A 115,343-nucleotide genomic window follows, 5' to 3' on the forward strand; every position below is an offset into this window, starting at 1 on the left:
TGAGGTTTTTTTGTTCATCGCTTAAGCTATTCTGAACACACCTGCACAGCAGGTGGTTTTCATAAATGACAATAAAATTGAAGGGGGCACAAACCCTCTTCAATCTGTATACATCACTATAGAAGTCACCTAAAAATGCGTGCCAATTTTATTCCGCACGCATTTTATAATTATTATTCTTCTACTTCTCTTATGCTTAATCCAATTTTCTTGGACTCACCATTCACATCTATTATTTTAGCTTTTACTTCTTCACCAATAGTTAAAACCTCTGATGGTTTTGCAATTCTCTTGTGGCTTATTTCAGAAATATGAACAAGTCCATCAACACCAGGCTCCAACTCAACAAAAGCACCAAAGTTAGCGAATCTTACAACCTTTCCAAGAACAACTGATCCTGCTGGGTACTTTTCTTCTATATTGTTCCATGGATCTTCTACTAGCTTTTTCATACTAAGTGATAATTTTTTATTTTCCTTATCAATACTTAATATATAAACTTTAATCTTATCTCCTATCTTTAAGGCATCTGCTGGTTTATTAACTCTACCCCAAGATATTTCAGAAACATGAAGTAATCCATCTACACCTTCAATGTCGACAAAAGCACCAAAATCAGTTAATCTTTTTACTTCTCCTTCTACTGTCTGTCCTTGCTCCAATTTACTCCATATAGCCTCTTCTTTTACTTCTTTTTCTTTCTTTAATATTTCTCTTCTTGAACCTACAATTTTGCTTTGTCTCTTCTTTGTTGAATATTCTATTATTTCAACCTCAAAATCTTTTCCAATATACTGATCAAGATTTTCTACATGAAATAGCTCTATATGAGACGCAGGTATAAAAACTCTTATTCCTTTATAAAGAGCAATTATTCCACCATTAACTGCCTCTTTAACCTTTACATTTAATTTAGTTTTGCTCTCAAAAGCATCCTTTATTTCTTTATATCCTTCTTCTCTTTGAATTTCTTTTACTGATAGAACTACGTAATTATCATCATCTTTCAATTTGATTACTTTTGCAGAAATACTGTCACCAACTTTATATATATCTTTTAAGCTTTGATTTGAGCTTTCTGTTTCATTCTTTGGTATAATTCCATCTCTTTTATATCCTATATTTAAAAATAATTCCTTTTCAGAGACCTGAATTATTTCTCCACTTACATGGGCACCAACATAAATTTCACTTTCATTTTCAGCTATAAATTTCATAGCATCAGCCATTTCATTGCTTGCTTCAGTAACTATATTATTTTCACTCATTTTATTAATTGCCTCCTCGATAATCCAATCAGGTGTTGAAGCTCCAGCTGTTACACCTATTTTTAAATAGTTTTTGTTTTTTATTATTTCATCAGGTATTTCACCTGAATTCTCTACATGAATTGTAGCATTACAATTGCTTTTGCATATTTCATAAAGTTTCCTTGTATTTGAGCTTTGTTTTCCACCAATAACAACCATACAATCTACTTCTTTAGAAAGTTCGTATGCAGCTTTTTGATTTTCAGAAGTAGCACTGCATATTGTATTAAACACTGCTATTTCTTTCGACATTTTAACAACCTTTGAAACTACCTGTTGTAAATTTGAAAGTTTTTCTGTAGTTTGAGAAACAATACATACTTTAGATTTTAAACTTTTAATATTATCTCCATCTTTAGATACCTGAGCCCTATTGTCACACCACCCATTAATTCCTATAACTTCAGGATGCTTTTCATCACCTACAATTACTATATCATAGTTAAGTTCATTGTATTTCTTTACTTTTTCATGGATATTTGAAACAAAAGGACATGTAGCATCTACTACTGTAATTCCTTTTGAATTTAATAATTCAAGTGTATCTTTTGGCACACCATGTGATCTTATAATTATAACATCATCTTGACTTAGAGAATCTAAATCCTTTACTTCAACAGGATATATACCTTTATTTTTAAGATAATTAACTGCATCATTGTTATGAATTAAGGAACCAAGCGTATATATTTTTCTATTATATTTTTTCCTTGCTTCCAGAGCAGTTTCAACAGCTCTTTTTACTCCAAAACAAAAACCAGATTTTTCTGCAAATATTATTTCTCTCATATTTATAGTACCACCTTCTTTGCGGTAAAACCAAATTGCTATACTACATTCTATCTGTAATATATTTAGAAATATAATTAACTACATCTTCAATACTCATAAAAGAAGAATCAATTTCTACAGCATCTTCTGCTTTTTTTAGCGGACTTATTTCTCTATTAGAATCAATATAATCCCGCTTTTTTATATCACTTAATATATCGTCATAATTAACTTTTACATCTTTTTGAATAAGCTCATCATATCGCCTTTTGGCCCGTTCTTCTGGAGATGCCGTTAAATAAAACTTAAACTTAGCATCCTTTAGGACTACAGTTCCTATATCCCTGCCATCCATTATAACATTATATTTTTCTGAAAGAGCTCTTTGTATACTGACTAGTTTTTCCCTTACTTCCAAAATAGCAGCATAATTTGAAACATTTTTACTAATATCAGGCATAACTATTCTATCACTTATATCTTTAGAATTAACTATGATTCTATCATGTTCAAAATGCATTGAAATAGAATCAATTAACTTACACAAGCCGTCTTTATCAGTATATTTTATATTATTATTTAGTGCCATTAAAGTTACTGCTCTATACATGTATCCTGTATTTATGTACATAAGATTAAATTTTTTACCCACAAGCTTTGCTATTGTGCTTTTTCCTGCACCGGCAGGACCATCTATTGCTATACTTAAATTCAAATCGTATTCCGCCTTTCAAAAGAAATACTACTACAATAATGTATTCTATATAAATAAAAAAAACCCTTTAAAATTTCTACAAAATATAATTTTTTTCTTACAAATTGTAATATATCATACCTAATATGAAAACATTAAGTTCTAAATTCAACACAATTTTTAATCAGATACATTAGCTCCAGCCAAATATCCTGTTGAAAGTGCTATTTGCAAATTAAAACCTCCAGTATATGCATCAACATCTATAATCTCTCCACAGAAATATAAATTATTAATTAATTTAGATTTCATTGTTGAAGGATCAATTTCTTTTACGTTAATTCCACCTGCAGTAATTATAGCTTCAGCAATAGGTCTTAAACCTTTTATAGTAAATTCTAAATTTTGAAGTAAGTGAACTAAATGTTTTCTTTCTTCTTTAGTTATTGTATTTACTTTTTTATCTGGATCTATTTTTGATAACAAAATAACTACTGGTATTAACTTATGTGGCAGCAGATCATTAAGTGCATTTTTTAAATCCTTATTTGTATATTTTATAAAATCGCTTTGAATTCTTTTATCAAGTTCATTTTCATTTAAAGCTGGTTTCAAGTTTATTATTCCCTTAAGACTGCTGTTAAAATTCACAACCCTACTTCCACTAAGTACAATAGGACCTGTTATTCCATAATGAGTAAAAAGCATTTCTCCAAAATTTTGATATAATATTTTTTTGTCTTTTTTTATTGTAAACTCAACATTTTTTAGTGAAAGTCCCTGCAGCTCAGGTACCCAGCTTTCAGATACCTCTATAGGCACAAGAGAAGGAACAGTTTTAACTATGCTGTGACCGAGTTTTTTAGCAAAATTAAGTCCATCACCTGTAGATCCTGTTTGCGGATAAGACATGCCACCTGTAGATATAATAAAATAATCACCTTCTATAATCTCATTTTCCTCAGTAACAACACTTTGTATATTTTTTTCACTGCATTTTATATCTTTAACCCTAGTATTTAATATAACCTTAATTTTCTTTTCCTTAATTTTTTCCTGAAATACGTGTATTATATCAGAAGATTTATCTGAAACAGGAAAAACTCTATCTCCTCTTTCTTTCTTTAATTTTACGCCCGCAGCTTCAAAAAAGTTCATTGTATCTACATTAGTAAAAGAATATAAAGCACTATATAAAAAATTAGGATTTCCTGGAATGTTATCAAAGAACTCGCTTATATCCTTGTAATTTGTTATATTACATCTTCCCTTACCTGTAATATACAGTTTTTTACCCAATTTTTCATTTCTCTCTATTAATATTACTTTATTTTTATCAGCAGCCGTAATTGCAGCCATCATTCCAGCTGGGCCACCGCCTATAACAATTACTGTATTCATTAATCCACCTTCTTTAAAATCCTTAAAAATAAAAATGAAGAGTGTATATACTCCTCTTCATTTTACCTGCATTTATAATAAAATACTATTACTTATCTTCCATATTTTTATAGGAGTATACCCTATATTCTTCCCAAATATTTTCAAGATCACTAAAAGTTTTAGAAATTTTATGTTTTTCTTTTAAACCAACGGCTACGATGAGTGCATTAATAACGCTTAAAGGTGCAACTAAAGAATCAACAAAGGATGCCATATTACTTTGAGCTATAAGAGTATAATCTGCCTCTGTAGCAAGGGGTGAAAGTAAACTATCTGTTATAGCTACAACTTTTGTAGATCTAGACTTTGCAAAACTCAAAGCCTCTATTGTTCTTGCTGCATATCTTGGAAAGCCTATTCCTATTAACAAATCATCAGAAGATATATTTATAATTTGCTCAAATATATCACTTATGCCGTAATTTATTACATGTACGTTGTCCAAAATAAGATTTAAATAAAACCCAAGAAATTCAGAAAGTGCTGTAGAACTTCTAAGTCCAATTATGTATATGCGCTTTGCAGCAAATATTGAGTTTATAACCTCATTAAATGTATTTTGATTTATTTTTTCAAGAGTAACTCTAATGTTCTCCATATCTGCTTTTAATACACCTTTAAGTGAATCTTCTTCAGATATAAAAGCATTAGAAAGTTCTATTCTTTGAACAGTTGTAAGCTTATTTTTTATAAGCTCCTGAAGTGCCTTTTGAAGCTTTGGATAGCCACTAAATCCAAGTTCATTTGCAAATCTAACTACAGTAGACTCACTAACACCTACACTTATACCAAGTTTTGATGCTGTCATAAATGCAGCTTTATCATAATGCTTTAATATATACTCAGCTATTAGTTTTTGACCTTTACTTAACCTTGGAAATTTAATCTGAATAGTTCTCATAAGATCATGTTTTTCGTTTTCCATATGTATCAAACCCCTTCTAAGATGCAAAGTGAAATAAATAATTTTATTTAGTCTCAAAATGAATTATTTATTTCATTTTAACATTAAATGAAAACTTATTCAATATTCTATTCATTTTATTCAATATTTTAATTCTAAATATTGATCAAGTAATTTATTTCCTCCTTGCTTAAATACCTCCATTCACCCTCTTCAAGATCTCCAATAGTTATATTTCCAATGGAAACTCTTTTAAGTTCAATGACGTGATGATGTATTGCCCTGCACATTCTTCTAACTTGTCTTTTTTTTCCTTCATGTATTATTATTTTTAAAATTGAATTTTTACCTTCAACTTTTATTATTGAAGCCTCTGATGGTGAAGTTACATAACCTCCTATATCCACTCCTTTTTTTAGGGCTAATATTTCATTTTCATTAGGAACTCCTTCTACAAGTGCTATATATGTTTTATTTATATTTTGTTTTGGATGCATTATTTTATTAAATACTTCACCATCATTTGTTATTATTAGGAGTCCTGAGGTTTCATAATCCAATCTTCCCACAGGAAATAGCCTTTCTTTAAAATCGCTAAAAATATCAATTACAGTTTTTCTTCCTCTGTTGTCACTTGCTGCTGTAATGCATCCTTTAGGTTTATTTAAAGCTATGTAGATTTTTCTTTCTTCAAGCTTTATTGGGTTACCATCTAAAAGAACGCTGTCGGTATTACAATTAACTTTAAACCCAAGTTCAGTTATAGTAACTCCATTTACACTTACTCTGCCTTCTTCAATTAATTTCTCGCACTTTCTTCTCGAAGCGACACCACAGCTGGCCATGTATTTTTGTAATCTTTCTTCCATTATATATCACCTTATAACCATTTCTTTTTTTTAAAATATACAAGCATTCCACCTGCAATAAGAATCATAACACCCCACAATATTTGATATGCATAGTGTATCTTAAGTTCAGGCATATTGTCAAAATTCATTCCATAAACTCCAACTAAAAATGAAAGTGGTATAAATATTGTTGAAAATATTGTTAAAAACTTCATAACCTCGTTCATTTTATTACTTACACTTGATAAATATGTATCCAGCATTCCTTCAATTATATCTCTAAACAGTTCTATAGAATCTATAACCTGTATAGTATGATCATAGACATCCTTAAAATACACGCTGGTCTCTCCACTAATAAATTTAGATTCTCCTCTTTGAAGTACATTTATAACTTCTCTAAATGGCCACACTGACTTTCGTATAAAAATCATTTCTCTCTTCATATTATATATTTCCGTAAACACTTCATTAGTTGGATTTTTTAAAAGCTTTTCTTCAAAGTTTTCTATTCTATCTTCAAACTCCTCAAGTGCAACAAAATAATTATCAACTATAGAATCAATAATTGCATAAGCCAAATAATCTGTATTAGCACTTCTTATCCTATTACCTGGAGTTCTTATTCTATTTCTTAAATTATCAAAAACATCGCCTTTTAATTCCTGTTCTTGAAAAGTAATCACCATATTTTTCATGCAAATTAAACTTACTTGTTCAACTACAGGTATATTTTTCGAATAATATATCATTTTTAAAACAACATAAATATATTCATCAAACTCCTCAATTTTAGGCCTTTGATTAGTATTTAAAATATCTTCCATTATTAAAGGATGTATTCCAAATTCTCTACCAAACTTTTCATATAAACTCATATCCTCTAGCCCATCTATATTTATCCATGTTATAGAATCAGAATTCTTATATGCAAAACATTCCTCAATATTTTTTAAATTCTTTTCTTCAAATTTATCGCCCTTATAATCCATAATGCTTATTTTAGAGCTCTTGCCTGTTTTCTTTCCAACATGAACAAGACTTCCTGGTTTTAAGCCTCTTTTTTTCGAGATTCCTTTCATATATCTTGCCAAATAAATCACCACCACTGAACATTTTTGTTGATAAATTATATATATATATTTAGAATAATATTATACTATATTATTCTAGTATTATCCAAAAACTATATGAAGGAGATGGTAATTAGTGAAAAAATCAAATGTTACATTAGGTATTATTCTCATTTTTATTGGAATAGTATCAATATTACACAAATTAAATTATTGGGGCTTATTTCATTTTAAAATAACCTTTGGTCTTATTTTGTTATTTATAGGACTTATTTTTGAACTTAGATATTTTACAGGTCGTTCAGATGCTGGCAATTTAGTTCCGGGGGGGATATGCATTACGCTTGGAATATTTTACATAATTAAACCTTACTTTAATTTTTATTTTTCATGGCAAATATTTGCCCTTGCTGTGGCCGTTGGATTATATGAGCTTTATTATTTTGGAAATAAAGATAATGGAACGCTAATTGCAGCAAGCGGCCTCACTATAATTTCTATAGGTTCAATAGTGCTTAATACATTCAATACAGTAATACCTGCATGGCTAAATTCTGGATTGATATTATCTATAATCCTCGTTTTAGCAGGTACGTATATAATATATAAAAGCTTTAAATAAGAAAATTACCATTAAATTTTTGTATATACATAGCTTTTAGCTTTGATAATTTTACCATATAAAGAAGAGAGGTTTTTTTATGTCAAACGAAAAATTAGTTTATGATGGTTGGTTAAAAGTTTACAATAAAGACGTCAATGGCAAAACTTATGATATACTTAGCAATTATGACGCTGTTGCTGCCTTTGTAACAGATGAATTTGGAGATATTTTAATGGTAAAACAATTTAGACCTGCTGTTATGAAAAACACCTTAGAAATACCTGCTGGCTGCCTTGATATAGAAGGCGAAGCTCCTGAGGATTGTTTAATAAGAGAACTTAAGGAAGAAACAAATTTAATTGTAAATAAGGATGCTTTAAGCAAAATCATATCCTATACTCCTATGCTTGGCTTTAGCAAAAGTATTTTACATCTATACCATGTTAATATAAAAAAATCAGATTTAAAAAGCAACAAAATTAATGATGAAGATGTAAAAGAGGTTTTGTGGATAGATAACGACACCTTTAAGAAATACGTAAAAGACGGAAAAATCTTTGATGGAAAAACAATAATAAGCTATCTTTATGTTATGAATAAAAAAATATTCGATTAGGAGGATCTTTAATGCTTAATTTTAATACTTCAAATACTAATTGGCTGTGTAAACCACAAAAATATGATATTTCACAAGATAAAATTATTATTGAAACAGAGCCTAATACAGACTTATGGCAAAAAACATATTATAATTTTAAGCATGATAATGCACCGGCTTTGCTTTTAACTACAGATGAAAAATATTTTTCTTTTATTGTAAAAACGTCTTTCCCTAGTAAAAAACAATTTGATCAATGTGGTGTAATTATTTATCAAGATAGTTATAACTGGTTTAAGGCATCTATAGAGTATGAAAATGAAACATATCAAAGATTAGGTAGTGTAGTAACTAATAATGGATTTTCGGATTGGGCAACTACAGATATTGATGCTAAATTTAAAACAATGTATTATAGGCTTAGCCGCCGTGAAAGTGATTTTTGTATTGAAAATTCGTATGATGGCACTACTTTTAAACAAATGCGTATTTTTCACTTATTTGAAGGTGGAAATGAAATTAACTTTGGAATATATGCCTGCAGTCCATCAGATTCTTCCTTTAAGGCAACTTTTTCAGATATAAAAATAACAGAATGCCAATGGAAGCAGCACGAATAATTAAATGTTAAAGTTTAAGATTTCCTTTTAATGTTACTTATAACAAATCCACTTTTAGGCAGTGTCGGTATCCTTGATAATTTATAGCTTAAATCCTGCTTTGGCATATCAAACTCAAGTTTATTAACAAGGAAATCTAAACTTACTTTCATAATTTCTATAGTAATACCTTCACCTGGGCATCTATGTCCTTCTGAAGGGGTGCCACCACCTTGAGGTATGAAGCTAAACAATTCATCCTTTTTATCTTTAAAGCGTTCTGGTTCAAATTCAGTTGGGTTATCCCATATTTTAGAATGATGATTCATACCATAAACGTCAAGAAGCACAAGCTTTCCTTTTTTAAATTTCAAACCTTCCCAAATAAAATCCTTTCGCACCCTTGCACCCAAAAAAGGGGTAAACGGGTAGTAACGTCTAACTTCCTGAATAAATGCCCTTATATAATTATTATCACCAGTTATTAATTTTTTTTTACATTCCGGATGTTCATGTAATGCTAAAGCTGCAAAAGTAATATAGGTTGAAATAGCAACAATGGGTCTTAGCACATTAATAAGTTCTATTGAGGCCATGTCAGCGCACATTAAATCACCGTTGATTTCTCTATAAAATGCTATTTCATAAAGCACTGAATCCTCCTTAACAGTAAATTTTCCACTTCTTACATCCTCTATAATACCTTTTGCCCATTTTTCAGTTCTAATCCTTGCTTTTCTTCCTTTCAAATACCTGGGACCAATTCCTCCAAAACCATCAATCATTGCACTAAAATTATCTGCTAAACTTTTTACTTTAGATTCTGGCAGTGGAACCCCTGTCCAGCGACATGCTGTTTTACATAAAATATTTTTCATTTCATCAAAAAGCACTATTTTTTTAATGTTTTCCCATTCATAGGCAGAGGTTTGTAAAGCTTCAAACATAAGTCCAGCAAGTTTTTTTTGGCACTCTTCAGTCATCAAGGACATAAAGAAAAGCTTTCTATGAGTATGGGCCTTTCCATCCATTGTTTGAATTGCATTCATTCCAAAAAGAGTTTTTTGTATCCGCTTTGGGGCTGCACCCTTTCGTTGAAATCGCCCTTCATCATAAAAAATTTTTGCGGCTTCCTCACCAGTTATACAGATTACTTTTTCTCCAAGCAGATGAGTTTCAAACATATTACATCCATAGCCATCCATTCTATTTTTAATAAATGTATATCCTTCATGTAATAAATTAAAAGTATTATCTAGACCTTTATCCTGTACAACTTGTTTGTCTATTTGCATAGATTTATATTCTCCCTTCAAAACCTATAAAAAACTCCAATATTGAATTTCACTACGAAAAACAAAAAAATATTTTTCGTAGTGAAAATTATTCTTTAAATCAAACCTCTATATTTTATTTTTAAGAAAATCATCTTTTTCATAGGTCGTATTTCTTTTTTCCACTTCCTCTTCAGCTACTTCTTCAAAGGCAACTTCTGCTTTAACATATCTTGGTTCTGAATCTTTATCTTTAGCCTTTTGTCTGTTATTCATATAATCACTTCCAGTCTTAATATTTATGTGTACATAGTTTGTGATGATACATCTAAGTCGTTAAGTTTAGGAACTGTTTTTTCATCTCTTTTATCTTTTGTTTTAGCTCTTTCTTGTTCCTCAGCTTTTTCTTTATCAATTATAGTAACCTTGTCTTTACTTTCCATATAATCTCCCCTTTCTTATTTTATTATTCCTTTTTTATATATAAATATTTACTCAAAATAAATTTAGAAAGATATAAAATGTAACTAAATAAAAAAGCCATAAAATATTCTTATGACTTTTTTGTTTTAATTTTTTAACAAATAAATTATGAACTTAGTCTTTTCTTCATCGTCTAAAGCTTTAATTAAATTTATGCCCTCAGCTTCATCAATTTTATACCTACTTACAATATCACTATAACTAAAAGCAGTATTTTCTTTTTTTAATATGCCATCCTGCATAACCTCAATATTTTCTTTACAATTTGGTGCAACTTTAAGTATTTCTTCTTTAACATTTTCATTTAATACTTTAAGCTTATTTGATGAGAGCCAGTTTGCCACAACTTTATCTGAAGTAAGCTTTACTTTTTCCTTACACTTTTCATCTACAAGTTCATTAAAAAAGTCACCGGTATGGCTATCTACCTTTACAAAGATAACCTCAATTCCTTTTTTCATAAGCTCATTCATTTTATTATAATAATTTATTGATGATTCTTCTCTACGTTCCCAGAACCCCGTAGCATGATGACTAATGCCCTCATAATCGTGAAAAATCACTACTTTTTTTTCTCCACTTTCTAAAGCATATTTTACAGCTTTTACCGCAGCCTCCAGCTCACCTGCAATTTGTCTTATATTTTTTTTACTTTTATCCTTTGAGGCAGCACTTTCAATATACTCAACTATGTTATTTCTAACTGCAACCAGTCCATAAGCATATTTTTCAGTTTCAACGTTGTAACTGCCATCTACATAAATATGTAAACAGTCTCTAGGATAATTTTCTTCAGACTTTTTTAACATTTTGCTGCCTTCATTTAAATAAGCCTCAGCACTATCCATACTCTCAAAGCTCTTATATTGTGCGCCTTTTACTCCCTTTACATATTTTAAGCATTCGCCCCAATTGTTAACAATCTTGTTTTCTATCTTAATATTATTTTCAAAATCAAAGCCTTCTTTTATTGCATAAACTTTTTTACCCATATAATCTTCTCCTTACACCTATTTTCTAGCCCATGCAGCAATAGCCTTAATATCCTCAGGGGTAGTTCTGCAGCAGCCTCCAATTAATCTTGCACCAGCTTTATACCATGCTTTTGAACTAAGTCCATAAGCTTCACTTGAAGAATAACCATGCCAGCATTTTGTCTCAACTTCATATTCCTCTCCTGAATTTGGATAAACAACAATAGGTTTTTTAGAACTATTTTTAATATCAGTTATTAATGCCTCTATATACCTAGGAGCTGTACAGTTTATTCCAATTGCCGCTACCTTTGATGCATTATCTAACTCTTTTCCGCATTTTGAAATTAAAGTGCCATCACTTATTTCATGTTCATTTTTACAACTGAAACTTATCCAAGCATATACCCCTTCAAATTCATTTAAGAGCTTTACAATTGCCTTAGCTTCAGTGAGACATGGTATCGTTTCACAAGCAAGAATATCTGCGCCAGCTTCTATTAAAGCCTTCATCCTTGGTCTGTGAAAATCCATCAATTCTCTTTCAGTAAGTTTATAATTCCCCTTATATTCTGAACCATCTGCAAGGTAAGCTCCATAAGGACCTATAGAGCCTGCAACTAAAGGTTTAGGTCTATTACTTCTGTTTGAAGGGTTACTCCAAAATTTATCTCTTGACTCCTTTGCAATTTCAACGGATCTCTTAATAAGCATTATGGCTGTAGTTTCACTGTATCCTTTTTTTAAAAAGCCGTCAATGGTTGCTTGATAACTTGAAGTGATTGCAATATCTGCACCTGCTTTAAAATAATCATAATGAACTTTCTCTATTATATCTGGATTCTCTGCAAGTATTTTGGCTGACCAAAGAGAATCATTTATGTTACAACCTCTATTTTCAAGTTCTGTAGCAAGTGCACCATCTAAAATAGCAACGTTAAATTCTTTTAATATATTTTCTATTATATTCACTTCTGCCTCCTTAAAACTGTAAATATTACTTAGCCCACTCGTTACTCATCCAATCTCCCCTATTAAACAACACATCTCTATAAATTTCAAACTTTTCTTCAACGTGATTTTTTAATTTTTTAACCAAGCCTATTTTTCTTATTAGAGATAAATCACCTTTTTGTCCAGTTAATACCCATAAAATCTTTTTGGTTTGAGGTTTTACCGTAAGTTCCTTTTCTCCCATACCATCAGTAAAATATATTAAAAAGTGATCTTTCATTTTGTTTTTATTCATATATTCAAATACAGGTGAGAAGCTTGTTCCGCCTTTAGTTTCTACTCTCTTTCTTAAATCTCTTTTGCTCTTTAATTTATACACTCTTCTTATTCTATTATCACATTCTATTACAGTAATCTCATAGTTATGTTTTGATAATATACTCAAAATTTCTAGCAGTGCACTGTCAAATTCACCATCGCTCATGCTGCCACTTATATCTATAGCAATAACTATTTGAATAATGTGATTTGAAAGCTGTCCTCTTAAATCATATCTTTCCGGCTGCCTTCTATTTCTTCTAGTTATAGTTTTTTTGTATCCGTGAGGTAGTGTGCCAGCTATTTTTTTTAAATAATCTTGCCAGGATATTTCTGCCTTTCTATTTAAATTTTTTATATATTCTTCTACCTTTCTTGGAAGTTTTCCTTTTGCAGAATTTCTAACAAGCTTTTCAGTTAAAGAATCTATTTGCTCATAGTCAAATTTACTTATAGATTCCTTCCATAAATCATGTGAATAAACAACATCAAATTCATTAAAGTTTCCTTTTGAATTTTTACCATTAACCTTCTTACCTTTGGAATTTATTCTTTTATTAATGCTTTTTTGAAGCTTATCAGCATAGTATTCCGGCAGTTTATCATACTCCAAATCAACATTATAAGAAAGCTTCACATTTTCTATGGTTTTGGACCATGCTGGAAGATTATTTACATACTGGTTTATTGAAATATCAAAAGCCGTATTGATGGCGGTATCACTGTACTTTCTTGATAAAATCTTATACTGCTTAATATGATTGTACATTATATGATATATTTCATGTTTAATCAGAGCCTGCATTTCTAAAGCAGAGCATTTTAAAAAAATATAGGGATTGAAGTATATTACGAAATTAGAAAGCTGTGCTGCACTTTCACAAGCTGACGCTATATCTAATCTTATTTCTCTTTTTAACTGTATTAGAAAAAGTCCAAAAAAGTTGTCGTCTCCATTCATCATATCAAAATTTAATTTCTCAATTAATTTAAAAAATCTACTTTTAAAACTTTTATTTTCTAAAAGTCCTTCTTTAAGCTGCATACTTTCATAAAGCAAATCTTTTATTTCACCTTCAATGTTATTATTCAAAACAATCAATCCTCTATTCTTCTATATCATTATACATAGAAAAAAACGCTTCAATAAAGATATCGTTATTTAAAAAATCTTCATATAACTCTTTAGTAAAATCACTTTTTATTCCCTGCATTATCCCCATTTTTAAATCATCAGGATAATAACTTAGAAATTCAGAAAACAAATTTACTTCCATTTTTCTATTTTTAATATTAGTTAAATAAAAAAGAGTTTTTCTTGCAGTTAAATATAATCTTGAATGGCTTTCAGCTTTAATTCTATTTTTCAATTTTTCTGATATGTGGTCATTTTCAAATATCTCCTCTGGCGTTATAATTGGCTCTTTATTTTCCTCAATATAATTTAAAAAATCTTGGGCAATTGCAGCTCCTACATTTCCCTTAACCACATTATATAAAATACCTAACGGTAGAGTATTCTCTTGTTTAATATATTCTTTATATATATTTGAAACTCTTACCCAACTTCTAGGAGTCGGTTTTATTGACTCTTTCGAATTTGGAGCATGCAAATATTCAGGAAAGCTTGCTATAAAATTAACCACATCATCATGTATCCTAGGATGTCCTTTTTCTGATTTTATACCCCAATTTAACCATTCATTTACGTCTGACTCCATGTAAATCCATACGAACCTATCCTCCTGAGCAGGATCCATGTCTATAACTTGATATTCACTATCCTCAAATTCATCATACTTATTTGATGGATTCATAGCTGCAACAACTACAACATTATCATGAAGTTTATATCCATTAATTTCTCTATTGAGTATTACATTCATAATTTCTTGCTGTACACTATGTTCACATCTATTTATTTCATCGATAAACAGCAATATTTTTGCATGTGGATTTTTTTCTAAAATTTCATCTATATAAGCGAATTTAAAATATGCTGCATAAATTGTTCTACTTTTTTCAATCATTTTTCCATTAATATTAACGTGATATTTTTCCACGGAAGGCAGTCCACCAATTTCTCCTTCCTTAAGAAGATTTCCATCTATACTCACATAATAATAATTATAAGTATCTGCAAATTGTTTTATTAGTGCAGTTTTTCCTATACCACTTTCACCTACAATTAAAGGTACTGAACCTGATTTAATTACTAGTTCTATGCTTTGTAATGCTTCTGTAAATTTCATTTTTTTTCTCCTTACACAGATAATTTAAAGTCGACAAAATACATTTTTGCCTTTTTGCTTCCAAATTTATATACAAGTTTTGTTTTATTTATATTTAAAGATTTAAGTTTTAAAAAATCAAAAATATACTGTTTGTCTATATTAGCATCAGAAACTTTTTCCTTTAAAGCTTCTTTTATAATATCAGTATCTTCTAAATTTAAATATTTTATTGAATTTACATTTTCCTTTATAAAAAGTCGTTTTTTCTCCTCTGTAATATTACTTATATACATTATAGCCTCTGCACTTTGCTTTACTGCAGCTATCTCCATATCAATAGTTGTATTATCTATATAATTTATTGCCTTCCAATTTATTTTTATTGCTTTTATTTTCACACTTTCAAAAGGATTTTTTATATATTGTATAGAATCCCAATTGGTTTCTACTGCCAAAAGCTGAAGCTCTTCACTTGGATTTTTAATAAACTGAATTGCCCATCCCTTTGCTTTTAAAGCCGCCTTTAAAATATTATTTGAAGGTTCCTTTATAAGCTTTAATGTATTCCAGGCATTTTCAACACAATAAATACACATATCCTCATCTGGATTTTCTATTTTTTCTATAAACCATGGATCCTTTTTTATATCATTCCATAATTCCTCATTAGATTTACTCTCTCTCATACGACTACTCCTTTTTTAATTAAACTTTATTTTTTATTCCCACATATCCTTCATTAAATGGCTAATCTCATTTTTTCTTTTCCTAGTACCATCCTTATCTATAAAAATTCTTCCATCCTCTAAGATTAGAATATCTTTTTCTTTAGCACCTTTGGGAATCAAGCTTCTTTTTAAATTGATCATAGTTCTATCTTCTTTTTCACAAACAGCATAATTTTCTTCAAATCTATCTATAAGCACTTTCAATAATCTTATCTCCTTCCACTTCTATAATCTCCAGGGTTACAATTAAAAATTATATTTTTACCATCACTTGTGCAAATTATAGTACCATTTTCGTCAGTTCTATATAATGGTATATTTCTACTTTTTAGCTTATTTACAGTTTGCTTATGCGGATGTCCATAATCGTTTCCTTTTCCGCAGCTTACAACTGCATATTTAGGATTTACCTTATCAAGAAATTCGTTTGTTGTAGAGGTTCGACTTCCATGATGTCCAAGTTTTAGCACATCAGTACTTAAATCATACCCATTAGATATCATAGCTCTTTCATTTTGAGCTTGTGCATCGCCAGTAAAGAGAAACTTTGTATTTCCATAAGTTAATTTAAGTATTATTGAATACGTATTTAAATCTTTCTTTTCACTGTCAATCGGACCATAAAACACACAGCTTGCATCTCCAAGCTTAAAATTTTCCATGAGCTGTGGTTCATTAGCTTTTAAATTTTTATTTTTCATTGCCATAAGAACATCCTTAAAGGTCCTTGTAGAGGTACCTACTTTTGGCATATAAAGCTTACCTATATCAAAATTCTTGATTACTGCATCAGCTCCTCCTATATGATCTTCATGAGGATGAGTTAAAATAAGATAATCAATTTTCTTTATGTTTTGTTTTTTGAGGTAAGAAATTAACTTTTCTGTTGAATCATTAGTTCCTGTATCTATAAGCATATTACTGTAGTTTTTTTGAACAAGTATACTATCTCCCTGCCCCACATCTATGTAATGAATTTTTAATTTTGCATTGTATTCATTTGATGCACTTTGAAACTTTTCACTGGAAGTTTTAACATTCATATTACAAGCGGTTAATATAAACACTAAAGCTAAAAAACTTGCAAATATCTTAAAAGTTCTCTTCAAAATTATCAGCCTTTCATATATAAATAATTTTATTTTTAATTATTGACATTAATTAAAGTTAGAATACACTTTGTCTTTCCTAGTTTATTTTTAATTTTAACAAATCACAAATTTATTTTCAATTTAAATTGCAGCATAAGTTTTCAACTTTTAGTAACAATTATTATTTATATTAATAATCTAATATTAGAGCTTTTAAATAGAGTACTGGAGGTTTTTACATGAACTATGAATTTATAGACTGCATTGATAGTGGAAGTGAATACTGTCCATGTCATTTAGCAGAAACTGGTGACTGCATACTTTGCTCACAACTTAAAGGCAAAGATTCTTGTGACTGCACAAACTGGAAAGGCGTTTGCATATACCAAGAATATATTTGGAACGGCAATAAAGCTAAAAATCAACGAAAAGCATACAGCTGTACTATTACAGATAAAGAAAATGTAGATGATAAATTACTTATATTAACAATACTTGCAAAACATAAACTAGTAGAAGATTTATCTTCCCCAGGTAGCTATGTTTTCTTAAGAAATCCATCAAAAAACTTTTATTATGATGCTCCTATATCTGTAATGGAAGCAAATACAAAAGAAAATTTTATTAAGCTAGCAATAGAAATAAAGGGAATAAAAACTAAAACTCTAAACGAACTTAATAAAAATGACAACATTTTAGTTAGAGGTCCTTATTGGAATGGAGTACTAGGAATTAAAAATATTAATACACTAAAAGAAAATTGTGCATTAATCATAGCAAGAGGTATAGGTGAAGCTCCTATGATTCCTGTTATGAAAAAGCTATACTCAAATGGCAATAAAATACTTGTGCTAATTGATAGTGCCAATATAAATGATAATTTTGCAAAAGAATATCTGGAAAAATACAATGCTGAAATTTTTTATTGCAATATGCTTAGCAAAGGAGAGCTCACCTATGAATTTTATACGCTTCTATCGGAATGTATAAAAAATAAAAATGTTAATCTTATTCATATTTCAGGTGCAGATATACTAATAAACAGAATTTTAAATAAAATTGATGATAATATAGTAGTTTCTTGCTGTAATAACGCTAAAATGTGCTGCAGTGAAGGAATATGTGGAACCTGCAGTGTACGCTATAGTGGACATAAACTAAAAAAGCTTTGCAAGGTTCAGATAGATCCTAGATATTTATTCAAGGATAGAAGATACGTTTAATATTTTAATATAAATTGCTAAGGTATGATTCCTTAGCAATTTATTATTATTTACCATTTAGTGTTGTAAGTGGAATTGTATAGGAGTAAAATATTTAAGTAGCTAATTTATTAATTTTTATTCAGATATCTCTATTACAAAGAGGTGCTATATATGAATATATGTATATTTTTGCTTAAAATGCTAAAAAAGAACTCAAAAAAGAATATGCTATATCTAATATCAATAATGGTTCCCGTAGTAATTATATTTAATCTTATGAATATAATTACTAATAGCAAATTTTTTGCTGAGGATGCATCAGAAGAAATAATGTTTTTATTAACACTTCTCGTTTGTGTATTTACTTTTTACTCTAACTCATACTTTGTTATGGGAAAATCAAAAGAAATGGCTGTTATAGAACTGAGTGGTATATGGCCAAGCAAATTAGCAAGAATGCTGCTTTTCGAAAACATTATCATTGAGATAATAAGCTGTTTTATTGGAATATTAATAGGCATAGCTGTAATGCCATTTTTTCTTTTAATTATGTACAACATAGCGGGAAAAAGTGGTAGCCTGTGGATGATATCACCTTCTGCAATATGGGGAACTATAGCAATTTTAGCTTTACAAATTGGATATGTTACTTTAGGAGATTATGGATATGCATCAAGTAGAGAAATAATTGATTTGATGAATGTTAGTAAAAAAGTTCGTATTAAGGATAACGATATTTCTATATCAATTTCTCAAATCCTTACCACTCTAAATTTAAATAAAAAACATCGTGTACATAAATCAAAAGTATATAATTTAAAAATAGATAACTACTTAATCATTTATTTATTTCCAATAGTATTTGTACTTTTATCTCCAGAGCACATACCTGTTTTTGTAGCTGCAATACTTAGCATGATGTGTACTATATATAGTATACCAGGCATTTTAAAACATTCTATTCCAGAAAAAATACTAGAGCTTAAGAACGAAAAATATTTAGATGACAAAATAAAGCTGATATCATTAAGTAACTTATATACATCTCTAAAGCAATTAAAATTTTTAATTATAACTTTAGTTATTGCTATAGAAATGCTTTTATATTTTATATCAATCTCTAATTCTCCTAGATTAAAAGCAGTATGTATAATTTCATATGTTACAATAATATTATTGGTTGCAGGAAGCATTTTATACAAAATTATTATTGAGACTGATAATAAAAAACGTACTTTTATGCAGTTGTCTTTAATTGGATACACTACAGATCAAATAAAAAAAATAATAAAAGAAGAATTTAAATTGTATTATTCTATAATTATATCCTTACCATTATTTCATATACTGATATTTTTCACTTTATTTAAAAAAAGCGGAATATTACCTATAAAATTATTATTATTAATGCTATTTATATTTTTATTAGTATTTTTTATTGTAGGTATCGTTTCCTTCAACACATATAAAAAGCTTGCTTTAAAGAAGGTTATAAACAAATTTTTATAGTAACCAAGTATTAAAACAGATAAGTATTTTATAAGGATATACTTATCTGTTTTTCAATTTTAATCGATTTTCTCTACTATTAAGGAAGTTCCCTGTCCTCCGCCTATACATAAAGTGGCAAGCCCTTTTTGAGCATTCCTACTTTTCATTGCATATAAAAGTGTAACTAGTATTCTTGCTCCTGAGGCACCAATTGGATGACCTAAGGCAGTTGTTCCTCCATTTACATTAACCTTGTTCATGTCAAATTTTAAATCCATTGCAACAGCCATACATTGTGCCACAAAAGCTTCATTTGCCTCTATAAGGTCTAAATCATCTACAGTTAAATTTGCCTTTTCTAGAGCAGCCTTAGTTGAATAAAATGGAGCATAGCCCATTATAGCAGGATCTAAACCAACAGATGCATAAGATACTATTTTAGCTAGTGGTTTAACTCCTAACTCTTTTGCCTTATCAGCGCTCATAACTACTAATGCAGCAGCACCATCATTTAAGCCTGAAGCATTACCTGCAGTAACAGTTCCCGCTTTTTTAAAGGCTGGCTTTAATTTTGTAAGATTTTCAAGTGTAGTTCCAAATCTAGGCTGTTCATCTGTATCAACTACGATTTCTCCTTTTTTAGTTTTTACGGTAACAGGAACTATTTCTTCTTTAAATAATCCAGCTTTTATAGATTTTTCTGCCTTTGCTTGAGATTCTAACGCAAACTTATCTTGTTCTTCTCTTGATATTTTCCACTGTTCAGCAATATTTTCAGCAGTTATTCCCATGTGGTAATCATTAAAAGCATCCCATAATCCATCTTTAACCATTTCATCTACTAACTTTACATCACCCATTTTGTTTCCCCATCTTGCGGTTTCTGCCAGGTATGGAGCTCTACTCATATTTTCCATTCCTCCAGCAACAACCACATCAACATCGCCTGCTTTAATCATTTGAGCTGCCAAGCTTACCGCTCTTAGCCCAGAGCCACAAACCTTATTAATTGTAAAAGCAGGAACATGTATAGGAAGGTCTGCCTTTACAGCCGCCTGCCTAGCAGTATTTTGACCTAATCCTGCTTGAAGAACATTTCCCAAAACAACCTCATTTACATCTGATGGTTTTATTCCTGCTCTATTTACTGCCTCTTTAATTACTATTGAACCAAGTTCAACTGCCGTTATATCTTTAAATGCTTTTCCAAATGAACCTATAGGTGTTCTTGCTGCACTTGCTATGACTACTTCTCTCATATTCTTCCTCCTTAATGTTAATTAACTTTATCAAATTTTAGTTTTTTCGTATTACTGTAATTTATACGCTGCAAAAATTTTATTTTGATAAAAAATAAAGCGTCCACAATATAATTATCAATTCCAATAAATAATTAATTCTTCTTATGCTATTTAAAGCAATAAAAATTGGAACAAAAAAGTTCATTAAAAATATGATGATAATAAGTGACATTTTGTATAATCTCAAATTAATTTTCAATATAATCTAGTATCTATATAACCAATTAATATTTATGGGGGTAATTTTTTTATGAAGGTAATTATTATTGGAGCCGGATGGGCAGGTGCTGCTGCTGCAATTACAGCTAAAAAGGCTGGTGCTGATGTAACAATATACGAAAAAACAGATATGATTTTAGGACTAGGCAATGTTGGTGGAATCATGAGAAACAATGGACGTTTTACTGCAGCTGAGGAGCTTATAGCTCTTGGAAGTGGTGATTTAATAAACATAACAGATGCTGATTCAAGGCACAAGAATATAGACTTTCCTGGGCACAAGCATGCTTGGCTTTATGATGTAAACAAGATTGAAGCTGATGTAAGAGACTATCTTATCAATATGGGAATAAAAATAAATTTAATTAAGAGAGTTGTAGATATCAAAAAAAATAATAAAACCATAGAAGGAATTTTTTTGTCAGATGGTACTTATGTTAAAGGAGATGTTTTTGTTGAAACCACTGGATCTACTGGGCCAATGGGTAACTGTTTAAGATACGGTAATGGCTGCTCTATGTGCATTTTAAGATGTCCAGCCTTTGGACCACGCATAAGCTTGAGTCAAAGAGCTGGAATTGATGACATTAAAGGTGAAAGAGAGGATGGTTCCTTTGGTGCTTTTAGTGGCTCCTGCAAATTAGCAAAAGAAAGCTTGTCTCCAGACATTGTAAAGGAATTAGATGATAAAGGTGTAGTTGTTTTAAAAATTCCACCTGAAGATATTAATCTTGACAAGTTAAAAATTAAAGTGTGCCAGCAATATGCTCTTAAAGAATTTGCAGAAAATGTAATACTTCTAGATACTGGTAATGCAAAGCTTATGACTAGCTTTTATCCGCTTGAAAAACTGAGAAAAATACCTGGATTAGAAAGAGTTAAATATGTAGATCCTTATGCAGGCGGAAAAGGAAATTCTATAAGATATTTATCAGTTTCACCTAGAACTGACGATATGAGAGTTAAAGGACTAGATAATTTATTTTGCGGTGGAGAAAAAAGTGGACTTTTCGTAGGTCATACAGAAGCTATTTGCACTGGAAGTCTTGCTGGATGTAATGCTGTCAGATATGCGTTAAATATGCCTCTATTGATTCTTCCAAAGCAAACTACAATTGGAGACATTATTTCTTATGCAAATTATAAACTTCTAACAGAAGATGGAATAAAAACAAGATATACTTTTGCAGGTGCAGATTACTTTAAGCGAATGCAGGAGACTGGTTTATATACTACGGATATTGATAAAATAAAGAATAGAATAGAAAACTTAGGTTTAACAGGAATATTTGATAAAAAGCTAATTTAAATATAAGAGCAAATTTAAAATTGATGTACAGTAAAATTATCTTTAGTGTACATCAATTTTTAATTTCAAAGATATATACGCCCAACATATTAAATTATAATGCCAAGATTAAATTAGTATGACTCAAGCATTATTTTAACAGCATGCTGTTTTACTTGGCCTTCACAATTTTTGAAGGCCAAACGAACAAAATTATATGCACCATTGTTCCATACATGTGAATCATGAACACCGCTTTTTATAAGTACTTCATAATAATTCTCCAAATTGATACCTACAGCTTCTTTAAGTCCATCGATTGCTTTTGCATAACCCATTTCACCTGCTACTGTGTCTGAATCTCCACAAGTGAGATAAAGCAAATTAATTCTGTAGCCGCGTGATGCTAAACTATTACCAAGTATTTTACCATCACTAGATGTAGGGGCATTTGAAAAAGCACCAAAATAGGCAAACAAATCTTCCATACCTGATGCTTTTACAGTAACATTAAGACCGTTTTTAAAGTCATCCTTTGCTCCAGTGTGCTCTACAGAATCACATATGTAACCACCAATACCTAAATTTAAAACTTGCATTCCTCCCATTGACAAACCTGCAAGAGCTCTGTGCATTCTGCTATATGCAATTTCTTCAGATGAAGTGCCCTTTATGTTAGCATATGTGTTGTACTGTGCTTCAATAAATGGAATTAAATCATATCGTAATTCATAATCAAAATAATAGAAGCCAAGAAGATTAGTTCCTACTGCATTAAATGAAGTATCATCCCAATCATGTGCGCTTCTGCCTTCAGGAAATATTACAATTAATGGATCTATATCACCATTTGCAATAAGGTTGTCAATTATATTACATATAACAAATCTATCATCAATCTTACCATAACCATATAACCATTCATAACGATTTCCACATACTCCATGTAGTAAATACATTACATTATATTTGGTATTCTTATCATCTTTATTGTAGCCTGCTGGCAAATATACATTACATATTTTTGTTATAGCATCTCCTTCTGCAGTTTCTCTTCCAAGCTCTCCAGCACTGATATTATGGTTTGTCACAAACTGCCTAGAAGCATTAATATAGTTTCGTACATTATACGAAACCTCAATTAAAGTTCCCTGAAGTTCATTCTTAACTGCCCTTTTATATTGCTCAGGCACAGCTGTTATATCAATATTTTTCATAATTAATTCATCATCCCCTATATTAAGAGTTTAGTTATATCCAAATTTAAGAATAGTAAGTTACTTCGCACTTAATAGATTTTGTATTCTCCTGCAAGCATCAATAGACAGAAAAAGTGCAAGCAATTATCGTAATATCTACGCATTCCTTTTCTTAAAGGAAGTTCAAAGAAATCTTTAACCCATTGAAGCCTATATTTACCTTTTGCAGCTAACGAACCAGCCGCAGTAGTTGCTATAATTGCATTAGGATGCATTGCAGGCTCATCAAATGGTTCTCCCTTGATAGAGTAAGCTTTATATTCTCCTAATGTAGTATTTTCACTAAAAAAGCTTTGAAGCTTATCAACTATGTCTCCTAGTGCTTCAGCCTTATTAAACCACGCTGCATCCAATCCTATATTCATAGCTACACGATATGCATCTGAGTAAAATTCATAATCGTGAAATAGCCTTCTAGGAGTACCATCAAATTCAGCATATTCTGGTGCCATTCCTGTATTTTTATCACAGCAAATATGCAGATAATTACGACTTGCCTCAGCAGCCTCTTGCCAAAACGCTCTATCTTTTTCATCTGACATAAGTGCAAAAAGTTCATAAAAATGAGGAAGGTGATAGGAAGGGTCGGAAAATGATGTTTCGGGTACAAATTTAATGTAGTGATTAGAACTATCCCACATAGGCTGTCCATCTTTAACAATTTCAGCTTGATGAACACAATGATGCAGTATATCCCTTGCTTGAGCATCATAATTAAATGGAACTTCTCTATCTCCCCATCTTTTGCTTGCAAAAAACAGAGCCATAGCAAAATATTCTTCACCATCTGGCGCTGGGCCCTCAGCATTCTTAGTTCCATCAGTACCTACTGACCATGCAAAATACCCCTGATACTTACCTTTACTTTGATACATATAAGTTTTAGCAAATAACCATAACTTATCAAAAATATCCTTTCGGTTCATCTGCACCGCCATCATCATTCCATAACTCATTCCTTCAGTACGAGCATCATTATTTCCCGTATCAACCATGCATGCCATGTCCTCGCCCACTTCAAGATATATCTTCTCTTCAGGATCAAAAAACATTTGATTAAAAGCATCCTTAATTTTTTTATCTACCTCACATTGTGGAATACCAATTTCCGCAAATAAATTTTTATATTTTCCTGTATAAAACGCACCTTTTTTCATATTTGCCTTCTTTCTACAATATACCTAAATTGTTTGCTGTTTACTATATATTCCTATATTATAATTAAAACATTTTTTATATATAATTTCATCATAATATGAAACATTATTCTTCATTTTTGAGGAGCCTCTTTTACCAAAAGTCAGATTTTCTAGTATTTTCAGTTTTAGATTTTGAATCTGCTTTTTCTTGAACTACTTTTTCAATTTTCTTATTTCCTTTAGTTTTTTCAACTTGGTAAGTTTCAGTCCATGCAGGTCTATAATCACTTACCTTAATAGGTTTAATTTCCTTTGCAAGTCTATGTTTTGTATAGTCCATCTTATCTAAAAGAATAGGTTTTTGACCTCTTAATATTAATATTTCATTCTTGTTTGGCAATCTCAAGATTTCATCAGGATTCATGAGGCTTCTCTTTGATGTTCTACTGGTTACTTTACCCATATCCATAATTCCTTCAAAGCCAGCTGATTTACTTAAACTTATGTCCCTTACTGTAGCTGTCCCAAGAAGCTTTGAAACAAATTCAGCTGTAGTTATATCTGTAGCACCAAGAAATAATCTGCTGTCACAATTACCTATAATTTCAGACCATGCATCATTGGGATACCTATTTTTAAGTTGTGCTATGTTTTGAAATATTACAGAGCTGCATATCCCTCTTGATCTCATAGTGGATATTTTTTTTGTGAAATCAGGTATCGCACCTATATTAGGAAATTCATCCAAGATAAAATATACATCCTTTTGCCCTTCTCTTGGATTATAATCGGCATATTTAGTAAGCTTTATAAAAAGAAATGAAAAAAATAGCCCTGCTATAAAATCAAAGGTTGATTCCATATCTGAAGTTATACAAAAATAAGCGCATTTTTCCTTCTTTGGCAGGACTAAATCTATATCACTAGCAGCTGTGAGATCCTGCACAAGACTATTTTGAAACACCTGAAGTTTTGAACCAAGACCTATAACCACACCAGTCTTTACATTTTCACTGGCTTGTGAGTATATATTATATGGCATTTTAGCAGAATGTGATGGCGGAAGTGTTCTAAATACCGCATCTATTGTTGAAGCATCGTTTATTGCAAGCATCGAATAAACTGCAGATAAGTTTCTTTCTTTCTCTGGATTTTCCTTAACCACATATAAAACAAGGGCTTTAAGCAAATTCATCTCAGTTTTGTCCCAGAACTCGTCTACTTTAGCACTAGAAATCTTAGTATTGGCCATTACAGTTTCAGCAAAACTTTGTGCCGATATATCATCAGTTATTTCATTTAGTGGATTCCACCTGTCTGAATTTATCATGTTAACTAAATTTAGAGCTTTAACTGTGTAACCTCTATCCCTTAAAAATTGTGACATCGATTCAAAAATTTCTGCTTTAGGATCTGTTAAAATCATTGACTGCCCTAAATCACTTATTTGCATTATATTAGGCCTTACAAAGCTTCTACTTTTCATGCTGCCACTGGAGCCAAATACTGCTATATTTTTATTAAAGAATGTGTCCGGTGGCAGTGTAACCATTTTACTTTTAATTCCATCTTCAATACTACCAAAAACTAACCCTTTCTCAGTTCCAACCCCTATAACTTTTTTTACTTCATTTACATCCATCCAGTTAGCAGTTCCCTGGGTTCCATCCTCTTTAAGATAATTTATGCCTACTTGTCCATCAGTAATATCCATGTTTTTCATTATAGCAAATAATATTAATAAAATAACTGTAAATATTATAAAAGCAACAATAAAGCCTTTACGTATGCTTGAATCATCTTTAATTAAATTAAAACTTTGTAGTGGATGCTCGTATATCTCGCCTATTTTATTCATATCGATATCATCAAACCTATTTATTCCTGCCAATTCATGCTTCATGTAAACAAGTGGTGTTAAGGCATATATAGAAATTAATATATATACTAATATTGCTAAACCAAACAGTAAACGATTTGTTTTTTCTCTATCATTCATATTGTTTAACAGCCCCCTCCTTAATAAAATTCTCTCTTCTTTGAATTTTTAGTTCTTTAAGTGCAAAACTTGCTTTTGAAAAACACTCTCTAAACTTAAGCCTTTGAGACACAGCCAAGAAGTAATCTTTATATTCTTTAATCACAATGAAGTTATCCTTAACCTCTCCCCTATCCTTAACAACTATATCTCCAATGTGAGGCATCCTTGTAATTATGCCGTTATCTTTAAATTTGAACCCCACTTTAATCATCTCCATTTTCTAAAAAAATAACTGTACCATCATTTACAGTACAGTACTTCACTGGCTTACTTATTCTTACTTTTTCTAATTGTCCATAATCTTTAAGTATTACAATTACTCTTTCTGCTGCAGACCTATTTATAGCAACAGAACAAATAGTCTCTTCTCCCTCTTTTATTACCGCTATATCGAATACTTTATTATTTCTGAAAAACGCCATAATAAAAGGAAAATCCTCTATTACGCACCACGCAATAGAGCTTTCTTTATCTACAAAATTTAAATAAATATATAAATCTATAGCGCTAAGTACATTTTTATTTACCTCCCTAACGCCTCTGGTAACATATATATTATCATCAAGTATTCTTATTTTACTTTGTCTTACAAGGCTTTTAAGTTGCTTGTCTAAATCACTAAAATTGTTAATTTTTCTAATCTGCTCATATGTCATACAACCGAATTTATTTATGTTTTGAAGTATTTTTTGCTGCTTTAAATTTACATAATACAAAATTATCCCTTCTTTCTTTATGCTTTTACTCAAATTACTGCATATGATCCTTAACCTTTAGATCACCTCCATATAAAAAAGCCGCCTAATAAATTAGACGACTTTCTATAAATTTTAATAACGCACTTATTGGACTGGATGCAAAGGTAAATCAATTGTAGCATATTAACATCTTCAATCTATTTACATAAATTTTGAACCTTATTCAGTTCATTTGAATTTTCTTTGTAGACCTGAACAAGATTTTTATAATCTCCTTGAGATACTGTCATTTCAGCAGTTTCCTTACCAGTTAATTTTGAATTTATATAGTTAGCTTCATGAGTAAGTCCATCTATAAATACCTGGTATTCTTTTATAATATTGCTTCTATAATTGTTTACTTCTGTAGCACAGCTTACTTTCTGCAAATTTGATAGTTCATCAGAGCTTGATTTTTTATAATTATTTAAATCATCTAAGTAATCATTAATATCAATGCTTCTCTTGTTAAAAGAATCAGTTTTTTTACTCTTATCAGTTACCCTATTCATTAGTTTATTTTCGAATGGTTGAATTTTATTTAAACTATCTTTAATATATTGCCTATCTACAATATCAGGACTTGCAGTACTTACAATACTAAGGTTCTTCAAATTCTCTCTCTTGCCCCTTTGACTATGGAAATATGCTGTTATAGAAATAAGAACAAGCAAGAAACATATACACATAAAACCTATAATTATAGGTATTCTGTTTTTGAAATCTGGTATTTTAGGATTTGTTCCAGTGAAAAATTTATGCCTTTTATTACTTTCATCCTCTGTGCCTCCAATATCTATTTTCAAACCTCCTTCCTTTGATTCACTATCAACTTGATCATCAAACATACTTATTACCTCACTTTCAAACTTTTCTTTACATAAAAAAAGCAGCCACTTTCAATTAGTGACTACTCTTTAGAAAATATATTTCTTCATTACAATATATTTGCATTGCAAACTAAAAACACTTCAAAATTCATTTAGATAATGCGGTGTTTTAAATAATTGTTCAGTTTTTATAGCTGTTAAGAATATTACGAAGCTATATGCTTATTTAGTGTATCTATAAACTCCTGTTTTCTTTCAGGAGAAATTACTAAAAAGTTAGGATAAGAATTTTCATAATACTTGATTTCTATTCTATCCATAGATAAAGCAGGAGAAGATATTAAACTTTTACTGTCTTTAACTGAGACAATGTTCTTGTAGTTAATTTTAATATTTATCATTAGCCCACATCTTATATGTAAAAATGAATTTTCAAAAGTATAATAAGTAAAAAGATACATTGGTAATATACTCAATATTAGTAAAGTAATAAATAAAATTAACGCTATAAGACCTCGTTTATTTGTAATATATGAATATAATAGCCATAAAGTTAGGATTGTAAACAATACAACTACAAGGTGAAGCCACAAATCAATTTTAGATTTAAATTTCATTTTAATGCTCCTTCATAATAAAATACAATTATAGCTCAACTAATTGCAATTATGCCATTATTGCCCAATCGACTCCATAAAATTCAAAACTGACTTGCACCCATACATATAGCAAGCTCCATCTATTTTCTTTTCATTTTTATTTAAATTTGTACAGTCATTACAACAATATCCCATTTAATACACCATCCTTTATTTATTTTTATAATAAAAGGACACCCAATATGGATATTCTTCTATACTTTCATCAATACTTCCAACACTCATTAAAAGATTTTAACCATTTTTCATTTACTTAGCAAAAAAACTCTACTAAAAAACAAAGTTACTTGAACTATAAATATATTCATTCAAGTAACTTAACGCTGTTATTTAAATCTTAAAACAAAATCGGAGCATATTTGAAAAAGATCATATAAGGATAATCTATGTTACATAAATTCCCTACACTACTTACCTTAAACATTACGGCTGAAACTAAAATCACTCCGCACATTAACAATAACATTGTTAATTTATAATTTTTCTTTAACATATTTAACATAACATCAACTCCTACTTATTCAAACTTTATAGCAAAATCAGCAACCTGTTTTGCTATATCATCATTATTTTTAATATAAAAAGCTATTAATTTATACATAAGTAGATTATTAATCTTATTCTGTAACTTTGCATTTAAAAGCACCTTATCTTTAATATTATTTATTTTTTTAACATTATTCGAAATTGAGTATAATTCTATTAAATCATATAGTATACTATTTAACAAAACATAATTTTTTTGTTTTTCAGAAAAATCCACTGCCATTAAGTAATAATCTTCGGATAACTTTATTTTATTAATTCTTTCATAAATTTTACCTACTTCAAAATAAATATCAGCTACACATAAATCTTTATTACTTAAATTGGGTAATTCATTAATTACAAATTTAAAGTTTTCAAGAGCCTTATCTTTCATACCTGCATACCAATAACTATTAACAATATTTATTAAATTAATAAGATATTTATCTGTCTCTCTTTTATCAATTAATGTAAAAATTTTATTAAATATTTTAATAGCTTCATCATAACTCTTCATTTCATATAAACAATTTCCTTTAGTATTTAAAACCTTAATGTACGTTAAAATATCTGTTTTGCTAACTAAATTTTCTGCTACTTCAATATTTTTTAATGCCAATTTCAAATTATTAATATGCTTATAATTCAAAGCATTATTATACAAAAAAACAACTTCATCTTTTTGTGGCATATCATCAAAGTATTTTAAAGCAAATTCACAACATTCAATGCTTTTTTTATAATCACCAATACGTCCATACACTGTTGACAGCTTTCTTGAAAGTGAAAGTAACTTTCTATCTAAAAACATTCTACTAAGTAATGCTGAAGCTTTTTCATAATAAACAGCACTTTTATACATCTCATTATTATTGCAATAATAATCTCCTGCAATTTCATATATCTTTAATTTTTTATCTTTAATATCCCAATCAATTAAAAAACTTTCCGCTTCTTTGAGTGTTTTAATAAAACTATCACCCTTAGAAATGCTTAAAGTATTTAGCTCTTCTATATAATTATCAAGAGCTCTATTAGCCTGTACAATTTGATTTTCCATTAAATAATCAACAGTCTCATCAACTTCAAAGTACCTTTTTTTAGCCAATACAGATAAGTTTTTTATAATTATTTCGGCCGTCTTTTTAGTAATCGGTGCTTTATTATTTTCAATTTCACTTATTAAATTCCTTGTAATCTCTTCTCCCGCAATCTCTTCTTGCTTTACATGATATTTTTTTCTAATTTCTCTTAGCTTATCACCGTCCGATAATACTACGCATTTTTCCATTTGCAAAACTCCCTATTTACAAAATTTATTATTATATTGTAAATTATACCACATATATTTTTTTATGTAAATAAATCAAATTACAGTAACTAGCCCAAAAGCTCCAGCATATACTCAGCATAATAACCTTACAATAAATTATAAAATTTTTATTTAGATAGACAAAAGCAGCTGGAAAGGGGGACTATCCAACTGCTCTTATTTATATTAATCTATTGGGAGATTTCGTTCTCTATGCTTATATAATAACTTTTAATTGTGACAACTATATTACAATAGTTAGTACAATTTATTAATTTGATTTCAACTTAACTTTTAGAAATTGAAACTTAGTCTAATCAAAGAAACTATTAATAAAATAATCCATATTATTATATACTTGTTCTACCCCTTAATTTCATTTTCATCTACTATTAACTCATTTCTATGTTTATTACTTCTCCAAAGCATAATCATAAACATTCTTTTAACAAGATCTACAAAAAATGTACTAAGGATAGTTACTGCAAAGCATATCACCGCAGGTACAAGTACGCTAGCCGCAGCAAATACAGTAGTAATTATGGCTCCAACAATTGATACTACAACAGCGGCTTTTTTAGCTTTAGTTATTTTTTTCTTTAGCTTTTTAATTTTCTTATCCAAGTCTTTTATTTCCTCTTCCAAAATACCACCTCTTTATTTAAATGAATTCCATCTACAATATGGATTGAAGGAAAGCTTAAATAATTGCTTTACCTCGCTTTGAAATATTATTCCCCGAGTTCTTTTTTCAAAAATAATTGCATAACTTAACCCTTCATCCTTATAATCAACTATGTCGAATTTCTTATCTGCTATATCAAAAATATCACTACATATACGATTGCCATTGCTGTATATTATTTTATAGCTTGTACCTATTGTTGCCTTAAAATTTTCAATCACTCTAAATACAGGTACTTTGATAAATTTTATACTTACATAATTATTCTTCTTCCCACTGGCTCGTATATATCTTTTATACAATATTTGTTCTTCATTCGTAAATTCTAGTAACCTTTTTACTGGAATCACTTTTCACCATCTTCCTTTTTAATAGTATTGATTTTACAATAAACTAAAAAATTATCACAAACATTAAAGCGAATATAATATACGGACCAAAAGCCACTCTTAATCCTTTCTTATCCTTTTTTCTTATTAGAATGTATATTATCCCATAGCCTCCGCATAAAACTATTGATATAAACGCCGCTATAGATACTTTATATATTCCAACTAGAAGTCCACACACAATAAATATCTCAACATCACCCCATCCAATCACACTTAAAGCTGCAAGTATACCTGAAAATATTCCTGCTGATATTCCTCCAATTACATAGCTTTTTATACTTATTCCGTTCATGTAACCTATTATGATAAAAACTATGCTTAGAACTGCTGAAACACATGTAGTTGAAAAATACACGTCTTTTGTTTTATAATCTATTAATGCTACCACAAAAAGAATTGTACATCCTGAAGAATATCTAAAAAAACCAATGCTTAATTTGTACTTAAGATAGAGTATACAGTAAACAGTACCTATTAAGATTGATACAATCATATGTTTGTTGAGTACTCTTTTAACATATTTCAAGCAATTTTTTATATTACTTGTCATTGGAGCATTTTCTTCTTTAGGAATATTATAAGAAAACCACTCAACTATATTTCCTATGAGAAAACCTAATATAAAAATTAGAACTATAAGCAATTTTTCATCTCCTTTCTTTTCATTTTACTTTCTATATAAAAAAGCGAATAAACAGCCTCTTAAAGCCATATATCCGCTTTTAATTATTTATCTCTATCCTGTCCAGTTCCAATTATCTCTGTCTTTATTCCATCAAGCACATTACCTTTAACATCAAGATATAATGTTATTGACTTCTGTGCTCCATTTGCCTTTTCTGCTTGTACCGGTATCTCGTAGGGCGGCCTTATTCTATTTCCATTTCCATCAAGTGTTAGCGGCGTATTTATGGGTAGTATATAATTTATTTTTTCATTATGCGTGTACTCTTCCGTAATTGTTTTTACAATAGGCAAGGTAGTTCCTCTTGTATCCCTAGAAATTATGTCATTAGGCAAATATATTCTTAGATACTTTGCATATCCTATAGTATTTAAATCAAAGGTTACCTGCTGTCCCTGCTTTGCTGGGCTAGGATATAAAGTTCCAGTTAGTTTTAAACTTTCTACTGTTATTTGCTGGCTGTATGGATTACTCCAAAGCTCCGGCGGTATCTTAGGATTATCTTTAACTTTCAGCGTTAATGTATAGGTTCCATCTAAAGTGCTTAAATCTGGAAGCTTATTCTCGCTTTGCCCAACTACATTTCCGCTGCTATCTGTTATTGTCCAAATTCTATCGTCTATTGGATCACCATCAGGATCGGTCGAATCCTCTGTTATCTTTATTTTGTCAGGTTCCTTAGAAGTATTGTCAACCTCAAAGTGTGCTACAGGCTTATGGTTAATTGGAACAAGTTTGAGCTGCAGTGTATATGGATCAGATGTAAGTGGTACTCCTACTTTTGGTGTAGGTCCATCATCACATACTAGTGTAATTGTATATGTTCCAAGCGGCTTACCTATAAATACACTTGCTGTTGGCATTGTGGAACTATTATAAAGTACATTTCCGCTGCTGTCCTTTACTGTCCATGTTTCCCTTATAGAATCCCCATTTGGATCATAACTTTGGTCTGTAAACACAACATCTTTTCCTGTTGAAACATCATTTTTTAATTGGTCTACTGGCATTTCTGTTTCGTTTTCTGTGAATTGAGCTACAGGAGGAAGATTTTCATTTTTAGTAGTAACGTATTTTACCAAATCATCGCTCCACTGTCCTTCTAAATCCTGTACAGAAAGTTTAACTAAAAAATCCTTATTAGGGCTTTGCGGAGATGGCAATTTACCATCATGCCAAGTATCTGTTACTCCACTAGTAACTTCTTTCCACTGAAATTTTTTATTTACAATACCCTTGCGTGTTCCATCGGTAGTTTGATGGTCAATATCATAGGATTTATCTTCATCCTTTACAGTTACATCAAACTTTCCTGTTGAAGCATTAGCTACCGCATAAGCTGTGAATACTGGTGTTGGCTTTCTGTGAACATTTATAATTATTGAATTATCATCTGGCGACCATTTATTATAATTATTAAAATTTGAATCTCCAGAAGGATTACTGTCTGTAGCTGTTGGATTATCTTGAACCTTATAGCTTATTTTGTACTTTCCAGGTTTATCAAAGACAGTCACCTTGTTATGCACCCATTGGCCAGTTGCAAAATCCGCAGCTCCTAAATCATTATCTAAAGGTAAATCTCCTGACTCACTGCATTTAACAAAATCATCATCATAATTTAGATGTTTTGGATCTTGCTCGTATTTCCAAAGTTCATCATTCTTTTTGTCTCCTTCATTGTCTTTATAGGTTTCATTATAAGTAACTTCATCACCTACTAAGAAAATATTGCTATTGTCCTGTTCTTCATTAAGTATCTTTAATATATAATCTGTGACTGCATTAAGAGCTGTATCTATATTATTGTTATTAATATACGTTCCATGTCCATCATTTTGATCTATAAAGCTATTTACAGTAGACTCATCAGCTGTATTCATTACCCCTAAAAAATACTCTTTGTTACTAAGCATCGTTGAAAGAGTTGTAGGATAGTCCTTGCTACTTGAAACTATAGATTTTAAGGCATCTTCTGACAAATTAACTACAAATTTATGTGTATTATCCCGCCAAGTTGGCTCCTTTAGTGCCTCACTAAGAGATTTTGATGAACCTTTTGTTATAGTTATATTCTTAAAGCATGCATTAGGCATAGAATAAGTATATGGACCATATGAACCATTTATTAATGCATTGCTATCATTATCAGTCACATCAAATACATTATTACTATCATATTGTATAGTTATATGTCTACCTTTTGCATTTATTTTAACATGATGCGTTGCTAATGGATTATAGTCTATATGCTGAAATCCCAAACATTTAGAATAAGTTCCTTGTAAACCAACAACAGGGTTAGTAGTATTTGTCCATGCTACTAATATACCATTATCAGCATTATTAGGATTAGGCACATTATTTACTCTATATAGCATTGCTACACCTTGATAAGAGTATATTTCAAATGCATAGTAGGAATATACCCCATTTGTATTGGTCATTCTAAACGTAAATCCCATTGGATCTGGATGACACCTAATGTTAGGATACTCTAAAGTTCCAATATCAGTATTCCTTAACACTTCATTTTCGTCATAATCAATAGTAACATCTGTAGTTTTTTGGGCTTCTGATGAAGAATCCCAATATCCTGTCCATGATACATTCGCTGTTGAACCCATTGTATTATCATTTGAATTATAAGTCCAACTGCCTGAAGAATCAGGATAGTTCTGCCACTTATTAAATATATCTGAAGCATTTGAATTCGCTGTAGATATAGTACTCGTTGAAAAACTCTGTATATTTGTATCTACGCCAGAATTAACAAGTCTATTTTTAACATAAGCATTTACCTTATTATTAAAATCATCTGAATTAAAATTATTATCACTTCCTGTTGTAAAAACTATATCTGCTTTCTTTTTCTTAGATAGTCCAAAGCTTGCTGTTGGTGCTGTATTATCTACAGTAGTATCCTTACCACCATTATCCTTTGACGCATTTACATGCAAAGCAAATCCTGTTATTCCACCAGCGGCTATAAAAAGTGAAAGACATATAGCTAAAACTTTTTTGCTTAAAATTAATCTTTTCAATTTATTCACTCCCTATTTTCAATTTTTCCTTTCAAAAAATAGGAAAGGCAGCTTAATTTAAGCCGCCCTCTATAAATAATATTAATAAGTTGTTCCAACCTTGCAATCTTTAGACGTAACTAATGACTGTATTGTATCCTGTCCAAAGCTCTCTTGAACAACTTCTTCTATTCTGTAAGTTCCTACATGGGTTCCATTATTAAAGTTCTGTGGAGTAATTTGTATGTTTGTTAAATTACCGCTGTTTATCGAATCTAAAGCCTTTGAATCACCTGCTAAAGCTTTAACATCTGCATAACTTCCATATTTGCTCCATGAACCATTACTATATACATAAAATGTTTCATCATCAAAACTTCCATTATTATTACTATCAAAGCTGTAGAACCATACACGTTTTGTTATAGCATCATTATCAGTTGAATAAGATTTATCTTTAACATTGATAGTTGCTAAATTATGATTATTAGGATCTCTCAATACTATCTGAGGTGTATCAAAATCAGCTATAGGTAATTCATCTGGTGCTACAACTATAGTCTTTGTATCCACTGCTATATCTCCCTCTGTATTCGTAACCTCACACTGAACTTTATAAATACCTGGCTTAGTAAATAACACATTCATACTGCTTGTACCTATTGTGCTATCTAAACTTTCTACAATTCCACTGTCTGCTGTGTTAGTTACATTTATAGGATTGTTATTACTATCATAAAAACTCCACTGTGTCTTAGCTTCGTCTATAGGAAAACTTTTAGAACCACCGCTTGAAGTTTCTGATAATGCTACCTTTCTATTTTCCTTAAGCGTACCATTTTGACTTATTGAAACTGTTGGTTTAGGTGCTACTACTGTTGTAGACGCTGCTGCTGTTGCTGTACCTCCAAAACCATCATCTACGGTTACGGTAAAAGTCTTTTTCTTTCCAACATCTTCTTTATTCATAAATTGTACAGTACCACCATTGTCCTTTACAGTTCCAGTCATTCCGTCTGGTGTATTCCAGGTATACTTAAGAGTATCTCCATCTGGATCACTAGCAGCTGCATTGACATTTAAATCATCACCTAACACTATTGTTTCTGGTAAATTCAATGTTACTGTAGGTGGATTATTCTTTGGATTTATAGTTTTATTAACAACAGGGCTGCTTAAACCTTCTGTATCTGTTACATACAAAGTAACTGTTATTGGTTTATCTCCCATTTTAAGCGTTCCTTGTGTACCTGTTATTTTTTGTCCATCTGATGTTGTCCAATAATACGTTAAACTTTCCCCTTGCGGATCATAGCCGCTGCCGATCACCGTAAATTGACTTCCTTGGTGAGCTGTATCCGGTCCATATATATATGCTGTTGGTGGAGCACTGTTCTTTTTAAAATAAAAGTCTGCATATGCCAATCCTCCAGCTGTAACATTAACTGTTGTACTTGAATTAATACAAGTATATCCATCATAACTTTTATCATTAAAATAAGTGTGATAGCCTGCATCAACATTATACAGATATTCTCTATCGGCTGTTTGCTCTTCTGTATAATTAATAAAGTATCTCTTAATTACTGTTCCCGTTGTAATAACTGGTGGTGGTGTTGGATCTACATTACCTCCTCCAATTTTACAAGGTACCTTTAACTCTGCTACATTAGTCGTTGACCTACCATTATATCCAGCATACTGGCTGTCCACATTCCATAAAATATGATACCCATTCATAGGATCTGGAAACTTTGAAGTATCCAACTCATAATTATTTGGTGCTGATGTAGGCATAAACCATACAGCTACTGCCTTATCACCTAACATTTGTATCATATCATTTGTACTTACCTGGTCAGAAGTGTATCCTCTAGTTTCACTAGATATCACCGAATCATTATTATCTTCATCTACATAATGAATGTTAAGAGTATAATCTCCTCCTATTGGCGTCGGTGGTGGTAGAATTGCCTTGCACATTACATATATTTCTTCATTTTGAGTAAGTGGAGATAAATCTATAGAACCAGAAGAATATGAATAGTCTCTACCTGTAGGACTAATTCTATAGCTTCCTGTTAGCGTATATCCATTTGGTGCTGATGGTGAATACATTCCAGTACTGCTAGTTGGATCTGGCATAACCAAATCGCTTCCAGTTGGATTAGCTGTGTCTCTATAGTGTATTGTTAAGTTATAATTTTGTGGTGTTGGCTTTTTTCTAGTAACTGTAAATGTCTTTGTTTGTTCTTGACTTGTTGAACCCCAGTTGTCTATTACCTTATGGTGAACGGTGTAAGTTCCTTCTGGTACACTATCACTTATAGTTAAATCCATTTCACTACATGCTCCTTCTTTGCTTGGATTTTTTAAACCAGAAGCTGCATTAAACATATTGTTAACATTTTGACCGCTACTGTCTGTTACCGACCACCCTGCATGTGTGATAATAGCATTATTGTAAGTGTAACTCTGTGGTAGACTAGAACTATTGTTATGCTTAACGATATTTCCTGAAGTATCATAGTATGTTGACCAAAATTTTGTAGTACTATCACTATAAGTTGTATTGCTTTCACTTCCCTTTCCATCAATAACCTTTAAAGTATCTCCAGATTGTACACTAGCACTTGAAGCTCCACTATTAAAATAAAAATCTGCTGTTGGTGCAACTGCTACTGGATAGGCTGTAACGCCACTTATGTGATAGTCAGCTACATATTCAGAGCCTGCATTCAAGGTTGAATAATCAGGCATCTTATTATATGCTGTGGTACCGTTATTAGCTCCTTGATCAAAAGTATTAGTGTCTATTTTATATTCCACATTGCAAGTGTCGTTTAAAATTGTCACTGGCTGATAATAAATCAGTGGACCATAGTTATATTTGTTAGGCTTACTACTTATATTTTGAAATCGCCAATTATCATAATAATCATTACCTTCCACATTTGATGTATCTATCCAATAATGTGCATTATCCATATAGCTTTTAGCTGTCGGAGAACCATTGTATCTACTATATTGATAGTCTGTTCCATCTACAAAATTCTTTGGAAAAAGTTCTGTTTCATAAAAGCTCCAGCCTTTAGGAATATTTCTATCTGATGGCTGATATCCTGGAGTATCTTTGTAAACATCTGCAAGTATTGATTGCTCCTGATGTGAATTTGGCTTATCATAATTTGAATGATCTACAGTGTATGGTGTATTTGTCGCATTAGCAGCCATTGTTTTTATCGGCTTAAATGCTAAATTTGATGTAATAAAAGAGAGTGCCAATAAAAGTGACACTCTTTTTATAAACTTGCTTTTAATATTCAATTTTTATCCCTCCTATTAATATTTGAATAGGAATTGACCATCTTCAGCCCATATTGTAATATTACCTATTTGAACCTTCTGCATAACATCCTGAACACTGTTAGGAGAATGAGATTCCTTATACATATAATCATAAATTTCGCTAGCATAATCATAGCCGAATAAAGAAACCAATTCTTGATATAAATAAAGCCTTTGTATGCTTAAGTCAACACCATCATAATAAGGCACTATCATATATATTTGAGGATGAGCACTGCTACGTAATATATTTTTCATATCATCTTGATGACTACTAAAAAGATCTACAGTATCCAAAGATCTTGAAGATAATGAATAACTGGAATATACACGTGCTGTAATCATAGAGTCTGACATACTAGCGTTAGCATTATCACATACACCAAATGAAGCCTCATTAACTATATTAGCCCAATTTGACATATCAACCATCTTACCTGCATAACTAGAATCTTTAGCTGTTATTTTACTATACTGTTTTCTAAATTGCACAGCTAAATTATATTGATTTCTGGCTTGCAAATTAGCGTATTTATTCCAATCATTACTTACTTGATATGGAGTTCCAAATGTCTTATCATTATCAAATACTATAGTTCCGTTATTATCATGTGCTGGCCATAATGCTCTTTTAATATATCCAGTTGCAGAATCTACCGGATGAAATAAATCACTATCATATTGACTAGCAAATTTAAAGTAATCATCATCACATATACCACTTATAGTAGGATCTAACTTATAATCTCTTGTAGTAAAGCTGTAAGTCTTAGTTAATATGTCTTGTCCATCTGTACTCTTTACACCATTTAAACTAATTGTGTAAGCAGTATTACATTTAAAAGCATTTCTTGGCAATGTAATTGTCTTTGTATCATCACAAAATACATTATTAGGAGCTATATCAATTTCGCTTTTATTAGCAGTAACTTTGACATTTGCCTTATTTCCATCCTTATCTGTAACAGTTACATTGCTGAGTGTTGAGCTATCTATATTTTTGCTTAATTCTAAGTCAAAAACAGCATTAGGTTCAACATTACTTGAAACATTATCTGTAGATCCATTTGCATATACTTTGTTAATATCAAAGCCGCCCTGCTGTGCTTCATTTACTGTTGTAAACTGCATTGTAGCATTATCTGAGAGCTTATCTCCCTTATCATCTACTATATCATCTACAACTAAAGTATAGGTACTGTTAGGCTTGTATCCATCATCTGGACTTATTGTCATTTTAGTATGATCATCATTGAAGTCTATTCTAGTTGTTATTTTATTTCCGTTATTGTCCTTTATATAGACATTTTCAAAAGCTTCGTTAGTATTAACAGGCTTATTAAAAGTTACTGTCCACGCATGATTTAAAGCAACATTCTGCTTTGATGTAAAATTCTTTGCAAACGCCGGTGATGCAGAAGTAAATATTATTGATGCCATTGTAACAAGTGATACTAATTTTTTATTCATTTTATATCCCCTCTTTATTTTATATTTATTAGCAACTGTAGTTTTTTCCTTTTCATACTATATTTTACCTCCTTTCCAATACCTCCGCAAACAAAAATAAGTTTTTTGCAATAATTTTTAAAATTCTTTTTTACATAAAAAATGGATTATCTCAAAAATTAATTTCAAGATAATCCATTATATAAAAGAATCATTTTAAATTCGTTGATAAAACCAGTTCATAAATACAATAAATATAAAATACCAATATATTTGATTAATTACTAGTATTGCTTTCACTGTAAATAGGGCACTTAGCAATTTTAAATGCTCCTGCAGAAGACTCCTTAGAAGTTTTTACAAAAGAATCTTCATCTCCTGCAAACATTATTGCTGCTGCTAGCACGTTTTTATCATTAGGTTCCAAAAACTTTCCCTGTAAATCTACAGCTCCAAGAACCCTTACTCTTTTTCCAGTGAGTTCTGTAATTGGTACAGGTGCTCCCTGCGTTGCTACAGAAGTATGCGTAATATCAACTATATCGCCACGTCTTAAAGTTCCCGCAAAGGCATCATTATCGAGCTTTGTAAGAGGTATTGAAAATTCTCTTTCTCCTGGCTTTAAGAACATCTTTGAACTGTCGTTTTTATCAGCTATTGTGTTCTTATTTAGTGGTTCCTCCTTGTATATATTTTGAGTTGCATATTTACTTTTAATCCCATTTAAAGATGTAACCATATCATCTGTAATATTGTTTATCGCTTTATCTTCCAATATAAAATCACTGGCATTAAGAAATTCACCCTGATTTATATCCTTCGCTGCAACATAAATCTGCTTCTTAGGTGATGAATTTACTATTTTCTTTTCAGCTGCAATAAGCACTGCAAAAACAGCACATGAAAGAAGTGCTGTAGTTATTATTATTCTTTTCTTATTCAACTTAACCATCAATCCTTTCTTACTTTACTATATCCGTATCAACAGATACGCTGGTTTCTTTTTTCTGTCCAAATAAAATATCTGTATTAAACTTTATGGTTGCATGAACACTGGTATTTTTAACTATGCTATTATCAGAAGTTTTTACTATACCTAAACTCATATCTGCTGTGCTTTCAGTGAACATGTGATTATTAGAGCTGTATGTCCATATATCAACAATATTGCCTTTAACATTGTATATAGTGAATTCATCTACAGTAACTTGCCCATCAGCTACACTCCCACTAAGTCCATTTAAATTAGAGTCTAACTTCATATTGGTTTCCAGATGCCTTTTAAAGGTTTCAAAGGCATCATTAGGATCACTAATTTTTAAAATACCATCTTGTCCAAGAACATCTAAATCAATATTTTTATATACTGCTAAATTAGATAAAGTAACATCATCCTGAACATCTTGTACTCTATTAATTATTATTTTGTAGAAAACTGTAAACATAAGCACCAGTGATATAAGTATTAGCATAAAAATACTTAATCCAGCTATAGAAGCATCTCCTCTGCTCTTTTTTCTTAAAAGCTTTTTTAACATATTTCCACCTACCTTCTGCTAATAATTAGCTTTTTTACTGGTGGAACTTTTATTAATGGTAATAGTTTTATCTACATTTTGAAAGGACGGTATAAGACCATTATTTGTAGCTATACTTTTTACAGGATACTTATAACTTATGTGCAAATAAACATCTTCGCCATAATTAACTTCATTAAGAGTAGTACCTGAAATATCTATATTGTTTATGCCAATATTATTAAAATCTCCTATCATTGCCGCTTCGTTATCTGGTGTTAAATATCCATTCTGCTCCATCTTAAGCATATATTTTCTCGCAATTGCCTCTGCATCTGTGCTCTTTTTTATTGGCACAGCACTTGAAATAAACAACACAAATACAACACTCATGACTAAAATAGCCATAAGAGACATAGCAACAGTATCAACACTGCCAGCTTTCTTTTTAGTCATTTTATTTATTTTATTATTAATACTTGACCACAATCTATCACTTCCCTTAAACATCTCATGTAATGTAATTTGGATGAATAATCATTTAATTTGTAAATATATTTTTGGTTTCTGTAGTAAACCACGTTCCAACACTATTTAAAAATGTACTTATCATGGTTTTATATAAAGGATACGTTATTATTAAAAATACTGCTATGATTACAAGTACCTCAACTGTATTTACTTCTCCTTTCATTTTTCTCATTCTGTTCTTTAATCCTATAAGCTTTAATTGCGCTTTTACTGCTAATTTTCTCATTTCAAATCTCTCCTTCAAATTTTCATTTTTATTTTTTCTCTATATAAAAATAGCAGTAGAAGACATTTCTTCTTGCTGCTATTTTTTTTATTGCTTTTAATTTGTAAATATATTTTTGGTTTCTGTAGTAAACCAATTTGAAACACTATTTAAAAATGTACTTATCATGGTTTTATACAAAGGGTACGTTATTATTAAAAATACTGCTATGATTACAAGTACCTCAACTGTATTTACTTCCCCTTTCATTTTTTTTATTCTGCTTTTTAATTCCATGAGCTTTAACTGTTCTTTTACTGCTAATTTTTTCATTTAAATCTCTCCTTCAATTCTCATTTTTTATTTTTCCTTACATAAAAATAGCCGTAGAAAAAATCTACGACCATTTTTTATTTGAATATTCCATTTGTACTCTGCATTAAATTACTTGCTACAACAAAGAATACAACTGCAAGTATTCCTATAAACATAAGCATATCTATTAAAAGCATGTACATATCTATTTTTTCAGTCTGCCTTTCAACATAAAGTGCATTTACAGTTTTTAATGAGGAACTCTGATCATCTATTGTTTCCTCATATGCACCTGTGTCCACGCATTCTTTTATTGTTGCTACAAAAGTTTCAATTTCAGGCATATTATACTCGTTATTAAAATCCTCCAGTGCTCTTTCGATATTTTTTGAAAGATTTATCTTTGCTGCAAGCTTTATAAGACTTTTCTTAAGTCTCTTATTTTTGCATACCGTATATGCTTCTACAAGTGCATGACCTATATTTACTCCTGCCATAGTTTGAAGATTTATAAGGTCATATACATCAGCAAGATCTAGTCTTATTTTGTTTATATCATCTTTATTGTTAAAATAATTTACTATATCAACAATATAAAAACCAAGTATCGCAAATAATATTGAAGTAACTATGTTTGCAGAATAGCTTTTTCCTAAAAGATGTATTTGCATAGATGAAAAAAATAATCCTACAGCAATTAATGTTTTTAAAAACCAGTAACTCATTGCTGTTAAATGCAGTGGATTTCCACATTTCTCAAGCTTGTTTTCCGTATATTCCATTCTCAAATATTTAGGAAGTTTGAATTTTTGAAAAATGTTTTTATTTTCTTCTACATTCGATGTTTCACCATACTTTACTTCTCTATATTTTGAGTTAAAATGAAACTTTAAAAATTTTCTTAAATAAAAAGAAAGTACAATAATACATACAAGGAATATTAATTTTAATATAAGAATTAAACTCTTCATATTTACCTCCAATCCCTAATAGTTAAAGTCTTTAAGTGTAATGCATTTATATGCTGCAAATAATATTACTCCAGCAATATAAGCTATTATAGCTTGACCAATAACACTACCCATCATTTTTTCATAAAACCCTGGTGTTATTCCTGTAAGTCCATGAATAATAAGAAGAGAAATAAGTATTATAGCTATTATTCCTGCCTGTCCTGTTTGAACTTTTTTCTTTCTTCTTTCTTTTTCCTCATAGTATTTTCTAATTACAATTTTAGTTTTTGTTAAAAGCTTCGAGTAATCTGCATTGTTTATAGAACATATATAAAGATTTTTTAGTATGTTTTTAAGTCTTATATTTTCCACCTTGTTTATATAATTATCAAAAGCTATTTCCATTGGAATTCCTCTTTTGACCTCCATTACAAATTCCTTATTATGAGTTTTTAAGGGTTCCTTTAAACTTTTCGTGGCTTCTTCCATCATAAACAGTATGCTGTTTTTAATCTTCGCACTGCTCTTTAATGCATTTATAAACGACATTATACTATCATCTATCTTATCAAAATTTATCCTAGCCATTTCCCTAAGAACAGCATAAGAAAGAATAATTACTGCTAAAAAACCTAAAATTGAGAATACAATACTGTGAAAAATTAAATACACAATATATGCAGTAACCACAGCAAAAAAAAGTTCTATAAATATAAAAAGCTCCGAAGACATGAATCTAAAGTTCTTTCTAATATTTGAGTTATAAATAAGATTATCAATTTTAAATATAAACGATTTTCTACCCTTACCTTTTTTCTTATATATTTCTTCTGCTCTTTCAGAAAAAAGTCTTGCCTCATATCTTTTATTAACAAATTGTAAAAGTTCTTTTATCTTATTTCTATCCTTAAATAGCATTTCCAGTGATAAAAATACCATTATAACTATTTGTACAGCTAAAATTACATTTAAAATTATACTAAAAGCTGATACGTGCACTTTCACTCACCTTCTTTCAGAGAAGTTCTATACTCTGAATACTCAAACTTTTTGCTTACCTTACTACAGCTTTCTTTAAGTTTAATAAAATCGCCATTGTCGAATTTAAATACAGGGTTAAAAGTGAGTTCCTTTGTATATTCACTGAAACCTGACACCTCTGTTATTTCCATAACCTTAAAGTCCTTCATAAATACTATTACATCTATAGCAGAGAGCATTTTTAATAATGCTGCTCTTTCAAGATTAGTACCAGCTTCCTCCATATAGTCAACAAGTTTATCTGGTGCCTCTTTTGAGCTATTAGTATGAACAGATGCCCAGCCTATATGACCAGTACCAATTACTTTAAACAAATCCATTGCCTCTTTGCCTTTTATTTCACCTATTACTATCATATCTATATCTTCAGTCATAGCCTGTCTAGATAGTTTACTTAGCGAATACTCAACATCACTTTCTCCTACTTTTACCTTTACTTTCTGAAACATCATATTTGGATGCTCTGAATGAAGTTCTTCTATTTCCTGTATTACAAGTCCTGCTGTTGAAAAAGGCACTTTATCAAGCATTGCATTTATAAGTGTAGTTTTTCCACTGCCGCCTTTGCCACACATTAAAACATTTAATCCAGCTCCAGCTGCCTTATTCAAATAGTCATAAATATTTTTATCCATCATGTTGTATTTTCCCATGAGCACTTCAAGAGAAAGTTTTTCTTTAGGTATTTTTCTTATAACTATATATGGAGTGTCATTTGAATTTACAAAATCAGAACTTAAAGTTATTCTGAGATAAAACTTTTCCTGAGTTTTATCTGACAAAAGCTGAACTGCATTTCTTTTATCAAGAGTTCCTCCAAGCTTTATTACAAGATAATTAAAAAATATCTCATAAGATTCCTTTGAGTTAAACTTAATACTTGAAGGTACTCTTCTGCCTTTAACCTTTATTTGAACATTATCATAAGCTAAAACCTTAATATCCGAAATATCATCATCATCAATTAGATCTTGAAGGAGATAGTAGCCAAACAAATAGTCTATTACCTTCTTTATAAGAGTATTTCTATCTGGCACATCAAAGTTTATTCCTTTTCTATCAAGATAATTCAGCACTTCATCTTCAATTGCACTTTCCGGAAGCTCACCCTTTTCAACATCATTAATGAGATAGGATTTTTTCTCTGTAAATTCTTTTATAATATCATCTACCAGTGAAATAATTTCCTTATCATGAGTGCTAGTAACATTTCTATTTTTCTGAACTGTTTTGTAATTAAGTTCTTCAACTAAATTTACTCTATTCAAGTTCTTTACCTCCTTTCTCTAATTTCTTCTCCTTTTTATTTCCTATAAATACTTTGTCTAAAAATGAGGTCTTAGGAAGATAATCTAAGTTCTCTAGAATATTAGTGTATGGCGCCAGCTTTCTTTTCGTAATTTTACCTATGAATGGCTTTTGCTCATTTAGACTTACTTCTTTTGCCTCATCATATGGGATATGAGAAAGAATATCATAACCTTTAAATATTTCTTTTATAGTTTCTTCATCTAAGCTTTTATCTGTTATATTAGATAGTACAATTTTAAATTTATCCTGAGATATTTTTGACTTAAGGCTATTTATTACAAATAACAGATTCCTTATTTCAGTGTAATTAGCCTCCGTAACACAAATAACATCTGTTGCCTTAGTTATTGGAATAAAAGTACTTCCAAGGCTTATGTCAGGATTAGTATTTATCAATATTGTGTCATAAATAGCTGCCGCAGTATCTATTATCCTTTCAAAATACTCATTTGGCATTTTCTCAAAGAGTACTAAATCATATAAGCCTGTTGCAATATCTAAATTTTTATACTTAGGATGTTTTTTCACAAAGTTAGAAAAATTGCTGCTGTTTAAAATATTCCTTTCTACAGCATTGTACATAGCAACTAAGCTTGTATTATCACCAATATCATATTTACTTTCAATATCAATATTTTTATTTATTCCTAAGAAATGATCCATCACCGGGAACAAAGTATTAAAATCCAATATAAGTATCTTTTGTTCTATCTTTTGTGATAATAAAATTCCTATTTGAGTTATTAAGTCTGCTGTTAAAAGTGCATTATCTGTGGTATAAAAAGTAAATATCTTCTGTTTCAAAATCTTAGTCTTATATACAGTTTCTTTAACCACTACAGGCTTTTCGATAACCTTCTCAACCACTTTTTCTACTACTTTTTCATTATTCTTTTCAATTACCTTTGTTTCACCATTCTTATTTCCTCCAGCATTTATAATTTTAATCGGTGTTCCATCATCATTTTTTTCAAGCTCCATGTTGCTGTACTTTAAATAAATATCTGTAATGTCTGCAAATGAATTTGGATTTAAAACTAAGTTAGCAGCATCCTCTGGCTTTACAGGATCAAAAAGTATATCATTAATAGAGTAACCGAAACATTTTTTAATGCCCTTAACGTCATCTTCATTAGTAAGATATATAACCCTTGTATTCTTTGACTTTAAAAGAAAAAATAACTGGTTTATATCCATATCTCCAATAAGTCTCTCTGATACTATAGCTATATCAAATTCTTTTTTATCAAAGAACTCTCTGTAATTTACAATTTGGATTTCTATATCTTCTTTACCAGATAGTATTTCCTTAATTCTTTCATCAAGCTCTTTCATTCCAGTCGCTATTGCTAATATCATTAAATTTACCTCCCTTTTTAATTCTTCTTTACATAAAAAATGGATTATCTTAAAGACATCAAGTTTAAGATAATCCATTATATAAAATATAAAAGAGGAAACTAATTTAATAAAAAAACTTACCGACTAAAAAATTTACTTCTTTCCGGAAAATATAGTTTTTCTAAGGACAAAATTATTGTAGCATAGAATCAAGACAAAAAACCTACTCTCTTTTCTACCTTTTTACTGTAACGTTTTTTTCCTATCCACAACCTTTTCCACAGCTTATCCACAGATTTTATTAATTATGAAATTTTCATATTTAAAATAGCTCTTTCATCTGCAAAATTTATAGAAACATTAAAGCTTTGACTTGTAGCATTTTTAGTTTTGATTTGGAACTGAAAAGTTATATTGTTATCGTCAACTTTTTTTATATTGCTTAATATTCCTACTTCAACTTTATTATTTTTTAGAAATGATAATTTTGATACAAAATTTTTAAGATCATTTGAATTACCTATACCGTATAAATAACTAAATCTTGACTTATTATCTCCTTTTGAAAGATATGCATTTAACTTATCTGCATCGTTATTAAAAGAACTTGTCTCAGAGTAAACCTTACCCATGTCATTTGCAGCATCCTTGAGTCTATCTTCTATTCTTCCCATATCATCTATATCTACAAGCTTTTCTGAATATAAATCTCCTGCATTGTCTACATAAAATTCTCCATTTTGAGTTCTGCGCTCTGGAGTTGAATTTATGGAGTTTTTATCATAATTATTATTGCCTTTATATTCATCTGCAAATTCCTTGAGCTTTTTTTCTCTTTTTTCATCTCCAACTACTTTTATTTCAAGTGCTTTATTTGCATTATCTTGCTTTTCCTGTTTTGCTGTTTTTATAGCTTTTTTTACGTTTAGCTTATCTTTATTGCTATATGCAAGCTTTGAAAACATAAGTATTCCAGTGATTATAAAAATCAAAGTTACTGCACTTATTACAACTATAAATTTAATCTTATTATTTTTATTAAACATGCAACTAAACCTCCTATCTTCTAAGAACATAAACTTGTCTTGTTCCAATCTTTTTTATCATTTCTTCGGCATATGAACCATATCCCATAAATAAATCAATATGCTTTTCATGTGTATGAAAAGCTCCACCAGTATCTCTAGCTGTATATATACCATTCATATCAAAATCTTTTCCATCTGCTGTTTTCTGGTGTCGTATTTCTTCTGGAAACTTTATATAAATTTTGCTTTCAGTAGGTATTACACTAGGATCTGTTGCAATAATTCTTCCTGAAAAATCTCTATACCCATTAACATTGGTTCCATCAGATGTTATTCCTGAAAGGCCCTCCATCGCATCCTTATGTCCTCCGTAAACTGTCATTCTAAATTGTTCAAATTTCATATTAGGATTACTGAACACCCAAAATTTATTTGCTTCTTTAGCAATATCCTCCATGGGAAACTTATTTATTCCTGTAACTGGATTAGGATCATTTATAAGTACTTGTCCATCTGTATCAACTCCTGTAAGAACTATAAAATGCCCACCTCCTGTAAAATGTCCTGCGTGCATACTTGCTACAACCGGATATCCATTCTTCAGTTGTTCATACACATAATCTTTTTCACCAAGTGGATCTAACTCACCACTACTTTTTAATCCAAAACGTCCTGCCGATTCTTGATCAAATAATGCCCATGCACAAGGCTTTGTATCATATCCACTCTTCTGAGCATATTTAGCGGCTTCTCCAGGATCTAAAATTCCATCTCCATTTAAATCCCATGAACCTAAATTCCCATCTAAACCTGAAACCACCATGGCAAAGCTTGTAGGACCACAGCCACTTGTATAAATATTTTTATCACCAAAAGGTATGTTACACCATCTAGGATCTGTTTGCCTAAATAATGGTATCATGCCAGAAAATCCTCCATCATCTGCTCCCATTATGTCGTCGACAATATCATCATTCACATCTGAATTCATCCAATCCCCATCTTGATTAGAATTATCGTAATCACTACCTGTACCTTTTATAACATAGTGAACTCCCATATTAAGATCGTCATCTGTTTTTTCATTAGGGAACTCACTCTTTATTATGCCCTTAAGTCTTTCAAAATGCTTTTTACTTTCATTTATATCTTTCATAATTGGAGTATCAACTTTTGTCGTTACTGTTGTAGTTTCTGTAATACTCTTAGTTTGCTGCACCGATGTTGACTTAATAGTTTGAGTTTGCTGACTTGTGGTATTTGTTGCGTTGATAGATTGAGTATTTGCATGCATTGTTGCTGTTATTGCTTGTGATGTTGCCGAGCCTGATGCTGGTGGATTTGTAGGCGCTACTTGAACTTCATAGGTTCTTGTTGATGTTGTACTTGAAGTAGTAGAATCTGTTTTATAAGTTATATCAACTTTTCCCCTAATAGTATCCGCCATAGTTAAAAGCTTTATTTTCTTCTTAGAAATTGAAGTTGTTGTTGTATTTTTACCTTCACTATCCTTTACATTAGTAGTTATTGTAGTAACTATATAATCATCTTTGTAAGTAAAATCTGGTTTTAAAAGGTCTGCATATTTAGATATAATATTTTCTGATTTCTCGACTTCAGTTAAACTTTTATCCTCTATCATCTTATTAATATCTTTCCCTGTTTCAAGCTCTGCTAATGAAATAAACCCTTCAACATTTCCTTCAGTAAGAGAAACTCTTTTGGCCATTCCATAATAATCATCCATAGAACCATTAGCATTTTTAACTTTAGTCTTTAAATAATCTGCTATAACTTTATTATCATATTTATTCATAGTATCAGAAAATGTATGCTCACCTGTGAATCCAACCTTTGCCGCTCCAATGCAAAATACAATTATAAAAGATGCAAAGCATATTAAAAGTCCCCAGGGTATCATAAACTTTATGAATAGAGCCTTTAATGCTTTTTTTCCTTTCTTCTTTGCCAGCCCTCCTATAAAAGATTTAACCTTTGAATTTCTATTATCCTCACCACTTTCTTCATTGAACATTTATTATCACTCCCTTTCAAAAAAAGAAAAGCTCCAGAAGTTTTGTATTCTGGAGTTTAAGCTTATTTGAAAGTTAAATTGTAATTGTTTCTGCCTCTTACCATCTCATCTTTGAATAAATATTTTCTTTAATAATCACAATTAAATTCTTCATCATCCCAGTGATTGAATCCATCCATTGAAGTATAGGGATTAGTTTGAGCTATAATTTGTGTCTTATCTTCATCATTAAGCTTATTAAATGGATGCGCAGCTGCTAAATCCATGGCTGCACCATCATTATTTCCCTTTGCTATATCACCAGCAAACTTTTGTTTATTGGAACCTACTTCCCTTACTCTGTTTACAGCTCCATTGACACCTCCTGCAATTTTATTATTAGCCCAGTTAGCAGCTTTGTTATTTGAATTTGAAAGCACTTTAAAACCTTTAAAATTAGATTGAAGGTAATTTACTTTGCTGTCTCCAAACAATGTAGTAAGAGCCTCCTGCTTCGTCATTTTACCCCCACTAAGCTGCTGCATTTGGTCCGCTGTTTTATTTATGGCTCTTGCAACAGCTCTTCTCTTCTGGATGCCCGCTGCTATGTTTCCTGCACCTTGAACAAAACCCTTCATAGTAGGATCATTCATTGTTGCTGCCTGCATTGCTCCTGTAACTATTCCAGAAGCACTTCTTCTGCTTGATTTGGCCATTTCTCTATTTAAATTATCTGCAAGCATTGAATTGTATAGCGCCTGCTCATTGCTTTTTTTCTTAAAATCTGCTGGTTTCGTGGATTTATTGCTAGAAGATTTACTTAAACCACCTTGACTAGGATTTATTCCTTCTCTACTTGAACCAGGTTTTTCACCATTTGTTACATCTGTACTGTCACTGCTGTCTGCTGGAATTATTGGCGGCAGATCATCATTTGGATTTCCTGTAGCCTCATTTGAATTTCCGCCGCCCAAATCCGGTGATACTCGTCCAGTACCATCTGGATTCAAACCGCTGTTATTTACCCCTAATTGAGTTTTCTTTGCTTTCCTAGTTATTGGCATTGCGGCTGCTCCATTAGTGTTAGGTGATTTAACATCTGGTGTTGAACCTGAACCAGAATTTCCACCTCCACCACCTAATCCTGAAGAAGTATTAACAGTTCCTCCTTCAGCTGCTGATGTTCCATTAACAGGTGAACTACTATTTTGTGTTTTAACATCTGGCGTATCTTTACTTGAAGGCATATTTGCTGATATACCTCCATTTCCTTGTGTTTTATTCTTCTTACTATTGTTATTTCCTAAAGTTTCTCCAAGAACTTTACCGCCTACACTTGAACCTTTAAATTCTTTATTATTAGTGGACATTCCAAAGGCTGCTGCCATACCTGCAAAAGTAGAACCTACTGTACCAAATACACCACCAGCAAGACTTGCTTCATCAACTCCAGCGAGTCTTGTAAAAAAGCCTTGAAGTGAATTTCTAAGCATATCTGCAATTTTTATTACCGCTGACATCCATACAAGTACTAAAATCCACTTATTCCAATTTGCAGTACCTAAAACCACCAGCATTACAGTAAAAGTAAATGCATAGCAAAACTGCATTGCTGCATTAGTTATCATCTCACCAAACCATATGCTGGCTGCATGTACTCTTTTATTTATTCCCCAAAGAGCTATAGCTATTGGCGTAAATGCATACATAACTGCAAGTACAACTTTTCTTGATATAAAAACTAAATTTATTTTTACCATAAGCCATGCATATAAAAGGTGAATTATCGCAGTAGTTATAACTGAATCCGTTACCAAATTTTTAAATGTACTAACAGCAAATCCACTTCCAGCTTGTGTTCCTGAATTACTAGCCCCCCAAATTGCTTTAGTAGCTGTTCCCAGTGAATCAGTAAAGGAATTAAAAAATGTAAATAATCCCTGAACTAAAAATGGCGCTGTACCAAGGAGGAATGCACATATAAACCATCTCATTAACTCTTCTTTTAGATCTATTTTTTTTGATGTTGAATCAGAATACAGAACCATTTCTACACCTGTTTTTGCTATCATTATCAAAAGTAATGGTGCAACTATTGTACATATACTAATATAAAGGTAATTTAAATTATGCCATTCATCATCTTCAAATGGAGGCATTGATTTACCACTGCTACTTGTATTAAATATAAGTTTATCTAATGACTCAAATCCCATTGTACCATCTGTAATAAAATCAAATATCTTATTTGGAACTTCATCAATAACACCAGCCACTGCTCTAGTAACAAAGGTGCCATTATTATTGCTACTTCCATCTTTACTACTATCCCCATTACTATTTTGGTCAAATTTAACTGTAGGATTGTTATTTATAACTTCAATTCCTGTTTGATTGGCAATATTGGCAATAAATCCACTTAACATAAGACTCACACCTATAATAAAACCACCAGCTATTATCTTTCCCAGTGAATCCATAGCCTTTTCTCTAGCATCCTTTTTATGTGCTGAAAGCAGAATTTTTATTCCAGCCATTATTATTGCAAAAGCTATAATAACACCACCAAAAGCACTTATATAGTCATATATTATTTTAGTGGGACCATTATTGTTATCTGAGATAAACTTCGGTGCTGTAGAGCTTGCTGCCAATGCAAGTGTTGTAATATGCGACATAAAATCCATATTGTAACCTCCCTTACGAAGTTTTTACAAAGTCCCATTCAAAATCAAAGGGCTTTACATGCATTAAAACAAGCTCCTGCTCTGAAAGGAGTATAGCTTGTCCTGATATAAAGGTTGTCATAAGCTGCTCACACCTTGAAGATAAACCTAAAAATTCTGCAACCTTTTTAGCTACTGCACCATCCTGCTTTAAAAGTATTTTTGTACCACATAGATTTATTATGGCTTCTGTTTGCTTGCTCCCTATAAAGTCCTGCATAAACTGTGTTGCAAGGGTTAAAGCTATTTTAAGCTTCCTTCCAAGTCTTGCTATAAGCTCAAGAAAATGAAGAGACCTTTCAAACTTCGCAAATAAGTGCCCTTCATCAACTATAACTTCCTTTTCAATATCCTTATACTTGTAGTTAGAAAAATTTGTCCATATCCACGACAGACTGTTTATCATGGCATAAAATTTAGTAAATTCATCTGTTAAATGCTTATAGCTAATAGCAATTATTCTACTGCTTAAATTTATTGATGACTTACAATCAAACATAGCCATTGGACCATCACCGGTTATCATCTTCATAACCTCAATAAGTTCCTTTACACCTTCCGATTGGAGTTTTTCATTTTTAGATATAAGTGCATTTCTTAAATCACTTAGAGTGGGTAAATCTTTTTTTACTTTTCCTGTATAAAACTGTCCGTTCTTTTCATAACCCTTCTCTTCATACAAAGTATCCGGCTCTTCAGTTATCTTCAATTTATCATAAAGCTCTGCCGTACATTCATCTACTGCTGTAATTTCTTCGCCCTGAAGTGGCATACCATTTCTAAATTTTTCAGAAAATATTGATATCATCTCTATTATTTCCGAACGCTTTCCATATATGTCTATTTTTCTTTTGCCATTCTCATCTTCCTCAACTTCGAGTTCAAATGGATTTATTCCAGATTTAACTCCTGGTTTAAGCTGAATATATTGACCACCTAGGTGCTCTATCCATGCACGGTATTCTTCTTGTGGATCAAGGATAATTGTCCATCTTCCTGCTGCTGCACATCTTCCTGCTTTTAGCTTTAAAAATACTGATTTACCAGCACCAGTTGTTCCAGAAACAAATGTATGAGGATTAGTAAGTGTAGGTGCTCCTATAAATTCATCATAGACAATTGGAGATTTCGTAAACAAATTTTCACCATAGAATATCCCATCTTTATGACAGAGTTCTGTATTTCCAACAGGAATAAGACTTGCTATAGATCCCGTTATCATATTTCTAAAGCCACCAGTATATTTAACATCTAAATATGGCATACCCGTTAAAAATCCTTTAAGTTGATCACCTATAAGGCATTTTGCAACAAGAGATTTTCTTGCACAAATCGTATCAAACATTTCCGATCTATCATCAAGATCTGCTGGATTTTTACCCCATAACAAAACTATTGGCTGAGCATAAAACATTCTTTCAGTATTTGTTTGTATCTTTGCCCTCATATCGTCCAAATCTTCTGCCGCAAGCTTCATGCCATAGTCTATAGAATAACCATGTTTCAATTGAAGATTAATATTACTCATATATTGACTAAATTTTGATGTAAGCCTTTTTATAACGCTGGAATCTGGTATATTTTCAACATAGGTTGTAATATCTATATTGCCTATTTGAAAAAGTTCATTAAGATAACCTACAGTCATATTTCTTGGAAAACCAATAATTGCATATACTCTGCAGTACTTTTCTGGCCCCATATACATATAGTCTTTTCCTTCAATTATTCCATCTGGTGATATTAAATCTAGTATATTTAATGTTCCTCTAGTAAAGAAGTTATTTTCTTCAGTTAATTCGGCATCCTTCTGAACATTACCTTGAGAATTTATATTATCATTCTTTTTATTTTTAATTTCTTGTTTATTAGAATTACTTCTATTCTTCATCAATTTCAACAACCTGTCCTACCCCCTCACTGTACAAATCGAATACTCCATCTTTTTCAAGCTTTTCTATCTTAATATTCTTTCCTCTGTTAAATAAATCTGTAAAAATTTGAGCTGTACTTTCAGAATTTAAAAGATTCACCTTCATTCTAGCTCTTGAAAGTCCACCAGCTATGTTATCAACTCTTGATTGAAGCTCATTAAGTACTTTCTTTTCATCCCTACCCGGAAGATAGGCTCCTACTGTACAAAAACTCTTTCTTACAAAAACACCTTTTTCATCTTCCATTTTTCTGTATGCAGTATAAAGCTGAGAACAGTAATTTTTAAGATTATCAGAAATTAAAGTATCACTGCTGTTCATCGTTCCCTCAACTTGCTCTGCTGGTTCTTTTATTTCCATCTTTTTTAAAGTTGTATGAAACATAACTGGAAAATTAAGCGATAGAGCACACATAATAAGACAGTTTTCAAAGGTTGTTTGCTCTTCATCTGTTAAAAGTTCAAAATCCGGAGACGATATGCCAAGATTAACTCTAACTGCCCCATTTCTCATGTATATCTTATTGTTCTTTATTTCCCTTATATTCATAAGTTTTTTTAAAGCATTTCTATCAAGCCTCTGTTCATAATCACTTTTTTCATGCTGCTCTCCATTGATGCTTTTTTTAGCTTTAGGTTTCTTACTCTTTCTCGTGTAAATAACTACAAAAAGCATAAAAACACCCGCAAGTACCGGAAATATTATTCCTATAAAAACCACCTTCACACCTTCCTTCTATTTTTCATATTTAAATATCTTATTTCTATGCTTAAATTTAAGCATCTTAATTAAATAACCATCAAAATTATAGGTATCATCTACCTTAAAAAAGGCACATAATGCCGAAAACACCACTACGACAATTGATATAACAAGCCTTATAGTAAGTCCTATATAATTAAAGGATATACTTGATGAACCCATGGTATTTTTATGAATAGTCATGTAGCTTCTATCGCCTAAAAATACAAGTGCAACTATAGTCCCAGCGCAAATAATCCAGCCGAGCTGTCTTAAAGACATATATCCACCAATGATTTTATCTTCACCATTTATGTTAAAAGGCACTTGAAAATACCTCATAAAATTCATTCCTTTCTAAAAAAGAGCAGTTGCCTGCTCTTATGTTTACTTTGTGCCCCATCCCCAGAATAGACCAGCAAATACTGCAAAACCTCCAAGTAAAAGCGCTGCAATAATTACAGTTAACACTGAATCCATAGCTTCTGATCTTGCTTCCTGCTTTTTACTTGCCATAAGCATTTTAATACCTATAACAACTACTGCTATACCTACAAGTGCTCCACCAAAAGCTGTTGCCATGCCTTGATTAGCTGTAAATATTCTAGATGCAACAGTACTTGCATCTTGAGAAGTAATAGAAGTTGCTCCACCTGTTGCTGGTGAATCTGCTGCAAAAACTCTCATAGAGCTTGTCATTATAACTGCTCCTGCTGAAACTGCAATTGTACTTGCCTTTAACCACATTTTCTTGGCATTTCCATTAAACTTCTTAAATTTTTCTTTAATCATCTAAATCACCTTTCCTTCCTACTTAACCACATTTGTAAGGCTCTTTAAAAGTCCTATAAATACCGGCATAAAGTAATAAAATACTAATGCTAATGTTATGACTCCAAAGTCTGCCGCTGCCATTTTTTTTATGGTCTTGCTGTGTAGCAGTGCTCCACCTATAAGAAAAATAAATGCAGCTGCATATCCTAAAAGTGCTATTGGATATATAATTGGAGTTAAAAAATTATAAAGCATCATAACGACAGTAACTAATTTACTGCTTGCCACTTCTGGCGATACAGGTTGTACATTCACAAAATCACCTGCTTTCATATTTTCCAATTAATTCTTCACCTCTTTCCTTCATAAAAACATTAGTATCACCTCCTTCCTACAAAAAAATAGGAATAAAGAATTTTATTAATTCCTTATTCCTATTGAAGTTTTCATACTTTATTTTTTTCGTATGTCTTTGTCTTATATATTTTAAAAGAGTGAATTCCCATGCTTTGCGGTAAATCAAAGGGTCTAGCACCGCAGGATTTATCAAATTCAAGCTTTTGCTTTTTACTGTTAAATCTATAATGCTTTAAGTTAATTTCTACAATTCCAGCATCTGATATTTTACGTGTTCTAGACATTGATATTGCATTTTGAATCTGCAGCAGCTTTAAATTACTCATAATCATATCTTCTCTCAGTACATTTCTTTTTTCAGATTTGATTTTTTTTGAAAGTTCTCTATTTCTTTTTAAACTTTCTTTTTTCCTTTTATCTTTTTCAAATTTATATCTATTATCTTTTTTTATTACATAAGTAACAGCAGAATTGCTTAATGTAACTTCTTTAGCAATCTCGCAAACCTTTTTATGCTGCTCATAGTATAGTTTTATAATTTTTTCTGATTTCTTCAAAACCTCCAAGGATTTCTTTTCTCTTCTTTCAGCGGCTTCCTTCAAATATCTAGGATCACTTTTTATATATTTATATATATTTTGCTTTGAGCTTTTCATTAAGATAGCAATTTCTTGTATTTTTTTACCTTCATTAAAATACATTTTTATAATATTATATTTATCCAAACTTAACACCTCCGAAAAGATTACCGATTAAATTTTTTATTTCCGAATTCAATTTATAATTTCTTTAAGTTCAGTATTATTGTATAATATTTGAAAGGTATATATCTTATCAATGTTATGCCATTTTTTCTATTCACTATATGCCTAAGTTTTTGTTTTCTATGCCTTAACCTTAAGTGAATACTTATCATTTTATGAATGTATTGTAAATTTGCATGGTTTTATTTGATTTTTTATAAGTTTTTATGTAAAATCTAATAGAATGGTATTCAACTTTATTTTTGGTTCCCCAGTGGAACCTTTTTTTATTTAAAGTATAGACTTTAAATAAAAAAAGGGAAGCTTAAATAAAACTTCCCTTTAATTGAATTACAAAATATCACTATTCTCTTCCATATCCTCAAGTCTACCTAGTAAGTAATAAAAAGCCTCTTTAGTTGTAGAAAATATCTTAGTATCCTCTCGAAACCATAAAATTTTACCACTTTTAGCTATTAAGCCCGTATAAACCTTATAGTCTTTATAAATTATTGAATAATTTTTACTTTGAATGCAGATAAAATTTTTATTCATAAAAACTTTTATTTCAGCTTCTACATTAATTTGTCTTCTCATTTCTTTGTCAATTTCATTATTAATTTCTCTTGATTTTACCATCACTTCGTAACTTTCAACTCCATACTTTTTTATAAGCTCATAAAGCTCATTTCTCAATTTTTCTAAATTACTCTCATCAGAAGCTCCTTTCCATTTCTCTTTAAATTTTTTAATTTTTCTTTCCATGTTTTTTAACCTCTTTTCTTAATTTTTTGTACAAAAAAACTGCATATAGTCATGTCAACATATATACAGTTCGTTAGCTTAAATAGCCAAAATAAATTAGTTGCAAAGCAAAATAAATTTCTCTACATTAATATTTATATGTAAATTAAATTAAATATCTTAAAATTTAAATAAAAAATGCAGTAGATTTTACTCCACTGCACTTTTATTACCATACTGCAATTTGACCATCGGTCCTTTTTTCTGTACCACCGCATAGTATATTATTTTCAGCTTTCAATATTATTTGTCCTCTACCAAAAGCTCCTTTCTCAATTTCAATTTTTATATCATGATTTTTACGCATAAGACCAAAATCTAAATTTTTAGGACATTCGTGCTCTAACAACACCTTTCTATCCGAAATCCACTGCCACCTTGGTGCATCAAGTGCCTCTTGAGGATTCATATGAAAATCAATCATATTCATTACAACTTGTACATGCCCCTGTGGCTGCATAAACCCTCCCATAACTCCAAAAGGTCCTATTGCACTGCCATCTTGTGTTATAAAACCAGGAATGATAGTATTATATGGTCTTTTTCCACCTGCTGCACAATTAGGATGTCTTGGGTCAAGCGAAAAGCATTTTCCTCTGTTAGCTAAAGCTACACCCGTTTTAGGTACAACCAGTCCCGAGCCAAATCCCATATAGTTACTCTGTATATATGAAACCATATTTCCTTCCATATCAGCAGTACATAAGTATACTGTGCCTCCTTTCAAATTTCTCATACCCTTAATTTTATCAGGAACAATAGCACTGTCCTGTATTAATTTTCTCCTTTCTTCTCCATAGTTGTCAGATAATAAATTGCTTATGTTATAATTGCTTGCGTCCGATATAATTTTTCGAGCATCACCAAAAGCTATCTTTATTGCCTCTATTTGCTTATGATATGTATCTACAGTTTCTCTTTCAGTAAATTCATAACCATTTAATATATTTAATGCCATTAATGCTACTATGCCTTGTCCATTGGGGGGAAGCTCCCATATGTCATATCCTTTATAATTTATACTAACAGGTTTAACGAATTCAGGTTTAAAATTTTCTAAATCATTTTTTTTAATATATCCACCATATTGTTTTGAAAATTTATCTAGTCTTTCAGCAATTTCTCCACAATAAAACTCTTTTCCATAAGTTTCTCCAATACTTTTTAAAGTTTTAGCATGATCCTTAAGCTTAACAATTTCTCCAGCTTGAGGTGCCTTTCCGTCCTTTGTAAAGGTATTAAACCAGTATTCAAACTCACTACCGATGCATTTGGAAAAACGCTTTACACTTTTATCCCAGTATTCTGCTGTTCCCGGAGCTAATGGATATCCATTTTCAGCATAATCAATAGCTGGCTCCAAAACTTCTTGAAGTGCTAATTTTCCGAATTTTTTAGACAATTCACACCAAGCAGCTGGAATTCCTGGAACAGTTACAGGAATCCAACCGTCCCTTGGAATTTCATTATATCCTTTATTAATTATCTCATTTAAAGAAAGGCTCTTTGGCGCTGGTCCACTGGAATTTAAACCGTACATCTTATCTTTAATCCATATTATAGCAAAGGCATCACCGCCAAGTCCATTAGCTGTTGGTTCTAGTACAGTAAGACAAGCTGCTGTAGCTATAGCTGCATCCACTGCATTTCCTCCTTTTTTTAATATTTCTAAACCTGCCTGTGCTGCAAGTGGTTGTCCAGTAGCAACCATACCTTTTGTACCATATATTACATTTCTATTTGAGCTATATCTATAACTCAATGGATCATAAATCATTTTTATCTCCCCTCCCAATATATCTAATATTCTGTGTTTTTTAATTTTATCACCTTTATTTTAAATCTAATCCTAGCTCTTGAGGCTACTATAATCTCCAGTATTTCCCACCTAATATCTTCATATGCCATTAGCTCTTAACTAACTCACTTTCCATATATACTTTATTAAATTATATACTTCATAAATTTTATATTCCATATAAAGTTACAAAAAACTTATAATTCACTATAAATAAAAAATGGTAGGATAAACCCACCATTTTTTACTTACTATCTTAATCAAGCACAAAACATTATATATTATTCATTGCTTGTCTAATACCTTGCGATATTGTTTTAGCCATATAGTATACACTACATAAATCCACCTTTTCCATTTGAGATAAATACTCATAGTCTAGCTTATTTACAATACCTCTTATGCTTAAATTACCTACCTTAAATGAACGTAAAAGTTCACAGCTTAAAGCTTCATTTTTAACTATTATACTGCCTATATCATCATAATCCCCTAAATCTGAGCTTACAGCAATTATAAAAGGCTCCTTATGCTTTAATCTTATTTTAAATAAACTTTTTATTATGTTTTCCTCATTTATTGTTGTATCTAAGCTGCCATACACATTTAATACTCCCTTATCCTTAAGCATTGAACCTACAATAGAACCTAAGGAAGCTCCATTTGAATTGTTAGTCCCTATGCAAAGCACTACTATATCATAATTATTTGTTTTATATCTTCTAATAAAATTCTCTATTTTTTTCACTGCATTTCCTTCATAATAATATACATTTAAATAATTTTTGTTAACCATAAATTTCATCCTTTCTTTTTATAAAGTACAACTACACCATCATATATAGTTATACAATTTTTTTGGACAATGCTGATTTTATAGCTCTAGCTATTATATTTGACATATTATAAATCACAGCCAAATTAGCACTTTCCATTCTCCTTTGAAAGTTGTAATACCAACCATACTCCACTATAGCTGTTATGCCAATATCTCCAACAGGTATAGCATTTTTTGTATCCCAAGATCTAGCTGTTATAGCTTCATCCTCTATAGTTATGCTTTTTAAAAATTGAGGTTTCCCTATTAAATAAGAAGTTCCTAAATTTACTGCAGCATCTACAGCAATGATATATGGTTTGGAATAATTGTCCTTTATCTCCTCAACCACTCTAACTAAATTTGTTGCATCGACAGGCCTTTGCAGTGTACCATATACATTTTCAACATTATTTTCTGTTAAAAATGTTCCAGTAATTGGCCCAACAGCATCTCCAATAATACGGCTTGTTCCAATGCATAGAATTATAATTTCATCTTTGTCTTTAGTTTTTTCGCAAATACAATTTGATATTGCCCTTTCTGCTTCATAACTATAATACTTAGCGTTAAAGTCTACCTTTTCAATTACCATTTTTAAATATTCCTCCTTTAATTTTTATAATTTTTTTGTAAAATAAAAGCTATATACAAAAAAATTGTATATAGCTCATAGACAAATACTTGAAAGCAAAATTTACTTTACTTAATATCTTAAGTTTAAATAAAATTCTGCTGTTACAATTATTCGTCTTTAGTCGGATTAAAAATCCAATTAATTTATTCACTAAAAAGTAATTATTAAACGTGTCTACTATTTCTTATATGTTAATTTTCTTAATTATCTTATATTTTTATATATTTTAATCCAGGTTTTAAATTCACTTGGATTTTTTTCGTTCAAAAGGAAGACTCTTGCGCCTCTTTCATAATTATTTTTGCTATAAGCATCATATCCTGTGCACCTACCATAACCTAAAATTATTCCATTTAACTTACTTATATAATCATTATTATGATCATGCCCTACAAAAACACCTTTAACGTCATTCATTTTTACTAATGCATGAAACATTCCTGTGTTTGCTGATTGTACGCATTCATTTTCATTACACTCTCCTATAATATTTAATGTTTTTGAAACATTCTTATATTCTTGAAGCGGAATATGAAAAAACATAATTGAAGGTAATTTATGATATAATATTTTAAGTTTTAAAGCTGTTTTTAAATACCAACTAACTTGTTCTTGTTTTATATACCCATATCCTCCTAAGTTGTAACTTCCTGAATCAATCATATATAGGTTAAATGCTGCGCCAATTCCATTAGATTTTTTTATTAATATATTATAATCTCCAACTTTACCAACATTATATTTATAATTTGAATATAGTCTCATCATCTCTGCTCTCTCAATACCATCATGCTCTGTATCGTGATTTCCAAGTGTAACGGCCCAATGTATTTTTCTACTCTCTATAGGCTTAGATATATCAGAAATACACTTAACGGCTTGACTAGAATTACAATACCGTCCATCAACATTATCTCCAGTAAGTATAACTAAATCAGGTTTTTCACTATCTAAAATACTGTTCATAAGTTCTATAGTTTTTGAATCGGACTTTGGACTCAAATGTAAATCTGTAAATTGAATAATTTTAAAAGTGCCATCAGGTCTAAACTTTAAAACTGATTTTTTAGGATAATTACTATATCCAACTAAGCTTAATATCATTACTATACATAAAGTTATACTAATAGCTTTCTTAAAAAAATTCTTTATCATATTTCTCATCTCCATAATAAGAAAGAAAAAAGTTTTTTAATCATTTTGTTTTCATTAAATAAAATGTTTATAATAACCAGAACTAATTGGATTAGAAATTGTAGATAATAATTTAAATATTAAACACTTATCTCTCATTTTTATCACCCTACTTTATTTTTCCCCAAAAGTTTTTTTATATTATTTTTTTAGTTTACATTTTTTGAATTTACATAATATTAGTTATGTAAATTCATGTAGCCTTTTATGCTCTTAAAATTGCTTTTTATCTTGTAAATTAAAAAACAAGAATGAACTTTTTTAAGCTCATTCTTGTTTTTTAATTTTATTAAACTTTACTTTGATTTGCGACTCCCTCAATCTTCAGCTTTACTTCTTCTAAGTTTCCTAAATAATAATGCCTAATTGGATTTAAATTATCATCCAGCTCATATACCAATGGAACACCTGTTGGTATATTTAATGCTGTTACCTCTTCATTTGAAAGATTATCTAGATATTTAACAAGTGCTCTTAAACTATTACCATGCGCTGCAATTATAACCCTCTTATCTAATTTGATTACAGGAGCAATTACATCCTTCCAATAAGGAATTACTCTTTGTATTGTAGTATTTAAATTTTCAGTTAGTGGTATTTCATCTTCTTTTAACTCTTTATATTTTAAATCTAGGCCAGGATATCTTTTATCATCTTTGCTTAGAGATGGTGGAAACACATTAGAATCTCTTCTCCATTTATAAACCTGATCTTCTCCATACTTTTTAGCTGTTTCTAGTTTATTTAACCCTTGAAGTGCCCCGTAATGTCTTTCATTAAGTCTCCATGTTCTTTGTACAGGAATCCAAAGCAAATCCATATTCTCAAGTACATACCATAAAGTTTTTATTGATCTTTTAAGGACTGAAGTAAATCCAATATCAAAACTATATCCTTCTGATTTTAATATTTCTCCAGCTTTTTTAGCTTCTTCCACACCTTTTGCTGAAAGATCTACATCTGCCCAACCTGTAAATCTATTTTCTTTATTCCATTCACTTTCACCATGTCTCAATAAAACTACTTTCTTCATTAAATCCGCCTCCTTATCATAAGATAATCATTATCAATATTCTTCCTAAGTTAAGCTTATCGCATATACTTGAAATTTTCAATAGTATTTATAAAAAAATATCTATAGATAAACCGCTTCAACTATCGAAATTCATGATGGTTTATCTTTAAATGCTTTCATTTATAAAAAATTAGGTTTCACTCCTAATTGAGCAAAACCTAATAACGCCAATACCTATGTCATTAAATATCTGATAAATAATTTTTTCAAAACAATGCTTTGTGATATATTAAATTAAATAACTATATATTTTTAATGTGTAGCTTTTTTAATGCAAGATATTTTAGCTCAGATATTTTTTTAGACGGTATATTAATTTCTTTTGATATACTTTTTATTGGTATATTGTATACAATGGATTTTATTAAAATGTGCTTTTCTAAATCTGATAATTTACTTTCTATTTTTTTTTGTAAAAATTCAAGATATAGTTTGTTATCAACTCTTATATAATTTATATCCTCATATATCAAATTTTCTAAAAACTCAGTTTTCTCATTTTTAAATACCTCTGAATTTAAAGATACTACATTGTTTAAATTAACCAACCTTAGCATAGTATTATATTTACTTGGATGCATTTTCATTTTACAGCATATATCTTCCTCCGCATATCCAATAACCCTTAATTTTTCTCTTTTTCTTTTAAAAGTAACAATTCTTGATACTACATGCTCAGGAATTTTTATAAGTGTATACTTATTTTTTATCTGAGAAATTAAAGTATACTTTATTGTATTATAAACATGTGTTGAAAATCTTACCTTTTTATTATTGTCATAACTATTTATTGCTTTCATTATACCTATTATTCCATCTTGCTTTAGATCTTCTCTAGGTAAATTCTTATTATTTTTGCAAAAATAGTTCAATATTTTATCTAAGTATCTAGAACTATACTCAATAACAAATTTTTTAGCTTCATCATCACCACATTTAGCTTTATAAACTATGTCTTCAATATTTTCATTCATTTTTTTCTCCTTTTAATTCAAATACAATACAGAATCTAGATAGTTTAGAATTTTCTTTCTAATTCTATAGTAACTTCTTTCTTTTATATACATTTGATTTTCTATTTGTGTAACACTTAGTTTACGCTTGTATTTTAATTCCAAATATTTTTTCTCTTCAAAAGTAAGACTATTTATAATTTCTTCTAAATGTTTATTTTTAAATCTCAGTTCTGATATTATTTGCTTTATATCATCTATTTCATTACTAAAATCATGCTTTATCCTATATTTGTTGTCATTATAATATTTTATCTTGCTTTCATATGCTTCAATATTTTGTATATCGTTGTAGTATGTAATTACTACACTTTCTATTTTTTTATCATGTATTCTTGAACTCATAAAAAACAACTCCTTTTATTTTATGTGTCACTTAATATAAACATTATACAATATATATTTTATGTTATGCAACTATTTTTCCAATAAAATTACATGTTATTGATATTTTATGATACAATTATTTTATAATCATATTAAGGGAGATGAGCATTATAGAAAATAAATTATTAAAAATTCCTTCTGAAACATTTGGGGATTACATAAAAAGAATGCGTGAATTAAGAGGCTATTCCCAAAGAAAGTTATCCACTATTACATCACTGAGTAATACAACCATATCTAGAATAGAAAAAGGTGGAGATCAAGGAATTGAAAACCCAGACATATACACAGTAGTTAAATTGGCTGAAGGTTTAAAAATTGATAAAGAACAAATGCTCATAGCTGCGGGATACTTAGATAAAAAAGAAAACGAAGAAGCTAATAATATAAAACAAATTATTATAGATGCTCTTCAAAAACTTGGTTGGGCAAATTCAATACAAGATATAAATACTGAAACTATTGATTTTGTTGAATTTACATTAAAAAAATATGGTATAAAGAATAAACAAATACCTTAAGCCTTGAAAATCAATTAATATTAACAATTAATATTAGTTGATTTTCAATATGAAATTAGCTTATTTGTCTCATAAGATTAGCATTAATTTTTCTATCCTCTGATTTTATACTTTTTATTTTAACTACAAACCTTTCTCCTATAGAAGGTGAAAAATTAGACCAATTTGGAAATGGACATAAACAATTCATCCCTTCTCTTATTGTAAGAAATATTCCGTATGGCTGTATCCCTGTAACCTTGGCCACATACTCCCCACCTTTTTTAATAGAATTTATCAAGTTATCATAAGGATCATCTTTAGCCTCCTTAAGTGAAACACTTATTATATTATTTTGAATATCAATTTTTTTTATTACGCCTGGAACCTTGTCCCCAACTTTTACGTGTTTATTAATATCGTCAATATAACCATAATCTATTTCAGATATTGGAACACTACATTCTATCCCATAACAATCAACAATACAATTTTTCCTACCAACAGATGTAATTCTAACAAGAACTTTATCTCCAATGTCATGTTTTTTTAATTCTATGCTTTTCCTAAGTTCCATAGCCTCACTTCTTGATGCTGTTGCAACTTTATTTATCTCATCAATTTCCTTTATTAAATAATCGACTTCGGCACCAAGCATGCTCCTAATTACTTTTTTATCTTGCCTTGTTATATTCATATCTTTGATTGGTATAAATATTTTAAATTCATTAAAGAAAATAACACCACAATCCATAAGCTCACTATTATCGACTTTAAAACTTTCTACAGCAGCCAAAACTCCTGTAAGTATTTTTTTACTTTGTTTAGATGCCGTAATTTCATATAAAGTCTTATCTAGAATTCTATAAGCCATGTCTATCACCTTCTCCTTGTTATTTATAAATTCATTTTTTAATTATGCTTTATATTCAACATAATCATACAATATTTATAACTTTTAAAGCTTACCTACTTTTTTTCATTTTTATGCCTAAAAATTGCATAATCAGATATCGATTTTCTATATATGCAATCCATTTACCCTAAAAAAAGACATTAGTCTATATTCTCTCTCGTTTTCTAAATCTAATAATTTAATTACCGAGTTTCTAATATTAGGGTCTATTTTTATAATATTAAGGTATTGTTCTTCTTCTTTTTCGTTGTATTCACAGTCTATATTTTTTTTAATTAACCATAATAATTTCTCAATACAAATAACTAATTTTCTGTACTGAGAAAATGTTGGTGCATATTCCAATCTATTTTCAATAAGTTTAATTAGTTTAAAAATTATATTTTCATTTACATACTTTTGATTAATTACATTGGTCTCAATATTTCTGATTAACTTCACTATTTCACCATTGGTCAGACTTCCTATTTGCTTATCAAAATCATCATCAACATTCAAATCAATCTCATTTACATTAAATTTCATAATCATTTTCCCCCTTTAAATTGACAAGTATATACTTTTTCTATGTATAATATTAGTATATCACCTATGATTTCACTTATAGAGAAACAATAACCTATTTTCCCCTATATTTTTTAATTATGTATCGATGTGTGTCAAAAATAATTTTTACCTCAATACAATTTTATTAGTTTAATATATTAAATTATAGTTTTAATTAAATTACATATTGAAAGGAGTACTATGACCCCAAACATAGGATTAAACATAAGGAAAATGCGAAAGCTAAAACAAATTTCTCAAAAAGAATTGGCTTTTAGAATAAAAAAAAGTAATGGATATTTATCGGATATTGAAAATGGAAATAAACTACCATCAATTAATGTATTATATAGCATTGCATATCATTTAGGCATTTGTCCAAGTAGCTTGTTAGGGTGCAAAAATAAAACATGTGACCACTGCAAAAAATCGTCAAATAAAATCAGCTACAAAATTTAATTTCTTATTTTGAAATAAATAATAAGTGATAATATATTTAAAAAGTATTATCACTTATTACTTATACTCTAAACCTTAATTTCTGCCCCAGGTTCTTTTTATATAAGATGTACTTTTAACCGAATTTGATATTAGATAGTCAGTATAAATGCTTTTCCCTGCTGCAATCACATCAATTCTTCCTACCCTTTGATTTTTATTTAGAGGAGCTTTTAACTCTGGTGAAATAGTTACTTTAGTTGAATAAGTTTCATTATTTTTACATGGTATTACTATATCACGGTAAGCATACAATTGTAGTTTATTTTTTCCATACTTCACACTACCTTCATAAACCTTATCACCTTTTGAAATTATCTTTTTATAGGTATAATTTTTTGACACATAATTATACATTTTTTTGGTTTCTGCCCATCTAGGTGTAGAATTTAATACAACAAAAACAACATCATTACCATTAATGTTTACAGACGTTACGAGACATTTTCCTGCTTTGCCAGTATATCCTGTCTTAACTCCGTTTGCTCCTGGAATTTCATTCAGTATCCTATTTATATTATGATAACTTCTTGTAAAGTCATATTTATCAGCAGCAATATCCTTAGTTCCAACAATATCATTAAATAGCTTATCCTCTTTTGCTTTCGAAGTTATTAAGGCTAAGTCATATGCTGTGCAATAGTGAAACTCTTTATCTAAACCATGTGGAGTTATAAAATGAGTATTAAAAGCTCCTATTTCAAGTGCATACTCATTCATAAGCTTTGAAAATTTTTCTACATTTCCTGCTATTCCTTCAGCTATAGTAATAGCCGCATCATTACCCGATCTAAACATCAATCCGTATAATAATTCTCTTAAAGTAATCTTTTCTCCACACTTATACCCAACCTTAGATCCTCTTATAGATACTGCATTTTTTGATACATTGAATTTTTCATCAAGTTTTCCATACTTCATTGCTACAAGTGCAGTCATTATTTTAGTTGTACTAGCCATTGGCACTATAGTATTAGAATTTTTTTCATATAAAACAACTTTACTCTTACTATCCATAGCTATTGCGCATTTTGCATCAATATACAATTTTTTATCTTGTGCTTTAATGGAGATATTTGACAGCATTATTAACGTCATTAATATACATACAAAGGTATTGAATTTATTTGCTTTCAAATTTATTCCCTTCTTTTGTTTACATTTATTTATATTAACATAATTTTAGTTATGTTAATATATAGTCTCATATGCATAGATAACTTGTATTACTTTATATTATTTTCCCATATGTCCTCTACAAATATTCATATTTATCTTATAAAATAATTATAAAAAAATACTAATATGGTTATAATATGTACATATATCCTATTTAGGAGGTTTATACATGTATATTTTATTAATTATCTTAGTAATTTTATTTATACCATTTCCAGTAATATTAGAATTTTTCTATAATAATCACACTATTATATTAAAACTTTATAATAAACAGGTTAAAGAAATACAACTATTCAACAGAATGAAAGAAACAAAACATGATTTAGAAAGAAAGCACTTTTTTTATCCACTTGACTATATAAAAGAAATTAAAAGATTTCATTTTAAACCTCTTTTAAAAATTCGAGCTAACATAATTTTAGGATTCGATGATGCTGCAAAAACAGCGGAAATTTTTGGTTTAACAAATTATTTTATTCAGCTTGCTTTTTTATTTTCAAAAAACTTTTTTAAAATAAAAAATATAGACTATAAAATTAATCCTAATTTTAAGCAAAACATATTAGAAATTAAAATTCATAGTATAATCTGGATAAATATAGCTAAAACTATATATATAGCAATCTCTATACTATTTATTATGGTAAAGACTCATAATAAATATAAAAGAATTAATTATAAGCAATTAAAATATGCCCATAATTAATTTGTATTTTTTAAAATGTATATAAAATTTTAGGAGGAATCGTATTATGGATAATCATCCTATTGAAAACTTAATGAAAAGCACTATGGAAAATATTAGAGAAATGGTTGATGTAAATACCATCATTGGTGATCCAATTAAAGGAGATGGAAACTCCCTTATACTACCGATATCTAAAGTATCATTTGGATTTGTTTCAGGCGGAAGTGAATTTAACAGTTCTGCTTCACCAGAAAGTCAGAAGAACTACCCATTCGGCGGAGGTTCCGGATCAGGAATTTCAATAAAGCCAGTAGCATTTTTAGTATTGAAGGATGATTCCGTAAGGCTTCTACCTTTAAATGCAGAAAATACCTACGAAAAAATAGTAGATTTGGTGCCTCAGGTAATGGATATGATTAAAAACATGTCACACACACATAAATTCGATAAAAAAGATTTAAAATCAAAAGATGAAGAAAAAAAGACTAAACACCATGACGATGAAATTGATTTTTAAAAAATCACAACTAATTATATCTGCTATTTATATAAGCAGATATAATTAGTTAAAAATTTTTTCTAATTTATTTCCTCATTTTCTTTTAAAAACTCATCAAGACTTGGTAATTCTTCTAAGTTTCCTATAGAAAAACTCTTTAAAAACTCATCCGTAGTTGAATACAAAATAGGTCGTCCTGGAACATCAAGTCGTCCACTTTCCTTAATAAGACCTTTCTCTTGAAGAGTAAATATTGCTCTATCACTTTTAACACCTCTTATTTCATCTACATCTATCCTTGTAATGGGTTGTTTATAAGCTATTATAGCTAAAGTTTCCATAGCTGCTTGAGATAAGGATTGTCTTGAATTAGTTTTTAACAGTTTGCTTACATAACTACTATTTTCGGGTTTTGTAACAAGTTGATAACTACCATTCATACAAATAAGCTTTATCCCTCGTTTTTCATCATTATATTTCATAATCATATCATCCAAAACTCGTTTTGCATATTTTTCATTACATTCGATAATTGAAGAAATATGTTTAAGCTTTAAAGGTTCACCACTAGCAAATAGAACTGCTTCTATTATAGACTCATAATTATTGTCATTATTAGAGATACCCTTTATCTCTAATTGTTCTACACTAATTTTCTTCATAACCTTCAATCCTTTCCATAAATATATCCTTAAAATTACTTTCTTGATGTATCTTTATGCTTCTTAACTTTACAAGTTCCAAAAGTGCCATAAAAGTAACAACCATTTCAAGTTTGTTATGGCATCCTTTAATAATCTCTGAGAAATGCAGAATCTTTTTATGCTTAACACCATTCAATAAATCTTCCATTTTATCTTCCACTTTATATTCATCAACAGAAATTTCACTTAAATATACATTATTATGATTTAATTTATTATCATAGTCATTCATAAGTTTGCAAAACAGGTTGTACAATTGAAGCATTGTTATTCCCTTTAATATGTCTCTATTATTATCTTCCTTATCTTCTATAATTTCAGGTTTCTTAGAAAATACAATTCCACTTTCTTCTTGCTTTTGTCTTAAATAACTTGCAACAGATTTAAATTTTTTATATTCTAAAAGCTTTGAAACTAATTCTTCTCTCGGATCCTTTTCCTCTTCTTCCTCATCTTTACTTTTAGGAAGTAAAAATTTTGATTTTATTTCTATTAACGTCGCTGCAATAACAATAAACTCAGAAGTAACCTCTAAATCAATTTCTTTCATCTCGTTTAGATATTCCATATACTGATTTGTGATTTCATGAATTTTTATATCATATATATCCATCTCATTTTTTTTAATGAGATGCAGCAATAAATCAAATGGTCCCTGAAAATTATTTATATTTATATTTAATGTCATAAAATCTCCCCTATTAAAATTAGCATAAAAAATAGCTGTAAAGTTTAACTTCACAGCTATTCTAACATAGTCTATATAGAATTATCAAATACCTTATTAAAGTCTTTTCTTAAATTTTCAAGAAAACCACCTTTTTTAATATCCCTATCACAATATATACTTACTTTTCCTATACTCTTGCCATCAGAATAATATTCACAGTACCCTACTATAGTTCCTTTTTTTACTATCTTATTATCTTTTTTCAACTTAAAAAAGCACTTATTAGTAACTTTACCGTTGCTACCTTTAGGTACTATGGTAGTCAAACTATTATTAGCCTTTGCTATAAAAAACTTATCACCTTTTTTGTTTAGGTTTATTTTAGCAATTACATCATCCTTAGAAACAATTTTCTTTTGCTCATATTTTGAAAAGCCATAATTCATGAGCATACTTGCATCTCTATTTCTAACTTTGTATGTAGGAGCTCCCATAATTACAGCAAGTACTCTAACTCCATCTTTTACAGCTGTGGCACTTATACAATATTTAGCTTCATCTGTAAATCCTGTTTTAAGTCCATCACAACCTTTAAAAAATCTAACTAATTTATTATGGTTAACAAGTCCTATTGGACTTTTTCTTCCTTCACTTATAGTCTCCATATACGTTCCTGTATACTTTAAAATTTTAGGATGCTTTAGAAGTTCTCTAGACATCAATGATATATCATAGGCTGTAGTAACATGACCATCTGTGCTTAATCCCGTACAATTCTTAAACGTAGTATCTTTCATTCCAAGTTGTTGAGCTTTTTTATTCATCATTACTACAAAATTGTCTTCACTTCCACCTAAATATTCTGCCATTGCAACTGCTGCATCGTTCCCAGAAGCAATAGCTATTCCTTTTAAAAGTTCTTCTACTGTTCTAACTTCCCCTGTATCCAGAAGCATTGAACTTCCACCCATCTTTTTAGAGTTTTCACTTATAGTAACCTTATCAGAAAGCTTAATTTTTCCATTATCTACAGCTTCTATTGTAAGAAGCATTGTCATAATTTTGGTTACAGATGCTGGAGCAAATTTTTCATGAGAATTTTTTTCATAAATAATGTTTCCAGTAGTAGGTTCAAGCAAAATAGCTGATCTTGCATCCACCTTAATTCCACTTTGATTTTCAATATTACTCTTGCTATCTTTTGGTGCAAATGCAATTACATATACAGGCAAAAATATACTTTGAACAAAAATTATTATTAGAGCCAGTGTTATTATAATAAACCCCTTTTTCTTCATTTTGTGTATCATCCTTTCTAACAATCAAGTTTATAAATTTATTTTTACCATGTTAAAAAAAATTATCACAAAATGAAAAAAAAACTTTATATTTCGCCAATAATCCCTCTTATTAATCTTGAAAATTTATCTTTCACCTTATTTGAAGTCTCAATTACCTCTTTGTGGTTTAAAGGCACATCCAGTATTCCTGCTGCCATATTAGTTATGCAAGATATTCCTATTACTTTTATTTTACAGTGATTAGCAGCTATGACTTCTGGAACTGTAGACATACCAACTGCATCGCCTCCCAGTATCCTTATCATTTTTATTTCAGCTGGAGTTTCGTAACTAGGACCTGTCATCATAAAATACGTTCCTTCTACAACGTCTATCTTTAAATTACTAGCTACTTTTTTTATTACTTCAACTAGCTTTTTATCATAAGCATTGGACATATCAGGAAACCTTTCACCCATTTCATCTATATTTGTTCCGATCAATGGATTATCTCCTGTGAAATTTATATGATCTTTAATTATCATTAAATCTCCAGGCTTAAACTTTGTGTTTACTCCGCCTGCTGCATTGGTAACTATAATTTTTTCAATACCTAGAGTTTTCATAACATAAATCGGTAACGAAAGATTCTCCATTTTATTACCTTCATAATAATGGAATCTTCCCTCCATCATAACAACCTCTACACCATCTAGCTTTCCAAATACAAATTGCCCAGCATGCCCCTTAACCGTTGATACTGGAAAATGTGGTACATCTTTATACTTTATAGTCTTAGCTTCAACTGCTGCTTTCGCAAGATCACCTAGTCCAGATCCTAATATTATTCCTATTTTAGGCTTTATGTTTATTTGTTCTTTTATGTACCTTGATGCTTCTAAAATATAATTGTAATCCATCAAAATTCCTCCATACTACCATTGTTAATTTATATTTTTATGCCCTAGGATGTGTATTTTTATACACCTCTGCTATCTTACTTTTCTTATAAATTCCAGAGTAAATTTGAGTTGTAGCCATATCTCTATGTCCCAGTAATTCCTGTATAGTTTTAATATCTGCTCCGTTCTGAAGCAAATGAACTGCAAAAGAATGTCTTAAGGTATAAGAATTTATAGGCTTATTTATATTTGCTTCTTTTGCATATAACTTTACAAGCTTCCAAAACCCTTGTCTTGTCATTTTTGTGCCTTGAAGATTAAAAAAAACAAAGTCCAAATCATAAATGTTAATTTTACTTCTTATTTTCAAATAATTTTCAAGACATTTTACTGCGTACGAGCCTATAGGTATGATTCTTTCTTTTTCCTTTATACCTTTACATTTTATATAAGATAACTTTAAATTCACATCATATATAGTTAGATTTAACATTTCAGTTACTTTTATTCCTGTCGCATACATTATCTCAAGCATGGCTCTGTCTCTTATCCCTTTATTAGTACTCTCATCAGGACTTCTCAAAAGCTTGTCTACTTCATCTACAGTTAAAATTTCAGGAAGATTTCTTTTTATTTTGGGCGATTCATACTGTATAACAGGATTATCATCTTTTATACCTAATCTCACAAGATATTTATAGAAATTTCTTATAGATACAACATTTCTAACTATAGAACTATTAGCACGTCCCTTTTTTTGAAGATATTGAACATATGCCATTATTGTAACAACTTCAATTTCCTCTACTTTTTCATCTCTTTCCTTAACAAACTCATAAAATCTTTTAATATCCCTTATATACGCATCAAGGGTATTCACACTTAAACTTTTATTTTTTAGTTCAGCAATATAATTATCAACAAAACTATTCATATATAATCTCCCATTATAACAGACTTATCTTATGATACCATATAATTTATCTAATTGACAGCCTAAAAAAATAAATAAATCTCAATACAATTTCTTTGCTACTCACAATATTATACACAAAATCGCTATCACTATTTAAATTACTTTTTGTTGCAAAATACGTAATTATTACATCTACCATTTCAGGTAATAATATTCCAAATATAATAAGAATCAAAAAACACTTTATCAACGTTAAAATTAGGAAATAAATTTCATCACCTTTTTTCAACAGTTAATTCCCCACATATTCATTGCTATTACTTTTATAATATTAGGAGTACAGTAAGTTTCAAAAAAGAACCCTATAAACATAATGACGGTTATAGCTATAAACATGAAAGAGTAGGAGCCAATATTAGAAAAAAATCTTCTCCTCATAGACATTTTCGAATTATCTTTGATAAGCTTGATAGAAAACTCCATAGCAATTACAGATAAAAAAATAATACATGGTATATAAATTATATTTTGCGGTATTACTCCAAGCATAGCCATACCTACTCCTTTAATCCCAAATCCACTTATAAAAAACGCAACAGTAAAACCTATAGTAAAACCTTTTAAGACATCTATTATTAGTATTATTGGAATTCCTATCATAGTAAGTCCTAAAAACCACACTACTAAAATTAAAGGAATATTATTTTTTACAGCTTGAAAAAAAATCATTTTTGAACTTTCCGCACTACCACCTTTACCTTTTATAAAATCAACTAAATAACTTAAGAGATTACTTTTATCTGATGTTGTCATGTACTTTACTATATACACTCCTATAACAAATCCTATACCGATACACAATGCACTAAGTATATAAAGCAAAAAATTGTCTCTAAAATGGTTATTAACAATATTTTTTACCACTATCTTTTTCATTATACCACTCCTTTTGTTAATCACTTTTGATAAATTTTATGATTAGCAAAAGAAATTTATAACTTAAATTTATGTTATAAATAATAATTTTACATAACAAATAAGCCTTCCTTATTAAAATTAAGAAAGCTTACTTGTTAAATAAACTATAAAACGTTTAACCCACTTTATTTTGAAGTCTTAATTTATCTGCTATCATAGCTATAAATTCACTGTTTGTAGGCTTTCCTTTACTATTATGTATAGTATAGCCAAAAAGCTTATTTATAGTTTCAACCTGTCCCCTAGACCATGCAACTTCTATAGCATGTCTTATAGCTCTTTCAACTCTGCTTGCAGTAGTGTTATATTTTTTTGCAATAGATGGGTATAGTTCCTTAGTTACTGCCGATAATAATTCTATATTGTTTACAACCATAGTTATTGCTTCTCTTAAATACATATACCCCTTTATATGAGCTGGAACACCTATTTCATGTATTATTGATGTTATTTCACCCTCTAAATTAAGTGTTGAGCTTTGAGTATATTCTGAAGTATTACTAAAACTTGAAGACATATGTCTTATTTCAGATTCTCTAAAGCTAGATGAAATATCATTGGTACTATTGGTAGCTATAACATTATTAAACATTTCTCTAATTCTCTTTATAAATACTTCCATATCAAAAGGTTTTACAACATAATAGTCTGCTCCAAGTGTAATAGCTCTTTGAGTTATCTTATCTTGTCCTACAGCAGATAAGATTATTATTCTAGGTGTATTGCTTAATTTCATATTATTAAGCCTCTCAAGAACTCCTAGACCATCTAAATGAGGCATAATGATATCCAAAACAACTAAATCCGGTTTTTTTTCTTCAATTAACTTTAATGCTTCAATCCCATCTCTAGCTATTCCTACAACAAAAATATCACTTTGATTAAGCAAATAATCATTAAGAATATTGCAAAATTCCTTATTATCATCTGCAATTAAAACACTTATTTTTTCTTTTTCCATTTCTGACTCCCCTTTATTATTTTTTACCATTAATTAACATGAGCTATTGAAGTATTCGACAAAACTGCCTTTTTCCCTTTTAAAATAAATTATTTTTTATAACTTAACAGCTAATTCAATTTATATCTTTTTTCCATTTTATTACTAAAAAAACAAAAAATCAAGATGTAGATTATATTTACAAATAATTTATTATATATATTACATATGTTAACAAAGTAAATAACTTTAATAACTACAACATACTCCATTATTTTATGTAGAAAAAAAGCATTTAACTTATGCAGTTCCTATGCTATTTTGAAATTTGCATAAGTTAAATTTTGTTTTATCAACTTCACAGTATACCGGAGGATTTAAGCATCCATTCAATATATATTCCATAACCAACTTCCGGTTTATTTACAAGCACATGAGTAACTGCACCTACTATTTTACCATTTTGTATTATAGGACTTCCACTCATTCCTTGAACAATTCCACCAGTTTTCTTTAAAAGTCTCTGATCAGTAACTCGGATTATCATACTCTTAGGACCTGGTTCTTGCTGATCAAATAGCTTTTCTATTTGTATTGAATAAGCTTCCGGTTTATCACCATTTATAGTAGTTAATATTTGTGCTTCGCCTGCTTTTATTTCATTTCTAAGTCCTATTTCAATTGGTTTCTTATCAATACTACTTTTTATGCTGTTAGAACCCTTTCCAAATACTCCACATATAGTGTTCTTATATATAGCTCCTATAGGGCTTTCTTCATTTACAAATATTCCCCTTATTTCTCCTGGTGTTCCTTTTACACCTTTTCTCACAGAAACTACAGAAGAATTTATAAGGTTTCCACTATTTATTTTTAAAATTGTTCCTGTATCAACATCAGTAATTGGATGCCCTAGAGCAGCAAATTGATTACCTTTATCATAATAAAAAGTCAATGTACCTATACCAGCTGTCGAATCTCTTACCCAAAGCCCTATTTTATAGTTTTCGTCATCTTCACTTTTGATTTTAGGAACCTTTTTTTCTATAAACTCTCCTTTTCTTTCTATAGTTAAATTTAGCTGTTCCTTTTCACTTTTGCTTATTTTATTTGCTAAGTCTTTTGAATTTAATACATTTTGGTTATTTACTTTTATTAAACTATCTCCAATTTGTAATCCTGCCTTAGCAGCTGGACTAGGAATCTTCCCTTGCAAAGTATTAATATCGCTAAAGCCAACTATAAGGACACCCTTTGTACTAAGTTTTATTCCTACTGGCTGTCCTCCAGGATATAATTTTATTTTAGGAACAGCTTTCAAATTTACAGTTTTTACTGGCAATATTCCTAATATACTGACATTAACTTTATCCTTTTTTAATTTTATTTTGCTTGTAGAATTTGAAGTTTTATACGGCTTAAACGATAAAAAGCTATATTTACTTATATTTTCACCTTGTCTTACAAATATAGTTTCAGGAATACTTCTAATTCTATTATAAGTAAAAATACTCATAATAATAATAGGAGTTAAAACACAATACAATATTACTGCTTTAATTTTTTTCATGTTTTTAACCTCCTTTTCTACATTTAAATTTCCCATTTTAAAATTATATTATGCTATTATAAAGTTTCTTTTAGAGCCATTTCTTTTATTTTAATGTCTAAATTTGAATAAAAAAAAACATGAATTTGTTATTCATGTTTTTAAATAAAAGAAAAATCTTTATTTTAGTAATTGTTTTTTTCTCTTTTCTGCTATTTGTATCATTTCCGCAGCGTGTTCCACAGTAATTCTAGTTACTTCAGTTCCGCCAATCATAAGTGCTAAAACTTTTTTCTTTTCATCTTCGTTAATTCGTTTTACATTAGTGTATGTTTTCCCATTTTGTGTATTTTTTGAAACCCAAAAATGTATATCAGACATACATGCAATTTGTGCAAGATGTGTTACACAAAACACCTGATGTTTTGTTGAAATTGTATACATTTTTTCTGCTACACTCTGAGCTATTCTACCACTTATTCCAGTATCTATTTCATCAAATATAACAGAAGGAACCTTATCCTTATCTACAAACACAGTTTTTATTGCAAGCATTATTCTTGAAAGTTCTCCTCCAGATACAACTTTTTCAAGAGATTTCAATGGCTCTCCAGGATTTGTTGAAATTAGAAATTGAACTTTGTCTGCTCCAAGACTTCCTATACTATTTTTATCAAAGCTCACATCTATCTTAAATATACTTTTTTCAAGACCAATATAATTAAGTTCACTTTTAACTTTAATTTCGAGATCTTTCGCAACTTTAGTACGCATTTCATGAAGTTTTTCAGCCTCAAGAATAAGTTTTTCAAGCACCTTATTTTTTTTTGCTTCTAAATTCTTAATTATTTCTTCCCTATTTATATATTCATCATATTTATTTTGAATTTCTTCTTTATACTTAAAGATTTCTTCTATAGTTTTTCCATATTTCTTCTTATAGCTATCAATTTGAAATAGCCTGCTGTTTATATATTCTAATTCCTTTTCATCAAAGCTTACATTATCTTTTATATCTTTTATATCCTGAACAATTTCTTGAGTGTTGTAATAAATCCCTTCAAGTGAATCAGCTATGTTTTTGATTTTTTCACTTTTACCTTCAACACTTCTGAGCTTATTTACTATGTAACCTAATAAATCATAGATTGATTTATTATTATCTGTTCCATCATATAAAATTTCAGAAGCTTCAGCAAATATTTTAGATATATTTTCACTATTAGATATAACCGAAAATTTCTCCTCAAGTTCTTCATCTTCACCAATTTTTAAATTTGCTTTTTCTATTTCATCGATCTGATATCTCAAGAAATCAGATATTTTTCCATTTTTATCATCTGATACTTTAAGATCTTTAATTTTTTTATCTATATCCATCATTTCTTTATAAAATTCAGAATATTTTTCTATTTGATTTAAAATATCTTCTTCTCCAAAATTGTCTAAATAAAAAATATGATTTGAAACCTCAAGTAAATTCTGATTCTCATGCTGTCCATGAATATCAATTAGCGTATCACTTACACTCTTAAGTCTTGATACAAGAATAGATTTTCCATTAACCTTGGCAATACTTTTACCTGACTTAAACATTTCTCTACTTATTATAACTAAATCGTCGCATTCTATGTCCATTTCTTTTAGTACTGCTTCCGTTTTTTCATTTTCAATGGTAAATACAGCCTCTACAAAAGCTCTATCTGTTCCAGTTCTTATAAATCCTCTGCTTGATTTCCCACCTAAAACACAATTTATAGCATCAATTAAAATAGATTTTCCTGCTCCAGTTTCGCCTGATAAAATGTTAAATCCTTTGTCAAATGTCACAGTAAGCTTCTCTATTAATGCAAAATTTTGTATATTTATCTGAAGAAGCATAGCATATCTCCTTATTCATTCATCATTTTTTTTAATTTTTGAACTAGTTCATATGCTTTTTCTTTTGATCTTGCTAAAATAAAAATAGTGTTATCTCCTGCTATAGTACCTACTATTCCATCTAAATTTAAAGAATCTATAGCTTCTGCTGCTGCATTTCCAGAGCCTGTTATAGTTTTTACTACAACAAAATTATCAACACTATCTATATTTATTACAGTCTGAGAAAATATAGCAACTAACTTATTTGAAAGGAATACCTCTGTTGGAGAAATAGTTGCATATTTATATTTTCCTTTTGGGGAAAGAACTTTAATTAACTTTAGTTCCTTTATATCCCTTGATACTGTAGCTTGTGTAATTTCCATACCACTTTTTCTAAGTTCTTCTGCAAGTTCCTCCTGTGTTTCTATATCCTTTGAATTAATGATTTCTAATATTTTTGTGTGTCTAGATATTTTCATTAACTATCACCTTCACATTCCGTAGTTCTCAGTATTATTTTTTTTCTTAAAACATCAAAATAATCATAACCATTAAGCTTTAAAAGCTTACATTTATATTCGAGTTTGCTTACTTCAATGCAGTCAACATCGTATATTTCCATAGGTTTTTGTCCATCTACTGACATCATTACACTCTCATTACTTCTTATATTGCATACTCTTATACTACTTTTTCCATCAAAAACACTTGTTCTCATATTTATTCCTTGAGGACATAATGGAGTTACTGATATTAGTTCAAGATCAGGGTATATTATTGGTCCTCCAGCTGAAAGATTGTATGCTGTAGATCCAGTTGGCGTAGATATTATTACACCATCAGCCTTAAAATCCATATAAAATGATTTATTAACCTTTATCCTATACTTAAATATTCTTCCCAAAATTCCTGTTGATAAAACAATTTCATTCAATGAATAAAAAACTTTTGCCATTTTATTTTGCACATACGTACACTTAAGCATCATTCTATCTTCTACATAATAATTTTCATTAATTATCTTGTTTAAGGACTTCTTTAATTCAGAAATTTCAATGCACGTTAAAAAGCCTAAGTGTCCAATATTAACCCCAAATATAGGTATTCCACTTGATGCGAGCTTTCTAGCTGCATTTAAAATTGTACCATCACCACCCAATACAATAAATATATCCGGAATATCTTTAAAATCTTTTTCGAAGTCAATTAAACTATCATAAAATTGAACTTTTATTCTTTTATTTTGCTCACGAAATACGTTCTCAATATAATTTCGTATTTTCCCATCACAATCTTTATCCTTATTAATATTTACACCTACTATTTTCATAGAAAACTTCTCCTAATCAAGATTTTCGTGTGCTATTTTAACAACATTTTTTATATCATCATCATTAAATTCACCTTTATGTAAAGTATTATTCTTAGAAAAATATACTAAATACTCTATGTTTCCTTCAGGTCCTTTTATAGGAGAATTATCAAGACCAAGAATCTCAAAACCATTTTCTTTTATGAATTTCACAATTTCACTTATTACTTCAACATGTGTGTTAGGATCTTTTACTACACCCTTTTTCCCTACTTTTTCCCTACCAGCCTCAAATTGTGGTTTAATAAGTGCAACTACTTCACCATCTTCATAAAGTAAATTAGCTACAGTTGGTATAACTTTTTTTAAGGATATAAAAGATACGTCTATGCTTGCAAAATTTCCATATTCTCCAATCTGATCATTAGTAACATATCTAACATTAGTTCTTTCCATGCATACAACCCTAGGATCGGTTCTAAGTTTCCAAGCAAATTGTCCATATCCAACATCAATAGCAAATACTTTAGCTGCTCCATTTTGAAGCATACAATCAGTAAATCCTCCAGTAGAAGCACCTATATCAAAGCAAACTTTGTTACTAAGTTTAATACCAAAAGATTTCATTGCCCTCTCGAGCTTATACCCGCCCCTACTTACATAAGGCATCTTTTCTCCCTTAAATTCTATACTTGCATCACATTTTATTTTTTCTCCACATTTATCAACTCTTATATTATCTACATATATTTCTCCTGCCATTATACTAGCCCTTGCTTTTTCCCTAGATTCAAACATACCTTTCTTTACTAAAAGTACATCTAACCTTTCCTTATTTTGCGACATAACACTCCTCTTTTCCTAACATCTATGCAAAAGTAAGAATCTTATTGCATATACTTTCTACATCCAATCCGCACACCTTGTATAATATATCAGTTTTACCTTGAATCAAAAATTCATCCTTAAGTCCAAGCATTAAAACTTTATTTTTAATATCTTTATTATTCAAATATTCTAAAACACTACTTCCAAGCCCACCATGGCAAACATTTTCTTCAATAATCACAAATTTATAATTTTCCCTTGCAAGTTTAGTAATCAGTTCCTTATCAATTGGTTTTATAAAATCAGCACTTACAATTGTACAATTTATACCTGATTTAGATAATTTTTTTGCCGCCATAAATGCATGCTGTACCATTTTACCTGCTGCTATTATTGCAATATCCTTTCCTTCACTTATAATCTGCCATTTACCTAATTTTAATTCTTTAATAGGTGGAAGCTCAATAGAATCGGCATCCTTTCCCCTAGGATATCTTATAGCTATTGGATAATTCTGATTTACAGCCCAATTTAGCATAACACTTAAGTCACCTGTAGTTTTCGGTGTCATAATAGTCATATTAGGCATACTACTTAAATAGGATAAATCAAAAATTCCTTGATGGGTTTCTCCATCTTCTCCAACTATACCAGCTCTATCAATGGCAAATATAACTGGAAGTTTTTGAATACACACATCATGTAGAATTTGATCATAAGCTCTTTGAAGAAAAGTGGAATAAACAGCAAAGATAGGTCTATATCCCGATGCTGCAAATCCAGCTGCCATAGTAACTGCATGCTGCTCTGCTATACCAACATCAAAAAACCTTTTTGGAAATTTCTTAGAAAATTCACATAATCCTGTTCCGTCAGGCATTGCTGCTGTAATCCCAACTACTTTATCATTCTTCTCTGCAATATCAATAATAGTATTTCCAAAAACCTTTGAGTACGTAAGCCCAGAAGAGGAATAAACCTCACCATTATCATAATTGAAAGGACCTACACCATGAAACTTGTTAGGATTTTTCTCAGCATAATCATATCCCTTTCCTTTTTGGGTTATAACATGAATTATTACAGGTTCTTTAATTTCTTTAGCCTTGCTTATAACATCTACAAGTTCACTCATATTATGGCCATCTATAGGACCAAGATACTTTATACCAATGTCTTCAAAAAACATTCCTGGAACTACTATCCTCTTTAATCCACCTTTTATTTTTTTTATTGAATTGGCAACCTCAGAACCAATATTTGTTTTTCTAAGCTTCTCATTTACTTCTTCTTTAATTTTATTATATTTAGGATCTAATCTTATCTTATTTAAATATTTTGAAACACTTCCAACATTTTTAGCAATAGACATTTGATTATCATTAAGTATAATTATCACCTTAGTTTTTCTATATCCTATATCATTTAATGCTTCAAATGCCATACCTCCTGTTAATGCGCCATCTCCAATCACTGCCACTACATTATAAGACTCATTTGACAAATCCCTAGCTCTTGCAAAACCTGCTGCTGCTGAAAGTGACGTACTGCTGTGTCCAGTTTCAAAAAAATCATACTGACTTTCCTTTCTCTTAGGGAAGCCACTTATTCCACCATACTGCCTTAAAGTATCAAATTTATCTTTTCTACCTGTTAAAATTTTATGCACATAAGATTGATGTCCCACATCCCATATAATCTTATCTTTGTTAAAATTAAAAACTTTATACAAACTTAAGGTAAGTTCAACAACACCTAAATTAGAGGCCAGATGCCCTCCAGTTTTAGAAACTTTATGTATCAAAAAATTTCTTATTTCATCAGCGAACTCATTTAATTTGCTGATATTCATGTTCTTTACTTCTTCAATGTTACTATATTTATCAAGTATTTTATACATTATCATCTATCCTTTGCTATCAGGTACAATAGTTTTGAAACCTTTGAAACAATAACATTACTATTATTAATTGCATAAGTTTTCCCAAGGGATTTTCCACATATAGTTGAAGCTGCAATAAGTGCTCCAATTAACACATTTACAATGCTCCCTGCAATGTTTTTATTTATAACACTAAAATCAAAATTCCTAAAAATTAAAATTAACTTTGCAACAATTATTGCTCCCATTGTCCCACTTACAATACCACATATATCGCCTACTACATCATTACAAAACGTAGACACCTTATCTGCATTTTTCACCATATTTATTGCTATTTTAGCTCCATGTATTTTTTTTGAAGCCATAGCATGAAATGGTTTTTCATCAGCAACAGTAACTGCAATTCCTATTATATCAAAAAATATTCCAAGACTTATTATAAAAATCAACAAAATAAAAGCTACTAATGTATTTACTCTATTTAGTAGCGAATCTGTTAATAGAGAAATGCTACCACTTATAGTAATTGACCATAAAAATATTTTAAACAGCCATCTACGTCTTTCTCTAGCATTACCCTTATTTTTATTTTTGGCCACGCCCATTCCTCCATATACATATCATTTAAATGATATTAAGATGGTAAAATCAATAACTATTTATAATATGTGGTAGCAAAACAAGTAAATCTTGCGGCATAGGTTCAGTAGGTTTTCCCTTTTGGTAACCATACGTCGCCGTATGGCAGTTTCCTTTTAATTCCAAAACTAAAATGTTGCCAATTTTAGGACTGAATTGCCACTAAGTCCGCACTGCAATCCCTATTTTGCCTTATAAAAACAGTCTAGGAGTTTTCCTCAACAGTTAGGTGTCTTCATATCCTCTTTTGCAATAATGGTTTCAGAGTACAATAAGTTTAAGATTTCCGGCCGAAAAGCTCAAACCCGTTTTATCTCCTCTCCCATTACCACTCAAGGCAGGCTACACTGCACATAGCTATTAACCACAATGCAGGTTTAACCCAATTTCGTATACAGAGCCTCTCGCATTGTATACAATAATTGGTCTCCACGGGAGTAGGGTCAGAATCACATGCCATTGTGAGTGCCCCAGCTCCCTTAACTTCCAGCACAAGCCCAGAACTGGGCGTTCCAGGCCAGCACCAGAAACTTCATCGATATGCCCTTTAACGGATTTTTAGCCCCGCCTTCAAAAAACACTTACCTGACTAGAATACTGCACCACATATTAAAATATACTAATTAAAATTATATCATAGTATTTTTAAATATTCAAAAACATAAAAATTAGTTTATAATAATTTTACTAATTATTCATGGTAACTATTTACTTTTTTCTTTCAAGAAGAAATTCAGTAATTTCTTTTAATCCCTCTGTATTGCCATTTATCTTAGAAAGTATGTTCACGCAATCTTCAGTTATATCAGCACACATTTTTTTACACTCGTCTAAACCATAAGTTGTAACATAAGTAGTCTTGTTATTTTCTATATCACTTTTTGCTTTTTTACCCATAATCTTTGAGTCACCAACAATATCTAAAATATCATCTTTTATTTGAAAAGCAAGACCAACCTTTTCTCCAAATTCTTCAAAAAGCTCATACTCATCCTTAGGCGCTTCCCCTAGAACTGCTCCACTTAAAATAGCTGCTTTAATAAGTGCTCCTGTTTTTTTTCTATGCATATACTTTAATTGATCACCACTTATTTCTTTTCCTGTACTAATCATATCAACAACCTGCCCACCTACCATACCATAAGCACCACAAGCTTTAGCTACTAAAGAGCATGCTTTAACTGCATTTAAACCTTGTTTACAGCAGTATTTAAACATTGTACTCATAGCCTCACTTAAAAGTCCATCACCAGCAAGTAATGCCATAGCCTCACCAAAGACTTTATGATTAGTTGGTTTTCCTCTTCTCAAGTCATCATTATCCATACATGGAAGATCATCATGAATAAGCGAGTATGTGTGAATCATTTCAATTGCAGCAGCTATATCTATAACTTCTTTATAATTTTCCTTGTATACACAATATGTATTTAAAAATAGAAGCGGTCTTACTCTTTTTCCACCTACATTTAAACTGTAATCCATAGCCTCATATAACTTTTTATCATATGTTCCTTCGTTCTTAAAACACCTTTCTAAATAACCCTCTACTTCACTTTTTAGAACTTGATTATTCATCTTTTTCACTCTCTTTCAGAAAGTCTTCTTCTCCATTTTCTGCAACTATCTTAATTTTGCCTTCTGCCTCATTTAACATTTTATAAAGTTTATTATAAAGTGCCATACCATCTTCATAGTTTTTTAACGTCTTTTCCAAGGTAAGACTGCCATCTTCCATATCACGTATTATCGTTTCTAACTTAGAAAGCATATTTTCATAATTTTCTTTTTTTGCTGGCAAATTAATTCCTCCCTTACTTAATTATCAAAGAAGTTTCAATGGCTCCGTCCTTCATTATAACAACAATGTCATTTTCATTCTTCAGTGTTTCTACGTTATCTATAAACTCACCATCTTTATTCTTTATTATCGAATATCCTTTACTTAGAACATTTTGAGGATTATTAGAAGCTAGAATGGATTTGTACTTTAAAAGCTTCTCCCTCTGAATCTCAAGTTTTCTTTTAGTCTTAATTAAAAGTAATTCTTGTAATTTTTCTAATATTGAATATCCATTTACTATAAAAGATTCTGGGCTATTATTTTCTATTAATTTTTTCTTAAGTTCAAGTTCATTTCTTTTATTTTCAAAATAACGATCTGTAACCGCAGCTAAGCGTCGTTTCATTGTGTGAAGTCTATCGCTAAATTGCATTAAATCTGGCACTGCAATTTCAGCTGCTGCAGATGGCGTTGGTGCCCTCATATCACTAACAAAATCTACTATTGTAAAATCTGTTTCATGTCCAACCCCAGTTACAACTGGCTTTTTTGAATTATAAACTGCATAGGCCAAATTTTCATCGTTAAATGCCCATAGTTCTTCTATAGACCCACCGCCTCTTGCAATTATAATTGTATCCACATCAGCTTTATCATTCATGTATTGAATTCCTTTTATAATCTCTTTAGCTGCATTTACACCTTGAACTAAAACGGGATATATTAATATGTCTATATTTTTATTTCTTCTTCTAGAAACATTTATAATATCCCTTACAGCAGCTCCTGTTTTAGAGGTTATTACTCCAACTCTTGATGGATATAATGGAATATCTCTTTTATGTTTTTCATCGAACATACCTTTTTTTGAAAGCTTTTCTTTCAACTTTTCAAAAGCTATATATAACTCTCCCATACCTTCAAGTTCAATTTCGTTTGCATAGAGTTGATATGCTCCATCCTTTATATAAACTGAAACTCTACCTTTTACATTAACCTTCATTCCATTTTCAGGGATAAACTTTAAATTTTGAACATCACTTCTAAACATAATACAGTTTATCTTTCCATTTTCATCCTTTAAAGAGAAATAAGCATGACCACTGGTATGAAGTTTAAAATTTGATATTTCACCTTTTATATAAGCATTTCCTAATATAAAATCACTGTCCATAACTTTTTTTATATAGCTATTAAGTTCAGAAACCGTTAAAACTTTAATATACATATTATAAAAGCGCCTCACAAACATTTAATATAAGCATCGTAGTTGTCATTGCTCCAACCCCTCCTGGTACAGGTGTAATAAAAGCTGCTTTGCTTACAGCCTCATCAAAGCAAACATCTCCCTTAAGCTTTCCATCTATAACAGTAGTACCTACATCTATAACTACAGCATTTTGTTTAATGTATTCTCCCGTAATAAAACCAGGATTTCCAACTGCTGAAACCAATATATCTGCTTTATTACATATATTCTTTAGATCTTTTGTTTTTGAATGACATATAGTAACGGTAGCATTTTCATTAAGAAGAAGCTGTGAAACTGGTTTACCTACAATATTACTTCTTCCTATTATTACTGCATTCTTACCACTAATATCTATACCTGTGCTTTTAATGAGTTCTATAATACTTCTAGGAGTACACGGTATAAATGCTTTTTGTCCCCTGTAAAACTTACCGGTATTCTCATATGTAAGACTATCTATATCTTTACTTTCAACTATTGCTGAAGTTATATTCTTTTCATTAATGTGCTCTGGAAGTGGAAGCTGAAGCATAATTCCATTTACATCATTATCCTTATTTAATTTAGTTATCAAATTTATAATATCACTTTCAGCTGAATCTTCATTTAATATTATACTTTGAAATTTAACTCCTAATTTATCACACAATCTTTTTTGGTTTTCTAGATAATACTTAGAACCACCATCATTCCCAACCATAATACTTGCTATACAAGGAACCTTAAGCCCACTCTTTATTCTTTCCTGTACAAAGCTGGCTATTTTTTCTCTATATTTTTTTGCCTGAAGTTTTCCATCTATTATTTGCCCCACATTTACACTTCCTTTGCAATTTTTTACATACGCATTTTATATGGTTTTATCTTCGATTTTATTTATAAAGCTACCTAAAACACCATTTACAAATGACCATGATTTTTCTTCTGAATAACTTTTAGCAAGCTCAACAGCTTCATTTACAGAAACTTTATCTGGTATATCATTTTCATAAAGTATTTCATAAATCGCTAGTCTAAGTATACTTAAATTAGTTTTAGATATACGCTCGATTTTCCATTTACTTGAGTTTTCTTCTATTTTTTTATCAATAGCTTCTTTATTGCTTATAACCCCATCTATTATTCTAGTAATATATTCAAAATCTACATCTTTACAATCATTTTCTTCTTTAAAATTTTCTATAGTTTCTTCACAGTTATTTTTATTAAATGAAATCTCAAATAATAATTTCATTGCTATTTCTCTACTTTTTCTTCTATTCATAGCTTTCCTCCTACTTACATGAAACCACTGCTGAGCCCAATTCACTTGTACTTTAAAATTTAATGCACACATAGATATTGGCTCTCTTGGTTTTACTATATATTTAGATACAAAGTTTATATTACTATATATTATAATAAACTTCCATAGTTTTTAAAAAGTTTATTGCAAAAAAGCATCCTAATTTTTAGAAGGATGCTTTTTCATAAATATGGTTATAATTAAAAACTAACTACTTCAACCAAATAAAATTACTCTTCAGTATTTTCTTCTTTTACTTCTTCACTAGGCTTTTGGAGTGCAACATTCTGAACAAATACATTTACTGCTGAAACATTTAAACCTGTTAAGCTTTCAACTGTCCTTTTAACATTCTCTTGTACTTTGGCCGCTACATCAGGTATTCTAAGTCCATATTCAATAACTAAGTATAAATCTATTGATGCACTTTCTTCTTCGATATTAATTTTTACACCCTTTGTAAGATTCTTTTTTCCACTTAATATTTGTGTTATTCCTCCAACTATACCTGAGCTCATACCAACAACACCTTTTATTTCAGATGCTGCTAAATCAGCAATTACTCCAACCACTTCGTCTGATATTTTAATTATACCTATTTCTGGATCCTTTGTTTCTTCTTCCATGATTGTTACCCCCTTTGCCCTGAATAACCAAGGCGTAGTGTATTTAAATGTATTATATCAAATTACTTATTTTTTTACAAATCAAAATAATACGAAGTAACAATGCCTCGTAGCGTTAAAAAAATCCTATAAATCTACGGTTCAAAAATCTTAAAATCCTAAGATTTTTCAATAACTCCCTGAGAAGATGCTCAAACAGATTGAAATCTCTAAGTATTTTAAGATTTTTGAACTAAAATTTATTAGGATTTTTTTAAATCATTCCTTTAGCATTGTTACTTCGCTTCCACTGTAGTGCTACGTAATTAAATCTCTATACTAGTTACCCAATAACACATCTTATTTGTCAAAGTTTAATTATAGATACATAACCTAAAAGGTTGAAATTACTAAAACCAAATTTATTTCCACAAGCTGGAGTTTGAATTAAAAACTACAGTGAATATAGACTTACTTTTTGCTTTACTCATGAAAATCTTTAAATTTATGGTATCAGCTGTGCTGATTACTATGTTTTACATAATGAGTAAACATTAAATTTAAGTTTTTCCAAAGCACAGCGGAGAAAAATCATCTTTCACTGTCATCTGTACTTTGTACTCTGTTTCAAGTTGTCCACCTACAAAATATTTTTGTTATTTAGTAATTGGTAATACTTCTATGTTCCTAATTCCTGTAACACTATTAACAACATCTTTTATGTCTCTTAATTGAACATCACTAAGCGTAGAACTACTAGCTTTTACATTTACAGTAACTTTATTATTATTTATTGAACAAAGTACATCTTTAAATCCTTTACTCTTAAGTAATGTTTCAACCTTCGTACATTTTGAATCATTATCTGTTAATGCCATAAGTTTCTGTTCTGCAGCTGACCTTGTTGAACTGCTTACACTTTTATCATCAATCATGTTCTTTAGTGTTTGTATTTCACTTTGGTCTTTTTGCTCTCTATCAAGCTTTCCTTGTGAAAACAAATCTGATTTTGTACTAGTACTAGAAGAACTTGTATTTTTAGAAGAATCCTTATTTAAAGATACTGTACTTTTATTATCATTGTCCAAATCAGTATCATTAACATATAAATATGGACTTCTAAATTTTGTAGCTAAAACCGCTGCACACACTATAAGTACTAGCAACGTAACAATAATAACAGCTTGTTTTTTATTCATTTTCTTTACCCCCTATCTAATCCTTAAGAAAATTATATGCTTGTTCAAATTTTTATATACCATATGAGTCTTTAAATTTTATTTCTTCATAGGATAAACATCTACTTTGTCTGCGGATATCCCAAATAAATCTACAACAGCATTTGTTATACTTAATTTTATAGAACCATTTTCAGCTCCTTCAGCAACTATACATACTCCTGTCACCTTAGGTTTATACTTTTTAAGAATTAATGGAGATTCCTTATCTCCGTCTTTAGACATAACAACAGTATCCCCATCTGAATCCTGTGTAGTAGTTCTCTTTCCACCAGAATTATCTGTTTCATTAATAACAGATGTAGACTTATTAACGTTAAATGCAGGAACCTGCTCCTCTCCACTTGAAAAATACATCATTATTTGCACTTTACCTACTCCATCCATTTGCTCTAGTGTACCTTTAAGCTTGTTTTCTACACTTGTTTCATAATTTTGAATATTGTCACTGTCACTTTCTCCTTGAGTCTTCGTCTCTTGTTTTTTGCTATTGTCCGGCTTTGAAAAACTATCTGCGCTATTAAAAAAACTAGACACTATTACTATCAATATCCCTATAAGCCCAATTATAATGATATTAGTAAATGCATTCTTTTTTTTCTTTCCGTCTTTAAAATAATCTATTAATTTTTTGAAATCCATTTTATCCCCTTCCCCTATAAGTTTTTCACGTTATTTTAAAGTTTATATACATTTATATTTTTGTCTGGTACTTTAATTTCGCTACTTACAAAGTTTTTTATTCTCTCCTCTTCAACGTTATCTAAACTTTTGGCTGAAGTAGTTTTTTCATTACTTTTTCCTATTTGTATTTTATTTATTTTTTCTATTCCCTTTTCTTTTACTCCAATACTTATAGATTTTATTACAAACATTTGACTATCCTTATCCATATCAACCTCAACACTAGCTGAATAATCTGCATCTGGAAACTTTTCTTTAAGTAGTTTAGTGCACGTATTCTCTAAATTTTCTTTAAATTGCTCTTTTGTATTTTCCTCATCCTTTTTTTTATAAGCTTCAACACTGCTTTTATAGTTGCTCACTTTAAAACTTTCCTCTGCTTTATTTATATACCCATTTATGTTTATATTTTTATTAAATATTTTTATTATAGGAGTCATTATTACAGTCATTAACATTAAGCCCATAACAAACTTACCATAACTCTTCATCTTATTGTCTGGAAGTATCATTTCAACAGCAGTAATAAATACAACAGCAGTGCATATTGTAATAATCCAGCTTCTAAGCCAAGCTATCACCTTCTATCACCTTCTCACAATTTATAAAGGTTTACCAGCAGCTATTATTATTGATATCATTATAAAAAACATTACAGAAACCCCTATAAGACATGATGCAATTAATATAAGAGTATCTCCTGCATTTGCTATACACTTAACAATTCTCCCATCACTTATAGGCTCAACAAGGGCAGCTGTAAGTTTATGCATAAAAGCCAAAATAAGTATCTTAATTACAGGAAATATCATCATAACAACCAGTATAATAAGTCCTATAGTTCCAACAGCATTTTTAAGCAAAACACTATAGCCAGCTACAGTAGATACTGCATCAGATAGGCATTTGCCTACAATAGGCACAAAATTATCAACTGCAAACTTAGCCGTTTTAGTTGTAATTTCATCCATAGCCTTTGAATTTATGCCTCTTATTGTTACTATTCCTATAAACACAGTCATCACAATTCCTTGAATCCACATTACAATCTGGTTAAGAAGCTTTGCTAATTGATCTATTTTATAATCTTTGGATAAGTTATTTACAAACTGAAGCACAAAAGTCATTATAATAATTGGTATCAATATGTTTTTAAATATGGTTATACTGATGCTTATAGATAAAAGTATTATAGGATCTAAAGAAGCAGATTGAATAACGCTTCCAGATCCAGCAAGAAGCGCCAGCAGTGCTGGAATAAGAACATTCATCATATTATTAATGTCCTCAATGCTTCCTCTTGCTAAAGTTACCCCTGTATAAAAACTTTTTGAAATAATCATAATAATAACAGAATAACAAGCAAAATAGGCTATGTTTGTAACACTTTCCGAGGAAAATGCTTTTTGAAAATTAGTAAGCAAAGCACAAATAATGCAAATAATTATAAGCATAGATATAAGCTTAATGCTCGAAATAATATCTCTAACAGAATATGATAAAATTGCCTTTAAAAGCTTTGAAAATGATATACCTCCAGAACCATTTTTTATATACTCCTTAACATAAGTTGCTATATCAACATCTTTTAAAATTTCATATTTATCTTTTACATTAGACATATAATTATAAAGCTGATTTATCTGCTCATCATCACTAAAATTACTTTTATCCTTTGCTTCTACAGTTGATTGACACATTGATATAATTACAGTCACTATTAACAATACATAGATTACCTTTTTCATAAACCACACCTACATAAGCTTTAATATTGAATCAAGCAGTCCCATTAATATCGGAACAGCTAGTACCAATATTAGTATTTTACCTGCAAATTCAACCTTAGAGGCTATATTACTCTCTCCAGAATCCTTGCATATTTCACTACAGAAAGATGCCAAATAGGCAATACCAAGAATCTTAAACACAGTAGTTAAATAAACAAAATCTATATTGGCTTTTAATGCAAGCTTTTGTAAAAGTCCCAAAACTGCTGTTATTTTAGAAAGCATAAATATAAAAATCAAGACACCCACAATAACACTTATAAGCACTGCTATTTCACTTTTTTGATTTCTAAAAACAACCGTTATTATAAGCGCTATAAAAGCAAAAGCTACTATTTTTACAATTTCCATAATAACCACCTACAACTGAAACATGGTCTTCACCGCAGTAAATAATTTACTTATAAGATTTATTACCATCATCAGAATTATAATTATTCCCGCTAAATTAGTTATTACAGCAAAATCATCTTTACCACTTGATTTTAGTATTTTATCTATTATAATCATCAAAATTCCAACAGCTGCAATTTTGAAGATAAGACTCACATCAAGCAACTAACACACCTCCTACACAAGCATAATTACAAGCATAGCTCCTACACAAAATCCTAAATATCTGTACATCTTAACACTTTTTTTCATAATTTCTTCTGCATTTTTTATTTGCTTTTTTAAATTTTCAATGGTAAGTTCAAATACCGCAATTTGCCCATCTATATCGGTTTCTCCAAGACTCTTTGATAGATTTAATATTATCAACTTGTCTTCTTTAATAATATTCATATCTCCGCTGCAAATTTTAAATGCACTTTTAAAAGCATCATACACACTATCAAAATTTCTACCCAAGAGATTAGAAGAAATTATTTTAAAAAATGAATTTAAAGGTTCATTAGTTTTATCAGCTACACTCATCAAAGCCTCAACCAAAGGAGTATGAGTATATATTATTTCGTTTCTAAGTTGATATATACACGCCTCAATTTCGTTAAGCTCTTTTACTCTATTTTTAAACTTTTCAGCATAAATAAATCCTGCCAGTGTAGATGTAATTAAAACAATCATGCAGCCGAAAATCTTTATCACCCTTAAAAGCTCCCTTCTTTTGCAGCACTCTTAAAATCATATATATATTTAACACTTCCTGCACTCTTTGATGAATCTAGTATTATGGCCTTTTCAAATATATTGTTTTGAGTTATATCCTTAAAGACATCTCTGCTATATAAATCTTCAATTCCAAATCCATGAATAGTTGTAATTATATTTACACCGCAATTAACTGCCATAAGTACACTTTTCATATCATCATAAGTTCCAATTTCATCACAAACTATTACCTCAGGAGCCATACTCCTTATTGCCATCATAATTCCTATGCTTTTAGGACAGTTGTCCATAATATCTGTTCTAATTCCTATGTCCATTTGAGGTATTCCATTTGCGCAGGCCCCTATTTCACTTCTCTCATCTATAACACTTATTTTTTTTCCAACCAAGCCTATATCTCTTATGCCGCTGGATAAATTTCTTGTAATATCCCTTAAGATTGTAGTTTTTCCGCATTTAGGTGGAGAAATTATTATTGTGTTAAAAACTCTATTATTTAATACAATATTCTTCATTAATTCATTTGAACAGCCTATTACTTCCCTACATACTCTTATATTTATGGAAGAAATATTTTTTATAGTTTTAACTCTTAAGCCTTCCGTAACACATTCGCCGCAAATTCCAATTCTATGTCCACCTTTTATAGTCACATATCCTTGCCTTAACTCTTCTTCAACAGCATAAATAGAATATCCACTCATTTTATTCAATATTCTCTTCATATCATCTTCTGTTGCTTTATACTGACTTACATATTCATTCCTGCCAACTTGTACAATCAGAGGCTTGTTTACTTTTATCCTGATTTCCTGCAAGTCAGGATATCTTTTTATGACGCTTATCTCATTTCTTATTTTTTCAGGCAGTATAAAAAAAATATTATCTAGGTTAACCAATCTTTCATCCTCCTTTCATACTTAATTTCTATTTATAAAAATTAGAAATTATTACAAAAAATAAAAAATGCATAGAAATTATAATTAATTCCTATGCATTACACAGCAAAATAAACAAAGTTAAAACTATTTATATTTTTTGCTTTAATTTCATATAGAAAGCTTAATAGAATTATCCTTGAACTCTTTCCATATATTCTCCTGTTCTAGTATCTACTCTTATTATTTCTCCTTCATTTACAAATAAAGGAACTGGAACTATTGCCCCTGTTTCAAGAGTTGCTGGCTTCATAGCATTAGTTGCTGTATTTCCTTTTACTCCAGGTTCGCATGATGTTATTTGAAGTTCTACAAAGTTAGGAGCTTCTACTGAAAATGCTTCTCCTTTGTAGAATTTTATTGTTGCAAACATATTTTCTTTTAAGAACTTAATTGCACTCTCAACTTGTTCAAAGCTTAAAGGTATTTGCTCATATGTTTCTTGATCCATAAAATAGTATAGTGAACCATCTGTATAAAGATACTGCATTTCTTTTCTTTCTATTACAACATCCTGCAATTTTGCTGTTGGATTAAATGTTGTTTCTGTTACTCCTCCAGAAATAACGTTTCTTAATTTTGTTCTAACAAAAGCTGCTCCTTTACCAGGTTTTACATGTAAAAAGTCGATTACAGTATAAACTTGTCCCTCAGATTCAAATGTAGTTCCCTTTCTTAAATCTCCTGCTGATATCATTAGGTATCCCTCCAAAATATTAATTCATTATATATTATTACATTTTCGTGTGAAATTCATACAAAATTCTATATGCATATTAAATTTTTAGGTGATTTTGATATAACTTCACAACTATCTTTTTTAACTAAAATTAAGTCTTCTATTCTTACTCCTCCAAAGCCAGGTATGTATATTCCTGGTTCATCCGTAACAATCATTCCTTCTCTTAAAACAACATCACCTCTTGGACTTAATCTAGGCTCCTCATGTATTTCTCTTCCTACTCCATGACCTAAACCATGCCCAAAATTATCACCATATCCATAGGATGATATTATATCCCTGGAAACTTTGTCTATAGCCTTGCAAATTATACCACTCTTTATCACCGGTATAGCTGCCTCATTAGCCTTAAGCACTATATCATAAATTTCCTTCATCTTATCGCTTGGCTTGCCTATTACTATTGTCCTTGTCATATCTGAACAGTAATCTTCGTATATGCATCCAAAATCTAAAGTAAGAAAATCTCCTTCTTCTAAAACCTTATTTGTTGCTTGACCGTGTGGCAAACATGATCTTTCACCACTTGCAACTATAGAAGGAAAAGATAAGTCCTTTGCTCCCATTTTTTTCATTGTAAATTCCAGTTCAAGTCCTACTTCTCTTTCTGTCATTCCTTTTTTTATGAAAGTAAGCATATGCTCAAAAGCTTTATCTGCTATATTAGCAGCTTTTTTAATCTTTTCTATTTCAGTTTCATCTTTAATCAATCTAAGTTCCTCAACTATACCATTTAATGGTACAAAGTCACATTTTAAGCTTTTCTTATATTCACTATAAGTTGAGAAGGTAAGTACATCTTCTTCAAAAGCAAGAGTCTTTATTCCAAGCTCTTCTGCCATCTTTCCTAAAAATTCTGAAAAGGTAGTATTATATTGAACCACTTCATAATCTTTGACCTGCTGTCTTGCCTGTTCAGTAAACCTTGAATCCGTTATAAAAATAGCTCTATTTAATGTAATTATAGAAAAACTTTCATCACCGGTAAACCCACTCATATAATTTCTATTAGGATCACCTACAAGTAATACTCCATCAATATTTTTACTCTTCATGGCATCTCTTAGCTTATCTATTCTACTTTTATACACTTTAACGTTCTCCCTTCAACTCATACACTATATACAGCTCACGAAACAATATCATTGACTCATAAATGGGTTAATGTTAAAAGTTGCATATAAAAAGTGCTTATTAAATTTGATATATAATTATACATAATTCAAAGACACTATACAAATTCACTATAGTGCAATTTAATTCACAAATACAGACAATGATATTTTATCAAAACTTATAAATATTTGCAAATTTATTTTCATTAATTTTTAATAAAGTGCATAAAATGATATATTATATATTAATTCACTTACCTATAGCGCTTAAAAACCAACTGCATTTTAGCACCTTCATCTTGAGGATTTTTAACAATAGTAATCTGATTAATTTTTATTAGGATCTTTTCTTGCCTGAGGCTATTGGCTATCTCATTTATACTTTGCATATTACCATTTACCAAAACATTTATATATGCATCCTTATTGTCGTACTTTATTTCCTCAACCTTTAATTCTTTATGCTTTTCCACTGTACCTAACATTTCGCTAAGTTTAATTTCATTAAATTTTTTCACGCTAATTTTATCAGGCATCTTTATAACATTATGTTTAGCTTCAATTTCATCATTCACTATAAAAATGCCACTAAGTGAAAAAATCAATATGAATATCACTGCAATTTTTAATTTCAAATACCTTTCACCTCTATAATCATACTATAACCATCATTGCCTTGAGCTTTTGATAAGCTTGTTATAATTAACCGTGAATCCTCCTCTATTTTTCTAATACTTTCTTTTAGATCTTCCTTTGACGAAAAATCAACTTCAACAGTTCCTTCCTTTATTGAAATACTGGTATAATCTTTATTTTTTATTTTCTCAGAAATTAATTTTAAAATATCTACATCTTTAAAGTCAGCTTTAATATTATCTTCTTTATTTTGAACTGTAATACTAGTTTCTTGTTTTTCTGCAGCTTTACTTCTACAATCTAATAATTTAAAATACAAATTCATTAAACATACAAAATTTATAAAAAATAAGATTATAATAGTTGAATTAGCCAGTTTATTTCTTAAGCTCTCTCTCTTTTTCCTTATTTCATAGGGCAAAAAATTATTTTTCTCCATATACTTTTCCCCTTATACTATAATTTTGGATATTTTATTTAAATCTATATCTTTCAAAAAATTTATCTGACCATATTCTTGAAGGAATTTAATAATGTTTGTATCTTTAATACACTTTCCAATGATATAAATTTTATTGGTTAAACTTCCTTTTTCACAATTTGAAACAATGAAATTTTTCATTTTATTATATTCTTTATCTTGGAGCATATCATATACCTCATTTGCATAGATATTATTATTTCTTACACACATTATATAATTGTGAAAATTATATTTGAATACTATAAAATAATCTTTTTCCTTTATAAGCTTTTTATAATAATTTAAAACACACATTTGAATCAATCTTACAGCTTTTAGTTGCTTATCTTCTACAAATTTATCAATTAAATTTAACTCTTCTGATCTAAAATAAAAAACAATAACTTCAATAGTATTAATCGATTGCTTAATTTTTTTATAATTAAATACAAAGCTTTCATTCCTATATAGATAATTCAATTCATTATTTATAAGTTCATATAACTTACTTTCGCTAACCTTTGGAAATTTAAAATATTTAATATATATTTCTTCACCTTCAATTACTATATAGGCTTTTTTACTGTTTAAACTAATTCCCACATTTTTATTATTCATGTTTTTGAGAATTTGTCTATCAACTTTAAAACTCGTTCTTTTCTTTATGCTTTTAAATTTCCCCAAATCTATTTTTGTTACTTTATCTCCATTTACCATATAAATTACATTCAAATAATCACCTTCTATTTAATAAATTAATGTTAAAATTAGATTTTTCACTTTTTAGTACTGATCTTTGGAAATCTATCATATACTTTTTTCTTTGAATTTCTATTTTATATATGGCAAGAACTAATATTACACACAGTCCTCCTACAATAAGCGCATATACTATGCTGTAACCTGAGGATCTGGAAGTTTTAAATTGAAACACCTTCTATATCTCCTTCCATCTTTACAAGTTATAAAAATATAAAAAACGTTTTTATTCTTTAAAACATTAAACTCTTTTATTTTTGTCATCAAGTTATTTGAAGTTACTTTTACATTGCCCTCATAGTAATCTATTACAACTTTTTCTGAATAACGATTAAACACTATACTATTATAAGAATTATCACTTTTTATTACTTCAATCTCATCGTTTTGAAGTATTATTTTACCTTCCCTTAATAAATTATCTAGTATAATCATTCCTTCCGAAACGTATGAGTCTTGATTTTCAATTTCACTTTCTTTTAAGTAACCTTTCATAAAACCACTTAATATTGAAATACTAAAAACGGCAAATATACTAAAAATTAAAATCGAAGCAATTAACTCCACTATTGTAAAGCCCCTACATTTTTTTACTTTGTAAATGTGCATGTATAAACTTTTTCCTTTCCATAAAATTTAACGTACATATTTAGAGTAATCATTAAAGCACCATCTTTCTTTTTTAAATGCAAAATAATATATGGAAATTTATTCAAATCATTTTGTGCTAAAAAAATAGAATTTACATCAATTATAGAATCATCATTTTCTATATCTTTTCTAGAAACATAAAGCTTTCCACTAGACTGTAAACTGCATATTTGTTCTACAGATGTATTCGAAAGCAATTCATTTTTTACAGCCTCCAAAAAATAAGTGTATTTTACAGTTTCATAGTTTACTTTATTCAATTTAATTTCATTTATCTTTATTTCAACTGCAAACAACAGTAAAATTGAAAATAAAAAAACTGAACATAACGCTTCTATTAATGTGAATCCCTTCCTAACCTTTAATTTCAACATAGCCTGTTCCAACACAAATTGTAATTATGTGAACTCCTTTCCTTAAGTCTACATACTGAATTTTGCATGCATCTGAAGTCATTCCGTTTTCATCTATGCTAATTTCACCATGACTTTTTTGAAGAGGATATACTTTAAATCCTTTAGGAAAGTAAAACTTATCTATACATTTATCCAGACCTTTATAAAAAATAAATCTATTTAAAGAAGCATCTATAAAAATCTTCCCTTCTAAGTTTCTACTTCTACAATACTCTCTGCTGCCATTAATAAAATTTAATATTTGATTATTTACGTATTTGCATTCCATTTCACTTTTTAATCCATTGTAGTTCTTAACTGCTGCAATTCCTATAGAAGATACAACAATAGCTATACTTACTGTACAAATCACTTCAATTAATGTATATCCTGATTTAGCTTTTCTTAAAGACATAATTACAATCCTCTCCATTTATCTGAACTTCATAATTTACATCCTTGTATTTAAAATCCACATTTATGCTTTTTTCATCTGAAGGTTCACATACACTAAAATTTATATCCTTAATCTTAAGATTTTCACTTAAACACTCCTCTACATCTTCTTTTATAAATCCATCCTCTTTCATATAACTCTCCATTGCAGATGAAAATACTAAATTTGCTGTATCCTGAGCTTTTGCTTCATAAGTTTTTTTAATATAGCCCAAGACATTTGGAACTAACATTGAACTTAATATTAGAATTATAGAAATAGTGGTTATTAATTCTATAAGCGTAAACCCTTTAGTTTTATTCATTAGCTATATTCCCTTCTATATAGAATTCATAATATTTATGATAGGCATCATTACTGAGATTAATATTGCACCTATAAAAATAGAAAGAACTACAATCGTAAGAGGTTCAAATAAGCTAACAACTCTTTTCACCTCATTATTTATTTCCTCCTCATAAATTTCAGCAATATTAATTAAAATTTCATCTATATTGCCACATTCTTCTGCCATATAATACATATCTATGGTGAATCTAGAAAACACATCTACATTCTCAAAGCTTTCTCCTATTCCCTTTCCGTTTTTTACATTAACAATGCATTTCTTTATGGAATTTTCAGCATATACATTTTCTACAGTTTGTGCCGCTATATTCATAGCTTCTATAATAGCTATTCCACTTTTAATTAAAATTGAAAGTGAAAAAATGAATCTTCTACTGATCTCCTTTCTATAAACATTGCTTATTACAGGAATTTTAAATTTGATTTTATCTAAATTTTCTTTGAAAACTTTAGATTTACGCATAATTTTTAATACAAAGATTAATAGGCATAAGATAATTAGAAGAAAAATGAAATGTTCTCTCAAAAAATTGCTTACATTAACAATTCTTTGGGTACTTGCTGGAAGCTTACTTCCTAATCCACTTAATACTTCAGAAAATTTAGGAATTATGTCTATTACTAAAAATATAGTTAACATTATCATTAATATAAGTACAAGTAACGGGTAAATTATCACGTTCTTTATTTTCCCTCTGGTTTTATATATGTTTTTATAATAAGCTCCTATATTTTTAAATATAATATCTAAATTTCCACTTTCTTCCCCTACTAACACCATCTCTTTAAAAAAATATGGAAAACTATCCTTACAGCGAATTATACTTTCGTATAAGGTTTTACCATTTTCTATATTGCTTTTTATTATGACTACATTCTTTTTTAAGGTTCCACTAAATTTAGTAGACATAATATTTAAGCATTCACATATATTAAACCCAGCCTTTAACATATATGACATCTGATTTGAAAAAAAATATATATCTTTGCTGCTTATATTTTTCATAAAATCTAATATTTCTTTTTTCTTTCTGTAAATTATAAGATAATAATCCTTTTCTCTTAGCTTAATGGCAAGCTCCTTCTTATTATCTGTTGTAGAGTATCCTTTTATCTTTTTACCTTCACTGTTTATTGCCTCATAAATATAAACCATAGAAATCACTTCCCTATAAACTATCTTTAATTTTTATAAATTCCGTAAATGTGGTTTCTCCTTTTTTTACAAGTTCAGCAGCATTATCCTCAAGCAGCTTCATGCCCTTACTCAAGAAATAATTTTTTAATTCTGTAGAAGCTTTTTCTTTATAAATTATCTCTTTACTATCATCATCAAGTTCCATTATTTCAAAAATTGCTTTTCTTCCAGAATATCCTGTAAAATTGCACTTTGAACATCCTTCGCCCTTATAAAGTTTATCTTCAGCTTTTAATTTTAATATTTCCCTTTCATAATTACTTGGCTTATATTCATGCTTGCAGTTACAGCATATTTTTCTTACTAGCCTTTGAGATATTACACCATTAAGGGCATCACCAATTAAATATTTTTGTACCTTCATATCACTTAGTCTTGAAACAGCTGAAAATGTGTCATTGGTATGCAGTGTGCTCAACACAAAATGTCCTGTTATTGCTGCCCTTATAGCTATTTCTGCTGTTTCTTCATCTCTTATCTCACCAACCATTATTACATCAGGATCTTGCCTTAAAACATTTCTTAAGCAATTAGCAAAGGTTAATCCAGATTTATCGTTTACACTTATCTGATTTATTCTATCAATTACTATTTCAACTGGATCCTCAATGGTAATTATATTTTGTTCAATACTATTTAACTTTTTTATCATAGAATAGAGTGTGGTTGTTTTTCCACTTCCTGTAGGTCCGCAAAGAAGTGTTATACCATGTGACTTTTTTAATAGCTTCATAATTTGCTTGCTTTTATTCTCAGTAATTTCTTCAAAGGTAAAAAAAGATTTATCTTTGTACAATATTCTAATTACAAGTTTTTCACCAAATAAGGTAGGCATTGATGATACCCTAAAATCATAGTTATTTTCTTCATTTTTATATTTAATTCTTCCATCTTGAGGCAACTTTTTTATTGTAATATTCATTTTTGCCATTATTTTAAACCTTATAAGAACCGCTTCATATGCTTCTCTAGGAATTTTCATAAGTTCACTTAAAATACCATCTACTCTAATTCTTATATAAACTACATTTTCAAACGGTTCTATGTGTATATCGCTAGCCAATCTAATTAAAGCTAATTTAATTATAGAATCTGTAAGACTAACAGCCGGAGCATAGTTTTCTTCATTATTTTCATAGGCTGCTCTATTGTCCTTTAAAGCTCTCTCATTTTTTATATCTCTTATGGCTTTTTCACCAAATTTGATATTGGAATACATATTTATATAGCTTTTTATCTGACTTTTTTCTCCCTTAAATATAATTACCTCTTTTTTAAATATAAAAGTTAAATCTTTAACTATATTTAAGGACAATTCCTTATACGTTGCTATATGTATACTGTTACTTTTAAAGCAAAATGGAAAAATTTCATATTTACATATAACATTCATATCTATATTATTGAAATCACTTTCGCTAATTTCATACTCATCCAAATCGACGTCTTTCAATGCGTTATATTCATCCATGTAAACCTCCTGTGAAACATGTGTTTTTATATATTATTTACATTATTGTAATTTTTAAACTTTAACTTGAAAATATTTTATATATGTAATATTGTTGAGTAGATAGTCATGTAAATGGTATACTATAAGAAGAGCAACTGAAGTGAAAGGAATTGATATATATGGCACTTGACGGAATATACTTACATGGAATTTTAAATGAATTGAGAAACAAACTTATAAATGGAAAAATAACAAAAATAAATCAACCTGAAAAAGATGAAATAAACTTAACTATTAGGACTGCCTCTTCAAGCAATGTAAAGTTACTTATTAGTGCTAGTTCTTCATACCCTAAAATACATATTACTAATTTAAATAAAACCAATCCCATAAAGGCGCCAATGTTTTGTATGGTACTACGAAAACATATTATGAATGCCAAAATCGTAAGCATTGAACAGCTTACAACTGATAGGATAATAATAATAAACGTTGAAAGTGTAGATGAACTGGGTTTTAACAGCATATATCAATTATTTATAGAAATAATGGGAAGGCACAGTAATATTACTCTTATAAGACAGAGAGATAATATCATAATGGATAGCATAAAGCATTTAACTTTAGATATAAATAGGTATAGGACATTACTCCCAGGTTTAGAATTTACATACCCACCTGAAAGCCCAAAGCTAAATCCATTAAATTTTTCATTTGAAGATTTTCAAAATTATATTTCAAATAAACAACTAAGCAAAAATGAAAAAATGTTTTCTAGCTTGTTTACTGGTGTGAGTTCTACTCTTTCTAAAGAACTTCATTTTAATGCTAAAGATACTGAATCTAATAAAGAACTTTACTCCTATTTAACGGAATTTTTCTCAAAAATAAAAAATAACGAATTCTGCTTTTCATTATATTCATACAATAAATCGGTAAAAGATTTTTACTGTACTAAACTTAATTATCTAAGTGGAATGGATGAAAAAATTTATGATTCACCTTCTGAACTTCTAGAGGACTTCTATGCTGAAAAAGATAAAATCGATAGACTTAACAACAGGAGTTCGGATTTGCAAAAAATAATAAAGAACAATATTGAAAGGTGTATAAAAAAAGATGAGATTTATACAAAAAAACTAAAAGAATGTGATAACAAGGATATATATAGAATATATGGTGAATTATTAACCTCGAATATATACTCAATAAAAAAAGGTGACAAGATTACAAAGGTTTTAAACTATTACAGTGAAGATAGTGAGTATATCGATATTAAACTAGATGAAAACAAAACTCCATCTGAAAATATTCAGGCATATTTTAAAAAATACAATAAGCTAAAAAAGACTGAAGAAAATGCTCTAATTCAAATGGAAAACAACAATAATGAACTTGAATATCTACAATCAGTGCTTACAAATATAGAAAATAGTGAAACTTATGGAGAAATTGAAGAGATAAAAAGAGAGCTTATTGAAACTGGATATATAAAATTCTCCAAGAAAAATAAGGCCAAAAAAAGTAAGCCTTCAAAGCCTATGCATATACAATCAAAAGACGGTATAGATATGTACATAGGCAGAAACAATTATCAAAATGATTATTTAACTTTAAAATTTGCCGACAAAAGGGACATATGGCTTCATACAAAAAACATACCCGGATCACATGTAATAATCAAAAATTATGGTTCCGTACCAGATAGTACACTTGAAGAAGCCGCAGCCTTAGCTGCTTTTTACAGTAAAGCAAAGGAATCTTTAAATGTTGCAGTTGATTATACAGAAGTTAAAAACGTAAAAAAGCCTTCTGGTGCAAAACCCGGAATGGTTATATATTATACGAACAAAACAATATATATAAATCCTAAGGCACCTGAAATAAAAAAATAGATAGGACTTAGTCCTATCTATTTTTTTATTCTCTTTCTGAAAGACTCTTCTGAGGAAGTATTAAATTAAGTGCAATTCCTACTAATGTTGCAAGAGCAACTCCACTTATTTCTACAGTAGAACCGTTAAATGGAAACCTAACTGATGCTCCACCTACACCCAAAACTATTATTACAGAAGTAATTAAAAGGTTTCTCTTTAGGGAAAAATCTATCTTATCTTCTACAAAAATTCTATATCCTGAAGATGCTATTATTCCGAATAAAAGTATACTTACTCCTCCAATTACGCACATAGGCATATTTGAAAGTAGCGCTGCTACAGGTCCAATAAATGAAAGTATTATTGCAATTACTCCAGCAATTCCTATTACCCAAACACTGTATACTCTTGTTATAGCCATAACACCTATATTTTCTCCGTAAGTTGTATTTGGAGGCCCACCAACAAGACCTGCAAAAATTGTAGCAACTCCATCGCCTAAGATTGATCTATGAAGTCCTGGATCCTTTGTAAAATCTCTGCCAACTACACTGTTAGTTACGTAAATATGTCCAATATGTTCTGCTATTGTAACAAAAGATACCGGTGCCATTATAATCATTGCATTTAAATTAAACTTTGGTGTCATAAAAGGCGGTATCTCAAATAATTTTGCACTTAAAATAGTATGTATAGTCTTATCTGGTATTACTCCAAAACATAATGCTGCTATATAACCACATATCATGGCTACAAGTATTGGAATTACTCCTAAAAAACCTTTAAAATACATTGAACCAATAATTCCCACAAGAAGAGTAATTACTGCTACTGCAATCCAAGCCGTTCTTGGAACTCCCTTAGTTATAGCATAAGATGGATTTAAGCCTGCCCAGTTTATAGCACTACCTGCAAGACTTAATCCTATTACTATTACTACTGAACCAACTACAACAGGAGATAGTATCTTACTAAGCCAATCACTTCCTGTAAATTTTATTATAGCTGCAACCATTAAATATACAAGACCTGCACAAATAACTCCAGAAAGCATTGCATTTGCTCCATAATTTTTAGATGCAATAACCATAGGTCCTATAAATGCAAAAGAAGAACCTATATAAGCCGGAAGCTTTGCTTTAGTGCATAGTATATAAAGAAGTGTACCAATTCCACTACAAAATAATCCGATAGCTGGATTCATTCCTGTTAAGATAGGCACTAAAATAGTAGACCCAACCATAGCAAATAAATGCTGAAAACTAAGAGGTATGGTTTTTAAAATCGGTAATTTTTCCTCTACATCTATATATTTTTTCATAAAATTCCTCCATCAAATATTTTATTTTAAGCTTCATAAATACTTACAGCATCATTTCCATCCAGTTCTGAAACCTCAACCGATACCATTTCAGTTTTTGCTGTAGGAACATTTTTGCCCACATAATCTGCTCTTATTGGAAGTTCCCTGTGTCCTCTATCTATTAATACAGCAAGTTGTATCATTCCAGGTCTTCCCGAATTTATAATTGCCTCAATAGCAGCCCTAACAGTTCTACCTGTATACAAAACATCATCCACCAGGATAACTGTTTTATCTTTTACATCAATTTCTATATTATTAACCTTTATTGAAGTTTGCTTATCTAAGCTCATTAAATCATCTCTAAACAAAGTTATATCCACACTTGCTACTGTAACCTTTTTGCCTTCAATACTTTCAATAATATTTGCTATTCTATTGGCAATTGGTACTCCCCTTCTTTTAATTCCCATTAGTATTATGTTCTCTATTCCCTTATTTTTTTCTATTATTTCATGTGAGATTCTGGTAAGAGTTCTTTTCATAGCCTTTTCGTCTAAAATTACAGCCTTTAGTAACATAATTAAAACACCTCCTATATTATAATTTGCACAAAAAAACCCAACCATAGTAAGGTAGGGTTTATATTTCTAAATCCATTATTTTACCTTACGACCTCACGGGATCATTTAAAGGAAATAAATCAACACTAAATATGTTATCACATATTATTTATTATTTCAATTATCTTTTTAAAATATTCAGGAAGTTCGCTATCAAATTCCATATATTTACCTGTAGATGGATGTATGAAACCAAGTTTTTTTGCATGAAGCATCTGTCCTTGAAGTTTAAACTTTTGTTTAGTATATCCATAAACCGGATCTCCAACAATAGGATGACCTATGTAAGCCATATGAACTCTTATCTGATGCGTCCTCCCTGTCTCAAGCTTACATTCTATAAGTGTGTTGCTTTTATATCTTTGAAGAACTCTGTAATGAGTAACAGCTCTTCTTCCATCTTTGACTACTGCCATTTTTATCCTCTGGTTTGGATGCCTTCCAAGAGGTTTATCTATAGTTCCAGTATCCTCTTTAATTATCCCCTCAACAAGAGCATTATAAATTCTATTCATAGAATGTTCTTTAAGCTGCTCAGCTAACTTTTTATGAGCCATATCATTTTTAGCAACAACTAGTATTCCTGAGGTATCCTTATCTATCCTATGAACTATTCCAGGTCTTAAAATGCCATTTATACCTGACAAATCTGTGCAGTGATATAAAAGTGCATTAACTAATGTACCACTGTAATTTCCAGGTGCAGGATGTACAACCATCCCTTGTGCTTTATTTACTACTATTACATCCCTATCTTCATATATAATATCAATAGGGATATTTTCAGGCTCTACGTTAAGCTTTTCATTTTCTGGAATTTCAACTTCAACTTGATCACTTAATTTTAATTTATAACTGCCTTTTTTTATGCTCCCATCAACTATTACCTTTCCACTTTTAATGAGATTTTGAATATATGATCTTGATTTATCTTTAATATTTTCTGATAAATAAACATCAAGCCTTAAATTCTCATTATAAGAATCAACCTCAAATTTTAAAGTGTTCATTTTTTACCATCCCTAAGCATACATATTAAAAGTAAAAGGGTTCCTATAACAACGCATACATCAGCAATATTGAATACTGGATAATAATAGACATCTTTATAGTGAAATAAAATAAAATCAACTACATGTTTGTAAATAACTCTATCGACTATATTTCCAAGTGCTCCTGCAATTATTAAGCTTAAGGCTATTCTCATAAACTTATTTTTAGGTCTATATTTTATAAGATAAAACACAACTCCACAAAGTATAGCACATGTAAACACTATTAAAAATATAGTTTTGCCAACAAATATATTCCATGCAGCACCTTTATTTTCAACATAAGTGAAACTAAAAAAGCCTTTTATTATAACCATTTCATTTGTACTTCTTAACGAACTTAAAGCCCACAGCTTTGTAACTCTATCCAATAAAAAACCTATTATTATTACAACTAACTCCATTAATTTCCCCCTTAACATTAAAACTCAAATAAACCTGTATTAGTCTGGAAGTTGGGCTTTATACTGAGCATTACTTACTTTATCCATAAAATCAACATATTCATCATCATCAATAAAATCATCCATAGTATTAGGACGCTTATCAAAGTTCTGAACCGCTTCATAGCTGTCCTCCAAATCAAAACCTGTTTTGCTGCTGTATCTTGTATATCCGGTAGTAAAAGGATACCCTAAAACTTCTTCTTCAACAGGTCTATTATCTCCTGGTCTGGGTTTTATGCTTGCTATTTTTGTTTGACATTTTACGCAATTTTCAGCATAAGGTAAAAACTCTAATCTTTCTTCACTTATTTTTTCACCACAATTTTTGCATATTCCATAAGTTCCATCTTGTATTCTATTAATTGCCGCATCTATTTTCTCAAGTATAGTAGTTTCATTTTCTCTAAGTGCCATTCCCTTTTCAATATCATTTATTTCTGTTGCTAAATCTGAAGGATGATTATCGTAAAATGATAACTCAGAGGCTATTTCACTTTTAGAATCAATTGTTTCATTTTTTCTCATATTCCTAATCAAATCATTAACCTTGTTTTTTTCATTTATAAGTTTTTTTTCATAATAATCAAGTTTATTTTTTTCCATAATAACTCTATTCCTCCAATACATAAAATTAATCTAGCAGTCTTTAGAATTATTATTTCAAAAAACAAATAATATTATAACCTTAAATATTTATATTAAGTTAATCATGTTTTCCAGAATATCAGTAGAATTTTTTATTGCAATAGGTTTAAATTTTTCATAATCCATACTAGCACCATTATTAGCATTGTCTGAAATAGACCTTATAACAACAAAAGGTATTTTATTTAAATAAGCTGTATGTGCAATACTTCCGCCCTCCATCTCACATGCCATTGCTCCAAATTCCTTATCAAGCCATCTAATTTTATCTATATCAGCAATAAATTGATCTCCTGAAACAATTCTGCCTATAAAAACACTATGGTCTTTAAAATTTCCACATGCTTCTTTTGCTTTTTTTACTAAGGTTTCATTGCACTTAAAGTCAAAGGTATCCATTCTTGGCACTTGACCACGCTTATCACCAAAAGCTGTAGTATCCATATCATGTTCAACTAGATTATCAGCAATTACTATATCACCAGGATAAATATTTTTACCTATTCCGCCAGCAACTCCTACATTTATAATACAATCTACATTAAAATCATCTACAAGTATCTGTGTACATATAGCAGCATTTACTTTTCCTATACCGCATCTCACTATTACCACGTTTTTATTGCTTATTTTTCCAAAATTAAATATCATTCCTGCTTTATGTTCAGTTTTTTCTAATTCCATTTTTTTTAAAAGAAGCTCCAATTCTTCATCCATTGCTCCTACAATTCCAATATTCATTTTATTACCTCCACAAAAATGTTTTATACAAAATAATGAACTGCATCAAAATAAAGTAATTTAAATTTTGATACAGCCCTTTTACCCTTATTGAAATTTCAACTTATTTCTATTTCACAAAAAAACTTTTTATCTCATTTAAATCATTTGTAAAGCTTTCTTCACTTTCATTTAAAGCTTTAGCTTCTTCCTTTATAACCTGTTCTTTGTTATCATTTTGTATTTCTTTTGCATTTATAGTCTCTTCATCTTTTAAAGTAGCAATACTATAATTTTTATCGAATTCATTTTCAAGCGAATTAAACATATCCATCTGAGCATTTATAAAAGTTCTGTACTTTGATCTAAATTTTACGAATTCCTGCTTTATTTTATCATAATCATCATTGATTTTAACAACATCTTCATTAGCCTTATCAATTATTTTTTGTGCAGAATCATTTGCATTCCTGATCATAAGTTCAGCCTCTTTTTTTGCAGATTGTTTTGCCTGCTCTGCTGCATTTTGTGCTAAAACAAGAGTATTCTGGATTGTTTCTTCAATATGCGCATAATGCTCCAATTTTTCTTTTAGAATAACGTTCTTTTCTTTAAGATTAGAATTTTCTTTGTACATTTCTTCATAGCTATCAGCAATTTGATTTAAAAATTCATCAACTTCATCCGGATCAAATCCTCTTAAAGTTCTTCTAAATTCCTTACTAGTTATATCCATAGCTGTAAGCCTACTACTACTCATTTTATCACCTCAATCTCATAAGTTTTCCTGTAAAAATCATCTTAAAGCCAGTGTAATAATTACTCTTTCAATTATATTAAAAAAAATCAAAACAAAAAATGGAGAAAAATCAATCATAAAATTAGGCATAAATCTTTCTTGAAGCCTCCTAAACGGTTCAAGAAATGGACTTGTTATAGTTCCCACTATCCTCTTAAAATCATATAACGAATCCATTGGCAAGAATGATAAAACACAATCTATAATTACAGCCCACTCTAATACTCTTATTAAGTATATTAGCAAAGTAATAAACATAGCTATAAATTCTCCTCACATTAAAGTTTCAAATCTTCTAAATAGCAAAATTCATGTGTACTAAAATAGAATTTAGTACACATGAGCTCTATTTGCTCCAATTAAATATTCCTTTAGTTGAAAGTTCATTTTTTAAGTCCTTGCTAACTTCTACATTGGAAGGAGATAATAAGTAAACTCCCTTTTCAACCTCCTGAAGTTCACCATTTAGTACATAACTTGCTCCACCCATAAAATCTAAAAGTCTTTGAGCTATCTTAGGCTCAAGTTCAGATACATTAACAACAACTATTTTTCTATTTTTAAGATCATCACAAATTTGTGTTGCTTCATCATAATCGTTTGGTTTAACTATAGATACTTTTATAGAATTAGCCGTATGTATATTTACCACCTTACTTGATTTTTTATTTTGTATTAAGCTATTGTCATAGTCATAAGCTTCTTCCTCTTCAACACTTTTGTTGTCCTCAAGTTCACTTTCCTCTTCATCATACTCCTCATCGTTAAGTCCTATAATACCCATTACCTTGTTTAAAACTTTAATAGCCATTTTTTAACCTCCCTGTATTATTTACTATAATCTCTTTTACCAAATATTCCTTGGCCTATTCTTACTACGTTAGCGCCCTTTGATATCGCAGTTTTATAATCTCCTGTCATTCCCATAGATAAATATTTCATTTCAATATTTTTCAAATTCATACTTTTTAGCTTTTCAAACAAGTTTTTCATCTGTGAAAAATATTTTTTATTACTTTCTTCATCTCCAATTGGAATTACAGTCATAAGACCCTTAATTTTTACATTATTACAGTTCTCGCATTCCTTAAGAAGTTCATCTAAATTTTCTAATAAAATTCCACTTTTACTTTCTTCCCTACCTATATTTATCTCTATAAGAGCATTGGCATAAAGATTTTCCTTAGAATATCTTTTTTCAAGTTCTTTAAGTAATTTTACACTATCTAAAGAATGTATCAAAAATACCTTTCCAACAATGTACTTTACCTTATTAACTTGAAGATGACCAATAAAATGCCATCTAATATCGTTTCCAAACTTTTCATACTTAGTTAAAAACTCCTGCACCTTATTTTCCCCAAAATCTCTTATACCAAGATCATAAGCTTCTTTAATATCTGCTATAGGCTTGGTTTTAGATACAGCTACAAGATTAACATATTCCGGAATACTCTCCCTAATTTTATCTAAATTTTCTGCTATACTCAAATTCACCGTCTCCTTAAATAAAAAAAAGTAGAATTCTTATTATATAGATATATTCTCCATAAATCTAAAAAATCCTCTAAAATAATTAATATTTTTTTTAATCATTTTAAACAAAGAAAAATTTAATTGTTAAATTATAACTTTGCATAAAATATCTATTTAGAGTTCATATCTTTGTATCTAATGTTGTTATTACTTGAAAATATCTTTATATCTGAATTAGTACTTAACTTAAACTTTATGTTATTATGACTTCTCATTTCTAAATAATTAAGATAATTTCCATCTGCAAGCATATAACTTTTTAATTTATCTTCATCTCCAATAGCCTTTATATTAAATGGTGCACCTGTCTTAACTCCATTTATCAATATAAATTCTGCATTACAATATATTTCACTATTGCTTAAAACCCTTTGACCATTTACAGAAATAGCTTCTGCTCCAGCTGACTTTAAGGCATTTAGAACATATCTAATATCATAATCATGAAGCATTTCTCCAACATCATTATAACCCTTTACTGTTCCTGTAAATTCCCCTCCACTGTCATTTAATGTTAGTTCAATGCCTTCACCTTCTATATCAACATTTCCAAGAGCCATTCTATATAATGTAAGTTCATCCTTCATCTGCTTATTAGTTTCAGAAACATCATTTGTAGTTTTAATAAAATCATCAATTTTTTTCTTCACATCAAAGTATTGTTCTCTCAAATCATTTATGTCGCTTATAAGCTTACTCCTATTTCTATATACATCCTGATACTGCTTTGAATTAAGATATACTGTTTTCTTAGTATTGCCAAAAGTAATACTTGATGAAATAAGTATACCAACAAAAATTGAAGCAATGAAAATAAATATAGAAGCTTCATTATTTTTCATTAAATCACCTCATTAGTGAATCTTAGCCTTTTCCAGTAAAATTCTTCTTATCGAAGCGAAATTATTAAATATTCTTGTTCCAAAAACAATAACAGCAGCAAGATATATCGGAAGACTAAGTTTATCACCAAGATATACAAGTGCTACAGCGAGAACTGCATTTCCGAAAAAACCAGATATGAAAACATCCGCTTTAAATTGTTTTTCAAGTCCAGCTCTTATAGCTCCAAAAACAGAATCAAGACATGCAAAGATAGCTACAGAAAGATATGGTGAAAATTTATCAGGAATAGGAACATTCCAAACTACTCCTATTATTATCCCAATAAACAGACCAAAAACAGCAATCATAATTAATCACTTCCTTATTATTTATTCGAAGGTTTAGCAAAGTCAAACTTTATAATCTTACTTGATTTTTTTATCTTAATATTATCAACTTTATTGTATTCAACCTTATAATTTTCAGGTATCATAGATAAAACTCCTGGATAAGATAGTGCAGAATATAGCATTTTGCTATTTCCAATAGCCTTTATTGTTATTTTTTCATAAGGCGAAATCCTATCATCACCAATAAATATATCCGTTCCGCCGCTTGAGCTCTTTATTCCTGTTACCGCCGTTATCCTATTATCATTTACAGAAATAGCTTCCGCCTGAGAAAAGTTAAGTTCATTAATAAGATCTACAATATCTTCGCCCTTTATAGGTCGTGTTGTATCAGATGTACTATCAGAATCTGCGCTTCCAGAACGAGATATATTTTGGGGGGTTATAGTTATCTCTACTCCTGGTCCAGATACATCCACAACTCCAAGTACCATTTTGTCCTTATTCAATTCGTCCAGTATCTGTTTATTTGTAGTACTGCTATCAGCTGCTGCACTTTGATATCCCTTAACCTGCTTTTGAAGATCATCAACTTTTTTTTGCAATTCTCCTTTTTCTTTCGATAGCTTGTCAACTTCCTGCGAAATCTCAGTACTACTTCTGCTCGTATTTTCATTATTCTCTTGAATACTTACAATTTTAAGTTGATGTGCTATCATAAATCCGAGAATACAACATACAGCAGCAACAGCTATCTGAGAACCTAGTTTTTTCATCTCTTCACCACCTAATTTTGAATACAGTATACAGGATTTCCATCAAAACTTACATCTACATATCCCTTTTTATCCTTAAGATTTTGTTGTGACACTATGTTAATGGCTTTATTTAATTTTTTACTTAATTCTTCTGGAGAACCCAAAAATATACACATACTGTTTATATAAGCTTTTAAATTTACACTATCTGATATATCCACAGCTGTCAAGCTTAATCCATTAGTTTGAAAAATAGCATCTGTAAGCATTGATATACTTTTTAGTTTTCTTTTATCATCGCATTTTATTACTTCTCCGATTTTAGAATAATTAGTATCAAAACCATTTAATCTTACAAGCTTCATTCCGTTAAGATTATCTTTTTTTTCCAATACAACACCATTTTTATCTATAATAATGTATTTATTTCCAGTTTGAGCATAAAAAGCTGCTCTT

The 115,343-nt window shown here is 29.8% G+C and carries 124 protein-coding genes (1 of these 124 running past the window's edge); 11 read left to right on the forward strand and 113 right to left on the reverse strand.

Translation table 11 applies throughout. From position 1 onward, the window contains the following. Window positions 1-173: 173 nt before the first annotated feature. From ACJDT4_RS13685 to corA, 6 genes are all read right to left on the reverse strand, one after another. Window positions 174-2,099, reverse strand: a complete 1,926-nt coding sequence (locus ACJDT4_RS13685) for a bifunctional 4-hydroxy-3-methylbut-2-enyl diphosphate reductase/30S ribosomal protein S1 (RefSeq protein WP_406788132.1) — start codon at window positions 2,097-2,099, stop codon at window positions 174-176. A 43-nt stretch (window positions 2,100-2,142) separates the two neighbouring features. Continuing rightward, window positions 2,143-2,796 (reverse strand): (d)CMP kinase, encoded by a 654-nt coding sequence (gene cmk / locus ACJDT4_RS13690; protein WP_406788133.1) that lies wholly within the window; start codon window positions 2,794-2,796, stop codon window positions 2,143-2,145. 159 nt (window positions 2,797-2,955) lie between these two features. Continuing rightward, a complete protein-coding gene (locus tag ACJDT4_RS13695; protein ID WP_406788134.1) occupies window positions 2,956-4,176 on the reverse strand; it encodes a BaiN/RdsA family NAD(P)/FAD-dependent oxidoreductase in 1,221 nt (406 codons plus the stop codon). A gap of 88 nt (window positions 4,177-4,264) precedes the next feature. Then, a complete protein-coding gene (locus ACJDT4_RS13700; protein WP_053242204.1) occupies window positions 4,265-5,143 on the reverse strand; it encodes a MurR/RpiR family transcriptional regulator in 879 nt (292 codons plus the stop codon). A gap of 134 nt (window positions 5,144-5,277) precedes the next feature. Then, a complete protein-coding gene (locus ACJDT4_RS13705; RefSeq protein ID WP_406788135.1) occupies window positions 5,278-5,991 on the reverse strand; it encodes a pseudouridine synthase in 714 nt (237 codons plus the stop codon). A gap of 11 nt (window positions 5,992-6,002) precedes the next feature. Next, window positions 6,003-7,067: a magnesium/cobalt transporter CorA gene (gene corA / locus ACJDT4_RS13710; RefSeq protein ID WP_406788136.1), complete on the reverse strand. Its 1,065-nt coding sequence runs from the start codon at window positions 7,065-7,067 to the stop codon at window positions 6,003-6,005. Between the two features lie 115 nt (window positions 7,068-7,182). On the opposite strand from corA, the gene ACJDT4_RS13715 reads away from it, so the two are divergent. The 3 genes from ACJDT4_RS13715 to ACJDT4_RS13725 all read left to right on the forward strand — a co-directional run bounded on the left by ACJDT4_RS13715 (window position 7,183) and on the right by ACJDT4_RS13725 (window position 8,868). Further along, entirely contained in the window at window positions 7,183-7,668 is a 486-nt protein-coding gene (locus ACJDT4_RS13715) for a hypothetical protein (RefSeq protein ID WP_406788137.1), read from the forward strand. Window positions 7,669-7,747: 79 nt separating this feature from the next. Next, complete coding sequence (locus ACJDT4_RS13720; protein WP_406788138.1) at window positions 7,748-8,266, forward strand: NUDIX hydrolase; 519 nt, start codon at window positions 7,748-7,750, stop codon at window positions 8,264-8,266. Between the two features lie 11 nt (window positions 8,267-8,277). Then, a complete protein-coding gene (locus ACJDT4_RS13725) occupies window positions 8,278-8,868 on the forward strand; it encodes a DUF1349 domain-containing protein (protein WP_406788139.1) in 591 nt (196 codons plus the stop codon). Window positions 8,869-8,882: 14 nt separating this feature from the next. On the opposite strand, the gene cypC is transcribed toward ACJDT4_RS13725, so the two are convergent. The 10 genes from cypC to ACJDT4_RS13775 all read right to left on the reverse strand — a co-directional run bounded on the left by cypC (window position 8,883) and on the right by ACJDT4_RS13775 (window position 16,924). Then, entirely contained in the window at window positions 8,883-10,142 is a 1,260-nt protein-coding gene (cypC, locus tag ACJDT4_RS13730) for a CYP152 family fatty-acid peroxygenase CypC (protein WP_406788140.1), read from the reverse strand. Window positions 10,143-10,250: 108 nt separating this feature from the next. Next, window positions 10,251-10,397: a hypothetical protein gene (locus tag ACJDT4_RS13735; RefSeq protein WP_406788141.1), complete on the reverse strand. Its 147-nt coding sequence runs from the start codon at window positions 10,395-10,397 to the stop codon at window positions 10,251-10,253. A 23-nt stretch (window positions 10,398-10,420) separates the two neighbouring features. Further along, complete coding sequence (locus ACJDT4_RS13740) at window positions 10,421-10,564, reverse strand: hypothetical protein (RefSeq protein WP_406788142.1); 144 nt, start codon at window positions 10,562-10,564, stop codon at window positions 10,421-10,423. A 126-nt stretch (window positions 10,565-10,690) separates the two neighbouring features. Continuing rightward, complete coding sequence (locus ACJDT4_RS13745) at window positions 10,691-11,596, reverse strand: ribonuclease H family protein (RefSeq protein ID WP_406788143.1); 906 nt, start codon at window positions 11,594-11,596, stop codon at window positions 10,691-10,693. A gap of 18 nt (window positions 11,597-11,614) precedes the next feature. Continuing rightward, window positions 11,615-12,550 (reverse strand): homocysteine S-methyltransferase, encoded by a 936-nt coding sequence (gene mmuM, locus ACJDT4_RS13750; RefSeq protein WP_406788144.1) that lies wholly within the window; start codon window positions 12,548-12,550, stop codon window positions 11,615-11,617. A 25-nt stretch (window positions 12,551-12,575) separates the two neighbouring features. After that, window positions 12,576-13,943: a vWA domain-containing protein gene (locus tag ACJDT4_RS13755; RefSeq protein WP_406788145.1), complete on the reverse strand. Its 1,368-nt coding sequence runs from the start codon at window positions 13,941-13,943 to the stop codon at window positions 12,576-12,578. 13 nt (window positions 13,944-13,956) lie between these two features. Then, window positions 13,957-15,102, reverse strand: coding sequence for an AAA family ATPase (locus ACJDT4_RS13760; RefSeq protein ID WP_406788146.1), 1,146 nt, complete (start codon window positions 15,100-15,102; stop codon window positions 13,957-13,959). Window positions 15,103-15,113: 11 nt separating this feature from the next. After that, the gene (locus ACJDT4_RS13765) at window positions 15,114-15,770 is read right to left on the reverse strand and encodes a hypothetical protein (RefSeq protein ID WP_406788147.1); all 657 of its coding nucleotides are present in this window, start codon (window positions 15,768-15,770) and stop codon (window positions 15,114-15,116) included. 33 nt (window positions 15,771-15,803) lie between these two features. After that, on the reverse strand, window positions 15,804-16,010 hold the full coding sequence (locus ACJDT4_RS13770; protein ID WP_406788327.1) for a DUF3006 domain-containing protein: 207 nt from the start codon (window positions 16,008-16,010) through the stop codon (window positions 15,804-15,806). Window positions 16,011-16,021: 11 nt separating this feature from the next. Beyond that, the gene (locus ACJDT4_RS13775; protein WP_406788328.1) at window positions 16,022-16,924 is read right to left on the reverse strand and encodes a ComEC/Rec2 family competence protein; all 903 of its coding nucleotides are present in this window, start codon (window positions 16,922-16,924) and stop codon (window positions 16,022-16,024) included. 218 nt (window positions 16,925-17,142) lie between these two features. Here ACJDT4_RS13775 and ACJDT4_RS13780 point away from each other — a divergent pair, with 218 nt between their 5' ends. Next, a complete protein-coding gene (locus ACJDT4_RS13780) occupies window positions 17,143-18,126 on the forward strand; it encodes a sulfide/dihydroorotate dehydrogenase-like FAD/NAD-binding protein (protein WP_406788148.1) in 984 nt (327 codons plus the stop codon). Window positions 18,127-18,279: 153 nt separating this feature from the next. Then, complete coding sequence (locus ACJDT4_RS13785; protein ID WP_406788149.1) at window positions 18,280-19,617, forward strand: ABC transporter permease family protein; 1,338 nt, start codon at window positions 18,280-18,282, stop codon at window positions 19,615-19,617. A gap of 59 nt (window positions 19,618-19,676) precedes the next feature. Here the strand turns inward: ACJDT4_RS13785 and ACJDT4_RS13790 are convergent, their stop codons facing one another. After that, window positions 19,677-20,858, reverse strand: a complete 1,182-nt coding sequence (locus ACJDT4_RS13790) for an acetyl-CoA C-acetyltransferase (protein ID WP_406788150.1) — start codon at window positions 20,856-20,858, stop codon at window positions 19,677-19,679. Window positions 20,859-21,150: 292 nt separating this feature from the next. Here ACJDT4_RS13790 and ACJDT4_RS13795 point away from each other — a divergent pair, with 292 nt between their 5' ends. Next, a complete protein-coding gene (locus tag ACJDT4_RS13795) occupies window positions 21,151-22,428 on the forward strand; it encodes an FAD-dependent oxidoreductase (protein ID WP_406788151.1) in 1,278 nt (425 codons plus the stop codon). A gap of 113 nt (window positions 22,429-22,541) precedes the next feature. Here the strand turns inward: ACJDT4_RS13795 and ACJDT4_RS13800 are convergent, their stop codons facing one another. From ACJDT4_RS13800 to ACJDT4_RS13995, 40 genes are all read right to left on the reverse strand, one after another. Continuing rightward, complete coding sequence (locus ACJDT4_RS13800) at window positions 22,542-23,624, reverse strand: alpha/beta hydrolase (RefSeq protein WP_406788152.1); 1,083 nt, start codon at window positions 23,622-23,624, stop codon at window positions 22,542-22,544. Between the two features lie 71 nt (window positions 23,625-23,695). Next, window positions 23,696-24,823 (reverse strand): family 8 glycosyl hydrolase, encoded by a 1,128-nt coding sequence (locus ACJDT4_RS13805; RefSeq protein WP_406788153.1) that lies wholly within the window; start codon window positions 24,821-24,823, stop codon window positions 23,696-23,698. A gap of 133 nt (window positions 24,824-24,956) precedes the next feature. Continuing rightward, the gene (locus tag ACJDT4_RS13810; RefSeq protein ID WP_406788154.1) at window positions 24,957-26,804 is read right to left on the reverse strand and encodes a VirD4-like conjugal transfer protein, CD1115 family; all 1,848 of its coding nucleotides are present in this window, start codon (window positions 26,802-26,804) and stop codon (window positions 24,957-24,959) included. Then, entirely contained in the window at window positions 26,797-27,048 is a 252-nt protein-coding gene (locus ACJDT4_RS13815; RefSeq protein ID WP_406788155.1) for a hypothetical protein, read from the reverse strand. Before ACJDT4_RS13815 ends, ACJDT4_RS13810 begins: the two co-directional genes overlap by 8 nt. A gap of 1 nt (window position 27,049) precedes the next feature. Continuing rightward, a complete protein-coding gene (locus ACJDT4_RS13820; RefSeq protein WP_406788156.1) occupies window positions 27,050-27,562 on the reverse strand; it encodes a DUF5697 family protein in 513 nt (170 codons plus the stop codon). 179 nt (window positions 27,563-27,741) lie between these two features. After that, a complete protein-coding gene (locus tag ACJDT4_RS13825; protein WP_406788157.1) occupies window positions 27,742-28,431 on the reverse strand; it encodes a hypothetical protein in 690 nt (229 codons plus the stop codon). 188 nt (window positions 28,432-28,619) lie between these two features. Further along, window positions 28,620-29,030 (reverse strand): PH domain-containing protein, encoded by a 411-nt coding sequence (locus ACJDT4_RS13830; RefSeq protein WP_406788158.1) that lies wholly within the window; start codon window positions 29,028-29,030, stop codon window positions 28,620-28,622. A 559-nt stretch (window positions 29,031-29,589) separates the two neighbouring features. Beyond that, the gene (locus tag ACJDT4_RS13835; RefSeq protein WP_406788159.1) at window positions 29,590-30,891 is read right to left on the reverse strand and encodes an XRE family transcriptional regulator; all 1,302 of its coding nucleotides are present in this window, start codon (window positions 30,889-30,891) and stop codon (window positions 29,590-29,592) included. Between the two features lie 384 nt (window positions 30,892-31,275). After that, entirely contained in the window at window positions 31,276-31,557 is a 282-nt protein-coding gene (locus ACJDT4_RS13840; RefSeq protein WP_406788160.1) for a hypothetical protein, read from the reverse strand. A gap of 12 nt (window positions 31,558-31,569) precedes the next feature. Next, complete coding sequence (locus ACJDT4_RS13845; RefSeq protein ID WP_406788161.1) at window positions 31,570-31,947, reverse strand: hypothetical protein; 378 nt, start codon at window positions 31,945-31,947, stop codon at window positions 31,570-31,572. Between the two features lie 43 nt (window positions 31,948-31,990). Continuing rightward, the gene (locus ACJDT4_RS13850) at window positions 31,991-32,632 is read right to left on the reverse strand and encodes a prepilin peptidase (RefSeq protein ID WP_406788162.1); all 642 of its coding nucleotides are present in this window, start codon (window positions 32,630-32,632) and stop codon (window positions 31,991-31,993) included. An 83-nt stretch (window positions 32,633-32,715) separates the two neighbouring features. After that, the gene (locus ACJDT4_RS13855) at window positions 32,716-35,718 is read right to left on the reverse strand and encodes a hypothetical protein (protein ID WP_406788163.1); all 3,003 of its coding nucleotides are present in this window, start codon (window positions 35,716-35,718) and stop codon (window positions 32,716-32,718) included. Window positions 35,719-35,799: 81 nt separating this feature from the next. After that, a complete protein-coding gene (locus ACJDT4_RS13860; protein WP_406788164.1) occupies window positions 35,800-39,024 on the reverse strand; it encodes an Ig-like domain-containing protein in 3,225 nt (1,074 codons plus the stop codon). Window positions 39,025-39,039: 15 nt separating this feature from the next. After that, the gene (locus ACJDT4_RS13865) at window positions 39,040-40,515 is read right to left on the reverse strand and encodes an Ig-like domain-containing domain (protein ID WP_406788165.1); all 1,476 of its coding nucleotides are present in this window, start codon (window positions 40,513-40,515) and stop codon (window positions 39,040-39,042) included. Between the two features lie 256 nt (window positions 40,516-40,771). Next, complete coding sequence (gene cpaB / locus ACJDT4_RS13870) at window positions 40,772-41,437, reverse strand: Flp pilus assembly protein CpaB (RefSeq protein WP_406788166.1); 666 nt, start codon at window positions 41,435-41,437, stop codon at window positions 40,772-40,774. Between the two features lie 19 nt (window positions 41,438-41,456). Further along, a complete protein-coding gene (locus tag ACJDT4_RS13875) occupies window positions 41,457-42,032 on the reverse strand; it encodes a hypothetical protein (protein ID WP_406788167.1) in 576 nt (191 codons plus the stop codon). A gap of 18 nt (window positions 42,033-42,050) precedes the next feature. Next, complete coding sequence (locus tag ACJDT4_RS13880) at window positions 42,051-42,500, reverse strand: hypothetical protein (protein ID WP_406788168.1); 450 nt, start codon at window positions 42,498-42,500, stop codon at window positions 42,051-42,053. Window positions 42,501-42,552: 52 nt separating this feature from the next. Continuing rightward, entirely contained in the window at window positions 42,553-42,768 is a 216-nt protein-coding gene (locus ACJDT4_RS13885; RefSeq protein ID WP_406788169.1) for a hypothetical protein, read from the reverse strand. Window positions 42,769-42,864: 96 nt separating this feature from the next. After that, window positions 42,865-43,080 carry a hypothetical protein gene (locus ACJDT4_RS13890; protein ID WP_406788170.1) on the reverse strand — a complete coding sequence of 72 codons (216 nt, stop codon included), beginning with the start codon at window positions 43,078-43,080 and terminating at the stop codon, window positions 42,865-42,867. 77 nt (window positions 43,081-43,157) lie between these two features. Next, complete coding sequence (locus tag ACJDT4_RS13895; protein ID WP_406788171.1) at window positions 43,158-44,033, reverse strand: type II secretion system F family protein; 876 nt, start codon at window positions 44,031-44,033, stop codon at window positions 43,158-43,160. 15 nt (window positions 44,034-44,048) lie between these two features. Continuing rightward, the gene (locus ACJDT4_RS13900; protein WP_406788172.1) at window positions 44,049-45,014 is read right to left on the reverse strand and encodes a type II secretion system F family protein; all 966 of its coding nucleotides are present in this window, start codon (window positions 45,012-45,014) and stop codon (window positions 44,049-44,051) included. Window positions 45,015-45,016: 2 nt separating this feature from the next. Next, complete coding sequence (locus ACJDT4_RS13905) at window positions 45,017-46,324, reverse strand: ATPase, T2SS/T4P/T4SS family (RefSeq protein WP_406788173.1); 1,308 nt, start codon at window positions 46,322-46,324, stop codon at window positions 45,017-45,019. Next, entirely contained in the window at window positions 46,317-47,726 is a 1,410-nt protein-coding gene (locus tag ACJDT4_RS13910) for a MinD/ParA family ATP-binding protein (protein ID WP_406788174.1), read from the reverse strand. The genes ACJDT4_RS13905 and ACJDT4_RS13910 overlap by 8 nt, the downstream gene beginning before the upstream one ends. A gap of 287 nt (window positions 47,727-48,013) precedes the next feature. Beyond that, entirely contained in the window at window positions 48,014-48,754 is a 741-nt protein-coding gene (locus tag ACJDT4_RS13915) for a hypothetical protein (protein ID WP_406788175.1), read from the reverse strand. A gap of 13 nt (window positions 48,755-48,767) precedes the next feature. Beyond that, complete coding sequence (locus ACJDT4_RS13920; RefSeq protein ID WP_406788176.1) at window positions 48,768-50,771, reverse strand: C39 family peptidase; 2,004 nt, start codon at window positions 50,769-50,771, stop codon at window positions 48,768-48,770. Between the two features lie 128 nt (window positions 50,772-50,899). After that, window positions 50,900-53,437 (reverse strand): hypothetical protein, encoded by a 2,538-nt coding sequence (locus tag ACJDT4_RS13925; protein WP_406788177.1) that lies wholly within the window; start codon window positions 53,435-53,437, stop codon window positions 50,900-50,902. Between the two features lie 13 nt (window positions 53,438-53,450). Further along, on the reverse strand, window positions 53,451-55,379 hold the full coding sequence (locus ACJDT4_RS13930; RefSeq protein ID WP_406788178.1) for a VirB4 family type IV secretion system protein: 1,929 nt from the start codon (window positions 55,377-55,379) through the stop codon (window positions 53,451-53,453). Next, a complete protein-coding gene (locus tag ACJDT4_RS13935; RefSeq protein WP_406788179.1) occupies window positions 55,357-56,136 on the reverse strand; it encodes a hypothetical protein in 780 nt (259 codons plus the stop codon). Before ACJDT4_RS13935 ends, ACJDT4_RS13930 begins: the two co-directional genes overlap by 23 nt. 9 nt (window positions 56,137-56,145) lie before the next feature. Beyond that, a complete protein-coding gene (locus tag ACJDT4_RS13940) occupies window positions 56,146-56,493 on the reverse strand; it encodes a PrgI family protein (RefSeq protein WP_406788180.1) in 348 nt (115 codons plus the stop codon). Window positions 56,494-56,538: 45 nt separating this feature from the next. Next, complete coding sequence (locus ACJDT4_RS13945) at window positions 56,539-56,943, reverse strand: hypothetical protein (protein WP_406788181.1); 405 nt, start codon at window positions 56,941-56,943, stop codon at window positions 56,539-56,541. A gap of 18 nt (window positions 56,944-56,961) precedes the next feature. Next, entirely contained in the window at window positions 56,962-57,267 is a 306-nt protein-coding gene (locus ACJDT4_RS13950; protein WP_406788182.1) for a hypothetical protein, read from the reverse strand. Window positions 57,268-57,371: 104 nt separating this feature from the next. Next, the gene (locus ACJDT4_RS13955) at window positions 57,372-58,007 is read right to left on the reverse strand and encodes a helix-turn-helix domain-containing protein (protein ID WP_406788183.1); all 636 of its coding nucleotides are present in this window, start codon (window positions 58,005-58,007) and stop codon (window positions 57,372-57,374) included. 369 nt (window positions 58,008-58,376) lie between these two features. Next, complete coding sequence (locus ACJDT4_RS13960; RefSeq protein ID WP_406788184.1) at window positions 58,377-58,790, reverse strand: Spo0E family sporulation regulatory protein-aspartic acid phosphatase; 414 nt, start codon at window positions 58,788-58,790, stop codon at window positions 58,377-58,379. Between the two features lie 208 nt (window positions 58,791-58,998). Further along, entirely contained in the window at window positions 58,999-60,606 is a 1,608-nt protein-coding gene (locus tag ACJDT4_RS13965) for a gamma-glutamyltransferase family protein (protein ID WP_406788185.1), read from the reverse strand. A gap of 295 nt (window positions 60,607-60,901) precedes the next feature. Next, window positions 60,902-61,423, reverse strand: a complete 522-nt coding sequence (yyaC, locus tag ACJDT4_RS13970; protein WP_406788186.1) for a spore protease YyaC — start codon at window positions 61,421-61,423, stop codon at window positions 60,902-60,904. Between the two features lie 49 nt (window positions 61,424-61,472). Beyond that, a complete protein-coding gene (gene yyaC / locus ACJDT4_RS13975; protein WP_406788187.1) occupies window positions 61,473-62,039 on the reverse strand; it encodes a spore protease YyaC in 567 nt (188 codons plus the stop codon). 246 nt (window positions 62,040-62,285) lie between these two features. Continuing rightward, window positions 62,286-63,236 carry a metallophosphoesterase family protein gene (locus tag ACJDT4_RS13980; protein ID WP_406788188.1) on the reverse strand — a complete coding sequence of 317 codons (951 nt, stop codon included), beginning with the start codon at window positions 63,234-63,236 and terminating at the stop codon, window positions 62,286-62,288. Window positions 63,237-63,564: 328 nt separating this feature from the next. After that, entirely contained in the window at window positions 63,565-64,308 is a 744-nt protein-coding gene (gpmA, locus tag ACJDT4_RS13985) for a 2,3-diphosphoglycerate-dependent phosphoglycerate mutase (protein WP_406788189.1), read from the reverse strand. 284 nt (window positions 64,309-64,592) lie between these two features. Then, entirely contained in the window at window positions 64,593-65,324 is a 732-nt protein-coding gene (locus ACJDT4_RS13990; protein WP_406788190.1) for a sigma-70 family RNA polymerase sigma factor, read from the reverse strand. A 12-nt stretch (window positions 65,325-65,336) separates the two neighbouring features. Beyond that, complete coding sequence (locus ACJDT4_RS13995) at window positions 65,337-65,708, reverse strand: sigma-70 family RNA polymerase sigma factor (protein WP_406788191.1); 372 nt, start codon at window positions 65,706-65,708, stop codon at window positions 65,337-65,339. A gap of 143 nt (window positions 65,709-65,851) precedes the next feature. Here ACJDT4_RS13995 and ACJDT4_RS14000 point away from each other — a divergent pair, with 143 nt between their 5' ends. Continuing rightward, a complete protein-coding gene (locus ACJDT4_RS14000) occupies window positions 65,852-66,271 on the forward strand; it encodes a helix-turn-helix domain-containing protein (RefSeq protein ID WP_406788192.1) in 420 nt (139 codons plus the stop codon). 55 nt (window positions 66,272-66,326) lie between these two features. Here ACJDT4_RS14000 and ACJDT4_RS14005 read toward each other — a convergent pair whose 3' ends face one another. Continuing rightward, window positions 66,327-67,124 carry a S1 RNA-binding domain-containing protein gene (locus ACJDT4_RS14005; RefSeq protein ID WP_406788193.1) on the reverse strand — a complete coding sequence of 266 codons (798 nt, stop codon included), beginning with the start codon at window positions 67,122-67,124 and terminating at the stop codon, window positions 66,327-66,329. A gap of 147 nt (window positions 67,125-67,271) precedes the next feature. Further along, on the reverse strand, window positions 67,272-67,691 hold the full coding sequence (locus tag ACJDT4_RS14010) for a hypothetical protein (RefSeq protein ID WP_406788194.1): 420 nt from the start codon (window positions 67,689-67,691) through the stop codon (window positions 67,272-67,274). A 222-nt stretch (window positions 67,692-67,913) separates the two neighbouring features. Here ACJDT4_RS14010 and ACJDT4_RS14015 point away from each other — a divergent pair, with 222 nt between their 5' ends. Next, entirely contained in the window at window positions 67,914-68,171 is a 258-nt protein-coding gene (locus ACJDT4_RS14015; protein ID WP_406788195.1) for a helix-turn-helix domain-containing protein, read from the forward strand. A 75-nt stretch (window positions 68,172-68,246) separates the two neighbouring features. On the opposite strand, the gene ACJDT4_RS14020 is transcribed toward ACJDT4_RS14015, so the two are convergent. Continuing rightward, window positions 68,247-69,347, reverse strand: a complete 1,101-nt coding sequence (locus ACJDT4_RS14020) for a D-alanyl-D-alanine carboxypeptidase family protein (RefSeq protein WP_406788196.1) — start codon at window positions 69,345-69,347, stop codon at window positions 68,247-68,249. Window positions 69,348-69,558: 211 nt separating this feature from the next. On the opposite strand from ACJDT4_RS14020, the gene ACJDT4_RS14025 reads away from it, so the two are divergent. Together ACJDT4_RS14025 and ytfJ are read left to right on the forward strand one after the other, a co-directional pair. Next, window positions 69,559-70,098 carry a DUF2953 domain-containing protein gene (locus tag ACJDT4_RS14025; RefSeq protein WP_406788197.1) on the forward strand — a complete coding sequence of 180 codons (540 nt, stop codon included), beginning with the start codon at window positions 69,559-69,561 and terminating at the stop codon, window positions 70,096-70,098. A 46-nt stretch (window positions 70,099-70,144) separates the two neighbouring features. Continuing rightward, complete coding sequence (gene ytfJ, locus ACJDT4_RS14030) at window positions 70,145-70,597, forward strand: GerW family sporulation protein (protein WP_406788198.1); 453 nt, start codon at window positions 70,145-70,147, stop codon at window positions 70,595-70,597. A gap of 62 nt (window positions 70,598-70,659) precedes the next feature. On the opposite strand, the gene scpB is transcribed toward ytfJ, so the two are convergent. The 39 genes from scpB to ACJDT4_RS14225 all read right to left on the reverse strand — a co-directional run bounded on the left by scpB (window position 70,660) and on the right by ACJDT4_RS14225 (window position 103,971). Further along, complete coding sequence (scpB, locus tag ACJDT4_RS14035) at window positions 70,660-71,241, reverse strand: SMC-Scp complex subunit ScpB (protein ID WP_406788199.1); 582 nt, start codon at window positions 71,239-71,241, stop codon at window positions 70,660-70,662. Next, a complete protein-coding gene (locus ACJDT4_RS14040; RefSeq protein ID WP_406788200.1) occupies window positions 71,228-71,971 on the reverse strand; it encodes a segregation/condensation protein A in 744 nt (247 codons plus the stop codon). Before ACJDT4_RS14040 ends, scpB begins: the two co-directional genes overlap by 14 nt. Window positions 71,972-72,042: 71 nt before the next feature. Then, the gene (locus ACJDT4_RS14045; protein ID WP_406788201.1) at window positions 72,043-73,251 is read right to left on the reverse strand and encodes a D-alanyl-D-alanine carboxypeptidase family protein; all 1,209 of its coding nucleotides are present in this window, start codon (window positions 73,249-73,251) and stop codon (window positions 72,043-72,045) included. 86 nt (window positions 73,252-73,337) lie between these two features. Beyond that, complete coding sequence (locus ACJDT4_RS14050; protein WP_406788202.1) at window positions 73,338-74,153, reverse strand: purine-nucleoside phosphorylase; 816 nt, start codon at window positions 74,151-74,153, stop codon at window positions 73,338-73,340. 37 nt (window positions 74,154-74,190) lie between these two features. Then, window positions 74,191-75,069, reverse strand: a complete 879-nt coding sequence (gene xerD, locus ACJDT4_RS14055; protein ID WP_406788203.1) for a site-specific tyrosine recombinase XerD — start codon at window positions 75,067-75,069, stop codon at window positions 74,191-74,193. 267 nt (window positions 75,070-75,336) lie between these two features. Continuing rightward, window positions 75,337-75,987, reverse strand: coding sequence for a stage II sporulation protein M (gene spoIIM / locus ACJDT4_RS14060; protein ID WP_406788204.1), 651 nt, complete (start codon window positions 75,985-75,987; stop codon window positions 75,337-75,339). A gap of 157 nt (window positions 75,988-76,144) precedes the next feature. Further along, a complete protein-coding gene (gene spo0A / locus ACJDT4_RS14065) occupies window positions 76,145-76,990 on the reverse strand; it encodes a sporulation transcription factor Spo0A (RefSeq protein WP_406788205.1) in 846 nt (281 codons plus the stop codon). Window positions 76,991-77,327: 337 nt separating this feature from the next. Then, window positions 77,328-78,539: a SpoIVB peptidase gene (spoIVB, locus tag ACJDT4_RS14070; RefSeq protein WP_406788206.1), complete on the reverse strand. Its 1,212-nt coding sequence runs from the start codon at window positions 78,537-78,539 to the stop codon at window positions 77,328-77,330. A gap of 159 nt (window positions 78,540-78,698) precedes the next feature. Further along, entirely contained in the window at window positions 78,699-80,399 is a 1,701-nt protein-coding gene (gene recN / locus ACJDT4_RS14075) for a DNA repair protein RecN (protein WP_406788207.1), read from the reverse strand. An 11-nt stretch (window positions 80,400-80,410) separates the two neighbouring features. Beyond that, window positions 80,411-80,863 (reverse strand): arginine repressor, encoded by a 453-nt coding sequence (locus tag ACJDT4_RS14080; RefSeq protein WP_406788208.1) that lies wholly within the window; start codon window positions 80,861-80,863, stop codon window positions 80,411-80,413. After that, complete coding sequence (locus ACJDT4_RS14085) at window positions 80,863-81,714, reverse strand: NAD(+)/NADH kinase (protein WP_406788209.1); 852 nt, start codon at window positions 81,712-81,714, stop codon at window positions 80,863-80,865. The genes ACJDT4_RS14080 and ACJDT4_RS14085 overlap by 1 nt, the downstream gene beginning before the upstream one ends. Before the next feature lie 12 nt (window positions 81,715-81,726). Then, complete coding sequence (locus ACJDT4_RS14090; protein WP_406788210.1) at window positions 81,727-82,542, reverse strand: TlyA family RNA methyltransferase; 816 nt, start codon at window positions 82,540-82,542, stop codon at window positions 81,727-81,729. Between the two features lie 22 nt (window positions 82,543-82,564). Next, window positions 82,565-84,424: a 1-deoxy-D-xylulose-5-phosphate synthase gene (dxs, locus tag ACJDT4_RS14095; protein ID WP_406788211.1), complete on the reverse strand. Its 1,860-nt coding sequence runs from the start codon at window positions 84,422-84,424 to the stop codon at window positions 82,565-82,567. A 2-nt stretch (window positions 84,425-84,426) separates the two neighbouring features. Next, window positions 84,427-85,014 carry a hypothetical protein gene (locus tag ACJDT4_RS14100; protein ID WP_406788212.1) on the reverse strand — a complete coding sequence of 196 codons (588 nt, stop codon included), beginning with the start codon at window positions 85,012-85,014 and terminating at the stop codon, window positions 84,427-84,429. A gap of 742 nt (window positions 85,015-85,756) precedes the next feature. Next, window positions 85,757-86,626 carry a polyprenyl synthetase family protein gene (locus tag ACJDT4_RS14105; RefSeq protein ID WP_406788213.1) on the reverse strand — a complete coding sequence of 290 codons (870 nt, stop codon included), beginning with the start codon at window positions 86,624-86,626 and terminating at the stop codon, window positions 85,757-85,759. Continuing rightward, on the reverse strand, window positions 86,619-86,819 hold the full coding sequence (locus ACJDT4_RS14110; RefSeq protein WP_406788329.1) for an exodeoxyribonuclease VII small subunit: 201 nt from the start codon (window positions 86,817-86,819) through the stop codon (window positions 86,619-86,621). The genes ACJDT4_RS14105 and ACJDT4_RS14110 overlap by 8 nt, the downstream gene beginning before the upstream one ends. 43 nt (window positions 86,820-86,862) lie before the next feature. Next, window positions 86,863-88,059: an exodeoxyribonuclease VII large subunit gene (gene xseA, locus ACJDT4_RS14115; RefSeq protein ID WP_406788214.1), complete on the reverse strand. Its 1,197-nt coding sequence runs from the start codon at window positions 88,057-88,059 to the stop codon at window positions 86,863-86,865. A 1-nt stretch (window position 88,060) separates the two neighbouring features. Then, window positions 88,061-88,897, reverse strand: coding sequence for a tetrahydrofolate dehydrogenase/cyclohydrolase catalytic domain-containing protein (locus tag ACJDT4_RS14120; RefSeq protein WP_406788215.1), 837 nt, complete (start codon window positions 88,895-88,897; stop codon window positions 88,061-88,063). A 36-nt stretch (window positions 88,898-88,933) separates the two neighbouring features. After that, entirely contained in the window at window positions 88,934-89,347 is a 414-nt protein-coding gene (nusB, locus tag ACJDT4_RS14125; protein WP_406788216.1) for a transcription antitermination factor NusB, read from the reverse strand. 251 nt (window positions 89,348-89,598) lie between these two features. Next, window positions 89,599-89,994 carry an Asp23/Gls24 family envelope stress response protein gene (locus ACJDT4_RS14130; RefSeq protein ID WP_406788217.1) on the reverse strand — a complete coding sequence of 132 codons (396 nt, stop codon included), beginning with the start codon at window positions 89,992-89,994 and terminating at the stop codon, window positions 89,599-89,601. A gap of 635 nt (window positions 89,995-90,629) precedes the next feature. Then, window positions 90,630-91,172, reverse strand: a complete 543-nt coding sequence (locus ACJDT4_RS14135; RefSeq protein WP_406788218.1) for a SpoIIIAH-like family protein — start codon at window positions 91,170-91,172, stop codon at window positions 90,630-90,632. 78 nt (window positions 91,173-91,250) lie between these two features. Then, a complete protein-coding gene (gene spoIIIAG / locus ACJDT4_RS14140) occupies window positions 91,251-91,853 on the reverse strand; it encodes a stage III sporulation protein AG (RefSeq protein WP_406788219.1) in 603 nt (200 codons plus the stop codon). 35 nt (window positions 91,854-91,888) lie between these two features. Beyond that, window positions 91,889-92,476 (reverse strand): stage III sporulation protein AF, encoded by a 588-nt coding sequence (gene spoIIIAF, locus ACJDT4_RS14145; protein WP_406788220.1) that lies wholly within the window; start codon window positions 92,474-92,476, stop codon window positions 91,889-91,891. A gap of 21 nt (window positions 92,477-92,497) precedes the next feature. Next, window positions 92,498-93,643 carry a stage III sporulation protein AE gene (gene spoIIIAE / locus ACJDT4_RS14150; protein WP_406788221.1) on the reverse strand — a complete coding sequence of 382 codons (1,146 nt, stop codon included), beginning with the start codon at window positions 93,641-93,643 and terminating at the stop codon, window positions 92,498-92,500. Window positions 93,644-93,652: 9 nt separating this feature from the next. Beyond that, window positions 93,653-94,036 carry a stage III sporulation protein AD gene (gene spoIIIAD, locus ACJDT4_RS14155; RefSeq protein ID WP_406788222.1) on the reverse strand — a complete coding sequence of 128 codons (384 nt, stop codon included), beginning with the start codon at window positions 94,034-94,036 and terminating at the stop codon, window positions 93,653-93,655. A 9-nt stretch (window positions 94,037-94,045) separates the two neighbouring features. After that, a complete protein-coding gene (gene spoIIIAC, locus ACJDT4_RS14160; RefSeq protein WP_231015035.1) occupies window positions 94,046-94,243 on the reverse strand; it encodes a stage III sporulation protein AC in 198 nt (65 codons plus the stop codon). Between the two features lie 12 nt (window positions 94,244-94,255). Further along, window positions 94,256-94,774, reverse strand: coding sequence for a stage III sporulation protein SpoIIIAB (spoIIIAB, locus tag ACJDT4_RS14165; RefSeq protein ID WP_406788223.1), 519 nt, complete (start codon window positions 94,772-94,774; stop codon window positions 94,256-94,258). Between the two features lie 2 nt (window positions 94,775-94,776). Continuing rightward, window positions 94,777-95,697 (reverse strand): stage III sporulation protein AA, encoded by a 921-nt coding sequence (gene spoIIIAA / locus ACJDT4_RS14170; RefSeq protein WP_406788224.1) that lies wholly within the window; start codon window positions 95,695-95,697, stop codon window positions 94,777-94,779. Window positions 95,698-95,869: 172 nt separating this feature from the next. Continuing rightward, window positions 95,870-96,433, reverse strand: a complete 564-nt coding sequence (efp, locus tag ACJDT4_RS14175; protein ID WP_406788225.1) for an elongation factor P — start codon at window positions 96,431-96,433, stop codon at window positions 95,870-95,872. A gap of 68 nt (window positions 96,434-96,501) precedes the next feature. Then, on the reverse strand, window positions 96,502-97,569 hold the full coding sequence (locus ACJDT4_RS14180; protein ID WP_406788226.1) for a M24 family metallopeptidase: 1,068 nt from the start codon (window positions 97,567-97,569) through the stop codon (window positions 96,502-96,504). A 278-nt stretch (window positions 97,570-97,847) separates the two neighbouring features. Next, a complete protein-coding gene (locus tag ACJDT4_RS14185; RefSeq protein ID WP_406788227.1) occupies window positions 97,848-98,228 on the reverse strand; it encodes a hypothetical protein in 381 nt (126 codons plus the stop codon). Next, the gene (locus ACJDT4_RS14190; protein ID WP_406788228.1) at window positions 98,225-98,668 is read right to left on the reverse strand and encodes a hypothetical protein; all 444 of its coding nucleotides are present in this window, start codon (window positions 98,666-98,668) and stop codon (window positions 98,225-98,227) included. The genes ACJDT4_RS14185 and ACJDT4_RS14190 overlap by 4 nt, the downstream gene beginning before the upstream one ends. 12 nt (window positions 98,669-98,680) lie before the next feature. Further along, window positions 98,681-99,424: a hypothetical protein gene (locus ACJDT4_RS14195; protein WP_406788229.1), complete on the reverse strand. Its 744-nt coding sequence runs from the start codon at window positions 99,422-99,424 to the stop codon at window positions 98,681-98,683. Window positions 99,425-99,583: 159 nt separating this feature from the next. Beyond that, window positions 99,584-100,060 (reverse strand): type II secretion system protein, encoded by a 477-nt coding sequence (locus ACJDT4_RS14200; RefSeq protein ID WP_406788230.1) that lies wholly within the window; start codon window positions 100,058-100,060, stop codon window positions 99,584-99,586. Further along, entirely contained in the window at window positions 100,042-100,476 is a 435-nt protein-coding gene (locus ACJDT4_RS14205) for a prepilin-type N-terminal cleavage/methylation domain-containing protein (RefSeq protein WP_406788231.1), read from the reverse strand. The genes ACJDT4_RS14200 and ACJDT4_RS14205 overlap by 19 nt, the downstream gene beginning before the upstream one ends. After that, a complete protein-coding gene (locus ACJDT4_RS14210; RefSeq protein ID WP_406788232.1) occupies window positions 100,457-100,912 on the reverse strand; it encodes a pilus assembly FimT family protein in 456 nt (151 codons plus the stop codon). Before ACJDT4_RS14210 ends, ACJDT4_RS14205 begins: the two co-directional genes overlap by 20 nt. Further along, window positions 100,893-101,258 (reverse strand): prepilin-type N-terminal cleavage/methylation domain-containing protein, encoded by a 366-nt coding sequence (locus tag ACJDT4_RS14215; protein WP_406788233.1) that lies wholly within the window; start codon window positions 101,256-101,258, stop codon window positions 100,893-100,895. The genes ACJDT4_RS14210 and ACJDT4_RS14215 overlap by 20 nt, the downstream gene beginning before the upstream one ends. Window positions 101,259-101,273: 15 nt before the next feature. Beyond that, window positions 101,274-102,458 (reverse strand): type II secretion system F family protein, encoded by a 1,185-nt coding sequence (locus tag ACJDT4_RS14220; protein ID WP_406788234.1) that lies wholly within the window; start codon window positions 102,456-102,458, stop codon window positions 101,274-101,276. Between the two features lie 13 nt (window positions 102,459-102,471). Further along, window positions 102,472-103,971: a GspE/PulE family protein gene (locus ACJDT4_RS14225; RefSeq protein ID WP_406788235.1), complete on the reverse strand. Its 1,500-nt coding sequence runs from the start codon at window positions 103,969-103,971 to the stop codon at window positions 102,472-102,474. A gap of 161 nt (window positions 103,972-104,132) precedes the next feature. Between ACJDT4_RS14225 and ACJDT4_RS14230 the strand changes: the two genes are divergently transcribed. Then, window positions 104,133-105,848 (forward strand): Rqc2 family fibronectin-binding protein, encoded by a 1,716-nt coding sequence (locus ACJDT4_RS14230; RefSeq protein WP_406788236.1) that lies wholly within the window; start codon window positions 104,133-104,135, stop codon window positions 105,846-105,848. Window positions 105,849-105,873: 25 nt separating this feature from the next. Here ACJDT4_RS14230 and uraA read toward each other — a convergent pair whose 3' ends face one another. The 14 genes from uraA to ACJDT4_RS14300 form a co-directional block, all read right to left on the reverse strand. Continuing rightward, window positions 105,874-107,151 (reverse strand): uracil permease, encoded by a 1,278-nt coding sequence (uraA, locus tag ACJDT4_RS14235; protein ID WP_406788237.1) that lies wholly within the window; start codon window positions 107,149-107,151, stop codon window positions 105,874-105,876. 26 nt (window positions 107,152-107,177) lie between these two features. Continuing rightward, window positions 107,178-107,714, reverse strand: a complete 537-nt coding sequence (gene pyrR / locus ACJDT4_RS14240) for a bifunctional pyr operon transcriptional regulator/uracil phosphoribosyltransferase PyrR (RefSeq protein ID WP_406788238.1) — start codon at window positions 107,712-107,714, stop codon at window positions 107,178-107,180. Between the two features lie 140 nt (window positions 107,715-107,854). Then, entirely contained in the window at window positions 107,855-108,766 is a 912-nt protein-coding gene (locus ACJDT4_RS14245) for an RluA family pseudouridine synthase (protein WP_406788239.1), read from the reverse strand. Further along, a complete protein-coding gene (gene lspA, locus ACJDT4_RS14250; RefSeq protein WP_406788240.1) occupies window positions 108,763-109,212 on the reverse strand; it encodes a signal peptidase II in 450 nt (149 codons plus the stop codon). The genes ACJDT4_RS14245 and lspA overlap by 4 nt, the downstream gene beginning before the upstream one ends. A 39-nt stretch (window positions 109,213-109,251) precedes the next feature. Then, entirely contained in the window at window positions 109,252-109,857 is a 606-nt protein-coding gene (locus ACJDT4_RS14255; protein WP_406788241.1) for a TraR/DksA C4-type zinc finger protein, read from the reverse strand. 90 nt (window positions 109,858-109,947) lie between these two features. Then, window positions 109,948-110,640 carry a 5'-methylthioadenosine/adenosylhomocysteine nucleosidase gene (locus tag ACJDT4_RS14260; RefSeq protein ID WP_406788242.1) on the reverse strand — a complete coding sequence of 231 codons (693 nt, stop codon included), beginning with the start codon at window positions 110,638-110,640 and terminating at the stop codon, window positions 109,948-109,950. A gap of 109 nt (window positions 110,641-110,749) precedes the next feature. Next, a complete protein-coding gene (locus tag ACJDT4_RS14265; protein ID WP_406788243.1) occupies window positions 110,750-111,379 on the reverse strand; it encodes a DivIVA domain-containing protein in 630 nt (209 codons plus the stop codon). 36 nt (window positions 111,380-111,415) lie between these two features. Beyond that, window positions 111,416-111,676 (reverse strand): YggT family protein, encoded by a 261-nt coding sequence (locus ACJDT4_RS14270; protein ID WP_406788244.1) that lies wholly within the window; start codon window positions 111,674-111,676, stop codon window positions 111,416-111,418. 88 nt (window positions 111,677-111,764) lie between these two features. Further along, on the reverse strand, window positions 111,765-112,229 hold the full coding sequence (locus tag ACJDT4_RS14275; protein ID WP_406788245.1) for a cell division protein SepF: 465 nt from the start codon (window positions 112,227-112,229) through the stop codon (window positions 111,765-111,767). A 17-nt stretch (window positions 112,230-112,246) separates the two neighbouring features. After that, window positions 112,247-112,909 (reverse strand): YggS family pyridoxal phosphate-dependent enzyme, encoded by a 663-nt coding sequence (locus ACJDT4_RS14280; RefSeq protein ID WP_406788246.1) that lies wholly within the window; start codon window positions 112,907-112,909, stop codon window positions 112,247-112,249. A 155-nt stretch (window positions 112,910-113,064) separates the two neighbouring features. Further along, on the reverse strand, window positions 113,065-113,796 hold the full coding sequence (locus ACJDT4_RS14285; protein WP_406788247.1) for a DUF881 domain-containing protein: 732 nt from the start codon (window positions 113,794-113,796) through the stop codon (window positions 113,065-113,067). A gap of 12 nt (window positions 113,797-113,808) precedes the next feature. Further along, on the reverse strand, window positions 113,809-114,147 hold the full coding sequence (locus ACJDT4_RS14290) for a small basic family protein (RefSeq protein WP_406788248.1): 339 nt from the start codon (window positions 114,145-114,147) through the stop codon (window positions 113,809-113,811). Between the two features lie 17 nt (window positions 114,148-114,164). Further along, the gene (locus tag ACJDT4_RS14295; RefSeq protein WP_406788249.1) at window positions 114,165-114,905 is read right to left on the reverse strand and encodes a DUF881 domain-containing protein; all 741 of its coding nucleotides are present in this window, start codon (window positions 114,903-114,905) and stop codon (window positions 114,165-114,167) included. Between the two features lie 11 nt (window positions 114,906-114,916). After that, on the reverse strand, window positions 114,917-115,343 hold the 3' portion of the coding sequence (locus ACJDT4_RS14300) for a cell division protein FtsQ/DivIB (protein ID WP_406788330.1). It continues 326 nt past the right edge of the window; 427 of the gene's 753 nt are visible here — the last part of the coding sequence; the start codon falls outside the window, past its right edge; its stop codon occupies window positions 114,917-114,919.

Origin of the sequence: Clostridium neuense (assembly GCF_045310695.1) — a bacterium.
GTDB classification, from domain to species: domain Bacteria; phylum Bacillota; class Clostridia; order Clostridiales; family Clostridiaceae; genus Clostridium_S; species Clostridium_S neuense.

Coding starts and splice junctions, on each gene's coding strand:
- ACJDT4_RS13685 (WP_406788132.1), bottom strand. CDS start 2,099: ATGAGAGAAATAATATTTGCAGAAAAATCTGGTTTTTGTTTTGGAGTA.
- ACJDT4_RS13695 (WP_406788134.1), bottom strand. CDS start 4,176: ATGAATACAGTAATTGTTATAGGCGGTGGCCCAGCTGGAATGATGGCT.
- ACJDT4_RS13700 (WP_053242204.1), bottom strand. CDS start 5,143: ATGGAAAACGAAAAACATGATCTTATGAGAACTATTCAGATTAAATTT.
- ACJDT4_RS13705 (WP_406788135.1), bottom strand. CDS start 5,991: ATGGAAGAAAGATTACAAAAATACATGGCCAGCTGTGGTGTCGCTTCG.
- ACJDT4_RS13720 (WP_406788138.1), top strand. CDS start 7,748: ATGTCAAACGAAAAATTAGTTTATGATGGTTGGTTAAAAGTTTACAAT.
- ACJDT4_RS13725 (WP_406788139.1), top strand. CDS start 8,278: ATGCTTAATTTTAATACTTCAAATACTAATTGGCTGTGTAAACCACAA.
- cypC (WP_406788140.1), bottom strand. CDS start 10,142: ATGCAAATAGACAAACAAGTTGTACAGGATAAAGGTCTAGATAATACT.
- ACJDT4_RS13735 (WP_406788141.1), bottom strand. CDS start 10,397: ATGAATAACAGACAAAAGGCTAAAGATAAAGATTCAGAACCAAGATAT.
- ACJDT4_RS13740 (WP_406788142.1), bottom strand. CDS start 10,564: ATGGAAAGTAAAGACAAGGTTACTATAATTGATAAAGAAAAAGCTGAG.
- ACJDT4_RS13745 (WP_406788143.1), bottom strand. CDS start 11,596: ATGGGTAAAAAAGTTTATGCAATAAAAGAAGGCTTTGATTTTGAAAAT.
- ACJDT4_RS13760 (WP_406788146.1), bottom strand. CDS start 15,102: ATGAAATTTACAGAAGCATTACAAAGCATAGAACTAGTAATTAAATCA.
- ACJDT4_RS13765 (WP_406788147.1), bottom strand. CDS start 15,770: ATGAGAGAGAGTAAATCTAATGAGGAATTATGGAATGATATAAAAAAG.
- ACJDT4_RS13780 (WP_406788148.1), top strand. CDS start 17,143: ATGAACTATGAATTTATAGACTGCATTGATAGTGGAAGTGAATACTGT.
- ACJDT4_RS13785 (WP_406788149.1), top strand. CDS start 18,280: ATGAATATATGTATATTTTTGCTTAAAATGCTAAAAAAGAACTCAAAA.
- ACJDT4_RS13790 (WP_406788150.1), bottom strand. CDS start 20,858: ATGAGAGAAGTAGTCATAGCAAGTGCAGCAAGAACACCTATAGGTTCA.
- ACJDT4_RS13795 (WP_406788151.1), top strand. CDS start 21,151: ATGAAGGTAATTATTATTGGAGCCGGATGGGCAGGTGCTGCTGCTGCA.
- ACJDT4_RS13800 (WP_406788152.1), bottom strand. CDS start 23,624: ATGAAAAATATTGATATAACAGCTGTGCCTGAGCAATATAAAAGGGCA.
- ACJDT4_RS13805 (WP_406788153.1), bottom strand. CDS start 24,823: ATGAAAAAAGGTGCGTTTTATACAGGAAAATATAAAAATTTATTTGCG.
- ACJDT4_RS13810 (WP_406788154.1), bottom strand. CDS start 26,804: ATGAATGATAGAGAAAAAACAAATCGTTTACTGTTTGGTTTAGCAATA.
- ACJDT4_RS13825 (WP_406788157.1), bottom strand. CDS start 28,431: ATGTTTGATGATCAAGTTGATAGTGAATCAAAGGAAGGAGGTTTGAAA.
- ACJDT4_RS13830 (WP_406788158.1), bottom strand. CDS start 29,030: ATGAAATTTAAATCTAAAATTGATTTGTGGCTTCACCTTGTAGTTGTA.
- ACJDT4_RS13835 (WP_406788159.1), bottom strand. CDS start 30,891: ATGGAAAAATGCGTAGTATTATCGGACGGTGATAAGCTAAGAGAAATT.
- ACJDT4_RS13865 (WP_406788165.1), bottom strand. CDS start 40,515: ATGAATAAAAAATTAGTATCACTTGTTACAATGGCATCAATAATATTT.
- ACJDT4_RS13875 (WP_406788167.1), bottom strand. CDS start 42,032: ATGTTAAAAAAGCTTTTAAGAAAAAAGAGCAGAGGAGATGCTTCTATA.
- ACJDT4_RS13885 (WP_406788169.1), bottom strand. CDS start 42,768: ATGAGAAAATTAGCAGTAAAAGCGCAATTAAAGCTTATAGGATTAAAG.
- ACJDT4_RS13890 (WP_406788170.1), bottom strand. CDS start 43,080: ATGAAAAAATTAGCAGTAAAAGAACAGTTAAAGCTCATGGAATTAAAA.
- ACJDT4_RS13895 (WP_406788171.1), bottom strand. CDS start 44,033: ATGAAGAGTTTAATTCTTATATTAAAATTAATATTCCTTGTATGTATT.
- ACJDT4_RS13910 (WP_406788174.1), bottom strand. CDS start 47,726: ATGATATTAGCAATAGCGACTGGAATGAAAGAGCTTGATGAAAGAATT.
- ACJDT4_RS13915 (WP_406788175.1), bottom strand. CDS start 48,754: ATGTTTAATAAAAATAATAAGATTAAATTTATAGTTGTAATAAGTGCA.
- ACJDT4_RS13920 (WP_406788176.1), bottom strand. CDS start 50,771: ATGTTCAATGAAGAAAGTGGTGAGGATAATAGAAATTCAAAGGTTAAA.
- ACJDT4_RS13925 (WP_406788177.1), bottom strand. CDS start 53,437: ATGGATTTTATGTCGCATATTACAACACTTGCATTGGCAGCAAGCTCT.
- ACJDT4_RS13940 (WP_406788180.1), bottom strand. CDS start 56,493: ATGAGGTATTTTCAAGTGCCTTTTAACATAAATGGTGAAGATAAAATC.
- ACJDT4_RS13945 (WP_406788181.1), bottom strand. CDS start 56,943: ATGATTAAAGAAAAATTTAAGAAGTTTAATGGAAATGCCAAGAAAATG.
- ACJDT4_RS13960 (WP_406788184.1), bottom strand. CDS start 58,790: ATGGAAAGAAAAATTAAAAAATTTAAAGAGAAATGGAAAGGAGCTTCT.
- ACJDT4_RS13965 (WP_406788185.1), bottom strand. CDS start 60,606: ATGATTTATGATCCATTGAGTTATAGATATAGCTCAAATAGAAATGTA.
- yyaC (WP_406788186.1), bottom strand. CDS start 61,423: ATGGTTAACAAAAATTATTTAAATGTATATTATTATGAAGGAAATGCA.
- yyaC (WP_406788187.1), bottom strand. CDS start 62,039: ATGGTAATTGAAAAGGTAGACTTTAACGCTAAGTATTATAGTTATGAA.
- ACJDT4_RS13980 (WP_406788188.1), bottom strand. CDS start 63,236: ATGATAAAGAATTTTTTTAAGAAAGCTATTAGTATAACTTTATGTATA.
- gpmA (WP_406788189.1), bottom strand. CDS start 64,308: ATGAAGAAAGTAGTTTTATTGAGACATGGTGAAAGTGAATGGAATAAA.
- ACJDT4_RS13990 (WP_406788190.1), bottom strand. CDS start 65,324: ATGAATGAAAATATTGAAGACATAGTTTATAAAGCTAAATGTGGTGAT.
- ACJDT4_RS13995 (WP_406788191.1), bottom strand. CDS start 65,708: ATGAGTTCAAGAATACATGATAAAAAAATAGAAAGTGTAGTAATTACA.
- ACJDT4_RS14000 (WP_406788192.1), top strand. CDS start 65,852: ATGAGCATTATAGAAAATAAATTATTAAAAATTCCTTCTGAAACATTT.
- ACJDT4_RS14005 (WP_406788193.1), bottom strand. CDS start 67,124: ATGGCTTATAGAATTCTAGATAAGACTTTATATGAAATTACGGCATCT.
- ACJDT4_RS14010 (WP_406788194.1), bottom strand. CDS start 67,691: ATGAAATTTAATGTAAATGAGATTGATTTGAATGTTGATGATGATTTT.
- ACJDT4_RS14015 (WP_406788195.1), top strand. CDS start 67,914: ATGACCCCAAACATAGGATTAAACATAAGGAAAATGCGAAAGCTAAAA.
- ACJDT4_RS14025 (WP_406788197.1), top strand. CDS start 69,559: ATGTATATTTTATTAATTATCTTAGTAATTTTATTTATACCATTTCCA.
- ytfJ (WP_406788198.1), top strand. CDS start 70,145: ATGGATAATCATCCTATTGAAAACTTAATGAAAAGCACTATGGAAAAT.
- scpB (WP_406788199.1), bottom strand. CDS start 71,241: ATGAAGAAAATTAGTGTAGAACAATTAGAGATAAAGGGTATCTCTAAT.
- ACJDT4_RS14040 (WP_406788200.1), bottom strand. CDS start 71,971: ATGACATTAAATATAAATATAAATAATTTTCAGGGACCATTTGATTTA.
- ACJDT4_RS14045 (WP_406788201.1), bottom strand. CDS start 73,251: ATGAAGAAAAAGGGGTTTATTATAATAACACTGGCTCTAATAATAATT.
- ACJDT4_RS14050 (WP_406788202.1), bottom strand. CDS start 74,153: ATGGATTACAATTATATTTTAGAAGCATCAAGGTACATAAAAGAACAA.
- xerD (WP_406788203.1), bottom strand. CDS start 75,069: ATGAATAGTTTTGTTGATAATTATATTGCTGAACTAAAAAATAAAAGT.
- spoIIM (WP_406788204.1), bottom strand. CDS start 75,987: ATGAAAAAGATAGTGGTAAAAAATATTGTTAATAACCATTTTAGAGAC.
- spo0A (WP_406788205.1), bottom strand. CDS start 76,990: ATGGAAAAAGAAAAAATAAGTGTTTTAATTGCAGATGATAATAAGGAA.
- spoIVB (WP_406788206.1), bottom strand. CDS start 78,539: ATGAAAAAAATTAAAGCAGTAATATTGTATTGTGTTTTAACTCCTATT.
- recN (WP_406788207.1), bottom strand. CDS start 80,399: ATGCTTCTTCAGATAAATATACAAAATTTTGCATTAATAGAGAAGCTT.
- ACJDT4_RS14080 (WP_406788208.1), bottom strand. CDS start 80,863: ATGAAAATATCTAGACACACAAAAATATTAGAAATCATTAATTCAAAG.
- ACJDT4_RS14085 (WP_406788209.1), bottom strand. CDS start 81,714: ATGAAAATAGTAGGTGTAAATATTAATAAGGATAAAGATTGTGATGGG.
- ACJDT4_RS14090 (WP_406788210.1), bottom strand. CDS start 82,542: ATGTCGCAAAATAAGGAAAGGTTAGATGTACTTTTAGTAAAGAAAGGT.
- dxs (WP_406788211.1), bottom strand. CDS start 84,424: ATGTATAAAATACTTGATAAATATAGTAACATTGAAGAAGTAAAGAAC.
- ACJDT4_RS14100 (WP_406788212.1), bottom strand. CDS start 85,014: ATGGGCGTGGCCAAAAATAAAAATAAGGGTAATGCTAGAGAAAGACGT.
- ACJDT4_RS14105 (WP_406788213.1), bottom strand. CDS start 86,626: ATGAATAATCAAGTTCTAAAAAGTGAAGTAGAGGGTTATTTAGAAAGG.
- ACJDT4_RS14110 (WP_406788329.1), bottom strand. CDS start 86,819: ATGCTTTCTAAGTTAGAAACGATAATACGTGATATGGAAGATGGCAGT.
- xseA (WP_406788214.1), bottom strand. CDS start 88,059: ATGTATATTAAAGTTTTAACGGTTTCTGAACTTAATAGCTATATAAAA.
- nusB (WP_406788216.1), bottom strand. CDS start 89,347: ATGAATAGAAGAAAAAGTAGAGAAATAGCAATGAAATTATTATTTGAG.
- ACJDT4_RS14130 (WP_406788217.1), bottom strand. CDS start 89,994: ATGGAAGAAGAAACAAAGGATCCAGAAATAGGTATAATTAAAATATCA.
- ACJDT4_RS14135 (WP_406788218.1), bottom strand. CDS start 91,172: ATGAATAAAAAACAAGCTGTTATTATTGTTACGTTGCTAGTACTTATA.
- spoIIIAG (WP_406788219.1), bottom strand. CDS start 91,853: ATGGATTTCAAAAAATTAATAGATTATTTTAAAGACGGAAAGAAAAAA.
- spoIIIAE (WP_406788221.1), bottom strand. CDS start 93,643: ATGAAAAAGGTAATCTATGTATTGTTAATAGTGACTGTAATTATATCA.
- spoIIIAD (WP_406788222.1), bottom strand. CDS start 94,036: ATGGAAATTGTAAAAATAGTAGCTTTTGCTTTTATAGCGCTTATAATA.
- efp (WP_406788225.1), bottom strand. CDS start 96,433: ATGATATCAGCAGGAGATTTAAGAAAGGGAACTACATTTGAATCTGAG.
- ACJDT4_RS14190 (WP_406788228.1), bottom strand. CDS start 98,668: ATGGAGAAAAATAATTTTTTGCCCTATGAAATAAGGAAAAAGAGAGAG.
- ACJDT4_RS14200 (WP_406788230.1), bottom strand. CDS start 100,060: ATGCACATTTACAAAGTAAAAAAATGTAGGGGCTTTACAATAGTGGAG.
- ACJDT4_RS14205 (WP_406788231.1), bottom strand. CDS start 100,476: ATGTTGAAATTAAAGGTTAGGAAGGGATTCACATTAATAGAAGCGTTA.
- ACJDT4_RS14210 (WP_406788232.1), bottom strand. CDS start 100,912: ATGTCTTTAAGAAAAGCTAAATCAGGATATACATTAATTGAAGTGATT.
- ACJDT4_RS14215 (WP_406788233.1), bottom strand. CDS start 101,258: ATGAATAAAACTAAAGGGTTTACGCTTATAGAATTAATAACCACTATT.
- ACJDT4_RS14220 (WP_406788234.1), bottom strand. CDS start 102,458: ATGGTTTATATTTATGAGGCAATAAACAGTGAAGGTAAAAAGATAAAA.
- ACJDT4_RS14225 (WP_406788235.1), bottom strand. CDS start 103,971: ATGGATGAATATAACGCATTGAAAGACGTCGATTTGGATGAGTATGAA.
- ACJDT4_RS14230 (WP_406788236.1), top strand. CDS start 104,133: ATGGCACTTGACGGAATATACTTACATGGAATTTTAAATGAATTGAGA.
- uraA (WP_406788237.1), bottom strand. CDS start 107,151: ATGAAAAAATATATAGATGTAGAGGAAAAATTACCGATTTTAAAAACC.
- pyrR (WP_406788238.1), bottom strand. CDS start 107,714: ATGTTACTAAAGGCTGTAATTTTAGACGAAAAGGCTATGAAAAGAACT.
- ACJDT4_RS14245 (WP_406788239.1), bottom strand. CDS start 108,766: ATGAACACTTTAAAATTTGAGGTTGATTCTTATAATGAGAATTTAAGG.
- lspA (WP_406788240.1), bottom strand. CDS start 109,212: ATGGAGTTAGTTGTAATAATAATAGGTTTTTTATTGGATAGAGTTACA.
- ACJDT4_RS14255 (WP_406788241.1), bottom strand. CDS start 109,857: ATGGAAAAAAATAAACTTGATTATTATGAAAAAAAACTTATAAATGAA.
- ACJDT4_RS14260 (WP_406788242.1), bottom strand. CDS start 110,640: ATGAATATTGGAATTGTAGGAGCAATGGATGAAGAATTGGAGCTTCTT.
- ACJDT4_RS14265 (WP_406788243.1), bottom strand. CDS start 111,379: ATGAGTAGTAGTAGGCTTACAGCTATGGATATAACTAGTAAGGAATTT.
- ACJDT4_RS14270 (WP_406788244.1), bottom strand. CDS start 111,676: ATGTTTATTACTTTGCTAATATACTTAATAAGAGTATTAGAGTGGGCT.
- ACJDT4_RS14275 (WP_406788245.1), bottom strand. CDS start 112,229: ATGGCTATTAAAGTTTTAAACAAGGTAATGGGTATTATAGGACTTAAC.
- ACJDT4_RS14285 (WP_406788247.1), bottom strand. CDS start 113,796: ATGAAAAATAATGAAGCTTCTATATTTATTTTCATTGCTTCAATTTTT.
- ACJDT4_RS14290 (WP_406788248.1), bottom strand. CDS start 114,147: ATGATTGCTGTTTTTGGTCTGTTTATTGGGATAATAATAGGAGTAGTT.
- ACJDT4_RS14295 (WP_406788249.1), bottom strand. CDS start 114,905: ATGAAAAAACTAGGTTCTCAGATAGCTGTTGCTGCTGTATGTTGTATT.